This is a genomic window from Streptococcus sp. DD12 (assembly GCF_001578885.1).
In the GTDB taxonomy this organism is placed as follows: domain Bacteria; phylum Bacillota; class Bacilli; order Lactobacillales; family Streptococcaceae; genus Streptococcus.
Genome location: NZ_KQ969495.1, coordinates 180028 through 281511, shown reverse-complemented (window position 1 = coordinate 281511; position 101484 = coordinate 180028). Strand labels below are relative to the sequence as shown.

At 44.5% G+C, this 101484-nt stretch carries 88 protein-coding genes, 4 pseudogenes, 1 riboswitch and 1 other annotated feature; of the genes and pseudogenes, 17 read left to right on the top strand and 75 right to left on the bottom strand.

Annotation, left to right across the window (positions count from 1 at the left end):
- Positions 1-177: 177 nt before the first annotated feature.
- From pcrA to STRDD12_RS01265, 5 genes are all read right to left on the bottom strand, one after another.
- Complete coding sequence (gene pcrA, locus STRDD12_RS01285; protein ID WP_066914197.1) at positions 178-2454, bottom strand: DNA helicase PcrA; 2277 nt, start codon at positions 2452-2454, stop codon at positions 178-180.
- A gap of 103 nt (positions 2455-2557) precedes the next feature.
- On the bottom strand, positions 2558-2845 hold the full coding sequence (locus tag STRDD12_RS01280) for a DUF2316 family protein (RefSeq protein WP_066914195.1): 288 nt from the start codon (positions 2843-2845) through the stop codon (positions 2558-2560).
- A 45-nt stretch (positions 2846-2890) separates the two neighbouring features.
- Positions 2891-3514, bottom strand: coding sequence for a TetR/AcrR family transcriptional regulator (locus tag STRDD12_RS01275; protein WP_066914193.1), 624 nt, complete (start codon positions 3512-3514; stop codon positions 2891-2893).
- A 30-nt stretch (positions 3515-3544) separates the two neighbouring features.
- On the bottom strand, positions 3545-4627 hold the full coding sequence (locus STRDD12_RS01270) for an ABC transporter permease (RefSeq protein ID WP_066914191.1): 1083 nt from the start codon (positions 4625-4627) through the stop codon (positions 3545-3547).
- Position 4628: 1 nt separating this feature from the next.
- Complete coding sequence (locus STRDD12_RS01265; RefSeq protein WP_066914189.1) at positions 4629-5345, bottom strand: ABC transporter ATP-binding protein; 717 nt, start codon at positions 5343-5345, stop codon at positions 4629-4631.
- Positions 5346-5580: 235 nt separating this feature from the next.
- Here STRDD12_RS01265 and STRDD12_RS01260 point away from each other — a divergent pair, with 235 nt between their 5' ends.
- The gene (locus STRDD12_RS01260) at positions 5581-6513 is read left to right on the top strand and encodes a site-specific integrase (RefSeq protein WP_066914187.1); all 933 of its coding nucleotides are present in this window, start codon (positions 5581-5583) and stop codon (positions 6511-6513) included.
- Here STRDD12_RS01260 and STRDD12_RS01255 read toward each other — a convergent pair whose 3' ends face one another.
- The 12 genes and pseudogenes from STRDD12_RS01255 to STRDD12_RS01200 all read right to left on the bottom strand — a co-directional run bounded on the left by STRDD12_RS01255 (position 6514) and on the right by STRDD12_RS01200 (position 19398).
- Positions 6514-7080 carry a restriction endonuclease subunit S gene (locus STRDD12_RS01255; RefSeq protein WP_066914185.1) on the bottom strand — a complete coding sequence of 189 codons (567 nt, stop codon included), beginning with the start codon at positions 7078-7080 and terminating at the stop codon, positions 6514-6516.
- 406 nt (positions 7081-7486) lie between these two features.
- On the bottom strand, positions 7487-7810 hold the full coding sequence (locus tag STRDD12_RS08540) for a type II toxin-antitoxin system RelE/ParE family toxin (RefSeq protein ID WP_066914183.1): 324 nt from the start codon (positions 7808-7810) through the stop codon (positions 7487-7489).
- Positions 7800-8087 carry a type II toxin-antitoxin system RelB/ParD family antitoxin gene (gene relB, locus STRDD12_RS01245; RefSeq protein WP_066914181.1) on the bottom strand — a complete coding sequence of 96 codons (288 nt, stop codon included), beginning with the start codon at positions 8085-8087 and terminating at the stop codon, positions 7800-7802. The genes STRDD12_RS08540 and relB overlap by 11 nt, the downstream gene beginning before the upstream one ends.
- A 148-nt stretch (positions 8088-8235) precedes the next feature.
- Positions 8236-9831: a type I restriction-modification system subunit M gene (locus tag STRDD12_RS01240; protein ID WP_066914179.1), complete on the bottom strand. Its 1596-nt coding sequence runs from the start codon at positions 9829-9831 to the stop codon at positions 8236-8238.
- Between the two features lie 46 nt (positions 9832-9877).
- Positions 9878-11056: a restriction endonuclease subunit S gene (locus STRDD12_RS01235; protein WP_066914177.1), complete on the bottom strand. Its 1179-nt coding sequence runs from the start codon at positions 11054-11056 to the stop codon at positions 9878-9880.
- The gene (locus tag STRDD12_RS08395) at positions 11053-12567 is read right to left on the bottom strand and encodes a hypothetical protein (protein WP_231853435.1); all 1515 of its coding nucleotides are present in this window, start codon (positions 12565-12567) and stop codon (positions 11053-11055) included. The genes STRDD12_RS01235 and STRDD12_RS08395 overlap by 4 nt, the downstream gene beginning before the upstream one ends.
- 45 nt (positions 12568-12612) lie before the next feature.
- A pseudogene (locus STRDD12_RS01225) lies at positions 12613-15809 on the bottom strand (type I restriction endonuclease subunit R).
- Entirely contained in the window at positions 15806-16381 is a 576-nt protein-coding gene (locus tag STRDD12_RS01220) for a restriction endonuclease subunit S (RefSeq protein WP_066914175.1), read from the bottom strand. The pseudogene STRDD12_RS01225 and the gene STRDD12_RS01220 overlap by 4 nt, the downstream one beginning before the upstream one ends.
- Positions 16382-16553: 172 nt before the next feature.
- A complete protein-coding gene (locus STRDD12_RS01215; RefSeq protein WP_066914174.1) occupies positions 16554-17537 on the bottom strand; it encodes a helix-turn-helix domain-containing protein in 984 nt (327 codons plus the stop codon).
- A 12-nt stretch (positions 17538-17549) separates the two neighbouring features.
- A complete protein-coding gene (locus tag STRDD12_RS01210) occupies positions 17550-18371 on the bottom strand; it encodes an oxidoreductase (protein ID WP_066914170.1) in 822 nt (273 codons plus the stop codon).
- A gap of 217 nt (positions 18372-18588) precedes the next feature.
- The gene (locus STRDD12_RS01205) at positions 18589-18951 is read right to left on the bottom strand and encodes a DUF1304 domain-containing protein (protein ID WP_066914169.1); all 363 of its coding nucleotides are present in this window, start codon (positions 18949-18951) and stop codon (positions 18589-18591) included.
- Between the two features lie 9 nt (positions 18952-18960).
- Positions 18961-19398, bottom strand: coding sequence for a MarR family winged helix-turn-helix transcriptional regulator (locus STRDD12_RS01200; RefSeq protein WP_066914168.1), 438 nt, complete (start codon positions 19396-19398; stop codon positions 18961-18963).
- A 538-nt stretch (positions 19399-19936) separates the two neighbouring features.
- On the opposite strand from STRDD12_RS01200, the gene STRDD12_RS01195 reads away from it, so the two are divergent.
- Complete coding sequence (locus STRDD12_RS01195; RefSeq protein ID WP_066914167.1) at positions 19937-20119, top strand: hypothetical protein; 183 nt, start codon at positions 19937-19939, stop codon at positions 20117-20119.
- A gap of 140 nt (positions 20120-20259) precedes the next feature.
- Positions 20260-20436 (top strand): hypothetical protein, encoded by a 177-nt coding sequence (locus STRDD12_RS08290; RefSeq protein ID WP_197456643.1) that lies wholly within the window; start codon positions 20260-20262, stop codon positions 20434-20436.
- Between the two features lie 141 nt (positions 20437-20577).
- Here the strand turns inward: STRDD12_RS08290 and STRDD12_RS01190 are convergent, their stop codons facing one another.
- Positions 20578-20802, bottom strand: a complete 225-nt coding sequence (locus STRDD12_RS01190) for a hypothetical protein (protein WP_197456642.1) — start codon at positions 20800-20802, stop codon at positions 20578-20580.
- 298 nt (positions 20803-21100) lie between these two features.
- Positions 21101-21268: a helix-turn-helix domain-containing protein gene (locus STRDD12_RS01185; RefSeq protein WP_331709081.1), complete on the bottom strand. Its 168-nt coding sequence runs from the start codon at positions 21266-21268 to the stop codon at positions 21101-21103.
- A 285-nt stretch (positions 21269-21553) separates the two neighbouring features.
- On the opposite strand from STRDD12_RS01185, the gene STRDD12_RS01180 reads away from it, so the two are divergent.
- The 3 genes from STRDD12_RS01180 (at position 21554) to mnmE (ending at position 24513) form a co-directional block, all read left to right on the top strand.
- Positions 21554-21952, top strand: coding sequence for a hypothetical protein (locus tag STRDD12_RS01180; RefSeq protein ID WP_066914162.1), 399 nt, complete (start codon positions 21554-21556; stop codon positions 21950-21952).
- A gap of 5 nt (positions 21953-21957) precedes the next feature.
- Positions 21958-22752, top strand: coding sequence for an FxLYD domain-containing protein (locus STRDD12_RS01175; protein ID WP_066914160.1), 795 nt, complete (start codon positions 21958-21960; stop codon positions 22750-22752).
- 387 nt (positions 22753-23139) lie between these two features.
- The gene (gene mnmE, locus STRDD12_RS01170; protein ID WP_066914158.1) at positions 23140-24513 is read left to right on the top strand and encodes a tRNA uridine-5-carboxymethylaminomethyl(34) synthesis GTPase MnmE; all 1374 of its coding nucleotides are present in this window, start codon (positions 23140-23142) and stop codon (positions 24511-24513) included.
- Between the two features lie 94 nt (positions 24514-24607).
- On the opposite strand, the gene STRDD12_RS01165 is transcribed toward mnmE, so the two are convergent.
- The 28 genes and pseudogenes from STRDD12_RS01165 to STRDD12_RS01030 all read right to left on the bottom strand — a co-directional run bounded on the left by STRDD12_RS01165 (position 24608) and on the right by STRDD12_RS01030 (position 52093).
- Positions 24608-26050, bottom strand: coding sequence for a sensor histidine kinase (locus STRDD12_RS01165; protein WP_066914157.1), 1443 nt, complete (start codon positions 26048-26050; stop codon positions 24608-24610).
- The gene (locus tag STRDD12_RS01160) at positions 26040-26714 is read right to left on the bottom strand and encodes a response regulator transcription factor (protein WP_066914155.1); all 675 of its coding nucleotides are present in this window, start codon (positions 26712-26714) and stop codon (positions 26040-26042) included. Before STRDD12_RS01160 ends, STRDD12_RS01165 begins: the two co-directional genes overlap by 11 nt.
- A 200-nt stretch (positions 26715-26914) precedes the next feature.
- The gene (gene thiT / locus STRDD12_RS01155) at positions 26915-27478 is read right to left on the bottom strand and encodes an energy-coupled thiamine transporter ThiT (RefSeq protein WP_066914153.1); all 564 of its coding nucleotides are present in this window, start codon (positions 27476-27478) and stop codon (positions 26915-26917) included.
- Between the two features lie 31 nt (positions 27479-27509).
- A riboswitch (TPP riboswitch) is annotated at positions 27510-27607 on the bottom strand.
- A gap of 11 nt (positions 27608-27618) precedes the next feature.
- On the bottom strand, positions 27619-30162 hold the full coding sequence (locus STRDD12_RS01150; protein ID WP_066914151.1) for a M1 family metallopeptidase: 2544 nt from the start codon (positions 30160-30162) through the stop codon (positions 27619-27621).
- A gap of 136 nt (positions 30163-30298) precedes the next feature.
- Complete coding sequence (phoU, locus tag STRDD12_RS01145) at positions 30299-30955, bottom strand: phosphate signaling complex protein PhoU (RefSeq protein ID WP_066916174.1); 657 nt, start codon at positions 30953-30955, stop codon at positions 30299-30301.
- 70 nt (positions 30956-31025) lie between these two features.
- Positions 31026-31784: a phosphate ABC transporter ATP-binding protein PstB gene (gene pstB / locus STRDD12_RS01140; protein ID WP_066914148.1), complete on the bottom strand. Its 759-nt coding sequence runs from the start codon at positions 31782-31784 to the stop codon at positions 31026-31028.
- A gap of 11 nt (positions 31785-31795) precedes the next feature.
- Complete coding sequence (pstB, locus tag STRDD12_RS01135) at positions 31796-32599, bottom strand: phosphate ABC transporter ATP-binding protein PstB (protein WP_066914144.1); 804 nt, start codon at positions 32597-32599, stop codon at positions 31796-31798.
- Between the two features lie 10 nt (positions 32600-32609).
- Complete coding sequence (pstA, locus tag STRDD12_RS01130; RefSeq protein WP_066914139.1) at positions 32610-33494, bottom strand: phosphate ABC transporter permease PstA; 885 nt, start codon at positions 33492-33494, stop codon at positions 32610-32612.
- On the bottom strand, positions 33484-34401 hold the full coding sequence (pstC, locus tag STRDD12_RS01125) for a phosphate ABC transporter permease subunit PstC (RefSeq protein ID WP_066914136.1): 918 nt from the start codon (positions 34399-34401) through the stop codon (positions 33484-33486). The genes pstA and pstC overlap by 11 nt, the downstream gene beginning before the upstream one ends.
- Positions 34402-34403: 2 nt before the next feature.
- Positions 34404-35288, bottom strand: a complete 885-nt coding sequence (locus tag STRDD12_RS01120; RefSeq protein ID WP_066914134.1) for a phosphate ABC transporter substrate-binding protein PstS family protein — start codon at positions 35286-35288, stop codon at positions 34404-34406.
- Between the two features lie 97 nt (positions 35289-35385).
- A pseudogene (locus tag STRDD12_RS01115) lies at positions 35386-36707 on the bottom strand (RsmF rRNA methyltransferase first C-terminal domain-containing protein).
- Positions 36708-36746: 39 nt separating this feature from the next.
- Entirely contained in the window at positions 36747-37514 is a 768-nt protein-coding gene (locus STRDD12_RS01110) for an inositol monophosphatase family protein (protein WP_066916172.1), read from the bottom strand.
- On the bottom strand, positions 37504-37782 hold the full coding sequence (locus STRDD12_RS01105; protein WP_066914132.1) for a UPF0223 family protein: 279 nt from the start codon (positions 37780-37782) through the stop codon (positions 37504-37506). The genes STRDD12_RS01110 and STRDD12_RS01105 overlap by 11 nt, the downstream gene beginning before the upstream one ends.
- A 1-nt stretch (position 37783) precedes the next feature.
- Positions 37784-38194 (bottom strand): transcriptional regulator Spx, encoded by a 411-nt coding sequence (gene spx, locus STRDD12_RS01100; protein ID WP_066914126.1) that lies wholly within the window; start codon positions 38192-38194, stop codon positions 37784-37786.
- A 50-nt stretch (positions 38195-38244) separates the two neighbouring features.
- Positions 38245-39165 carry a bifunctional riboflavin kinase/FAD synthetase gene (locus STRDD12_RS01095; RefSeq protein ID WP_066914124.1) on the bottom strand — a complete coding sequence of 307 codons (921 nt, stop codon included), beginning with the start codon at positions 39163-39165 and terminating at the stop codon, positions 38245-38247.
- A complete protein-coding gene (gene truB / locus STRDD12_RS01090) occupies positions 39155-40045 on the bottom strand; it encodes a tRNA pseudouridine(55) synthase TruB (protein WP_066914122.1) in 891 nt (296 codons plus the stop codon). Before truB ends, STRDD12_RS01095 begins: the two co-directional genes overlap by 11 nt.
- A gap of 100 nt (positions 40046-40145) precedes the next feature.
- A complete protein-coding gene (gene rplL / locus STRDD12_RS01085) occupies positions 40146-40511 on the bottom strand; it encodes a 50S ribosomal protein L7/L12 (RefSeq protein ID WP_066914120.1) in 366 nt (121 codons plus the stop codon).
- Positions 40512-40572: 61 nt separating this feature from the next.
- Positions 40573-41077: pseudogene (gene rplJ / locus STRDD12_RS01080) on the bottom strand (50S ribosomal protein L10).
- 26 nt (positions 41078-41103) lie between these two features.
- Positions 41104-41239 (bottom strand) — a sequence feature (ribosomal protein L10 leader region).
- Positions 41240-41327: 88 nt separating this feature from the next.
- Positions 41328-42260 carry an ABC transporter ATP-binding protein gene (locus STRDD12_RS01075; protein WP_066914114.1) on the bottom strand — a complete coding sequence of 311 codons (933 nt, stop codon included), beginning with the start codon at positions 42258-42260 and terminating at the stop codon, positions 41328-41330.
- Entirely contained in the window at positions 42253-43302 is a 1050-nt protein-coding gene (locus tag STRDD12_RS01070; RefSeq protein ID WP_066914113.1) for an ABC transporter ATP-binding protein, read from the bottom strand. The genes STRDD12_RS01075 and STRDD12_RS01070 overlap by 8 nt, the downstream gene beginning before the upstream one ends.
- A gap of 12 nt (positions 43303-43314) precedes the next feature.
- Entirely contained in the window at positions 43315-44346 is a 1032-nt protein-coding gene (locus tag STRDD12_RS01065) for an ABC transporter permease (RefSeq protein ID WP_066914110.1), read from the bottom strand.
- An 8-nt stretch (positions 44347-44354) separates the two neighbouring features.
- Entirely contained in the window at positions 44355-45266 is a 912-nt protein-coding gene (locus STRDD12_RS01060; RefSeq protein WP_066914109.1) for an ABC transporter permease, read from the bottom strand.
- 9 nt (positions 45267-45275) lie between these two features.
- Positions 45276-46922 (bottom strand): peptide ABC transporter substrate-binding protein, encoded by a 1647-nt coding sequence (locus STRDD12_RS01055; RefSeq protein WP_066914107.1) that lies wholly within the window; start codon positions 46920-46922, stop codon positions 45276-45278.
- Between the two features lie 145 nt (positions 46923-47067).
- Entirely contained in the window at positions 47068-48513 is a 1446-nt protein-coding gene (locus STRDD12_RS01050) for a 6-phospho-beta-glucosidase (protein ID WP_066914105.1), read from the bottom strand.
- Between the two features lie 84 nt (positions 48514-48597).
- Entirely contained in the window at positions 48598-49236 is a 639-nt protein-coding gene (locus tag STRDD12_RS01045; RefSeq protein WP_066914103.1) for a GDSL-type esterase/lipase family protein, read from the bottom strand.
- Between the two features lies 1 nt (position 49237).
- On the bottom strand, positions 49238-49876 hold the full coding sequence (locus tag STRDD12_RS01040) for an NAD(P)H-binding protein (RefSeq protein ID WP_066914101.1): 639 nt from the start codon (positions 49874-49876) through the stop codon (positions 49238-49240).
- A 75-nt stretch (positions 49877-49951) separates the two neighbouring features.
- Positions 49952-50512, bottom strand: coding sequence for a TM2 domain-containing protein (locus STRDD12_RS01035; protein WP_066914099.1), 561 nt, complete (start codon positions 50510-50512; stop codon positions 49952-49954).
- Between the two features lie 72 nt (positions 50513-50584).
- A complete protein-coding gene (locus STRDD12_RS01030; RefSeq protein WP_066914098.1) occupies positions 50585-52093 on the bottom strand; it encodes a zinc ABC transporter substrate-binding protein AdcA in 1509 nt (502 codons plus the stop codon).
- 177 nt (positions 52094-52270) lie between these two features.
- Here STRDD12_RS01030 and sdaAB point away from each other — a divergent pair, with 177 nt between their 5' ends.
- Positions 52271-52942 (top strand): L-serine ammonia-lyase, iron-sulfur-dependent subunit beta, encoded by a 672-nt coding sequence (gene sdaAB / locus STRDD12_RS01025; RefSeq protein WP_066914097.1) that lies wholly within the window; start codon positions 52271-52273, stop codon positions 52940-52942.
- Positions 52943-52953: 11 nt separating this feature from the next.
- A complete protein-coding gene (sdaAA, locus tag STRDD12_RS01020; RefSeq protein ID WP_066914096.1) occupies positions 52954-53823 on the top strand; it encodes an L-serine ammonia-lyase, iron-sulfur-dependent, subunit alpha in 870 nt (289 codons plus the stop codon).
- Positions 53824-54627: 804 nt separating this feature from the next.
- Here the strand turns inward: sdaAA and eno are convergent.
- Positions 54628-55926, bottom strand: a complete 1299-nt coding sequence (eno, locus tag STRDD12_RS01015) for a surface-displayed alpha-enolase (RefSeq protein WP_066914095.1) — start codon at positions 55924-55926, stop codon at positions 54628-54630.
- Between the two features lie 236 nt (positions 55927-56162).
- Here eno and STRDD12_RS01010 point away from each other — a divergent pair, with 236 nt between their 5' ends.
- Positions 56163-56615 (top strand): YueI family protein, encoded by a 453-nt coding sequence (locus STRDD12_RS01010; RefSeq protein ID WP_066914094.1) that lies wholly within the window; start codon positions 56163-56165, stop codon positions 56613-56615.
- Here the strand turns inward: STRDD12_RS01010 and STRDD12_RS01005 are convergent.
- Entirely contained in the window at positions 56612-57721 is a 1110-nt protein-coding gene (locus STRDD12_RS01005) for a glycerate kinase (RefSeq protein ID WP_066914092.1), read from the bottom strand. The genes STRDD12_RS01010 and STRDD12_RS01005 overlap by 4 nt on opposite strands.
- 145 nt (positions 57722-57866) lie before the next feature.
- On the opposite strand from STRDD12_RS01005, the gene STRDD12_RS01000 reads away from it, so the two are divergent.
- Positions 57867-59012, top strand: a complete 1146-nt coding sequence (locus tag STRDD12_RS01000) for a cobalamin-independent methionine synthase II family protein (protein WP_066914087.1) — start codon at positions 57867-57869, stop codon at positions 59010-59012.
- 151 nt (positions 59013-59163) lie between these two features.
- Positions 59164-60249, top strand: coding sequence for a M24 family metallopeptidase (locus STRDD12_RS00995; RefSeq protein ID WP_066914086.1), 1086 nt, complete (start codon positions 59164-59166; stop codon positions 60247-60249).
- A gap of 125 nt (positions 60250-60374) precedes the next feature.
- Here STRDD12_RS00995 and STRDD12_RS00990 read toward each other — a convergent pair whose 3' ends face one another.
- From STRDD12_RS00990 to hemW, 12 genes are all read right to left on the bottom strand, one after another.
- Positions 60375-61253 (bottom strand): helix-turn-helix transcriptional regulator, encoded by an 879-nt coding sequence (locus tag STRDD12_RS00990; RefSeq protein ID WP_066914080.1) that lies wholly within the window; start codon positions 61251-61253, stop codon positions 60375-60377.
- 314 nt (positions 61254-61567) lie between these two features.
- Positions 61568-61906, bottom strand: a complete 339-nt coding sequence (locus STRDD12_RS00985) for an ATP cone domain-containing protein (RefSeq protein ID WP_066914079.1) — start codon at positions 61904-61906, stop codon at positions 61568-61570.
- Positions 61907-61984: 78 nt separating this feature from the next.
- Entirely contained in the window at positions 61985-62920 is a 936-nt protein-coding gene (dapA, locus tag STRDD12_RS00980) for a 4-hydroxy-tetrahydrodipicolinate synthase (RefSeq protein ID WP_066914077.1), read from the bottom strand.
- Between the two features lie 85 nt (positions 62921-63005).
- Positions 63006-64082 (bottom strand): aspartate-semialdehyde dehydrogenase, encoded by a 1077-nt coding sequence (locus tag STRDD12_RS00975; RefSeq protein ID WP_066914075.1) that lies wholly within the window; start codon positions 64080-64082, stop codon positions 63006-63008.
- 270 nt (positions 64083-64352) lie between these two features.
- Entirely contained in the window at positions 64353-65927 is a 1575-nt protein-coding gene (gene cls, locus STRDD12_RS00970) for a cardiolipin synthase (protein ID WP_066914073.1), read from the bottom strand.
- 209 nt (positions 65928-66136) lie between these two features.
- The gene (cls, locus tag STRDD12_RS00965; protein WP_066916170.1) at positions 66137-67624 is read right to left on the bottom strand and encodes a cardiolipin synthase; all 1488 of its coding nucleotides are present in this window, start codon (positions 67622-67624) and stop codon (positions 66137-66139) included.
- Positions 67625-67816: 192 nt separating this feature from the next.
- Positions 67817-72439 (bottom strand): glycoside hydrolase family 70 protein, encoded by a 4623-nt coding sequence (locus STRDD12_RS00960; RefSeq protein WP_082753031.1) that lies wholly within the window; start codon positions 72437-72439, stop codon positions 67817-67819.
- A 546-nt stretch (positions 72440-72985) separates the two neighbouring features.
- A complete protein-coding gene (locus STRDD12_RS00955) occupies positions 72986-75919 on the bottom strand; it encodes a GbpC/Spa domain-containing protein (protein WP_066914071.1) in 2934 nt (977 codons plus the stop codon).
- Positions 75920-76036: 117 nt separating this feature from the next.
- A complete protein-coding gene (locus tag STRDD12_RS00950) occupies positions 76037-76708 on the bottom strand; it encodes a TIGR01906 family membrane protein (RefSeq protein ID WP_082753074.1) in 672 nt (223 codons plus the stop codon).
- On the bottom strand, positions 76704-77474 hold the full coding sequence (locus tag STRDD12_RS00945) for a TIGR01457 family HAD-type hydrolase (RefSeq protein WP_066914069.1): 771 nt from the start codon (positions 77472-77474) through the stop codon (positions 76704-76706). Before STRDD12_RS00945 ends, STRDD12_RS00950 begins: the two co-directional genes overlap by 5 nt.
- Positions 77464-78198, bottom strand: a complete 735-nt coding sequence (locus STRDD12_RS00940) for an acyl-ACP thioesterase domain-containing protein (protein ID WP_066914067.1) — start codon at positions 78196-78198, stop codon at positions 77464-77466. Before STRDD12_RS00940 ends, STRDD12_RS00945 begins: the two co-directional genes overlap by 11 nt.
- A gap of 3 nt (positions 78199-78201) precedes the next feature.
- On the bottom strand, positions 78202-79329 hold the full coding sequence (gene hemW, locus STRDD12_RS00935; RefSeq protein WP_066914065.1) for a radical SAM family heme chaperone HemW: 1128 nt from the start codon (positions 79327-79329) through the stop codon (positions 78202-78204).
- Between the two features lie 195 nt (positions 79330-79524).
- On the opposite strand from hemW, the gene STRDD12_RS00930 reads away from it, so the two are divergent.
- Positions 79525-80979: an APC family permease gene (locus STRDD12_RS00930; RefSeq protein ID WP_066914063.1), complete on the top strand. Its 1455-nt coding sequence runs from the start codon at positions 79525-79527 to the stop codon at positions 80977-80979.
- Between the two features lie 126 nt (positions 80980-81105).
- Positions 81106-81519, top strand: coding sequence for an EamA family transporter (locus tag STRDD12_RS00925; protein WP_066914061.1), 414 nt, complete (start codon positions 81106-81108; stop codon positions 81517-81519).
- A gap of 126 nt (positions 81520-81645) precedes the next feature.
- Here STRDD12_RS00925 and asnS read toward each other — a convergent pair whose 3' ends face one another.
- From asnS to STRDD12_RS00910, 3 genes are all read right to left on the bottom strand, one after another.
- The gene (gene asnS, locus STRDD12_RS00920) at positions 81646-82989 is read right to left on the bottom strand and encodes an asparagine--tRNA ligase (RefSeq protein ID WP_066914059.1); all 1344 of its coding nucleotides are present in this window, start codon (positions 82987-82989) and stop codon (positions 81646-81648) included.
- 13 nt (positions 82990-83002) lie between these two features.
- On the bottom strand, positions 83003-84154 hold the full coding sequence (locus tag STRDD12_RS00915) for a pyridoxal phosphate-dependent aminotransferase (RefSeq protein ID WP_082753073.1): 1152 nt from the start codon (positions 84152-84154) through the stop codon (positions 83003-83005).
- Between the two features lie 63 nt (positions 84155-84217).
- Positions 84218-86680: a bifunctional DnaQ family exonuclease/ATP-dependent helicase gene (locus tag STRDD12_RS00910; RefSeq protein ID WP_066914055.1), complete on the bottom strand. Its 2463-nt coding sequence runs from the start codon at positions 86678-86680 to the stop codon at positions 84218-84220.
- A 105-nt stretch (positions 86681-86785) separates the two neighbouring features.
- On the opposite strand from STRDD12_RS00910, the gene STRDD12_RS00905 reads away from it, so the two are divergent.
- The gene (locus tag STRDD12_RS00905) at positions 86786-87235 is read left to right on the top strand and encodes an NUDIX hydrolase (protein WP_066914053.1); all 450 of its coding nucleotides are present in this window, start codon (positions 86786-86788) and stop codon (positions 87233-87235) included.
- A gap of 67 nt (positions 87236-87302) precedes the next feature.
- Positions 87303-87599: a DUF1827 family protein gene (locus STRDD12_RS00900; RefSeq protein WP_066914050.1), complete on the top strand. Its 297-nt coding sequence runs from the start codon at positions 87303-87305 to the stop codon at positions 87597-87599.
- Between the two features lie 40 nt (positions 87600-87639).
- On the opposite strand, the gene STRDD12_RS00895 is transcribed toward STRDD12_RS00900, so the two are convergent.
- The 4 genes from STRDD12_RS00895 to STRDD12_RS00880 form a co-directional block, all read right to left on the bottom strand.
- Positions 87640-88035 (bottom strand): rhodanese-like domain-containing protein, encoded by a 396-nt coding sequence (locus tag STRDD12_RS00895; protein WP_066914045.1) that lies wholly within the window; start codon positions 88033-88035, stop codon positions 87640-87642.
- A gap of 21 nt (positions 88036-88056) precedes the next feature.
- A complete protein-coding gene (locus STRDD12_RS00890; protein ID WP_066914044.1) occupies positions 88057-89022 on the bottom strand; it encodes an ROK family glucokinase in 966 nt (321 codons plus the stop codon).
- Complete coding sequence (locus STRDD12_RS00885) at positions 88997-89221, bottom strand: YqgQ family protein (RefSeq protein WP_066916168.1); 225 nt, start codon at positions 89219-89221, stop codon at positions 88997-88999. Before STRDD12_RS00885 ends, STRDD12_RS00890 begins: the two co-directional genes overlap by 26 nt.
- Before the next feature lie 65 nt (positions 89222-89286).
- Positions 89287-89787 (bottom strand): Dps family protein, encoded by a 501-nt coding sequence (locus tag STRDD12_RS00880; protein ID WP_066916166.1) that lies wholly within the window; start codon positions 89785-89787, stop codon positions 89287-89289.
- A 130-nt stretch (positions 89788-89917) separates the two neighbouring features.
- On the opposite strand from STRDD12_RS00880, the gene STRDD12_RS00875 reads away from it, so the two are divergent.
- Positions 89918-90577, top strand: coding sequence for an A24 family peptidase (locus tag STRDD12_RS00875; protein WP_066914043.1), 660 nt, complete (start codon positions 89918-89920; stop codon positions 90575-90577).
- Positions 90578-90618: 41 nt separating this feature from the next.
- Here STRDD12_RS00875 and STRDD12_RS00870 read toward each other — a convergent pair whose 3' ends face one another.
- Positions 90619-92520 (bottom strand): GBS Bsp-like repeat-containing protein, encoded by a 1902-nt coding sequence (locus tag STRDD12_RS00870; RefSeq protein WP_066914035.1) that lies wholly within the window; start codon positions 92518-92520, stop codon positions 90619-90621.
- A 476-nt stretch (positions 92521-92996) separates the two neighbouring features.
- Between STRDD12_RS00870 and STRDD12_RS08390 the strand changes: the two are divergent.
- Positions 92997-93341: pseudogene (locus STRDD12_RS08390) on the top strand (CapA family protein); the annotation flags it as partial.
- A 292-nt stretch (positions 93342-93633) separates the two neighbouring features.
- Here STRDD12_RS08390 and STRDD12_RS00860 read toward each other — a convergent pair.
- The 6 genes from STRDD12_RS00860 to STRDD12_RS00835 all read right to left on the bottom strand — a co-directional run.
- Positions 93634-94824, bottom strand: coding sequence for a DUF998 domain-containing protein (locus STRDD12_RS00860; protein WP_066914029.1), 1191 nt, complete (start codon positions 94822-94824; stop codon positions 93634-93636).
- A 96-nt stretch (positions 94825-94920) separates the two neighbouring features.
- Positions 94921-96780 carry a proline--tRNA ligase gene (locus tag STRDD12_RS00855; protein ID WP_197456641.1) on the bottom strand — a complete coding sequence of 620 codons (1860 nt, stop codon included), beginning with the start codon at positions 96778-96780 and terminating at the stop codon, positions 94921-94923.
- A 16-nt stretch (positions 96781-96796) separates the two neighbouring features.
- Complete coding sequence (gene rseP / locus STRDD12_RS00850; RefSeq protein ID WP_066914028.1) at positions 96797-98062, bottom strand: RIP metalloprotease RseP; 1266 nt, start codon at positions 98060-98062, stop codon at positions 96797-96799.
- A 21-nt stretch (positions 98063-98083) separates the two neighbouring features.
- Complete coding sequence (locus tag STRDD12_RS00845) at positions 98084-98878, bottom strand: phosphatidate cytidylyltransferase (RefSeq protein WP_066914027.1); 795 nt, start codon at positions 98876-98878, stop codon at positions 98084-98086.
- A 9-nt stretch (positions 98879-98887) separates the two neighbouring features.
- Positions 98888-99634, bottom strand: coding sequence for an isoprenyl transferase (locus STRDD12_RS00840; RefSeq protein WP_156471423.1), 747 nt, complete (start codon positions 99632-99634; stop codon positions 98888-98890).
- A gap of 149 nt (positions 99635-99783) precedes the next feature.
- The coding region (locus tag STRDD12_RS00835; RefSeq protein WP_082753027.1) for an ATP-dependent Clp protease ATP-binding subunit at positions 99784-101484 on the bottom strand (1701 nt) is incomplete at its 5' end.

Here is a 101484-nt window from a genome sequence, read left to right as displayed (position 1 = left end):
AAGAAAGTAAACTTTCCACCGTGAGAAAAACGCTTGAAACTGAGGTGTTTCAAGCGTTTAGAAAGGTTAAGGCTTTTGACTCAACGTTAAGGTAGGCAAATCGTCAGGTATCGCTAGCATTCAAACCTCACCTCAGAAAAGTCTTCCATCTCAACCAGAGACAGTGTCTCTGGTTTTTTAACATTTTTCAATTGGTGCCAAGCTAGCCAGGACTTTTCTGAGGCCGACTTGAGGGAAGTTAATTTTGAGTTCTTGGGCCTTGCCTTCGCCACTGACTTGTAAGACTGTCCCTTCTCCCCACTTCTTGTGGCGGACTTTGTCGCCGACTTTCCACTGAGAACTTGTGGTGGTCTCTTGAACTTGTCCCACTTTGATAGGGCCTCTAGCACCAGTGGCTTTTGCTTGGCCAGCCTTCCGGGCCTTGAGCGCTTCTTGAAGGCTCATGCCTTGGCCAAAGACGGTTTTTCCTCCACCAGCTGGACTGGCCTTAAAGGCGGTATTCACCGGTCGTGCCAGCCCTTGATAATCCAAGAGGTCAGCATTGATTTCTTGGAGGAAGCGTGTTGGACGATTGTAGGATGTCCGTCCATAGAGCATGCGGGCATGGGCATTGGTCAAGTAGAGCACTTCCTCAGCACGAGTAATCCCAACATAGGCCAAGCGACGCTCTTCTTCCAACTCGTCAGGGTCTTCTGCAGCCCGAGACAGTGGAAAGACATTTTCCTCCATCCCAATCAAAAAGACAACTGGAAATTCCAGACCTTTGGCTGCATGCAGGGTCATGAGGGTGATTTCAGCAACCTCGGGATGGTCATCATCTGTATCCGCCACCAGGGCCAAGTCATTGAGGAAACGGCTCAAGCGGTCCAAACCTGTCTCTGCCTCAGCGGGTGCTTCTGCGTCATCAAAGTTCTTAGCGACAGACAGAAACTCTTCGATATTTTCTAGACGTGCCGCACTTTCCAGGGTGCCTTGATTGCTCAGTGCTTGGGCATAGCCTGTTTTTTCTAAAACCGCTTCGACCACCTGCGTGACCGATAACTGGTCTAGCTGATCACGTAAGGTGAGCAAAGTATTGGCCAAAGTCAGCAGAGCCTGAGCGGCTTTTCCTTTGAGCGGTGACAAAACGACCTGTTCACTCGCCTCTAACAAAGAGAAGGTATTTTGTCTAGCAAAATCACGCAGTTTATCCATTGTGCCAGGCCCAATGCCACGTTTGGGCTCATTGACAATGCGCTCAAAACTGATGTTATCGTTAGGGTTTGCGATGACATTGAGATAGCTAATCACATCGCGTATTTCCTTACGGCTATAGAACTTGGTGCCACCCACCATGGTATAGGGGATATTAGCCTTGACTAGGGCTTCTTCGACCGTACGCGACTGGGCATTGGTCCGATACAAGACAGCGAAATCCTTATAGGAACGTCCCTCACGCACCATTTGGTCAACGGTTGTGGCAATAAAGAGAGCTTCTTCGCTTTCATTATTGGCTTGATAATAGACAATGGATTGCCCTTGGTCATTTTGCGTCCAGAGTTTTTTGGGTCTGCGGTTACGGTTATTGGCGATGACGTCATTTGCCGCCTGCAAGATGGTCTTGGTCGACCGATAATTTTCCTCCAAGAGAACTACCTTGGCTTGAGGGTAATCCTTTTCAAAGTCCAAAATATTTTGCATGTCAGCCCCCCGCCAGCCGTAGATAGACTGGTCGGCATCCCCGACAACACAAATATTTTTAAAGCGAGAGGCCAAGAGCTTGACCAGCTGGTACTGGGCGTGGTTGGTGTCTTGGTACTCATCCACATGGATATACTGGTAGCGCTGTTGGTAGTAGGCCAGCACGTCTGGATGGCTATCAAATAAACGCAGGGTTTGCATAATCAAGTCATCAAAGTCCATAGACTCGCTCTGGCGGAGCTCTGCCTGATAGGCCTTATAACACTTGGCAACAATCTGGCTATAGACATCACCTGCTTGGCGTTCAAAGGCCTGCTCATCCAGCAAATCATTTTTGGCATTGGAAATGGTTCCCAAAATAGCCCGCTCACTCCACTTTTTACTGTCGATGTTCAGATTTTTGAGGATGCGTTTCATGAGGGTCCGCTGTTCCCCAGGGTCGACAATGGTGAAATTGCGCTGATAACCGATATGATCTGCCTCTCGACGCAGAATACGCACACACATAGAGTGGAAGGTGGCAATCAAGGTTTCCTGAGTTTCAGGGTTGAGGGCCAGCGCCCGCTCCTTCATTTCACGGGCCGCCTTATTGGTAAAGGTAATGGCTAAAATATTCCAAGGATTGATTCCTTTTTCGTCTATCAAATAAGCGATGCGGTGGGTCAAAACCCTTGTTTTTCCAGAGCCTGCCCCTGCCATAATCAGGAGGGGGCCTTCTGTTGTTTGGACGGCTTGAGCTTGCCGGTCATTCATACCTTGTAAGAGGGGATTCATTGCTTTTCCCTTTCTGTAAAAAAATTGCTTATTTATTGTATCATTTTTTTAAAAAGAGACCTAATGAAAGTTGACCTTTACAGGCAGGCAAAAGAGGATTTGCTCAAGACTGACGCCAAGGATGGTCATACCTAAACCAGCGATTGGCCGAATGATCTGCCAGCTTGCTAAAGGGATAAACCACCTTTCCTTCTGCCAAGAGTTTGTCCTCCAAATAATCCCTGAGCATCCAGACATGCGCCGGATTGGGATGAGACATGGCAAGTACTTCCTTGAGTTCAGTTATGCTGATGCCCATCTCATGGGCAACCTGCTCAGGTGATGCCCCTAATCGTTTGAAATTTTCAGCCAATTCCGCCTGAGTCGCCAAGCGTTCTGCTTTACTTAACATGTGTTTCTCCTTTGACAGATGACCAGTTGTTTAGGAATGCTTTTCTTACTGCCACAAGCCGGCAAGGATTTGCTTTTCGATCAGCTGGAGGTCGCTCTCCGAAAAGTCTCCGCCTTGACCGATCAGATAGAGCTGTCCAAAATAGGCCAAGATAGGGCCTATAAAAATGCGAACCACCTGCGTGACCGTCAGCTGAGGATTGACCCGTGCGTCCCCTTCTAAGCGTTTTTTAACCGCAAGGACCTTGGGCGAAATCGTCTCCCACAGTCGTTTTTGCTCCGCCTTGACCTTATCACCAGCTAGAAGCTCCTGCAAGATAATCTTAAAGAGGGCCTGATTTTCCCCGAAAAATGCCATGCGGTCCCTCACCAAGAAATGCACCATGTCCTCAGGGGTCTGATAGGTCAAGAGATGGTCAAAGAAATCCACAAAGAGGCCCGGCGCCACAGGGTGGATGATGGCCACCAGCAGGTCTTCCTTGGTCTTAAAGTACTTGAATAGGGTCGCTTGGCTGAGACCTGCCGCCTTAGCAATCTGAAGCGTCGACGTCCCATGGTAACTGTAGCGAGAAAACTGCTCCACTGCGGCTTCCATGATTTTTTTCTTCCCTTTAGGGTAATCCGACTGCTCCAGATAGTGACCAAATGACTCAAAAATACTGACTGACATGGGCTCCTCCTTTTGAAAATGTGTTTTGTCTTACACCTTGCGGTAGCGTTGTAAGCCCTCGATATTACAGATAGTGAGGACGACGAGAAAGAGGGACAAGACCCCAAGGTTGGGTAAAATAGCCTCTAGCCCTCGGCCATAGAGCACGATTTGACGCATGGCATCTCCTGAATAGGTCAAAGGCAAGAATTTGCCAATCGTGGTCGCCCAGTCGCCCATACTCTCTAGCGGAATAATGCCAGAGAAAAAGAGTTGAGGCATGATGACCAAGGGAATAAATTGCATCATTTGAAATTCTGACTTGGCCAAGGTCGACAAAAGAATCCCGAAGGCCAAGGCTACAAGAGCCAATAGTACATTGACTATTATAACATTTATCAAGCTCCCCACAACTTCGATATCAAGCAACCAGATAGCTGCCACAACCACGACAATGGTTTGTAAAATGGCAATCAGCCCATAAGACAAGAGATAACCAAAGACAATTTCAGACCGTTTGACCGGTGTGGCCAGCAGGCGGTCTAGGGTGCCACTGGTGCGCTCCTTGAGTAGGGCCATACCAGAGATGAGAAAGACAAAGAAGAAGACGACAAAGCCGATGAGAACAGGAATCATCTTGGCAAAAAAGCCGGTGTCCTTGTTGCCATATTGGTAGTTTTCAGTGATATGAGCTTTTTGGCTGTCAAGCTTGGCTTGCGGAAGCGCCCGTTTGACCAGAGCGGTTAGTTGTTGGCTTCCCTCGCTAGCCAGGCTGGTCCGTAAAAGCTGGCGGGTAAAGGCTGTTTTTGACGCATCGGTATTGGCATAGTCGACCATGTAGTCCCCATCCTTGTAGGAAATGACCGCATCCACCTTTTCATCTGCCAAGGCCTCCTTGGCCTTATCGAGGTCTTTATAAGTTTTGACCGTGACATGGTCGGTGTCTTTTAGGCGCGTGACCAGACTCGTGGGCAGGTCCTGAGTCGCCAGACTGATGTCGACCGTAGTACTGGCTGAAAACATGAGGTTCATCAGCCACATAATAAAGACAGGAGCAACAAACATCATGGCAAGGGTGCGCTTGTCACGTAAGAGTTCTTTGATTACTTTTTTGGCAATAGCTAGGGTTCTCATCTTATTCTCCTTCTGCTTTCAAAAAGACGTCCTCGATGCTGTCTACACCATAGGCTTTTTTGAGTTGGCTAGGTTGGTCAAAGGCGATGACCTTCCCACCCAAGAGCAGGCCAACCTTATCCGTCAGCTCGGCTTCATCCATAACGTGGGTGGTGACTAAAATCCCAATCCCCTTGTCACGCAAGGTCAAGAGTTCCTTCCAAATCTTTCGACGTAGAGAGGGGTCAATCCCAACCGTTGGCTCATCCAAAATCAAAAACTGGGGTCGCCCTAAAAGGGCAATCGCTAGAGACAAACGGCGTTTCATCCCACCAGAATAGCCCGAAACAGTCTTATTCAAATGCTCTGTCAAATCCACCACCTGTGCCACATGGGCAAGCTCAGCTGCTAAGTCTTTCTTGGACAAGCCCTTAAGCTCAGCAAAAAATTCTAGATTTTCCTGACCAGATAGGGCTTCATAAAGGGCATCCGACTGGGCCATGTAGCCAATCGCCCCTAAAATCTGACGATTGGGCATGGTGTGGTCTAGCACCAAAGCACTTCCACCATCAGCTTTTTCCATCCCCAGCATGGTCTTAATCATGGTTGACTTTCCAGCCCCAGATGGCCCAATCAACCCCACAATCTGACCAGCCTCCACCCGAAAGCTAACACGGTCCAAGACCAATTGATGTCCAAATGACTTTTGCAAGTCCTTCATGTCCAGTAAGTATTTCATACTTTCCTCCTTTAGGTGAGTAATCACTCACTTTTCTAACAGGACCTATTATAGTGAGCATTCACTCACCTGTCAAGCCTTAAGTCCACAAAAATAAAAACACCAACAAACCCTGCGTGGAATGTTGGTGTTTGGAGGTTAATATTTCTCTATGTCCCTATAAATTAGAAGTGTAAAATAAGGATGAGTTTGAACCTCAAACCACAATACAATATTTTTAGAGGAGGACAAGGATATGTCTACCGTACCATTTCATAGTCATTCGTTATTTCACCAGTTTTACGCGGATTGGATCAAAACCTATAAGGAGGGAGCCGTCCAAAGCGTCACCTTGCAAAAATATCAGATGAGCCTGCAGTGGGTCAGACGCTTAGCCCCTGAGCTCAAAATAGAAGAGATTAGTCGCACCACTTATCAGAAATTGCTGAATGACTATGCTGACTATCATGAAAGACAAACAACGCTTGATTTTCACCACCAACTCAAGGCTGCGATTTTAGACTGTGTAGACGAGGGGTGGGTGGCGAAGGATCCTACTCGCAAAGCCATTATCAAAGGCCGAGCTCCTCGACCTAAAAAACAAAAATTCCTCAATCAGTACGAACTTCATAAATTACTGGAGGACTTAGAGCTGGGGGCAAGTCCCGACTGGGATTGGATGATTCTCCTCATCGCAAAGACTGGTCTTCGTTTTTCGGAAGCTCTGGCGCTGACACCACTGGATTTTGACTTTAACCACCAGACCTTGAGTGTCACCAAAACTTGGGACTACAAACGAAACACAGGCTTTCTACCGACCAAAAACATGTCATCTATTCGGAAGGTTCCGATTGACTGGCAAACGGTCATCCAATTTAGTGAGCTTGTCAAAGATTTACCCGAAGATCAACCCATTTTCGTTCACGGTCCTATCTGGAATTCAACACCAAATAAGCGCCTTGAGCGCCATTGCCAGCATGTCCATATCCCTGTGATTAGTCTCCACGGTCTGCGCCATACTCATGCTTCTATCTTACTTTTTGCAGGAGCTTCTATCGCTAGTGTCGCTAGGCGACTGGGCCACTCAAGTATGACGACCACGCAAAAGACCTATCTTCATATCATCGCTGAATTGGAAAACAAAGACATCGATATCGTCATGCGCGCCCTATCTAACCTAGGTCGTTAGTTAGTTGAGAAACTTACGCTGATGACTAGCGATGGTGGCGTCTAGGGTTTGAAAGAAGGCGCCGATCCGTTCTTGCTCGGGGAGGGAGGGGACCAATAAACAAAAATTTCTAATTTGACTCAGTCCTAGAAATTTTTGAGTTCCACCAGCATTTTCTTTCCTAATATATTTTTCAAAAATCGACGATTGCAGAATTTGAATTAGGAATTGATTTCTTATCGAACCATTATTTTTCAGTAAAGCAACATTTTTAATTGCAAATCTATCCTTGTCAACTAAAACTGGATTTCCAATAGTACCTATCATCCCAAAAATGATATCCCCTATTTCAACCTTAGATCTTTCATTTATTTTATTGTAATCATCTTCAGAAATATAAGATATGTCCGAAAAGTCTAGACCTTCTGACGTTAAATTTTTTGAAGTAATTAACGGAAATCCAGTTTCTATATACTTAGGTGAGTCGTGAGTTCCGTCACGGACATCTTTTACTTCCCCCAACCTACGCTGTTCCCAAGCGTCGGTATCCTTGAACTCTGGAAATCTTAATTTTGGTATGTTTTCCATGTAAACTCCTTTCCCCCAACTTACTCCGATTTCGTTCCTATTTCTAGGAAATCGCAGAAAAACTCCACTGGAGATTTTCTCTCCCAAGCGTCGGCATCTGTAAATTCTGGAAAGCGATGTTTTGATTTTCCAATCTTGCTCACCCCAACCTACGCCCTTTTCCTTTCTATTTCTTGGAAAAGGCAGAAAACCTCCACTGGAGATTTTCTCTCCCAAGCGTCGGCATCTGTAAATTCTGGAAAGCGATGTTTTGATTTTCCAATCTTGCTCACCCCAACTTACGCCCTTTTCCTTTCTATTTCTTGGAAAAGGCAGAAAACCTCCACTGGAGCTTTTCTCTCCCAAGCGTCGGTATATTCAGGAAAACGAATTTCCGGAAAACTAAAAAGAGCTTGCGCTCTTTAGTTTACTTTTTTAACAACTTCATATAGTTGCTCTTCGACGGAATGAGGTGGGTAACGATAACAATCTTTTGTTTGTCATCCACAAGGAACAATATTAGATAATCATCACAAACTAAGGCCTGTGTTTTAAAATTTGCATTCAATTTTCTTCCTAATCGGTCATCAAAATCAAACCCACCGGGCATATACTGAAGCTGATTCCTCTTGGCTCTAATCTTTGAGATTTTTCTTCTAGCACTCGTAATACTAAAGTTAGTAGAAATATAACTGTAGATTCGATCGAGTTCCTCTACGACCCTTTCTGCATAGCGAATACTATAAACCATAGCGTTCTACCAAATCTTCATCAGTATAGTAACTTCCAGACTGCACCTCATCAAGACTCGTTTTAATCTCGTTTTTTAGTTGCAAAAACAAGCGTTCATTTTCCAAATCCTCCTCCGTTTCAAGGGGGACTTCCTCCCTAACCGCCACATTTTTCAAGAAAAGAGTCAAGCCCTTTGATAAGGTGTAGCCGTTTTGCTTCAAAATAGAACGCGCTGTCGTTAGTAAGTCTGCGTCAATTTTAAAAGATACATTCTTAATATTTCCTTCCTTGTTCATAACAGCACCTTTCACACGTTTTTTTACAGGTCTATTTTACAGGTTTTTTGAAGTGCTTACAAGTAACAACTACGATCGTTCAATAAAATCTCGTCGTTTGATTTTCATAAAAGAAGAAAAACCGACTGCTTGGTCGGTTTCTCACGTCTTAAACGCCTAATTCTTTTAACAACTCATCGATTTCAGCTTCGAGTTTGGCGATTTCTTGGTCGTCTTGGGCTAGGAGTTGCTTGATTTCATCAAGGTCAATCGGTTCTTCCTCCTCAAAGGTATCCACATAGCGAGGGATATTGAGGTTGTAGTCGTTTTCCTGTATTTCTTCCAGACTCGCTAAGTGAGCATACTTGTCCACATCTTGACGATCTTTATAGGTTGCGACAATTTTTTCGATATGCGCCTCGGTTAGGCTATTTTGGTTTTTACCTTTGCTGTAGTCTTTGGAAGCATCGATAAAGAAAACATCCTTGGTCTTGCGATTTTTCTTAAAGACTAAGATAGTGGTTGGAATGCTGGTGCCGTAAAAGAGGTTGGCTGGTAGGCCGATAACAGCATCTAGGTAATTCTTTTCAATCAAAACCTTACGAATCTTGCCCTCTGCTGCACCACGAAAGAGCACGCCGTGGGGGAGCACGATAGCCATGGTCCCCGTGTTATTGAGATGGTAAAGGCTGTGTAGGATAAAGGCATAGTCTGCTTTTGAGGCAGGGGCTAGCTTGCCATAGTCTGAAAAGCGGGGGTCTTTGAGCTTGGAGTCCGCATTGTCCCACTTGGCTGAGTAGGGAGGGTTGGCCACCACGGCATCAAAAGAGCGGGGGTGGTCAATCCCTTTCTCATCAGGTCCATCTGGCCAGTCACTCTCTAGGGTATCCGCATTTCTAAGAGTCATATTGGTATAGGTCACATCGTGCATCATGAGGTTCATCCGAGCCAAGTTGTAGGTGGTCGTCCCTAACTCCTGACCAAAGTACTTGATGGCACCTGCTTTTTTGCCTTGGGGGAGTTCATTTCCCACGGTCAAAAGGAGAGAACCGGACCCCATGGTCGGGTCGTAGACGCTAAAGGCTGTATCTAGGTCTTCAGTGACATCTAGCGTCACCAGCTTGGCCAAGATCTGGCTAACCTCATGGGGCGTGTAAAACTCGCCCCCTTTTTTCCCTGCTGAGGCAGCAAATTTCCCGATCAGATACTCGTAAATCTCTCCTAGGATGTCTCTACCATCCTCACTCTTGTAGTCGATCCCATCGATGAGCTTGACAATGGCACCTAGCGACTTGGCACGAGCTGTCGTAGACGCTCCCAAGCGTGAATCCCCGAGGTTGATGTCGTTAAAAACGCCACTAAAGTCCTTGGAAGCCTCACGGTTACGCTCCACATTGCGGTTAAAATGCTCAAAAATGGTCTGATAATCACTGGGCATGACCTGACTATCTGCGATCTTCTCCCGCAAGGACTCCCAAGTATCCTCAGGCTCAATGGCATAGCCCAAGGTCAGGGAAATATCCTCTAGATACTCCTCCAAATCCTCACCAGAAGCCTGCTCCTTGTAGGCTTGGTTGACCGTCATCCCCTCTGGCACATCGATGACCTGATTGCTCACCAAGTACTTCTCCTGATGCTCGGACAAATAGCGGTAAAAGATGAAGGCTAGGATATAGTTTTTGTACTCATTGGCCTCCATATTGCCCCGCAATTCATTGGCCATAGCCCAGATCTTGTCTGTGATTTCCTGTGTTTTACTGGTCATGTATACCTCCTTGTTTTTAGCTGTCTTCTCAAAAATGAAGCTCATCCTAAGGGAAAAGCTGTTGCAAAAGCCCTTTTTTCAGTGTTTTCAAATGTTCCAGCTTACGCTGATGACTAGCGATGGTCGCGTCTAGGGTTTGAAAGAATGCGCCGATCCGTTCTTGTTCGGGGAGGGAGGGGAGGGGGATTTCTGCTAATTTTATATCATTAGAATTTATACTTTCAAAAGTTGACCCTGTGCTTAGTTTATTCCAATAACCAAATTGTTTCATTTTTAATAGTGTTTGAAATAAGAATTCATTTCCACGAATTGCAGCAACACCACGACCTAAAACAACATTATAGTCCGTCTTACCTATATCCCCAACTGGTGCACGAACACTTAAAATCAAATCACCTATTCTTCCTTGTTTTGTAACCTGAGTCGTCCATACCCTTGGAAAAACCCTCCCATTCTTCATGTCTGCATTTCCTTGAACAAGGATATAGTCCGCTGGATTATCAGTATAGTTTTCACTATTAGGAGATTGCCCCATAATAATTTCCGCCACTTCCCCCAGCCTACGCTGTTCCCAAGCATCGGTAAATTCAGGAAAACGAATTTCCGGAAAACTTTCGCCATTTTTTGGAAACATTTTCTGTAAGAGGCCTTTCTTACGCATTTTCAAATGTTCCAGCTTACGCTGATGACTAGCGATGGTCGCGTCTAGGGTTTGGAAGAAGGCGCCAATGCGTTCTTGCTCGGGGAGGGTGGGAACCATAGTCTTAATATTTGAAAAGTCACTTTTATTAATAATTTGCATTGTTCCTGCACCTGCTACACTGAGCATATATCTTGACCACATTTCAGATTGTGTTAGTAAAAAATACGATGAATATTTTTCACTAGGCGTCAATGAATTAATTTGTTGATTAAAAGCCGAATCAGTTCTAACTAATGTATTTTTCCCAATACTCGCAATACATGTTACCAATATTGAACCAGACTTAGCAATTCTAGCTTTGGATTTCCCTACTTCTGATAATTGTTTTGAAGTCGTATGAAGAACCAATGAATTAATATCAGTAGGTGTGACCCATGGGAATCCATTCTTTTCGTAATTATCTTCTTCATTAGTGGGCGGAGTATTACCAGTTTGAATTTCTCCAACTTCCCCTAACCTACGCTGTTCCCAAGCAGGAGAATCTTTAAACTCTGGAAATCTTAATTTTGGTATGTTTTTCATGAAAATTCTTCTCCCAATTGTTTCAAAAATTCTTCAGATACGATATATTCCGTCCAATTTTGCCCTTGAATTTGCCTAGTGCTATCTACCAGAAGATAATGAATCTTACCGGAATCACTAATTTTTAATTTTTTAGCCATATTTTCAGTTCTAACATCCTCATCTTCATAATTAGCTAAGTCCACTATAACAAGATGTTTATTGTGTTTTTCAATAACATTTCTGATTATACCGTTGATGTGCTCATCATCATAATTGAACCCAAATCCTATAGAACATATAAAATCTGAATCACTTAGTAAATTATAATAATCAACGTACTTGATAGACATATCAATAGATGTCATCGGCTTTGTACCGCTTTGTGTAAAAATCAAAGGAACTGCAAAATGAGCATAATCTTTATATTTGTCTTCAGGAATCAAGGTATTCATATACGGGTCATAATACTCATTAACACTTCCATTTAAAAATGTTATAGAATGTTTTGATAACTTCTCACCGATTAAGCCGTTAATATAATTTGATGTCGCTATACCAGAGACGCTAAATTTTTCCTGTGTAGCCAAATCATCATAATAGCCATCATTGCCATCTTCAGAATCAAAGCTAAGAATGTATTCACGAACAGAGTGTAAAAATATGCTAATATTACAAAATTTCCCCCATTCACTTTTAGGACTATACAAATAGTGCCAGTTACTATCAATTACTGTTTTATAATCTAGTACATCAGCATAAATGTGTTCAACCACTTCAAATGCAAAATCAACAATTGTATGCAGTTCTCTTGATCGAGTTCGAGAAAGTAATTCTAACCCCTTAACTCCAGCTGATTGATAATTTACGTTAATATTACTTCCCAAATCATCAAAAATATCCAAGCCTAACTTATCCTCATCAAAAATATTTTCTTTAATATTTCTCGAAAGATTTTCACTCATTGCACCTATATGCAATTGTAACAGAGATTTTACTATATCACCCAACAACTCCTTGTCTTCTTGTTTGCTGAATGCATAATTTTTATAATAAGTTAACAGTATTGCAAAATATTTACTTGAAAATAATTGATTCCCTTGTTCTAAATAGTGGTTATACCTAAGTTGATGATTAATGTTTATATCAGAATAGGATACCTCAAGATCTTGTTCGACAGATTTTTTAAATTCTTTAGTGTTCGTTCTTTTATTTTTTAAAATAATATCCCCAACCTTATCAAATTCGTTAATCCGCTCAATGATGTAATCTCTATTATTTACAACTGTGTCTTTGATAATTCTTTCATAAACACTTTCTCTAAAAGTGGTAACTCTTTTGGTATCATATTCCTGAGGAAGCCAATTTGAAGCATATTGTGAGCTCTCTACAATCCTACTTCGATTATCTATAAATGCTTTCTTTGCCAAAGAAGTATCTTTCCTGAAAATATCAAGTGCAAACTTTCCCCCTGTTGGCATTCCATAAGAAATTTCAGCTCCTGCACCAAATAAAAATCCTATTTTTTTCATCACTTATTTACTCTTTTCTACTTTATTAACTTAATTTTCTCACCCTCACAACCGCTCCACCATCTGGTCAGCCAGTTGGTAGATGGCTTCTCTAAGGCCGTTGCGGTATTTGATCCGGCTAAGGGTTTGGATTTTGCTATCCATAGCCATTTCTTGGTAGGTCAGGCTAGCTTGGGCGATGATGTCACGGAGCTGACCGCTATCATCCATGTCCTTTTGCTCATAGCGGTGGTTGGCAAAGAGGCTACGCAAGCCTTGGTTGGTCACGATGTCCGTGATGCCCCACTGGTTGCGGAAGTCGAGAAAGACACGATTGAGGCTGACGGCATTGGCTTCTTGGATGATTGTTTGGCTTTCGCTGAGACGAGCTGGATAGGTAAAGTTACTATCTGCTGTCGGGTAGTGCCCTTGGTAGATTGCTTGGGCTGCAGTGACGATTTTTTCTGCATAGGTGCGGTCTTCCAAGCTATTGGCAAACTTCTGGATTTCTTCCTTGGTTTCCTTGGCTGCTTCCTTTTTACCTTCGTGAACTTGGTTGAGAAGCTGCTCGATGAGCTCTGTCAGGTAGTCATAGTTGACTTCCACATCCTTGACATGGGTCATTCGCAACTCCACCTCCCAGATAGGGATTTTCTTTTCCTTGGCTAGGTGGTTTTTTAGCTCATTTGTCAAGACTGTCGTCAGCATGACTTCCTGCTCAGGTGTCATCCCTAGTTCTTTTAGGAGAATATCGGGATCATCGTAGTCAAAGCCTACATCGCCCCCTTCTTCCTCGCTTGGAGTGTACTGCATGAGCTTGGACATGCCTGTATTATAGTCTCTAAGCAAGCCCAGCATGTCTTCTTTTTCTTTTCAGATGGTGGGAGTTGGTTAAAGACTTGTGTCATGTCAGAGAGCTGGGTGACGGTTTCCTTGACTTGAGTGAGCAGGTCTTGAAACTCTGGTGCAGTGATGCCATCCTTGGTGTTGCCTGCCTTGCGCTCTTCGTCGCTCAGCTTGGCCGAGTCCTTATTGGCATAGATAGAGAGAGCTTGATTCATCAATTTTTCATTGTGGGCTGGCCAGCGGTAGTTGACGATGCGCCCCCAAGGTTTTTCATTCATATCCGCTACACGGTTGGTGCGAGAGTAGGCTTGGATGAGACTAGCATCCTTGAGCGTGCGGTCGACATAGAGAGTGTTGAGTTCTGGCGCATTAAAACCTGTCAAGAGTTGATCAATCACGATGACCAGATCCAGATACTGACCATCATGGGCTGTCCTTGCCAGACGCGAGGTGACATCCTCTGTATAGCCAGCGACATTATCCATCTCAAACTTCGTTCCAAAAAGCTGATTGTAGACTGTCATAGCTTCATGGAGACCTTGGTTGCTTTCCAGCATACTATCATTATTGGTGGTATTTTTGCTAAAGGTGACGGCTACCTTTAGGGTTGGCTGACCTGCTGCCCGTCTTTCATCATTGACCCGTTCAAACTCTCGGAAGTACATCATGGCCATCGGGGTGCTGGCTTTTCCACCTCCCACGTGTGTTGTCAGCATGGCATTGTAGAGCCCGTCCTTAGAACGATTGCGCCAATGCTTGAAAATATCCGCCACAACAAGTTTGACATGGTCAGGATTTTCATCATAAAAGCTAGGCTCGATCGCGTCGTCCATGTCTTCTTGCGAGAGGTGGGCGATTTTTTCTTGGATTTGCTCCTCTGTCCATTTAGGGTAGCGTTCCCGATAAAAGGCTGGTAGGTAGCGCTCTTTCATATCTGCTTCATCGATAGTGGTCTCAAAGTCCACCTTAAAGCCCAAGACATTGCGGTCTGCGATGGCCTCACGGATGGTATAGGCATGGAGCAAGGGACCAAAGATATCTTCCGTTCTTAGACCCTTGGTCGTCTCATCAAACATCGGTGTCCCCGTATAGCCGACCCAGGCTGACTGCGGAAAGGCTTTTTGAATAGCCGCAAAGGAGAGTCCACCTGTCGAGCGGTGAGCCTCATCCACGATAAAGACAATGCGTTTGTCAGGTGCCTTAAAACTCTTGCGATTGATCAGGGTATTGAGCTTTTGGACAGAGGTGACGATGATGCCATTGTCCTTGCTCTTGAGACGACGATTGAGCTCAGTGGTCTTCTTGGTATCTTGGACACTACCTGCAGATTCACCGACACCATCTGGATCATAGGCACTGTACTCATCAAAGGTCTGACTGGTCAGGGCGATGCGGTCCACGACAAAGACAACCTTGTCCACATTTGGCAAGCGACTAGCTAGCCAAGCTGTTTTAAAGCTGGTGATGGTCTTTCCAGAGCCAGTGGTATGCCAGATATAGCCGATTTTCGTGCTGGAGAGCTCAAAGTCCGTTTGCTTGATTTTTTCGATGACCCTTTGTGTGGCATAGACCTGATAGGGGCGCATGACCTTGAGCATCTGCTTGTTTTTGGTCCCATCGAGGATCATGTAGTTGGTGGCCATCTGATGAGCCATGGGGATAGACAGCATGCTATCTGCAAACTCCTTCCAATCCCTCACCAGAGTGTTATCGGATTGCCGTTGCCAATGAAAGGCAAAGTCTGTATTGAAACCTTGACTGGTGGTATTGGCCATGTACTTGACATTCGTTGGGGTCAGACCGACCAAGATTTGCACCGTAGAGAAAATATCACTATACTGGTGTTCGTCTATATATTGGTGCATCTGATTGAGCGCCGCATTGACATCTACCGTATCTTTTTTCTCTTCTATTTGGATAATAGGAAGCCCATTGATGAGAAGAGTCGTATCAAAAATCCGATTTTCCTTCCCAGCAATCACAGCAGGACGGTGGATTTGATTGACAATCTGATAGATCGTATCGCCAGCCCCGACCTTACGCTGATCAAAAACGGTCAAAAAGACATGGCGACCATCATCCATATCCACTTCTACCTGTGAAATCCCATTTAGACCATAGAGAAACTGACCTGCCTGATAGGGCGTTTTGAGATCAGAAATGATTTTCTTTACTTGGTTAAATTCTGCGACTGACAGTGGGTTCTTGAGCACGTCTTGGTTATGCTGCTCGAGAATTTCCTTAAAGTTTTGCCAGAGAGCTTCTGTTGTCTTGATGTCTTTTTCATATTTCCACAGACGCTTCTTGGTCACATAGGCGACCGGGGATTCTGTCACTTCACTTCCATCTGTCGCCCCCTCAACTTGTCCGGTTGATAGATAAGTGATTAATTGCTTTTCAAAATCTAGTTCTTTCATACCTTGCGAACCTCCTCTAGTTCTCCCATTCGTAAGAGATATTCTCTCTCAGCTTGTCGTGTTTTTAAAGCTTTAACCTCTTCTTGCTTACGGTAAATCGCACCGATCAGCCTTTGTCGTTCCAGACTTTCCAGTCTTGGTAGTTGCAGTTCGCGCAACTGTTTAACGGTGTATTTCAAAACAGCCGACCCTTGCAATCCTAGGAGAAACTGGCGTTTAACGGCCTTATCTTCGTTTAAGAGATAGAGCAAAAAGTTCTTGTCTAGCTCATTTGAAGGCTCTAAGACGACATAGTTTTGAGTGTAGAAATAGCCCTCGTGCTCCTTTGAGACGATGGCGGCTGTACCCGAGATGAGACTAAAGACAAGATCGCCACTGCTAAGACAGGTAAGCTGGTCAGCGGTGGTCAGCTCCTTTGACTCGCGCTCCTTGTGACTGACTCCAGCCAGATCATCCTCCAAATCCAGCTGATTGTAAATCTTATAGCGATGACCATTTGGTCGTTCTTTGACCCGAAACTGTGGAAAACCAACCTGAAAGCTCACCAAGTCTCCTAGCTGTATTTTTTTCATATTATACTCACTTTGTGTTTTTTAAAAATTACTTTACAAATATAGTTTAGCAGTTTTTTGGAAGTCAGTCAAGGAAAAACTGATTTTTTATTTTGTGTTTTTTTAAAACTACACCTTCCATACAAAAACACACCAAACTTTCTGTCTGGTGTGTTCTCACTTCTACTTGTTCTTAAAGTTTTTGCTTAGCCTGATTTTCCCGATAGGCCGTGATGGTCTGTCCGGTCCATTTTTTAAAGGCGCGGGAAAAGGAGGAAACTTCAGCATAGCCTAGGAGGTAGGCGACCTCGTCAGTGCTGATTTCTGGCTGTTTGAAATAGCTAAAGGCTAGGAGTTTTTGGACATTGTGCAGTTCTTGGTTAAACTTGGTGCCTTCTGCGGTCAGGTTGCGCTGGAGGGTTCGGCTACTGATGCCCAGAGAGGCCGCAATATCCTCAATGCCAAAGGCGCCACTCGGAATCATCTGGTAGAGTTTTTGCTGGACGACACCGGTGAAGCTCTCGCTGGTCATGGCCTCTGCCAAGCGCTCCTTGAGCTGGGGTTCCAGGTAGTCCAGCATGACATTATTGGCCGTGAGAAAGGGTTTCTCTAAGTCTGCTTTGCGAAAGACGATTTCATTGCCCTCCATCTGCTCCACATGGCAGGCAAAGGTGTCTCTACTAACTGCCTCATAGCTAAAGGGCGTCCCCACATGGACGGGAGCAATGGCTTCGCCTGTGCCTGTCCGGATCAGATCCAGCAGGAGCAACTGCTCATTGAGGACCGCAAAGCGGGGCAGGTCCAGACCGGCATAGTCATAGCGGTAGTTCACGCGCACCAAGTCGTCGAAAACTTCCATGGTCACTACGATAGGACCTGTGATTTTCTTGTATTTGGCGAAATGCTCAATGGCCGCTAGGCCATTTTTTGACGAGAGAGCCGCAAAGAACGGGGGCATGAACATCTGGATGTCCTTGATGCGGCTCATGGCAAGGATCTGCTCGTCGCTGGCCACCTTGTCAAAGGCTGTGAGCAGGTGGTAATAATCCAGAGTGGACAGGGTCATCTCCTCTTTCCAGCTGGTATCCGGCAACTGGGCCAGGTCGAGGATGGACTGAAAGTCCAAGCCAAGGGCCTTAAGATTTTCTAGGTATTGTTGGCTGAGATTGAGACGCATGGCTTCTCCTTTTTAGGATGCCCGTTTCATAAGGGCGTCAAACCAACGGTCTGGCAGGATGGCGTGCAGGAAGACCAAAGGTTTTGCACCCATGCCGACCAAGTAACGGGTCTTAGGACGGCGGCTGTTGACCGCTTTTGAGATGGCATTTGAGATGACCTTGGGATCTGACATCATGTTGCCAGAGTATTGGCTGCGCATGCCTTTTGCTGCTTTAGTTGCCGCAGCTTCATAGGCACCACCTTTTGCTGACTCAGCCAATTTGTCTGCTGCGATAAAGCCCCAGTCTGTCTTGATACCGCCTGGCTCTACCAAGACCACGTCGATACCAAAGTCTGACACTTCCATCCGCAGGCCATCTGAGAAGGCTTCAAGAGCGTATTTGGTCGCATGGTACCAAGCCCCAAAGTAAGAGGTCAAGCGACCGCCCATAGAGCCGATGTTGATGATGCGACCTGACGCTTGTTTTCGCATGTAAGGAAGAACTAACTTGGTAAGGCTGGCTAGTCCAAAGATATTGACTTCAAACTGCATTTTGGCTTCTTCGATGGTCACATCTTCGACCGCACCGTATGAGCCGTAGCCAGCGTTATTGACCAAGACATCGATGCGCCCTTCCTTGGCGATGATAGTTTCTAAAGCTTCTTTGATAGAAGTTTCATCCGTGATATCGAGACGGACAGGGGTCACACCAAAGGCTTTGAGCGGTTCCATGGCATCCACACGACGGGCAGCTCCATAAACGCTGTGCCCTTCTTTAGCCAATTGTTCCGCTGTTTGGTAGCCGATTCCTGATGAAGCACCAGTGATTAAGATAACTTTTTTGTTTGACATGTTGATTTCCTCTTTTGTTTCATTTGATTGATGAGATTATTATACGATACAGAAGAAAGCTTGTACATGATAATGCCTGACAGGTCATTGACAATTTACGCCAAAGTGTTTTCGCTTATGGAGACGCCGATTTAGCATAGAAAAAAGCCCAGTCGCCTGAGCCTTCCTTATGTTCCTTCATTTTAAGCCTGACTGACTTGTTTGTCTAGACGCTTTTTTATTTCAACAACACAATAGAAATCAAGGCCAAAATAGCTGGGCCACCTTGTTTGAGGATGATTTTCTTGTCAGCTGTGAGTGCTCCATAGGCAGCTGCTCCGATGACAAAGAGGACAAAGATGGTCACGATTTCAAGATTTCTTGAGATGAAAATCCCATAAAGGAGGAAAAGGGCAATCAAAAGATTGTAAATTCCTTGGTTCTTAAAGAGGGAGGTAACGGATTTTCTAGCCAACTCCTCCTTGTCCATGTTAAAGACACGGCTGGTTGCCTCCGACTGGGTCGCGATGCTTTCTAGATAAAAGATATAGATGTGTTCTAAAGCGACAAGACTAGCTAAGATAAGGGTGATAAGTGACATATGTGTTTCCTACTTTCTATTTTCAGGACTGACTTCTTCCAAGCCAGTAACTAATTTTTCCAACAATCGAGACAGCTCCCTGCTTTCGCTCGCTGTCAAAATGTTTTCCATCTGCTCCTTTGTGGCCAGGTGATGGACAGGCGGATGGGTAAGCAACTGCTCACGCGCAAAGTCTGTCAAAGCAACAATCGCCTCTCTCTGGTTCAGTGGGTTACGTTGTCTAGTCACATACCCCTCATCCTCCAAAATCTTAAAATGGCGAGCCAAAGCTGCTTGGTCAATCCCCAAGATTTCCTTGAGGGCAATTTGACTTGATTCCCCCTGCGACAAGAGATACTGCAACATCTGGTAGCGGGTCAAGCTGATCCCTAAACGCTTTTCAAATAGTCGAGTACTCGCCTGGTCCGCCAGATGAAGCTGGTAAAGCAAGTCATTGATCTGGGTCATGCCAACCTCCTTTATAGTTGACTAGTCAACTGTTGATAAGTCAATTATAGGCTAAAAAAAATAAAAAGCAAGGATTTTGCTTCTGTTTGAACACATTTTATAGCTGAGAAAAAAAGCCACGACCAGATCACTCTTCAAGCAGACAAACTTTTATCCCACTTCTGTAAGCTTGCCCCAATTTTTTTAATCAGCCAGCCATCTGTGATTAGAAAGGCAAAAGTGTCCCCTTTGCCTAAAAATGGTACAATGGGTAAACTGATAATCATAGTAAATGTAGTAGCCGTTATTGCTCCTTTGAGACATTTTTTCTAGCTAGATTTTGTTTATGAGTATAATAGGCCAAGCGTTCGAGTTGCAAAAAAATTAGAACTGCACCGAATCCAAAATTATATTTCCACATGGTTGGGTCTTATGCTAAAATTGGTACCATAAAGGCGGTAGCTAAGCTATCATGCCTTCCTATTTTTTCTCCTCTATTAAAATTCAAGTTTAGGTCTCTCTCAACTTTATGTAAGAAATACAACGGAAAGGAGATAAAATGAAATACTCAGACTTGGCAAGTTTGCTAAGTGGCGCAGGACAGTTCTTAATCGGACTTGCCTCACTACTAGCAATCATCAGGCCAAAGAAAAAGAATCTCACCGAAATCCACGCAGGTTTAAGTAAGATTCCAAATAAGGTCAGGGAAGCGACCCCTGCACCTTATTTGAGTATATCATAAAAGCAAAAATAATGAAAAGTTTCTTATTAACCATTGTCATGTTTGCGATCTTTTTAGTTATCTACCGTTCCCAGAATAAACGATAAGGGCTCATACATGTAATGTAACTATCCACTTTTTCACCCATAAAAGGAGAATCTATGCCAGTATCAAATGCCCAAAAACGGGCCAATCAGGCTTGGGCCGAAAAGAATAAAGAGCGGAGGAACTACCTCAGCAGACGGTCCAGCGCACGAAGCTTTATCCGAAACATTGCCACCCAAGAATACCTCATGGAGCTCCAAGGAATGATTGAAGAACGCCTGGAGGGCAACTAAAAAAAGCCTTAACAGTTTGCTTGCTGTTAGGGCTTTTATCTTACATTTCAGTTGTGTGAAAATCACTTATTCTTGTTGTTTCCACTTGTTCCATACAGATACCCACTTAGCGTTATTGTATGACATGTTTAGGTATAATGCCTATTCACCCACGCCTCCATCAACGCTGTTTGCGTTTTTTATCTCTAGTTCTTTTGCGTAATTTGTTAATTTTATTGCGTTTTCTAAACTCATTTTTTCAATTGGTGTTTTCCCTGTGACCTGTCTGCTAATTGTAGTGTTGCCAATCCCGGTCCCTTTAGAAATTTTATATGCTGTTACAGTTTGTAGTAATTTTTTAATTTTGTTTAAATCTGCTTTACTCATTTCTTCTTGTCTCCTGCTATACGGATAACGCCTAGGCCTCATCACCTCCCCCCCTTTCATTTTCACGTTCCCTTTTTGCTCGTCTCAGCGCCAAACATGCTCTCACATCGTCGTAGATGTAAGTGATGACGATATAGGAAAATACAGCAAACGAAATTACAATCATGAACAATAACGAAGTTACTACAAAAATTGTTTGCATGGTTTGTTACTCTGTCACATAAGTTGGTTTTCGATTTTTCGCAAATCTTACGTATAAAATAATTAACTTGATTTCTGTGTAAATAGGTAAATCAAGTCATATTCTGGAAAAAAACTCTCTCTGTATAGCTTTCGCTTCCCTAAATTTAAAATCGTAAACACCGTTAATTTTATCGGATACAGTCTGACTTCTTACACCTAGAAAATCCGCTATATCAACGATAGAAATGTTTTTCTTGCGTAGCACTTCATCGATATTTAACATACATCCTTCTTATTATTCACGAAATATCGCAAATATGTTTTAAAAAAATAACTCAACTTGAGATTGACTAACGTTTAACGTTTTTTTGTGATGCGTGTCAAGTCTTTTTTCGATTTTTCGTAAAAACATTTTATTTACTTTTGATTTTTCGTTTGTTACAATATGGAAAAGGAGGGATGACATTTGTATTAAAATCAGGTAAAGGAATTAATCCTTTCACGCTTCGGTAGTATCAACGCCTTTTCTAAAAGTATTGGTATTGCAAACAGTACTGTTGTTTCGATTTTGGAACGAGGTTTTTTAAATACGAAACTTAAGAATGTATTCGCTATTTGTAAAGGTCTAAATATAAACCCTGAAGACTTGGAAAGCGGGTTTACTTTTGTACAGCCCAACAACATCGTCCTCGGCGATAACAATGGCTTCAATGGATTAGATGGTGGTCGGCATAATACCAATACCTATAATATCAATAATAAAGATAACGCCAAACAAGACAAACACAATGACAGCATGCAATCCATAGGCACTGCCGATCTCCCCTTGCAACGATCTCTACTAAATGCCCGTAATGAAACAAACCAAATGTTGGATCGCATCATAGAGCTCTTGGAGCAAAAGAAGAAATGGAATCCCAATATATTGCTACCCATTCTATCACAACAAAAAAACAAAGGAGAATAACGAAAATGAAAACCAAATCTTTACTACTAACAACGCTAGCTGCAATAGCTGTCATCATCCTTACTGCTTGCTCAAGTAACAACAGCAAAGATGAGAAAATTTATTACGACGACCAATTCATGACTGCCTTATCAAAAGGCCTTGAAGAACGTTGGAAATATACAGACGAAGATGCAACAGCAGAAGATAAAGCCTCCAAGAAACTCTATAATACAGCAACACAAAAAGAACTAGATCAGATTGAAGAGTACCAAGATAAATCCTTCAAGGACAGTAAACTGAAAGAGGCTGCTATCAGTTACATCAACGCTCTTAAAGATAATCAAAAGGTTGCTGAGACATACGGAGCAAGCTCATTTGACGAAAACTGGAGTAAGTCATACGATGCCAGAAATGAAAAACTGATTGCCATCAACAACATCTCAAAGATTAAGGTATCGGACAAATATCAAAGTACCCTAGATGAAGTCCTCGCATCAGGAAAAGAGGTCAAACAAAACAGTGATAACGCCCAAAAAGTAACTGATCTCATTAAATCAATCACCTTTACAAAAGATGAAGCTAGTTCTGATGAATACTTATCAAGCTATACCGCTACCGTGGAAAACACAACAGGACTCACAATAGCAAATATCAGCTTAACAGTTAAACTCATAGATGACCAAGGCGTAACCGTAGATGAACAATCATTATTCGCGAACAACTGGACAAACGGTGAAAAGAAACGCTTCGAGTTTACAACAGACAAAACTTTTGCCAAAACAGAAATCAGTATTGACTATCAATCTATCGACAAATAAAAAACAACCTCAACGACCAAAACGTTGAGGTTTATCTATATAATCATGAGGTAAACAGACTATGACGACATATAGGAAACACTCCACAGGTTGGTAATACCGTATCTCATATAAGACCCCAGACAGCTCATATAAGCAAAAATCTAAGTCTGGGTACAAAAAGTGCAGAAACTAAGACTGAGGCCTTTCAAGCAGACAAACTTTTATCCCACTTCCGTAAGCTTGCCCCAATATTTTTAATCATCCATCCATCTGTGATTAGAAAGGCAAAAGTGTTCCCTTTGGCTAAAAATGGTACAATAAGATGAAAAGGATTTCCATCTGTTTTTGATAGCATGTTTGGGATAAAACGAAAACTGTTTTTAGTTAAGTAAATATGAGGTTTCTATGATTACAAAAGAATTTGATACTATCGCAGCGATTGCAACGCCTCTCGGGGAGGGGGCCATTGGCATTGTCCGTCTATCGGGCAGTCAAGCGCTCTCTATCGCCACTCCTTTGTTTAAAGGCAAAAACCTAGAAAATGTTGACTCTCATACCATCCACTACGGCCATATTGTTGACCCAGCTAATGGAGGTGTCCTTGACGAAGTCATGGTCAGCGTCTTTTTACCACCCAAGACCTTTACACGCGAAATCGTTGTGGAAATCAATACCCACGGAGGAATTGCCGTCACAAACGAGATTTTGCAACTGGTCTTACGCCAGGGAGCTCGTCTGGCAGAGCCAGGTGAATTTACCAAGCGGGCTTTTCTAAATGGACGAGTGGACTTAACACAGGCTGAGGCCGTCATGGACATCATCCGTGCCAAGACTGACCGCGCAGTCAATATCGCCGTTAGACAACTGGATGGTTCCCTATCAGACCTCATCCAGCAGACGCGTCAGGAAATCCTCAATACCCTCGCACAAGTTGAGGTGAATATTGACTACCCTGAATACGATGATGTCGAAGAAATGACCACCCAACTCCTACGGGAAAAAACGCTGGAATTTCAAAAACTGTTAGAGAATTTATTAGCCACTGCCAAACGTGGAAAAATCTTGCGAGAAGGCTTATCTACCGCCATTATCGGCCGTCCAAATGTCGGCAAGTCTAGCCTCCTCAATACCCTGCTTCAAGAAGATAAGGCCATTGTCACCGATATTGCAGGAACCACGCGCGATGTCATCGAAGAATACGTCAATATCAAAGGCGTTCCGCTCAAACTCATTGATACCGCAGGAATTCGAGAAACAGATGACCTGGTCGAACAAATCGGTGTCCAACGGTCCAAAAAAGCCCTAGATGAAGCGGATTTGGTCTTACTGGTTCTAAACAGCTCCCAAGCACTAACCGACCAAGATAGGGCCTTATTAGAACTAAGCGAATCGAGCAACCGCATTATCCTCCTCAATAAAAGCGATCTGCCCAAAGCAATCGCGAAAGAAGACCTGCCTGAGGATGCCATTGCGATATCAGTCCTCACCCACCAGAACATCGATCGCATCGAAGAAAGGATTAACGCCCTCTTCTTTGATAATGCTGGTTTGGTGGAACAAGACGGGACCTACCTCTCCAACTCACGCCATATTGGCTTGATTGAAAAAGCCTTGCAAAGCCTGGCTGCTGTCAACGAGGGGTTAGAACTCGGTATGCCTGTGGACCTCTTGCAAGTCGACCTGACAAGAACCTGGGAGATTTTAGGGGAAATCACAGGAGATGCTGCTCCCGATGAACTCATCACCCAATTATTTAGCCAGTTTTGCCTTGGAAAATAAAACACTTTCACCCAAAAAGTCTGGAAAACTCTTTCAGGCTTTTTGTGATGCCATCGGGCCATCCCATACAAAAAAACACCAACAGAGTTGGTGTTTAATTTTTATCAGCTAATTTAACTTGGAAAATGGTTCCTGCTGGCTGATTATCACTGATAGTAATCGTGCCCTTAAGGGATTGGACAATTTGCTGGGCCAAGGATAGACCCAAACCAAAACCACCTGTTTGACGGGTACGTGCCTTATCCACACGGTAAAAACGGTCAAAAACGCGTTTTTTATCTTCATCAGAAATGCCCAGACCATTGTCTGCCACTGTAATCAAAACCTTTCGATCACGCGAGCGCGTCACTGAGATGGAAATATGCCCATCAGACCCCGTATACTTGACGGCGTTATCAAATAAAATCGTCATCAACTGTTTGAGCAAGGCCTTATCCGATTGTATTGGTTGCTGCATATCATTGAAAGTTGTTAACTGTTTACCATTTTCATTGGCAATCAAACTGTAATTGCTAAAAATGCGGTCAAAAAATTCGGGTGAAATTTCCTCCAGATGAACCTTCAAACCATCATCACGACGGGCCAAGTCTAAAAGGTTGCTCGTTAAAATCCGCATATTGCGCACTTCTTCTAGACTTGAAGCAATATCTTCAAAATTGTCCATAATGGTTGAATTAGGCCGTCTAAAGAGCGTTTCTAAACGGTTTTGCAGAACAGCCAAAGGCGTCCGCAATTCATGACTGGCATTTTCAACGAAAGTCTTTTGCTTTTCATAAGCCAGCATGAGGGGTCTCGTCGTCCACTTGGCCAGATAAATGCTAGCCACAACTGAAATCAGCCAGAACAAAATCATAATGGAAACAATCAAGCGGGTATAACGACTATTGGTCGCATCGAGTTGGGTCGTATTGACCACAACGGTCATATAAGCCGCTGTTGGGTAAACATCACTATCCAACTTGACTGTTATCATGCGGTAAGTCTCAGTTTCACTCCCAAACTTGCCCCGAATCTTTTGGCTTTGAATGGTATTCAGTTCGCTAAAATCAGGACTGATATAATTAAGATTAGAGTAAAAGTTGATGTTGTTGAGGATATTTCCCTTATTATCATAAATGATGATATCGGTATTGGCGGTTAGACTCGACGCAGGATTGACATGCTCAGCCAGCACTTTTCTGCTACTGGCTGTCGTCTCAGATGAGCTACTGGTCTGACCCGAACTGGTCGTTGACAGACTGCTGGAACTCCCACTTGTCGAGCTACTACTGCTAGTTCCCGTTTGATAGGACGTCAAAGGAGAGGTCATCTCAGGTCCCTGACCCAACGTGATTTGGATAAAGGAATCTGCATCCTGGGCCACCGCAGACAGGCTATTGTCCACCGAAGTATAGACCCCATACCGCAAGACCTGCAAGATAATCACCGTCATAACCAGGAAAATACCTGTAAAGAAAAAGAAGAAATGGCTAAAATAAGAAAAATTTTGCGACTTCAACTTTCTCTTTAAACTATATAAACGCGCTTTAATCCGCATTTTTCAGAATATAACCGACGCTACGAAGGGTTTGCAAATTGGTCACAAAGTCCGTTCCTTTGAGTTTTTTCCGCACTTTTGAAACATAAACTTCGACCACAGAAATCGTCGTATCGCTATCGAATCCCCAAATACGGTCAAAGATTTGTGTTTTCGGCAAGATGACATTTTGGTTTTGTAAGAAATAAACCACTAGGTCAAACTCTTTCCCCAGAAGTTCAACTGTTTTGCCATTGACGTGGCAACTATTGGTTGAGGTATCAATGCTGACATCCCCATAGTTTAGTGTGGTTTCGCTAATTTTACCAGAACGTTTGAGGAGGGCTTGGATACGCATTTTAAGCTCTTCCAAATAAAATGGTTTCGTAAGGTAATCATCAGCCCCCAATTCAAAACCATGGCCCTTGTCATCTAGGCTTTCTTTGGCTGTCATAATCAAGACAGGGGTGGTGACACCTTTTTCACGTAAATCACGTAAAACAGCAAAACCATCGCGCCCTGGCAACATGACATCCAGCAAAATCAAGTCATAAACGCCCGATTCCGCTTCAAATAAGCCTTCATCACCATCGTAAACCTGAGTTACCGTGGCAAAGTCTTCCAAGAATTTGTATACCGAATCTGATAGGGATACGTCGTCTTCTACTAACAGAATTTTAATCATTTCTATCTCCTTTTGGGTTAATGGTTTTGAAAGGTCTTCTAATATTTTCATAGGTAAACCCGCTTTCTCCTATTTTATCATAAAATTTCTGAAACGGCTTACAAAGTGCATGAAATAGCGGAAATGACACCTTACTGACACCCATCTGCCTTAACAGTTTACCATAGTATATCTTAAAGCTCTTAAACCAACCTAAAGGACTAGGCTTTCTTTTCAAAAAATTGTGGGTAGGCCCAGATAAGGACAACCACTGCCAAGGATGTGACAAGCCAAGTGCCCAAAGCAGCTATCCCATTGACCATGAGCGAATAGAGGTAAGGAGACATCTTACCCGCATAAGCCTGCCAAAAGACGACACCCGCCACATAATGCCAAAAATAACGGGCTAAAAGACCCGTAAAGGCCGCTAGTAAACCAAAAAGTAAGGCCTGACCCGTCCTTTGCTTAGACAAGGCTTTTAAAAATGGCAGGGCGAAAAGACCGGCCAAGCCCAAACTGGTAAAGGCCAGAGGGTATTCTATAATGACCTGAATCAGGGATAGATAATAGACTTTACCCATCAAAAAGTGCAAGAGCCCCCATAACAAACCACCCAAAAGGCCGTACTTGGTCCCGCGTCTCAGGGCAAGGATGACAATAGGGATACTGCCCCATGATGGTGAAAACCATGAGACAAAGTCTGGGATAAAGGACAAGGCCATGGCTAAGGCAGCAAAAATGGCCGTTTCGACTAAAGCATGAATACGCGAACGTGATGATAACATAAAAGACTCCTTGTCTAAAAAAGTCACAAGGAGCCCCTAGGCATCACATCCCTACGCTCGTATTAACGAGATCAGGTGGTAAGGATTCCGCCAGGGCGGTCTCAGCATAAAGCACTCCTTGTGAATGAGTTATTCTATTATTAACGATTTTCTAAAGCTGCTGCAACAGCTTCTTTCTCACTAGATACCAAACGAACCCGAGCTAGAATGGTAGTGATTCCCATCTTAATACTCCGGCTAATCGCCAAATCACCTAGTTGCGGTTCAAAGAACTCACGGTAGGCCTGCAGGCCTTTTTCTGTTTTGAAAATATTTGACGGTGCAACGACAAAGCGATCAAAACTCATATCGCCACCAAGAGCTTGTTTAATCCAAGACCAGTTTTCACAAGCCCAAGCCCAAACCGTGTCTTGAACAAAGTCATGGCTCAAAAAGAAACTATACCAGGTCGACAAGTCCTGTGGTTTGATGACATCCTTGTCCTTAAATTGCAAGAGAATATGGTTTAAGCTAGCAAAATCATGGGTATTTGCCAAAGCTGAGGCGATTTCACGCTTGAAGCTACCGTCATTACTACGGACATAAGCTCTTAAGATGTGATCAACCAAACCATCCCGTTCAAAATGGCGAACCTCATTTTGCAAAACAGCTTTACGGATGGCAGCTGGTAAAGCTTCTAGGTCATGCTCGTAGGTCGTATAGAGGTCATGAGCCTGAGCCACAGCTTTCTCATCATTGGCTTTAAGGAGGTTAGCCACAACCAATTGACGGAGCAATTCGTCCTCGTCTGATTCTCCTGCTTTTGCCTCATAACCCAGTCGGTCAAAACTGTCACCAAAGACATCTTTTAGGAGCTGGTGATAGGCTTCTTGGGCAGCTGTTCCTTCATCAACAAAGCGCTCTAGGCCATTCGTGATTTCTTGCAAGGCAGCATTTACCACAAAACTCTTTTCGTGTTTTAAAGGTCTAATCAAATCGACCAAGCTAGCATATGAAATTTCGCCACTTTCAGCCAAAAGACGACGGTCCTGCAAGACTTGTAGCTTGCTGATGGCATCCAACTGGTCAAATTCTGCCAAGAGCTCATCTAGCAAACGCCCTTGGTAATTGACGATATAGTGGGCCGTGTTTTCTGTATTCAACAAGAGAGGTCCCTTGTTTTTAGCTTTTAGACTCGCGTAATCCTCAATGACCACTTCTGCTTGGGTCAAGATATCTGGCAGTCCTTCCCAGTTGCTATTAAGTGGGACTTGCCAGAGGCGATTTTGATCCTCGTGTTCGCCGATAAAGAATTGTTTTTGACGGAGAATCAGCTGGTTGTTCTCAACTTGCGCAGACACTAGAGGGTAGCCCGGTTGGTCTAACCAGGAAGCCATAAGTCCTGCAACATCTTTGCCAGAGGCTTCAGAGAGTGCATCCCACAGATTACGCCCAACCGTGTTGTTGTATTTATGCGCTTCAAAGTAAGCTTTGAGACCTTTGGCAAAAGCCTCATCTCCTAGCCAGCGACGTAGCATATGCATCAAGCGACTACCCTTTGCGTAAACAATCGCTGGGTCAAAGAGGGTGTTAATCTCATCGGGATGGTTGACTGCCACGTGCACCGATTGGACCCCGTCTGTTGCATCGCGGCGTAAGGCCAAAGGCACGCCGGTTGTTTGGAAATCTTCGAAAATGCCCCAAGATGGCTCAATGGCATCTACCGCTACATACTCCATCATATTGGCAAAGCTCTCATTCAGCCAGAGATCATCCCACCACTTCATGGTGACTAGGTTACCAAACCATTGGTGAGCGACCTCGTGGGCCACAACTAGGGCAACCTGTTGACGGCTTGCCACCGAAGAATTGTTATCAACTAAGAGATAAACTTCGCGGTAAGTGACCAAGCCCCAGTTTTCCATCGCTCCAGCAGAAAAATCGGGAAGCGCCACGTGGTAAGAGTGTGGGATAGGATAAGGCACACCATAGTAATCTTCGTAAAAATCAATTACTCGAACAGCAATATCTAAGGCAAAGTCAAGGTTGGACAAGGGATGCGCCTTAGTCGAGAAGACACCAACTTCAGTCCCATTTTTGGTATAAGCTGTATTGCCTTGTAAATCCCCTAAAGCAAAGGCCAAGAGATAGGTAGACATGCGAGGCGTTGTTTGAAAGGCCCAAATACCTGTTTCCTGACGACGCTCAGGGTTGACCTCTGGCATATTTGACAAGACAATGGCTGGATCGTCTTCTTGGGCATCAAACTTAACCGATAGGTTGAAGGTTGCTTTAGCTTCTGGCTCGTCAATACTTGGAAAAGCTTCACGGGCAAAATGACTCTCAAACTGCGTTGAGATGACTTCTTTCTTTTCACCATCTACGGTGTAATAAGATGGGTAAATCCCTGTCATATTATCAGTAATCTGACCAGAAAACTCAATCAGCAAGGTCATAATCCCTGTTTCTGGCAGGAAGATGTGCACGGCTTCATTGGCATCATCCATAATAAAATCAAGGGATTGATTGTCCAACAAGACATTACTGATGACCAAGCCCTTTTGATGGAGAGATATGCGATCTACCAAGGCTTCGCCACTAAGAGCGACATTTCCTGAAAAAGTTTTCTCTGCCCGATTAATATCCAAAAAAAGATTGTAATTATCAGGAAGAAACTTATCAATAAAGTGTTGTACTGTTTCCATAGTAAATCCTTTATTCTAACTTAAAATTTCCTTATCATTGTAACACATTTTAGAAAACCTTTCCATGCTTAGTCGCAAAAAATGAAAAAGCTTTCATAAAGGAAAAAGAAGCACTCCTAAAAGCACTTCTTTTCAATCATTTGAGGTCAACAATTTTACCTGATTCTAGGTAAACGACCCATTCACAGAGGTTACGGGCATAGTCTCCCATCCGCTCTAAGAACATCAACACTTTAAAGTATTCTTTTCCGGCGTAAATGGCATCTGGTTGTTCCCGCAATTGCTCAGCTGCCAAGCTTTGAATGTCACGGAAATAAGCATCGATTTCTTCGTCAGATGCAGCAATTTCCTTTGCTTTGGCGGTATCTCCATGGATATAGGCTGACAGGGCTTGCTCAACCATTCGTTTTACAGCAATACCCATCTCACCGATTTGTTTTTCAACTTCTGGCAAGCGTTCTTCACCTTTACTGCGGATAGTTGCTTCAGCAATTGAAGCCGCATGGTCACCAATACGTTCCACGTCACTCGACGCTTTGAGCACCGTTACAACCGTCCGTAAATCACTAGAAACGGGTTGCTGCAGGGCAATAATTTCCATGGATTTCTTTTCTAGCTTGATTTCATAGTCATTGATGATTTGGTCGTTTTCGATGACTTGATTGGCCAAATCTCTATCGTGACTCACAAAGGCACGAACCGCTTTTTTGATTTGGGAAACGACTTCTGTTCCCATCACGTAAAATTGATTGTGGAGCTTTTCAAGCTCTTCATCAAATTGCGAGCGTAGCATCATATTTTTTCCTCCTTTTTTCAGACTGATGGCTTTCTGACCTCTTTATTTTGGTCAGCCAGCCTGTGGCTTATCCAAACTTACCTGAAATATAGTCTTCGGTCTCTTGGTGTTTAGGGCTCAAGAACATCTTTTTAGTGGTGTTAAATTCAATCAAGTCACCACCCAAGAAAAAGCCTGTCTTATCAGAAATACGAGAAGCCTGTTGCATAGAGCGTGTCACCAGTAGCATGGTATATTTATCTTTTAAACTGTAAAGGGTTTCTTCAATCTTGCCGGCAGATATAGGGTCTAGCGCTGAAGTTGGTTCATCCAAAAGAATGATCTTAGGACTCGTTGCCAAAACACGTGCCACACAAACCCGTTGTTGTTGCCCACCTGAGAGACCAATGGCTGAATCATGCAAACGGTCTTTGACTTCATCCCAGATGGAAGCCCCACGTAGAGAACGCTCAACAGCTTCATCTAAGGTCGTCTTGTCCTTAATGCCATTAATCCGCAAGCCGTAGACCACGTTTTCATAGATGGTCATTGGAAATGGGTTAGGCTGCTGGAAAACCATGCCGATTTCTTTGCGCAGTTCTACTGTGTCAGTCCTTGGGCTATAGATATTGTGGTCATTGTAGACCACCGTACCTGTTGTAGTGACCTCAGGATTTAAGTCACCCATGCGGTTAATCGCCTTTAAAAGGGTTGATTTCCCAGATCCTGAGGGGCCTATCAAGGCAGTTATTTCCTTAGGTAAAAAGTCCAAAGAGACACTATTGAGGGCTTTTTTCTTATTGTAATATACGGATAAATCCTTGACTTGTAAGATTGGCTCTGTCATCTTTGTCCTTTCTAGCCAAAGTGGCCTGAAACATAATCATTGGTAGACTGAAGTTTGGCCCTTTGGAAAATATTTTTGGTTTTATCGTATTCGATCAAGTCGCCGAGGTAAAAGAATCCTGTGTAGTCGCTAGCCCGGGCAGCCTGTTGCATATTGTGCGTCACGATGATAATGGTATAGTTCTTTTTCAACTCGAACATGGTCTCTTCCAACTGCATGGTCGCAATCGGGTCCAAGGCTGAAGCTGGTTCGTCCATTAAAAGGATATCAGGCTTGACGGCAATGGCTCTCGCAATACAAAGGCGCTGTTGTTGCCCCCCTGAAAGCGTCAGAGCGGACTTATGCAAGTCGTCCTTAACTTGGTCCCACAAGGCCGCTTGACGCAAGGACCGTTCAACCACTTCGTCCAAAAACTTTTTATCCTTGACCCCAGCTCGCTCATAGGCGAAGGTGATGTTGTTGTAAATGGATTTGGCAAATGGATTGGGCCGTTGAAAAACCATGCCGATGTGCTTACGCATTTCGTAGACATTGATTTCTGGACGGTTGACGTCGATGCCTTCATAGAGAATTTCTCCCGTCACTCGTGCAATATCAATGGTATCATTCATCCGATTCAAACTACGCAGGTAGGTCGATTTCCCAGAACCAGATGGCCCGATAAGAGCGGTAATCTTGTTCTTTTCAAACTGCATGTCCACCCCTTTGATGGACTCTTTTTGCCCATAGTAAACATGCAGGTCCTTGGTAGACAAGGCTACTTTTTCTTCAGGAAAGGTAATGATATGTTTTTCATCCCAGTTATACTCTGTCATGCTTTACTCCTTAGGCAGATGTCAATTTTTTATGCAGGAAGCTTCCTAGTTTACGGGCACTAAAGTTGAAAATCAAAATGACAATCAACAATACCGCCGCAGAACCTGCAGAAACTTGTGTCCCATCAGGGATAGTCCCTTCGCTATTTACCTTCCAAATGTGGACAGCCAGCGTTTCTGCCTGACGGAAAATAGAAATGGGACTCGTGATACTCAGGGGATTCCAGTTGCCCCAATCCAAGGCTGGTGCAGATTGTCCTGCCGTATAGATTAAGGCCGCAGCCTCCCCAAAAATACGACCAGAAGCTAGAACGACCCCTGTGACGATGCTTGGCAAAGCTTCAGGAATGACCACGTGTAGCACTGTCTCCCAGCGTGAAATACCCAGTGCCAAACCTGCTTCACGTTGTGTGTGGTGAACATTTCGTAAACTATCTTCCACGCTTCGTGTCATCTGAGGCAGATTAAATACGGTTAAGGCCAGCGCACCAGAAATGATTGAAAAACCATACTGAAATTGCACGACAAAGATTAAATAACCAAAGAGACCCACAACAACCGATGGCAGTGAGGACAAAATTTCGATACAGGTCCGTACAAAGTTTGTCAGACGGCCCTTTTTGGCATATTCAGACAGATAAACCCCGGCTCCCATAGACAAGGGAACAGAAATCACCAAGGTAATGACCAAAAGGAAAAAGGAATTGTAGAGTTGGATACCAATCCCACCGCCTGCTTGATAAGAGGATGATTTTCCTGTTAAGAAATGCCAAGAGATGTGTGGCAAACCTCGCATCAAGATGTATAAAATCAAAGAAGCTAGAATCGCTACGATGATTCCCGCAATGGTATACAAAATACCAGTTGCGATTTTATCCATTTTCTTAGCGTGCATAGTTCTTCTTACCTCTTTCTTTGGTAATCAGTTTGATGACAGTATTGAAGGCTAAACTCATGATTAAGAGGACCAAGGCCAATGACCAAAGAACATTATTGCTGACTGTTCCCATAACTGTATTTCCAATTCCCATGGTCAAAACAGAGGTCAGTGTCGATGCCGGTGTTGTCAAGGAAGTTGGCACAACAGCAGAGTTTCCCACCACCATTTGAATGGCAAGGGCTTCCCCAAAAGCACGGGCCATCCCAAAGACGACCGCTGTAAAAATACCAGAGCTGGCCGCCTTTAAGGTCACCCGCCAGATAGTTTGCCAGCGAGTCGCACCCATGGCCATACTAGCCTCACGGTAATGGCGAGGCACAGCACGAAGGCTGTCTGTCGTCATAAAAGTAACCGTTGGCAAAATCATGACAAATAGGACAAAAATCCCTGACAGAATCCCAAAACCGGTGCCTCCGAAAATCGACCGCACAAACGGGACAACAACCTGTAAACCGATGAAACCATAGACAACCGATGGGATTCCCACCAAAAGCTCAATAGCTGGTTGCAAGACCTTGGCTCCCTTTGGAGAAACCTCCGTCATAAAGAGAGCTGCGCCAATAGCAAAAGGTGTTGCGATAATGGCAGACAGGATGGTCACAATAAAGGACCCTAAAATCATCGGTAAAGCACCAAATTCTTGATTAGATGGGTTCCACTTAGCACCAAATAGGAAACTAAAGACATTCACTTTATTGACAAAAAAAGTAGATAAGCCTTTTTGGGCAACAAAGAGCAAAATCATGGCAACGATAAACACAATCAAGGCCAGACAGGCAAAGGTCAGGTATTTCCCAACTTTCTCTAAAATCGAGTTTTTAGAAGGGGAAACTAATTTTTTAGCTAGTTCTTCATTCTTCATGATTAGACTCCTGCTTTTGGCGTCACATGGCCATTGGCATCTTTTGTAACTTTCATGTCATTGATGGCAATATAACCTGTTTTAGCAACAATGTTTTGTTGAACATGTTCTGACAGCATATAATCTAGGAACTCTTTGGTTAAACCTGTCGCTTCACCCTTGGTATACATATGTTCATAAGACCATAGGGCCCATTTATTGGTCGCAACATTAGCTGCCGTTGGGGCATAGCCATTGAGTTTGATTGTTTTAACAGACTTATCCACGTAGGTAAAGGCTAGGTAAGAAATCGCTCCAGGTGTTTGGGACACGATGGATTTAACCATACCATTTGAGTCTTGTTCTTGACTTTGAATCGCTGATTTGCCGTCCATAATGACGCTATCAAAGGTCGCCCGAGAACCAGAGCTGGCAGCACGGTTGATGATAGAAATTTCTAGGTTCTTGCCACCGACTTCTTTCCAGTTGGTGATTTCACCTGTGAAAATCTTGCGTAATTGTTCTGTTGTTAGATTTTTAACCGTCACATCCTTATTGACAATAACGGCAATCCCAGCAACAGCCACCTGATGGTCCACCAATTGGGAGGCATCAATACCACTTTTTTCTTCAGCGAATAAATCGGAGTTCCCAATTTCAACCGCACCTGACTGTACCTGTGACAAGCCTGTTCCAGAACCGCCACCCTGCACGTTGACCGTTTTGCCATCATTGGCCTCACCAAATTGGTCAGCCGCTGCCTCTACTAAAGGCTGTAAGGCTGTCGACCCAACAGCTGTGATGGACTGACCTTTATCAATCCAAGACGCACAAGCCGATAGGAAAAAAAGACTCAAAGTCAGCAAGGTAGACAGGACGAGCCACTGCCTATTTTTTCTCGATTTCATAGTATTTCCTCTAAATGATAATGGGACTTTACCCACCCAAATTAAGCCCTAGGGACCTTTTCAACTATATCATAGTTCCAGTCTTTTGAAAAGACTTTTAAGTGTATCTTAAGCCCTTAGGGTAGTAATTTTTCAAGGTTCCATTGGCAATTTTCGCAAAGCCTAAACCATTTCCCAAAGCCGTTACCAGATACCAGCCATTCGGCAGTTGCAATCCCGATATGGGATGGCCAGCGACATAGGCCTTGAAGTTCTCCTCAGACAGGCTTACGGTTTGACTCACTTCATCCGTGGTCAAAGCCATGCCCAAGGCAAAACTCGGTTCAAATCGCTTCTTTTTATAGGTTCCTAAATGCAGGCCGTTTCTGGCAATTCTTATCCCATGAGTCTGTGGAAATGCCTCTGGGACCAGATACAAGGCATCGCCAAAAACCTCTAAGCGACCTGCTAGTTCCACCTGCAAATGTGCCTGGCTAAAGGCCTGCCAGAGCTTGACTTGTTCTGAACTGGGGCGTGAATTTGCAGCCTGATGCCTTTTAGTTTTTTCTTTTTGGGAGGCAAGGCTTGTGACTGGTCACGAAACTTCGCGACGAATTGCCCTTCCCCCTTAAAATGATGGGGATACATCCGCTTGGTCTGCGGATAACCTAGACCATCCTGCATGCCATTATAGGCCTCAATCGGTTCCAAGCTGAGTTGCGGATAGTGCGCCAACAGCCAAGCCACAATGGCTTCATTTTCTTCAGGAGCCCAGGTACAAGTCGAATAAACCAACTGCCCACCAGGCTTGAGCATTTTCAGCGCATCTTGCAAAATTTCCTTTTGTAACTGACCGCATTGGCTGGGGTAATCAGGATGCCAATACTGGATAGCCTCTGGATCTTTACGAAACATTCCCTCACCCGAACAGGGCGCATCCAGAACAATCATATCGAAAAATTGGGGGAAAACTTTGGCTAACTTGGTGGCAGATTCGTTTGTGACCACCACATTGCGCGCACCAAACCGTTCCATGTTTTCTACCAAAATTTTGCTTCGCTTTTTAGAAATCTCATTGCTGACTAAAAGGCCTTCATTATGAAGATAGGAAGCCAAATGTGTGGACTTGCCCCCTGGAGCCGCTGCCAGGTCTAAGACTTTCATCCCCGGTTTGGGGGCCGCCACTTGAGCCACCCATTGTGCAGCTGGTTCCTGCGAGTAGACCAGACCAGTAGCGTGTGCAATAGACTTGCCTGAAACTTTGCCATAAAAACCCCATGGCGTATTAGGTATCGGGTTTTCAAATGTCTGTTGCTCTTTTTTTAAAGGATTCACACGAAAAGCAGCCACTGGACTTGCCTCAAAAGAAGCCAAAAAGGCTTGGGCATCATCTTCCAATAGCTGCTTGTATTTGTCTTGAAAAGCCTCTGGTAATTTCATGACTCTATTATACTATATCAGAGACCTCGCTGACAATGTTTAATCCTTGCTTTTTAAAAAAGATAGGATTTCATCCCTTTTAGCTTGTGGAATCAGCATAACCATTTGCCGACTCTTCCAATCAGGTGCCTCGCCAGTTAGCGTCACTAATTGATAGCCCAAGGCCTGACCGATGATAGCTCCCGCGGCATAGTCCCAAGGGTAAAGATGAGAAAAGTATCCCAACAACTCCCCCCGCAAAACCATGCTCATGCTGAGGCCTGACCCCCCGTAAATCCGGACGCCTAAGGTCTGTTCAGCCAAGTCTCTTAGCCCACGGACATTTGAGGCAAACATGGCACCGTTAACGCCCAACAAGCTTTCGTGTAGAGGCTTCTCCTGATAAAGAGGCACTTCTGTTCCTTGATAAGTTACCGGAAAATGTGGCCCCCCCAGCATCAGACTATCAGCCATAACGTCATAAATCAGGCCAAATTGTCCAAGGCCCTCTTCAAAATAAGCCAATAAAATGGTGAAGTGTTCCCCTTGAACAATAAAATTCACCGTTCCATCAATGGGATCAATTACCCAGACTTTGCCCTGGTGAACGTCATGTCTCACATTATTTTCTTCGGCCAAAATAGCATCCTCTGGATACCGTTCCAAGATGCGAGAGACCATAAAATTTTGCACTTCTTTATCAACACTAGTCACCAAGTCATCAAAACGCGATTTGGCGGTAATGGCATAAGGGCTTGTCATCAGCTCTCTGACTAACTGCCCAGCTTGACGGACAAGTTCTTGGGCAAAGGTAAATTTAGCGTCCAAGCGATAGCCCACCTTTCTGCTTTTCCTTGGCAGCCGTCACAGCACGATAGGTTGAGTAACCACTGATTTTTTCAAATTCCCTATCCAACTGTTTCTCCTGTGCCTTTCCAGGAACAATGATTTTAAAGGCCCGGTAGCAGGCAAGAAGATCAGCTACAGCCACCTGACTTTCATAAGCTTTTTCAACCGCATTAAAAAATTGGATAACGGTGGTCATTTCGTCTGCTGTCCAAGAATAATCCAAGGGATAGGAATAACTCTTTGTCATCTCAACCTTCCCCTTTTGCCTCTGATCTCAGGGTAGCTTCTTTGAGCTCATGCCTGCGGTAATCACGGGATAAGAAGGTTCGGATTTCGTCCTCGTTAAAACCAATCTGCATCCGCTTATCATCCATGAGAATTGGACGACGCAAAAGGGCTGGCTTTTCAGCTATCAAAGCTACCAGTTCCTTAAGACTTAAATCGTCCAAATCAAGGTCAAGTTTTTGAAACACCTTGGAACGCGTTGAAATAATATCCTCTGTCCCATTTTCTGTGTAAGCTAGAATTTTGAGGATTTCTTCTTCGCTCAATGGGCTGGTCATAATATTATGTTCTTGAAAGGGGACCTTATGACTCGTCAACCAAGCACGGGCTTTACGACAACTGGTACAAGATGGGGATAAATATAACGTAACCATATATTCCTCTTTTCTATCGTTACTATTGTAACAGTTTTCATGGCACTTGACTATTCTTTTTCGTAAGCCAAGGCGATGGCTTTGTCGTTTTCTAATTGGGCAATCAAGGCATCCACACCGTCAAAAGTAACCATATCCCGAATTTTGTCCAACCAAAGAATCGTCAGTTCTTCACCATAGAGGTCGCCATCAAAATCAAAAATATTTGCTTCTAATCGTAGTTGAGTGCCCCCAAAGGTCGTATTCTTTCCTAGGCTTGTCATGGCTCGATAGCGTTTGCCTGCAATGAGCACATCTGTCACATAGACCCCATCTGCTGGCAAGTGAGTTCTTTCCGTAAGAGCAATGTTAGCCGTTGGGTAACCAATGGTCCGCCCTCTGGCATCTCCATGAACCACCAAACCAGTTGTCGGAAACTCATAACCTAATAAATGATTAGCCAGAGTCACGTCACCATCTTTTAGCGCCTGGCGAATACGGGTCGAGGAAATCTTTCCAACCTCATCACTGATTTTTTCTACAATAATGGGCTTGGCCGGAGAAAGATTGGTCACTTCGGACAGCAACTGCTTGTCACGCCCCATACGGTAGTCAAAACCAGCTAGCACATACTTAGGCGAAAGGGCCTGGATATAGGAAGCCACAAATTCTTGGGCCGTTAATTGCGAAAAGGAGGCTGTAAAGGGCTTTAGATAAAGCTTTGTCACGCCCATCTCATCTAAACGCTTGGCCATCTCAGAGAAAGAGAGGAGGTGTAAGAGCATGTCCTCTTGGTATTTTTCAAACATCAAACGTGGGCTTTCAGGGAAGGTCAAGAGCACCACTTCCAGAGCTTCTTTTTCAGCTAGACGTCGCGCTTGGTCAATCAGTGCCTGGTGGCCACGATGCAACCCATCAAAATACCCTAAAACAAGAACACTATCAGGCGACTTTGACATATCTTGCGCACTGCTAATCTGCTTAATTTTCATCTACTAATACTTTCTTTGGCTTATATTGTTCCCCACGCTTTTCCAAAATAGCAATGGCCTTGCCATTATACTTGGCTAAAAGTAAGGGTTCTTGACGTTCTAAAGTGATAAAACGTCCAAAGCGTAATTCCTGACAGTCATCTTGACTGACTGCTTGATAAGGCAACTCTTTTAGACCAATCTCAATCGGTTCTAAAAAACGCCAGTCTTCATGGGCTACTGCCTCTGCAATGGCTTCAAGCGTCCAACTGTTTTCCAGATGAAAACCACCTGCGTAGGTCCGCTTGAGAAAAGACATATGGCTGGGGTAACCCAAGGCTTGGCCTAGGTCAACCGCTAAAGTCCGAACGTATGTCCCCTTGCTACAAGCTACCCGAAAGGGAAAGCTGGCACAGTCTCCATCAAAGACAAGGGGACCCGTGCGTTCAAATTCAGAAATAGTGACCTGACGCTCAGGACGTTGAACACTGAGCCCTTCACGAGCATACTCATACAAGCGTTTCCCCTTAACTTTTACAGCTGAATACATGGGCGGGACTTGTCTTATGTCACCGATAAACTGCTCCATCGCAGCATCCACAATAGCCTCTGTCAATTGATGAGAAACCGCTTTTTCAGCGAGTCGGTCCCCACTACTGTCTTCTGTCGTTGTGGAAAAGCCTAATGTGATCCTTCCTTCATAGACCTTACCACTAGCAGTCATGTACTCTAATATCCGTGTCGCTTTGCCGACAGCTATGGGCAAGACACCGACAACATCGGGGTCCAAGGTACCACCATGTCCAATCTTTTTCTCATGCAGGATACGGCGCAACTTAAACACCACATCGTGTGAAGTCATGCCGGCCTCTTTTTTGACATTAATAATTCCGCTTTTCATAAGCTACATTATATCACAAAGGCTAAAACCGCCCAAGATACAAATTTTTTTTTCACGAAAAAAATCCGCTCTTTCGAACGGATTTTTTATTTGACTTTGATTATTTCAAAGTTACAGAAGCTCCAGCTTCTTCCAATTTAGCTTTAAGCTCTTCAGCTTCATCAGCAGAAGCACCTTCTTTGATGATTGATGGTGCACCATCAACGATAGCTTTAGCTTCTTTAAGGCCTTCACCTGTGATTTCGCGTACGACTTTGATAACGCCGACTTTCTTGTCACCAGCAGATGTCAATTCAACGTCGAATGAATCTTTAGCAGCACCAGCGTCAGCACCAGCAGCTACAGCAGCTACAGGAGCAGCTGCAGTTACACCAAATTCTTCTTCGATAGCTTTTACAAGGTCGTTCAATTCAAGGATTGAAGCTTCTTTAATTTCAGCAATAATGTTTTCAATGTTCAATGCCATTGTTGTTTCCTCCAAATAATTTTTATCTTGTGTTGTGCCCTTAGGGCGTCAGGCGACCTGCTTAGGCAGCGTCGTCTTCTTTAGCTTCTGCCACAGCTTTAACTGCATAGGCGAAGTCGCGAACTGGCGCTTGAAGTACAGAAAGGAGCATAGAGAGCAATCCTTCGCGGTTTGGCAATGTAGCAAGAGCTGTGATTTCTTCTTTAGAAGAAACAGCACCTTCAATTGCGCCACCTTTGATTTCAAGAGCTTCAGCTTCTTTAGCAAAATCGAAAACGATCTTAGCAGGAGCTACGACGTCTTCAGTTGAAAATGCTACTGCAGATGGTCCTACGAACAAGTCTTCCAAACCTTCAAGTCCAGCTTTTTGTGCTGCACGTTTCAAGATTGAGTTTTTAATGACTTTAAGTTCGACACCAGCTTCACGCAGGTTGCGACGCAAAACAGTATCTTGTTCTACCGTCAAACCACGTGAATCTACAACAACCAAGCTGACTGCTGATTTCATTTTCTCAGCAACTGCATCAACCAATTCTGCTTTTTTTAGCAATTGTTGCTTCACTCATTTGTTTTACCTCCGTTAAAATTTTGGCTGGAACGAAAAAAATCGTATCCAAACCCAGACACGAAAGTACAATACGTTATTAGATCATAAACGTTTTGTGCCTCGGTAGGAATCTTATGAACAAGCGTTCCCCTACTGTCTTAGGTCAGTTTTATTCAAAACCTTGTCTAGTATATCAAGTGTTTAAAGAATCGTCAAGCAAAAAAATAAAAAAATCCACATTTTTCTTGTGGATTTTAGGCCATCTTCTTTTAGTTGCTCTGTGCTTGATAGGATTTTGCTTCTGCTTCTGTTGCCAAAACAAAGTGCCCTGGGGTTATTTCCCGCATTTCTCGGGCCTGGCCATCTGTTTCTAAGCTGGCATCATAAGGCGTGTGGACACGATTGCGTTCTGAAATTGGGTCTGGTTCAGGAATAGCTGACAGCAAACTTTTTGTGTAAGGGTGCAAAGGATTGTGGTAAACCTCATCAGCAGGGCCGATTTCCAACATTTTCCCATGGTGCATAACACCGATACGGTCAGAAATATATTTGACCATAGACAAGTCATGGGCAATGAACAGGTAGGTTAGCCCCCGCTCTTTTTGCAATTTTTGCATGAGATTAACCACCTGTGCCTGAATAGACACGTCCAAGGCTGAAATCGGTTCGTCCGCAATGATAAATTTTGGTTTTACAGCCAAAGCACGGGCAATACCAATCCGCTGCCTTTGTCCACCCGAAAATTCATGCGGATAACGGGTCATGTGGTCCTTGTTAAGCCCGACGAGTTCTAATAACTCCTCCACACGCGCATCACGTTCTGCTTTTGAAGATACCAAATGATGGATATCCAGTCCTTCCGCCACGATATCACGGATTTTCATGCGTCCATTAAGACTAGCTTGTGGGTCTTGAAAAATCATTTGGGCATTTTTTCGAAAATCATGCAGGTCCTTACCCGATAAAGGGGTCACCGACTGGCCATCAAAACGAATATCACCCGATTGAATGTCATGCAAACGTAAAATGGAGCGACCCACAGTCGTCTTACCAGAGCCAGATTCCCCAACCAGGCCAAAAACCTCTCCCTCATAAATGTCAAAGCTCACCTGATCGATGGCCTTAACTTCATTAGGACGTCCAGGGTTAAAAGTCAAGGAAACATTCGAAAGTTCAACGAGTTTTTTTGCTTGTTCAGTCATCTTTTCCTCCATTTAGTTCCTGCCATTTGGCCCAACGTCTGCTAATGGCTTCTGGTGGTGTTACCTGAGGCGCACGCTCATCTAATAACCACGTCGCTGCATAATGCGTGTCTGAAACCTTGAAAAATGGCGGTTCTTCCTGATGGTCGATATCCAAGGCGTAGGCATTTCGTGAAGCAAAGGCATCGCCTTTTGGTGGATGCAACAAATCAGGTGGCGTCCCTGGAATAGACTGCAAGCTACCGGCTGCAGTATCAGTCGTCGGCATAGAGGTCAACAAGCCCCATGTATAAGGGTGTTGAGGATTATAAAAGACCTCGTCAACCGTTCCGTATTCAACCACCTTGCCTGCGTACATGACTGCTACCCGGTCAGCCATACCTGCAACAACACCTAGGTCATGTGTGATAAAGATGATAGAAGCTTCTTCTTCTTTTTGAATAGCTTTCATCAAATCTAAGATTTGAGCTTGGATGGTCACATCTAGAGCCGTTGTGGGTTCATCTGCGATTAGGATTTCAGGTTTGGCGGCTAAGGCAATGGCGATGACAGCCCGCTGACGCATCCCCCCAGACCACTGGTGTGGGTAATCATTGATATGATCGCTGGCGTCAGGAATCCCAACGCTTTCCATCAATGAGAGAGCGCGTTTTTTTGCTGCTTCTTTAGAAATATCTTCGTGAATCCGAATGGCTTCTGCAATTTGGTCCCCAATTTTCATGGTTGGATCGAGACTGGTCATAGGATCTTGGAAAATCATCGCAATTTCTTTCCCACGAATAGACACCCAGTCCGACTCCGTTAGGTCAACCAGTTGACGCCCTTTAAATTGAACGTCACCTGAGACAGTCGCATTGCTAGCTGATAAGCCCATGAGCGTCTTGGTTGTCACAGATTTCCCGGAACCTGACTCGCCCACAATGGCCAAGGTTTCCCCTTTTTTCAAGTCAAAAGTCACATCACGAACAGCTTGAACTTTCCCGGCATAGGTGTCGAAACTGACGCGAAGATCTTTTACCGAAAGAATGGTTTCTTGTGTCATACAAACACCTCCTTAACGGTCACCTGACTTTGGATCGAACGCATCACGTAAGCCATCTCCTAAAAGGATAAAGGCTAATGAGATGAGGATCAAAGCCAGTGACGGTAAAATAATTTGATAAGGGTAATATTGGAAGTTCTCTTGAGCATCTGTAATCAGTGACCCGAGAGAGGCTGTTGGTGGTTTTACCCCCAAGTTAATAGCTGATAAGACCGCTTCATACATGATAGCACTTGGAACAGTCATCATAATTTGAACAATGATAACCCCTGAAATATTTGGTAGCACGTGCTTCAAGGCGATTTTAGCCTTGCTCTCACCCAGAGAGCGAGAGGCTAAAACAAACTCCCGTTCACGGTAGGACAAGGTCATGTTTCGTACCTGACGGGCCATGGAGGTCCAACCTACGATAGCGAGCGAGATGATAATGGACAGCATCCCACTTCCTAGCCAAAGGCCCAACATGGTCACAATAACCAAGTTAGGGATAGAGGAAATGATTTCGATAATGCGTTGCATCACCAAATCCACTTTCCCACCAACAAAACCTGAGATAAGCCCATAAACCACCCCGATAAGCAAGTCAAAGAAGGTCGCAACAATGGCAATCATGAGGGAAATGCGCACACCCACGGTAATCCTTTTGGCCAAACTACGCCCAAGGCTGTCTGTACCCAGGATGAATCTTTTATTCTTTGGAACTTCTTGGTAGGTATAGGGGTCTGTGTCCTTGCTATTTCCTGAATAGTGAATCTTACCATTCCAGAAAGGCAAACTGTCTGAAATTTTTGGTGGCAAATTCCGATAAACGGTCACTTCATTGGCATTAAAGTCATTGGCATCTTTTTGAGTGACAAAAACTGTAGAAAGCAATGAAAAAGCTATCAAAATTGTCAAAAACCAGAGCGATACTACCGCTAATTTATTTTTCTTTAACCGACGCCAAGCATCTTGTGTGAAAGACAAGGCTGGCTTGGTAATTTTTTCTTGTGAACTGCTAGACCCAATGCCCACCAGTTTAAACGTGTTTTCTTGTGTTGCCATACAACCTCCTACAAACGCACACGTGGGTCAACCAAGCTGGTGATAATATCAGTCACCAGGATGGCTACCATGAGCATAACTGCGTAGACAATCGTTGTTCCCATGATGACAGGGTAGTCCTTACTTGGGATGGATGTTACAAACTGTTGCCCAATTCCTGGGATAGAGAAGATTTGCTCAATTAAGGCAGAACCTGTCAAGATATTGGCAGTCATAGGACCAATCAAGGTCAATACGGGAATCAGGGAATTGCGGTAAGCATGTCGAGACGTTACCTGACGTTGGGTCAAGCCTTTGGCGCGAGCCAGTTGGATATAATCCGAATTCAAACTCTCGACGACTTCGCTCCTAAAGAATCGCGTCACTTGTGCAAAAACAGGAATTGCTAGCGCTACAGAAGGAAGAATGCTTTGTTCAAAGGTTCCCCAACCTGACAAAGGCAGGAGGTTCCATTCAAAGCCGAAATATTCCAGTAGGAAGAGGGCGACAATGAAGGATGGTACGGAAATACCGAGAGTGGAAATGACACTTAAACTGTTATCAATCCAATTGTTTTTGTTGCGAGCAGATACTGCCCCAACAAGCAAGCCGGCAACAACCCCAATGACCAAACCTTGGATACCGAGTTGTACGGACACACCAAGGCGTTGGGCAATCAAGCGAGAAACTGGTTGGTTGATGGACTGGTAACTGGTCCCAAAATCACCATGCAAGACATTGCCCAGGTAAGTTAAATATTGTTGCCAGACAGGACGGTCTAAGCCGTATTGCTTATTCATCAAAGCAATCATCTGTGGAGAAAGTTTGGGGTTATTATAAGGTGTCCCAGGCATGATTTGCATCAAGAAGAAGGACAAGGTTACAACTACCCAAAGCGTCACCAAGAGCAGGGCAACCCGTTTTAAAATATATTTAGCCATAATGCTCCTTTACTTGGTTTTGTAGGCATAGGTGAAATCAACGCTTAGACCTGTCGAGTTACGGATTAAGCCTTTGATTTTCTTGTTTTGCAAGGCGCTTGATGACCGTGCATAGAGAGGATTGTAGTAAGCATTATCATAGAGAATCTTTTCAGCAGCTTTATAATCTTCTGCCCCTGCCATCTTGTCCATGGCATCTGTGGAGATAGCCTTATTGTAGACGGCATCATAGTTGGCGTCATTGACTTTACCGTAGTTGTTTGATGACGTGCTGTTAAAGAGACCGTAGAAGGTAGACCCTTCTGGATAATCTCCACCCCATAGGGTGAGGGCGACTTCGTAGTTTTGTGACTGCAAGTCGGCTACCCGTTGCTTAAAGGTGACAAACTTTTCGTTAATGGTCAAACCTGGCAAAGCCTGTTGCCAAGACTGTTGCAGATAGTCTACTGCTGCTTTTGCTGCTGGAGATTCTGAATCTGCTGTAATCGTTAGGTTAATACTCTTAACTCCTAGTTCCGCCAAACCTTCTTTAAAGAGTTTGGCCGCTTCTTTAGGGTCATAGTGATAGCCTGGCGCTACGTAATCTGATAAATCCTGACCATTTGGCAGCGTCTCTAGGGATTTAGGGACGAGACTTTGTGCTGCCACCGAACCGGTATCAATTGCTGCCTTAACGACACCATCCCGATTAGTCGCCAGATTGAGCGCTTGACGAATCTTGGTGTTCATCAGAGGCTTCACACTGCCTGACAAATTGTAAGACATATAGGCACTAGCAGCCTCAGAAACTTTTGTCACACTAGGGTTGGAAGCATTGGCAATATACATGGGTTGGGTATTAGAAATATTTGCTATATCTAATTGCCCACGTTTAAACATTTGGACCGCAGTATCTGGTTTTTTGATGGTCTGAACATTAATGGTCTTGGTCTTGACGTGTTTTGCATCCCAGTAGTACTTATTCTTTTTAAGCGTCCAAGAACCATTGGTTCCATTCCAATCGCTAACCGTATAGGCACCAGAATAGAGCATGGCTTTTGACGTCGTTCCATAGTTGCTACCAGCTTTTTTGACGAAAGCTTCTTTTTGAGGGACAAAGTTAGCAAAACTCAAGAGGTCCTCAAAGAAAGGAGAGGGTTCACTTAATGTAAAGATAACCTTGTTGCCTTCAGCTTTTACCCCTAATTCTGAGACAGGTTTTTCCCCATTTAAAACCTCTTCTGCATTTTTAACATGGGCATCAGTAACGAGGTAAGCATACTCAGATGCGGTCTTAGGGTCAACAATCCGTCGCCAGCTGTAGACAAAATCCTCAGCGGTCAAATCCGAACCATCTGACCATTTAAGGCCATCACGCAAGGTCGCTGTGTAGGTCAAGCCATCCGCTGACACAGTCACAGAGGTCGCCGCATCTGGTTGCAAAGTCCCATTTTTCCCTTGCCTAAGCAGGTTCATCCCTGAGTTTCCAATCGCCAAAGCGGAATAACTGTCTGTATTTTTAGACATATCCAAAGTTAAAATTTCTGTTGGCGTATACCAGTTAATCGTCGACGTGTCTTCTGATGCATTCTGACGACAGGCAGAGAGCGTAACCCCTGCTACAATCGCAAGTCCAGCAGTCATCAGAGAACGTTTTAGAAAACTTGTTTTTCCCATAGTTTCCTCCGAAAGTCTTTTTTGTTGTCCATTATAGCATAAAAATAACTTAAATACCTTATCAGGTGGAAAATTTTCTGAAAATTAAAAAAGAAGTCAAATTTTAATCTGGTCAAAATTCAACTTCTTTATGAGAATAATGCACTTAGTCTCTTAAAACGCTGGCGCCGTCAGTCGCAATGACTTCTTTGTACCAATCAAAGGATTTTTTCTTGGTCCGTTTAAGGCTACCATGCCCTTCATTGTCACGGTCTACATAGATAAAACCGTAGCGTTTTTTCATTTCGCCAGTTCCTGCAGATACCAGGTCGATGCAGCCCCAAGTGGTATAGCCTAAAAGCTTAACACCGTCTTCATTGATGGCTTGTCCCATGGCCTTGATATGCGCAGCCAGATAGGCGATACGGTAGTCATCAGCCACGTAGCCATTGTCATCTGGTGTGTCCACGGCACCCAGACCATTTTCCACAATAAAGAGGGGTTTTTGATAACGATCCCAAATTTGGTTCAAAGTAATCCGTAAACCAAGTGGGTCAATTTGCCAGCCCCACTCAGAACTTTCCAAATAGGGGTTCTTCACCGAAGCAAAGATATTCCCATCTGTCTGGTCCGTCATCTCAGGATCGGCTGAAGCCACACGGCTCGCATAGTAGGAGAAAGACACAAAGTCGACGGTGTGTTCTTTTAGCAATGCCAAGTCTTCGTTGGTCATGTCAATGGACAAGCCCTCACGCTCGAACTTCTTCAAGGCATAACTTGGGTACTCACCACGCGCCTGTACGTCGATAAAGAAATAGCTTTCGCGGTCTTCCTGCATGGCTTTCCAGTAGTCCTTAGGGTTACTGGTGTAAGGATAATAATTTCCTGCCGCCAACATACAACCGACCTGATTTTCTGGATCAATCTCATGAGCAATTTTTGTCGCTAAGGCCGATGCTACTAACTCGTGGTGAGCCGCTTGGTACTTGACTTGCTCTTGATTTTCACCTGGTTCAAAGCAAAGACCTGCTCCCATAAATGGGGCATGCAAAATCATGTTAATCTCGTTAAAAGTCAACCAATATTTGACCAAACCTTTGTAACGGGTAAAGAGGGTCCGACACAGTGTTTCATAAAAGCCGATGAGGGCACGGTTGCGCCAGCCCCCATAGTGCTCAATCAAATACATAGGGCAATCAAAATGCGTAATGGTCACCAAAGGCTCGATGCCATACTTGCGGCATTCTTTGAAGACATTTTCATAAAATTGCAAACCGGCTTCATTCGGACTTGCCTCGTCCCCTTTAGGGAAGATGCGCGTCCAGGCAATAGACAGGCGGAAAGTCTTAAAGCCCATCTCAGCTAAAAGAGCAATGTCTTCTTTGTAACGATGGTAAAAGTCAATCGATTCCTTGGCTGGGTAAAAGTAACCTTCCTCAAAATCAAACATTTTCTTTTGCCCAGTAATGATGGCATGGCGGTCCTTACCGATGGGCACAACATCAACATTGGCTAGGCCACGACCATCTTCTGCATAGGCCCCTTCACATTGGTTGGCAGCTGTTGCACCACCCCAGAGAAAATCTTTTGGAAATGTAGTTACTTGACTCATATTGGCCTCCTTTTTCTTACACTAAGAGTATAACAAGCTAAAAAGAAAAAAACTCCTATTAAAATCGGAGTTTCTGATACTATACTAGGAAATGCTAGCCTTGAAATAATCAGACCAAGCCTGAATCAGTGGCAAATAGCCGTCAACCGTCAGGTGGAGCCCGTCTACACTCAAGTTTTGTTGCAAACGGCCTTCTTCATCAAAAAGCGCTTCAGGCACAAAGAAGACCTGGTCAACCAAATCGCAAAGGCCCGCATTGACTTGGGCAATGGTCTGACTGTTACGCCCTTTTTGATCTCTGGGAAAGCGTTCAAAATTAACGGGAAGGAGACTTTGCATGAAAATGCTACAGTCAGGCAGGGCTTGACGAATGGCCTCCACCAGACGCTTGATATTTTCCAGCGTTTGCTCTGGACTATAAATCCTTAAATCATTGATGCCCACCCAAAGGATGACGCGTTTGGGCTTTAGCCCGAGCAACTGCTCGTCCAAATGCTTTAAAATATCCAAGGTCGTGGTACCATGAACACCCCGATTATAGACAGGGCCATCGAGGGTTAACAGTTCTGAGATAGGGCAATACTCGACCAGTGAATCCCCAAGAAAAACAGTGCCTCCTGCAGGAACCAGTTGGTTGAGTCGTGCATAACGTTTCCACAAATGTTCTTGCTCGACTTGCAAGAGGCGTTCATGATAGCGCGTTTGGTTGCGTGAGAGACTCATATCACACCTCTTTGACCGCTTGGATGAGAGGTTTTTCCCCATCTCCCATAGCGATAACTTTTCCAATGGTATTATCAGCTGTTAAGACTGCCGCCAAAACTGCTGCCACATTGGGAATGCTATTCCGGCTGAATTGCTCGACCTGAAAACTAACCAGACCTGTCGCTTCTTGGGCTTCTTCGAGAGCTCCTGCTTGTAAAATCGTATAATCTAGGCCCGATCGATGCATCAACCAATCATCTGCAAAATACTTGGCCATCAGATAATCCCGCAAGGACGAGAGCTTGGGATTTTGCCATGCCTCAGGCGTCAGTGAAAATAAACTGCTCAACATGATAAATCGCTTGACGCCAGCTAGCTGGGCAGCTTGCATCAAGGCAACTGCGCCAAAAGCATCCACGGCCAATAACTCCTTGCCACGAGAACCTGCCGTAAAATAAACAGCATCCACTCCTTGCAAGAGTTTTGTCAGTTCAGGGATTGGGCTGGTTAACTCCAAAGTCACCGCTATCAACCCCTCCTTATGAGGCAAACGATTGACTTGCCGCGTTCCAGCTACCACCTGATGCCCCTGACTTAGCAAATCCTCTATCAGCACTTGGGCTACCCGTCCCGTAGCTCCTGCCACAAATACTTTCATCTGGTCTCCTTTCAAAAAACAGCGCCCCAAAACTGAGACGCTGTTATTATAGCAAGTATGCCGACATTTGTCTGACTAAAGGTTTGACTCTTGCGAGTTCTGTGGGGTTTGCGAACCGACAAAAGGTTCTTGCGCTTGAGGTTGGAAAGGCACTTGATGGGGTTGTCCAGCAAATGGCGCATTGGTTGGTTGACCAAAAGCTTCTTGACCAGGCACCGCATAGCCTGCAGGGAGGCCAACATATCCGTTTAGGGCACTTGTCAACCGTTGCCCATTCTTAGCTTTCACGGCTTTGACAATCAAAAACCAATCTACCAAAGCCCAAATAGCATCCGCCAAAAGCAACAAAAGGCCGATAATACCAATGACAGGAATAATCCCAAGCAAGACACCCAGACCAAACAAGACGCTCTTACCGACACCTAGACCGATATCTTCATTGTAGTAGCGGTCAAGTCCAAGATAACCGGCCGATAGAGATAAGAGCAAGGCGCGTGTCGGACTTTTGAATTCTGTGGCTAGAATACGGTCCTCTTGCTCCTTGGTCACCTCACTAAGGCTCTCACGGATTTGTGGCAATTGCTGAGCTGGGAATAAGTCTAATTGGCTGTAAAAATAATGTTCAGAAAAAGACATAGCGAACTCCTTTCGTATTAAAAGTAGTCTAACCTAAAAACCCCGCCCTGTCAATGCGAGGTTTTTGTCAGCTTAGTGAGCAATCATCTCTTGAGCGATTTCATGCCCAGTCAATTTAGCAGGATAATAGGTTGGCCAATTATCCATTTCTTCAAGCAGTTTCTCTTGGCTTTCCCCTCCCATAAAGATATGGAAGTGTTCTGCCTTGGTTGGTGCGATATTGTGGTCGCTAAACTGAATGTATTTAAAGTTACCAGCGTCAGCTTCTTTGGCCTCGAAGAGGTAACGCACACCTCGATTGCCTTTTTTATAGGTTAAGACCTTGTAGCCTTTGTAGGTATAGGTGTAGGTTTTCTTTTCACCATTGACGGTGAAAGTCATGGTGTTCTTTTTGCCATTGATACTAATGGCAGAAACATCCGTTTTATAACCTGTCTCATAGTAAGCTTTATATGCTTCTGCAGACTGGTCTTTTTTAGATTTGGCCTTGTAATCCCAAACACCATCTAAGCTACCGTCTTGCAAGTAAGGATAAACAGACTGCCAGTCACCGGTCCAATCAGACAAGGTGCGGTTTTTGATGTCTTTGTCTTTAAAGTAGCCATTAGCCACTGTTTTTTTAGTATCTGTTTCTGGCTCAATTTCTTTACCAGCCTTGTCTGTCGTCTTCTTGAGAGATTTTAGGTTTTCTTTCATGACAGAGAAGTAATCTTCCCCAGATTTCAGCTCTTTGTTGGTTAAGCTTTCCAGCGGATTTAAAACTGCTGTTTTAACCCCTGCTTCTTTCGCCAAGGTTTTTGAAACCTTGCTTGAGGCATTTTCTTCAAAGTAAATGTATTGAATGTCGTATTTTTTGATGTACTTAGACAAGGAAGCCAAACGTTTGGCAGATGGTTCTGTGTCTGGTGAGACACCAGAGATAGCGATTTGGTTAAGACCATAGTCCAAAGCCAGGTAGCCAAATGCCGCATGTTGCGTCACAAAGCTTTTTTGTTTAGCGTTTGACAAGGCTTCTGTGTACTCTTTATCCAGTTGAGACAATTTGTCTGTATAAGCTTTCGCATTGGCTGTAAAGCTGTCTTTTTTGTCAGGGTATTTAGCAATCAAAGCATCCCGAATGTTATTGACCAATGTTATAGCCCGTTTAGGGGATAACCAAACGTGAGGGTCATAAGCATGGGTATGCCCTTCATGGCCTTCTTCTTCCTCTTCAGCAACACCTGGTGCTAAGAGCATATCACCTGTGGCTTGGATAACCGTAAGATTCTTTTTATCAATGGACTTGATAACCTTTGGCTCCCAGGTTTCCATGTTAGGGTCTAAGTAGACAAAGACATCCGCATCTGAGATCTTAGCCACATCTTTAGTTGACGGGTCAAAGTCGTGGGGCTCAGTTCCTGCTTTCATCAGCATGGACACATCAGCCTGATCTCCTGTCACGGCTTTGGTGAACTCATAGACAGGGTAAAAGGTGGTGACGACCTTGATTTTATCATCAGCTGAAACCTTTTGGGGCGCAAAGAATTGCCCGACAACAAGCCAGCTAAATAAAGAAAGAGCTAAAAGCCCTAGTTTTTTCATGTTAATAACCTCCTAATGATTAACTGGTTAAATGTTTACCGGTTAAGTATATCACGATTTAAGAATAATGCAAGTAAAAATTGTTGATTTTTTTAAAAATTTGCACAAGCTCGATAAAGCTATTCGTGACGATTCGTGGTATACTGTGAATACGATTACAATAGGATGAGGCTTACTATGAAAAGTTTAAAATTTCAATCTGTTTTTGACATTATCGGCCCTGTAATGGTCGGCCCTTCTTCTAGTCATACTGCTGGGGCTGTGCGCATCGGCAAAATCGTTTCTGCTATCTTTGGGGAGACACCTACAGAAGTTGAATTTCAGCTCTTTAACTCTTTTGCCAAAACCTATCGTGGCCATGGCACCGATGTGGCCCTAGTGGCTGGTGTCCTGGGAATGGATACCGACAACCCTGATATCCCAAAATCTTTGGATATCGCTCGAGAAAAAGGCATCAAGGTCTACTGGAAAATCAACAAAGACAGTAACGCCCCTCACCCAAACACCACGCGGATTACCCTCAAAAACGCCCATAAAACCTTGACCGCGACAGGCGTTTCTATCGGAGGTGGTAATATCCAAGTGACTGAAATCAATGGTTTTGCAGTCAATCTCAAAATGAACACCCCGACACTTATCATTGTCCACCAAGATATCCCGGGCATGATTGCTTTGGTTACGGATAGTTTGTCTAGTTATGGCATCAATATCGCACAGATGACCGTCACACGAGAAAATGCCGGTGAAAAAGCCATCATGATTATCGAAGTTGACTCACACCAGTGTGATGAGGCTGTGGCAGATATCGCTAAAATCCCCCATCTACACAATGTGAACTTTTTCAGTTAAGAGGAGTTGCTATGTTTTATACCATTGAAGAATTAGTGCAACAAGCTGACCGTGACTATCAAGGAAATATTGCCGAACTCATGATTGCAACTGAACAAGAGCTCACTGGTCGGGAACGTTTCGAAATTATTGACCTCATGACACGTAATCTTGAAGTGATGAAAGCTTCCGTTGTCACAGGTTTATCCCCTGAAAAATCACCAACCGGTTTGACCGGAGGCGACGCTGCTAAGTTGGACACTTACCTCAAAAGAGGCAAAACATTGGCTGGCACTGCTGTGCTAGGAGCTGCGAGAAACGCTATGGCTGTTAATGAATCCAATGCCAAAATGGGGCTTGTCTGTGCCACACCTACCGCGGGTTCTGCAGGTTGTCTACCAGCTGTCTTAACCACAGCAATCGACAAGCTCGACCTAAGCATCCCCCAACAATTAGACTTTTTGTTTACTGCTGGAGCCTTTGGTCTGGTCATTGCCAATAACGCTTCTATCTCAGGGGCCGAAGGTGGCTGTCAAGCCGAAGTCGGCTCTGCATCTGCCATGTCCGCCGCAGCGATTACTATGGCGGCTGGGGGCACGCCTTTTCAAGCCAGCCAAGCGATTTGTTTTGTCCTAAAAAACATGCTAGGTCTAATTTGTGACCCAGTTGCAGGTCTTGTTGAAGTTCCCTGTGTCAAACGAAATGCCATGGGCGCTAGCTTTGCTCTTGTGGCAGCGGATATGGCGCTGGCAGGCATCGAGTCAGCGATTCCAGTTGATCAAGTCGTGGATGCCATGTACCAAGTGGGGTCTGCCATGCCAACTGCCTTTCGAGAAACAGCTGAAGGTGGCCTAGCTGCAACGCCAAAAGGCAAAGCCTTGGCCAAGCAAATCTTTGGGTAAAATTACCACATACTGCAACCATCTGCTACCAGATGGTTTTTTTGTCAGCCAAAAAAGAGAACACAAAAAAAGACGAGTGCACACTCTCGTCTTTTAAGTTGTTTCGTTGTTCAATGGCCACCTCCATTTCAACTCATAAGGAAGAAATCTAGTAGCTGTCTCCATTTTTGTACCGACTGACAGTGAATTGTAGCATAAAGATACCTCGCTCATCTGTTTTGTCTCTATGGGATTACATTGGACTAACCTCCATCGTCTTATTGAGGGACAATGCAGTTATTAGAGTCTCCGTTTTTGTAGCGTCCTAAATTTCCCAACATATCGCTACCTCCTAATGAAAGCCAACACATGCCTACTGTCTATTTGGTGTCTCCATTTTTGTACCGAGAGATATGTAGTGTCATTGGACAAGTCCTCCTACCCCTTATTTAAAGTGTTTCAGGTGGCGACTGTGTCACCGTTTTTATAGCGCCCCATATTTGTCATAAGTATGCGCCTCCTTGAGAAATCCTGATAACAGTGAACTGGATAGTTATGACGACAGACCTTTAGTCTCCGTTTTTATACCGAGCAATAGGTGTTTTTATCATAGAGTTTCCTCCTTTATGTTCCTTTCCTATTGACACCTATAGTATAATGTAAGCGCTTAAATTTGTCAAGCATTTTACTGTTATTTTTGATTTTTTATTTTGAATCTAAAAAAAAGAACCCTAGGTTAAACCTAGAGTCCTCAGAAACGTTGTTAAATCAACATCCGAACTTTCCAATTTTAGGGTTCGGGATAAAATAGTTCACTGAACTATTTTATTTTTTCAAGTTGTAGAATGATTTCAAACCACGGTATTCTGCAACTTCACCAAGTTGGTCTTCGATACGAAGCAATTGGTTGTATTTAGCAATACGGTCTGTACGAGACAATGAACCTGTCTTGATTTGACCAGCGTTAGTTGCCACAGCAATATCAGAGATTGTTGAATCTTCTGTTTCACCTGAACGGTGTGATACAACGGCAGTGTAGCCAGCTTCTTTAGCCATTTCGATAGCATCGAAAGTTTCAGTCAAAGTACCGATTTGGTTAACTTTGATAAGGATAGAGTTAGCTGCACCTTCTGCGATACCTTTTTCAAGGTAAGCTGTGTTTGTTACGAAGAAGTCGTCACCAACCAATTGAACTTTGTCGCCAAGACGTTCAGTAAGAGCTTTCCATCCGTCCCAGTCGTTTTCGTCCATACCATCTTCGATAGTGATGATTGGGTATTTGTTAACCAATTCTTCAAGGTAGTCAATTTGTTCTGCAGCAGTACGTTTAGCACCACCTTCACCTTCGAATTTAGTGTAGTCGTATACACCATCTTCGTAGAATTCTGAAGATGCACAGTCAAATCCGATGAAGACATCTTCGCCTGGTTTGTAACCTGCAGTTTCGATAGCTTTGATGATTGTTTCTACAGCATCTTCAGTACCGTCAAATTTAGGCGCAAATCCACCTTCATCACCAACAGCTGTTTCCAAACCACGGTCTTTAAGGATTTTCTTCAATGTGTGGAAGATTTCAGCACCCCAACGAAGCGCTTCTTTGAATGTAGGTGCACCAGCAGGTACAATCATGAATTCTTGGAAAGCAATTGGAGCGTCTGAGTGAGAACCACCATTAATGATGTTCATCATTGGTGTTGGCAATACTTTTGTATTGAAACCGCCAAGGTAGCTGTAAAGTGGCACTTCAAGGAAGTCAGCAGCAGCACGCGCAACAGCGATAGACACACCAAGGATAGCGTTAGCTCCCAATTTACCTTTGTTTGGAGTACCGTCAAGTGCGATCATAGCACGGTCGATACCTTGTTGGTCACGTACGTCGAAACCGATGATGTGGTCAGCGATAACATTGTTTACGTTGTCAACAGCTTTTTGAGTTCCAAGACCGTTGTAACGAGATTTGTCGCCATCACGCAATTCAACCGCTTCGTGTTCACCAGTAGAAGCACCTGAAGGCACCATACCGCGTCCGAATGCACCTGATTCAGTGTAAACTTCCACTTCAAGTGTTGGGTTACCGCGTGAGTCAAGGACTTCGCGAGCGTAAACATCAGTAATAATAGACATGTTATTACTCTCCTTATAAATTTTTTACAGTTCTTATGATAGCACAATCTAGGGTACTAGGCAAACTAAAATCGGTATATCCCCACTTTTATTCCCAAAACTGGCAAAATCTTTCAAAATAGAATTCCATTTTCCCATTTAAAGGTACCAAGACAGTGCAAAGCCAAAATCCCCATCCACACACAAAATAAGGTATAATAGGGCAACAAGAAAGATAGTGATTGGAGACTTCTAGCATGGATGCCATGGAACAACGCCTAGCCAAAAGCGCTGCTGGGGAACACCGCTTGGACCCCGACCAACAAAGAGCCTACTTTAACACCTTTAAAGAACGCGTCGTCTTGACGGTATCCGTCGCCAATGCCAAGACTTCTGCCGTTAAAACGCACTTTGAAGCGGTTTTAGGAGACTTAGCGGACCGTTACCAACCCTTAACCTTAAAGATTTCCCCCTGTTTACCTACCGATTTGCAGCTCTTTTACTTAAAATTAGCTAAGGGCCTGGGGATTACCACTTGCATTGTCGATGAAGACCACGCGCATTCTGCCTTTGGTTTGGTCCTTCATACTGACCATGCGGTCAATCTGCCTGAAACCTCTTTTGCCCACTGTTACCCCCAATATTTCACACAAGAAGAGCCTGTCAACCAGCAGGATAAAAAATCTTTTTGGTCCAAACTTTTCGGTTAAAGGCTGACTTTTAGGGCCTGAGCCAGGGCCGCTGTCGTTTGGACAATATTGGCATAAGCCTCTGAAAAGGTCTGCTCCAGAGGAGCTAGCCGTGGGATGATGGAAAAAGCTGCCTGTATCCCTGCTTGAGGAAATTCGGGCAAATCAGCGGATAAACTCCCACATATGGCAAAAACAGGAACGCCAGCAGGCGTTCTTTTTGCTACCCCAATAGGCGCCTTGCCCGCTAAAGATTGACGGTCCATCCGCCCCTCACCGACAAGCACCAAATCCGCATCAGCAACCTGCTGGTCAAAAGCTAAATGGTCTAAAACAGCATCAATCCCCGAGCGAATTTCAGCCCCTGCAAAGGCCATGAGGCCTGCGGCTAGACCTCCTCCTGCTCCCGCTCCTTTTACCTCGAGAATTTCTGGGAAAAAGCGTTGATAAAAGGCCTTAAAGTCCTGGTCGCATGTCTGTGCCTCCTGCTGACTCAACCCTTTTTGAGGTCCGAAGGTCAGACTTGCTCCGTGTGGACCACATAAAGGGTTAGAAACATCCGACAAAATCTCAATTGTTAGGTCAGACAAGTCACATACTTGACTGGCATCAATAGAGGCTATTGCCGAGAGGTTCTGCAGGGGGTTGTCTATCAGACACTTGTCCTTATCCAAGAAACGATAGCCCAGTCCCTGAGCCATGCCAATACCGGCATCATTGGTTGCCGTGCCACCCACCCCAATCGTCAGCCGTCGAAAAGAGTGATTCGCCAATTGCCCTATCAGCTCGCCAACACCACGCGTGGTCAAATTAAGTGGTTGCCGTTGGTCTAAAGGCAGGCTCTCTAGACCAACCACACTCGCCACTTCGAAATAAGCCTGACTATTATCAGTAGCGACTTGCGTTGCTTGGATTTGCCCTAGAGCATGGGTGACCCAAAAAGTGTTTTGAGGCAGATGCAAAACCTGGGATAGGGTGTCTATCGTTCCTTCCCCGCCATCTCCTAGAGGGAGTTGGACCAATTCTGCCTCAGGAAAAACGCGGGCAAAGCCTTCTGCCATAGCCTGAGCAACTTTGGACGCTGATAGCGACTCTTTAAAACTATCTGGAGCTAAAATGATTTTCATGCGACTTGTCCTCCTCTTTCTTCTAGTATACCAAATCAGGACAAGCCTATAGTTTAAAACTATAGCTTTGCCACGAAAATGCCTATTTTACAAGCGTCACTAGCCCGTGTACAATAGGGATTATCACAAAAAAAGAGGTAAGACCATGACATCCCATTTTCAACTTGTTGGCTCCCTATTGCGCCCCAACGATCTCAAAACTTATAAAGAAGCTATCGAAAAACGCGATGATATCCACTACCCGTTTTATAGCGATTTTGAAGGCTATCAAGAAACAGAAGACCGTGCGATTCAAGCTGCTATTGCGGACCAAAAGGCACACGGTATTGATATTTTAACCGATGGCGAAGCTTCTAAATCCATGTGGCACCTGGATTTTGTCTGGGGGCTTGACGGTATCGAGCGCTACATCGCTGACCACGGCTATACCTTCAAAGACCATGATGGTGGGCAGTTTGAAACTCGTAAAGATATTGGTATCCGAATTACGAAACCGCTATCTGCCAAAAATCACCACTTCATCGCTATCTACAAGCGCGTCAAGGAATTAGCTGGCGATGACCAGACAAAATTGACGATTTGGGGACCAGCTCATGCCTACACAGAACTCGCTATCTTTGACCAACTAGCTGGACCTGACCAAGTTTATCCAGATAATGAAAGCCTCAAAGCTGGTCTGATTGCTGCCTATCAAGAATTCTTGGACCAATACAAGGCAGCTGGTGGAAGCATTATCCAATTTGATGATTGTTTGTGGGAACTGTTTGATGAAAGCAATCCTGATAGTTTCTTTGCAGCTGGAAATGACAATTTAGCCGATTTGGCAGACGAATTTATCGCTATCAATAATGCCGTGGTTGACTATGGTCACCGTATCGGCTTGACCATCTGGACCCACAATTGTCGTGGAAACTACGAAAGCCGTTCTGCATCAGGTGGTACTTATGCTGCCATTGCAAAAAAATTCCTCGGTGACCAACACTATGACCGTTTCTTCTTAGAATGGGACGACGAGCGTGCGGGCGACCTTGAAGCTCTAGAAAGCTTAAAAGATAAAGATGCTGAAGTCGTTTTAGGCTTACTTTCTAGTAAAACAAATAGCCTGGATGACGAAACACGTGTCCTCGCTCTCTTAGACCAAGCTAGCCGTATCATTCCCAAAGAACGCCTTTATCTCTCACACCAGTGTGGCTTCGCCTCTTGTGACTCAGGAAACGAGCTGACACAAGAACAAGAATGGGCTAAGATTGATCAAGGAAAAGCAATCGCTGATGCCTATTGGAACAACTAAAGGCTAACCAGCGCTTCTCAAAAAGAACACAGGTCTGTGTTCTTTTTTCAATTTCAAGACAAGTAACCGTCCAGCCTAGGCTAATCTGCCGTCAACTCTTGATTTTCAAGACTATTTTTGTCAAAATATAGGGGTAGAAAGAAGGTAGCTTATGTCTAAACTTAACCAAATTCTTGACCACATGGCGACTGACCATTTGGATGCCGCTGTCATTTCGGACCCAGTGACCATTAATTACTTAACTGGTTTTTACAGCGACCCCCATGAGCGTCAAATGTTTCTCATCCTTTATCCTAACCACAGCCCTCTTCTCTTTGTTCCAGCTTTAGAAGTTGAACGGGCTAGAGCTGTCGTTTCCTTTGATGTTTTAGGTTATGTCGACTCCGAAAATCCCTGGGAAAAAATTCGTCAAGCGCTTCCTAGTGGCCACTTCAAAAAGGTTGCCCTCGAATTTGGAAACCTTATTTTAACCAAATACCAAGGCTTGCAGATTGTCTTTCCAGGAGCAGACTTTAGCGACTTAAGCCCAGTGATTAACCGCTTACGTTTGATTAAGTCAGCAGATGAAATTCAAAAAATGCTGATTGCTGGTGAATTCGCTGATAAAGCTGTGCATATCGGCTTTGAACAAATTGCTTTGGATAAGACAGAAACCGATTTGGTGGCTGAAATTGACTTCGGCATTAAACGCCTCGGCCACGAGATGAGCTTTGAAACCATGGTATTAACCGGTACCAACGCTGCCAATCCTCATGGAATCCCCGGCGCAAATCTCATCGAAAACAACGCCTTGTTGCTTTTTGACTTGGGTTGTATGGTTAATGGCTATGCATCTGACATGACACGGACTGTTGCTGTCGGGCAACCCGATCAGTTTAAAAAAGACATCTACCACTTGACCTTAGAGGCCCAGCAAGCTGCATTAGACTTTATCAAACCCGGTGTGACAGCAAGCCAAGTTGACCGTGCGGCACGCCAAGTTATTGAAAAGGCGGGTTACGGTGACTATTTCAACCATCGATTAGGCCATGGTATCGGTATGGATGTCCATGAATTCCCTTCTATCATGGATGGCAATGACCTTGTCATTGAAGAAGGCATGACCTTCTCTGTCGAACCAGGTATTTATATCCCTGGAAAAGTCGGTGTGCGTATTGAAGATTGCGGACACGTTACCAAGGATGGCTTTGAAGTCTTTACACAAACACCAAAAGACCTGCTTTATTTTGAAGGCTAAAGACAGCCCAAACTCTAAATGAACGATAGACAAGAAAAGCTTCTCTCACCGACAAGAAAAGCTTCTCTCACCGACAAGAAAAGCTTCTCTCACCGACGAGAGAAGCTTTTTCTTTATACTGACCTTTAAGCTGTCTTTTCAACTTGGAGTAATTTCTTTTTGATTTCCCGTGCCGTCATGCCATAAGCCTTTTGCAAAGCACGATCCATGGTACGCAATCCAGAAAAACCGCAACTTTTTGCAATTTCTGTGAAGGTTTTGCCATAACCCAAACGGATGGCTTCACGCGCCTTATCAGCACGCACAGCCGTAATGTAATTCCCCAAAGTCACACCCATATGTGCTTTAAAAAAGCGGGCTAGGTATTCCTTTGAAAGAAAATACCGTTCGGCTAAGCTATCTAAACTAATGTCCCCTTGATAATTCTTGGCCACAAAGTCGGTAATGTCCATCAAGCGTTGCATGGCCTTGTCATCGCGACTAAGCGCCAAACTTTGTTCGCGCTTAACCAAAAAGTAAGTCAAAAGCAAATCTAAAATTTCCAAGAGCAAAACAGAAATTTTGACACTTCGTGTCGGGCTGTCTTCTTCGTAAAGTTTAACAATCGCCAAACATTTCTCACGAATGTAGCTATAAGCTGCTTTTTGTTTGGCATCTAAACCATCCTTGCCATCAATGGCAATATAATACTCATCAATATCAGGGAAATGGCTTTTCACAAATGCATAAGGGTAACTCAAGGACAAGGCCTTAAAGTCATCTTCCTTATGACTTTTGACACTATGCACTTCAAAAGCATTGATGACCAAAAGTTTTTCTTGAGGGAGACTGTGTGGCTGACCATTGACATAAAAGTCATCAATATGGCCATCCAAAGTACAGTTAACTTCGATCGCTTGATGCCAACTAGGAATCACGTAACGGTAATCAGACTCTCGAAAAATCCGGATACCAGCAGGCAAATACTCTTGAACCATGTAATCAGTTTGTAACTCTTGTAACATTCTATTTTATCCTCTTTGCTTTATTACTATCACACTAAGCTTTGTGACTTTCATGCTATGATTTTAACAAAAATGAAATTAAAAAGCAATATCTGAGTCTAAAAAAGTTAAAAAAGTGCAAATAAGTGTTTTTCATGTCAAAATTAAGTTATGAGAAAGTCAGAGAAAAATTAGAATTATCGTCAGGTCAGCTTGTTTTTACGTCGATTAAATCGTTACCATTGTAACCTGATTGTTACAAAACAAGGAATGGTTTCTTTTTAAGGCCACAAAAAAAGAAGCTGAGAAAGCTCCTTCTCAACTTCTTTGTCATTTTATTTGACCTGATCAAAACGCAGGTGAACATTAATCGAGTCCCCATAGCCATTCCGCTCAAGGTCTCTTTGCAAGCGATAAGAGATATAATGCTCAGCAATACTGATATAGCCCGCATCCAAGAGACGGTACTCAACCAGCGACTGCACCATGGAAATAGTTGGGCGCTCCACTTGAGCTTCTTCCAAATCAAAAACGACTTTTTTAGTGACCTGAGCCATGTCTTGGCGCAACTTGTCATCCAATACATAAACGGTTTGAGCCGCCTTTAAAATCGCTTGGTAAATTTTATCAGGGTCAAAGTCAACAACTTGACCACTCCGTTTTGTCACTTGCATAGGCAACTCCTTTTGCTTTTTTCTCTATTATCCTTAATCCTTTAGGCTTTGTCAAGGATTGACCCTACTAGGCTGGGATTAATAATCCGGACGAACGACCCCTGTAACGGTTTCTTTAGTGGCTTGGTAATCCCCGTCAACAACCACCTTGATAATCCGCTTAGCATCTTCTTCTGGCGCCGGAACCAAAGGCAAGCGTGTTGGCCCTGCTGCAAAGCCAAGATAGTTTAAAACGGCTTTCACAGGGGCTGGGCTTGGGTAAGAGAAGAGGGCATTGACTTTTGGAATAAATTGCCGTTGAATAGCTGCTGCTGCTTTAATATCATTATGCTCAATAGCTTGCAACATGGCATGCATCTCATCGCCATTGGTATGAGAGGCTACGGAAATCACACCGTCAGCTCCCAAATTCATCGCATGAAAGGCATCCCCATCTTCACCCGTATAAACGAGAAATTCTTCCGGTTTGTTCTCAATCAGATAGGCCATATTAGCCAAGCTAGTACACTCTTTGACACCGATGATATTAGGATGGTCAGCTAGGCGTAACATGGTTTCTGGGGTCATTTCTACCACGACCCGACCAGGAATATTATAAATAATAATCGGTAAATCAGAAGCATCCGCAATGGCTTTAAAATGCTGATACATGCCTTCTTGGGAGGGTTTGTTGTAGTAGGGAACAATCGCTAAACCAGCTGCAAAGCCACCAAATTCGGCAACTTCTTTGACGAACTCGATGGAGTCCCGGGTGTCATTGGTCCCCACCCCAGCAATCAAAGGAACGCGTCCGTCTACGATATCCTGAACTGCCCGAAAAAGTTGGAGTTCCTCATCATGGGTTAGGGTTGGACTTTCCGCAGTGGTACCAGCCAGTAAAATCCCATCTGTATGATGGGCCAAGAGGTGTTCAATCAAAGCAGGGATTGCATCAAAGTTGATGGCCCCATCTTCATGAAAAGGCGTGATAAAAGCGGTGATGAGTTTGCAGTCTTTTAAATCGTTATATGACATATCTCTCCTTTTTAGCTTATAGCAAGAGGGAGGAAATCCTCTTTCTCTCCCTCTTTTCAATCCATAAAATGAGCTTGGTTTTCGCTTATTTGAGCTCAAATTTTAGTTCTGCCGTTGCACGAACGAGGCCACGTTCATGGAGTGTTTCAGCGATTTGAACAGAATTCCAAGCTGCCCCTTTAAGCAAGTTGTCTGAAACCACCCACATGTGCAGGCCTTTTTCAGCATCCAAATCCTTGCGGATACGACCAACAAAAGTTTCATGCTTACCAACAGCATTAACAGCTTGTGGGTAGACTTGGTGGGCCACATCATCTTCTAAAACAGCACCTGGGAAGGAAGCAATCGCTGCTTTGACCTCTTCAACAGGAGCGACTTCTTTGGTTTCAATATAGACAGACTCAGAATGAGAGAAAAGGACTGGAATCCGAACACAAGTTGCTGATACAGCGATACTGTCGTCTTCCATGATTTTCTTGGTTTCCTTAGTCATCTTCATTTCTTCATAAGTGTAGTCATTTTCTGTGAAGACATCGATTTGGGCCAAGGCATTAAAGGCGATTGGGTAATGTTTTTTATCCCCACCAGCTGGTAGAATATCCGCCTGCAGGTCTTTTGGTTCCACACCTTCATCAACGACTTCTTTAATTTCACGAAGGGTTTCGTTGATGGCTGACTGACCTGCACCAGAAACGGCTTGGTAAGTAGAAACAATCACTCGCTCTAAGCCCCATTTTTGACGAATAGGTTCCAGGGCCACCATCATTTGGATGGTTGAACAGTTAGGACAAGCAATAATACCATTGTGATTTTCCAAGGCATGTGCATTGACTTCAGGCACAACTAAAGGAACATCAGGGTTTTGGCGGAAATATGAGGTATTGTCCACCACTACTGCGCCAGCTTGAACAGCATAGGGGGCAAATTTCGCTGAAATAGAACCTCCAGCAGAGAAAAGGGCGATGTCAACACCAGAAAAGGCATCTGTTGTCGTTTCTTCAACGGTGATGTCTTGTCCTTTAAACTGCAAGACTTTCCCTGCTGAACGTGCAGATGCCAATAAACGAAGCTTGTCGATTGGCAGGTTAGATTTTTCCAACTCTTGAATCATGCGTGTTCCAACGGCACCTGTAGCACCAACAACTGCAACTGTATAGCCCATAAGTTTCTCCTTAACAATATAACATGTTTAAAAAATTGATACTGTTATTATACCCTTTTAAACCCAAGATGAAAAGCCCAAACCTTGTCTTAGACCATCTTTTAGCATGACCGGGGTCTGATAGCCCTAATATACTTAGTTGCTTATCTTTATACAAAAAAGCCAACTCATAAAGCTGAGCACAGACCTAAAACCAGTTCGGGCAAAAAACACTTTTCTTTTTGAGACAAGAAAAAAGCCCTTAGGGCTAAAACGCGTGACAGATTGCCGTCACATCAAGGGGCCTACTAGGGCTAATACAGCTCTAGTCAAGCGATGCGACAAAGGGACTTGCGTCACATCTTCTAGGCTTACCTCTTGGCAGGCTTCTAAGGTTTGCAGGAAGTCACGTTTGACCTCTGAGACAACCGGATGCTGATAGAGATAGACCCCATCCTCAAAGTTTTGATAGAGACTTCGATAATCTGTATTGATGGTCCCCACCACCGCCTTACAATCATCGGAGACATAAACCTTGGCATGGACAAAACCGGGGCTGTAGCGATAAATCTTGACCCCTGCGGTCAGTAAAGTTTTGAAATAAGTTTCAGCTATGGCATAAGCATAAGGTTTATCGGGAATGCCAGGCATCATTATCCGCACATCTACACCTCGTTTTGCTGCATAAATCAAGCTATGTTGCAACTCATCATCCAAAATCAAATAGGGCGTCATGAGATACAGGTAGTCCGATGCCTTAGCCATCATATCAAGGTAAACGTCTTCTGCTACCTTGTGATAAGTGAGGGGCGAATTGCCATAAGGTAAAACAAATCCTGGAGCTTGGCAGGGCTTTGGTTTTTCCGCCAAAAACGGCTGGACTGCGTCAAAATCACCAGAGCCTGTAACCAGCCACATGGTCAAAAAGAGGGCTTTAAAAGTCTGGACAGCACTCCCTTCAAGACGTAAGCCTGTGTCTTTCCAATGGCCAAAACGTGCTTTTTGATTGATGTACTCATCAGCGATATTGACCCCACCAGTATAGGCCACTTGCCCATCGATGACGGTAATTTTACGGTGGTCACGGTAGTTATAATAGGTGGACAAAATGGGCTTAATAGGCGAAAAGGTTTGCGCTTTGATGCCCACACGATGAAGACGGGCCATGTAATCATAAGACAGGCTTGTCATCTCATTCATGCCATCAAATAAGATACGCACATCTAAACCCGCCTGAGCCTTTTTCTCTAGAATATCGAGAATTTCTCCCCACATCTTCCCTTCAGCAATAATGAAATATTCCATAAAAATGTATCGCTTGGCTGCTTTTAAATCTTCTAACAAGGCAGGAAAAAGGGCGTCCCCCAGCGGAAAATAAGTCACCTGTGTCTGACTGTAGATCGGAAAATGACCGGGACTTTGTGCCATAAACTGCATCAAGCCCTTCACAGCGGGGTCCTTTTTGAGGGCATTCACAGCGGAATCCTCAGGCTGTTTAAGGTAACGTGACGTTTGCTCGGTGGCCTGAGTCAATCGTTTTTTTAACCGACGAACACCCCAATCTGACAGGGAAAAATACAATAGACCCGTCCCAAAAATCGGAAAAACTGCAATGATAATAAACCAAGACAATTTTGATCGCGAATCCATAGGGTGATTAAGAAGGAAAATAAAAACGACAAAGGTTAGCAGGTGTTCCCACAAAATCAAAGAGGGAAAATGCCGACGCAACATCACATAAGCCATCAGCAAAAAGGCTAATTCTAAAATAAAGAAAAAGCTGATGGTCAGTGTTCGGTTTCTGAGGAGTTTAGCCCACTTTGATGTCTGTTTAGGCAGTAGATAAGCCACTTTCTCTTCTGGCATAAGATTCCTTTCTACTAAAAAGACCCCTATCCAAAGACAGGGGTCAGGGCACTATTGCTAGTGTGACCAGTCGGTTCACACAACTGGTCAAGGTCCGCTCCTGCGTTAATGACCTCCCTAGCGCAATGGTGGCCTAGGGCCACCCATCGACTCATCGCATAACCTTATTCTACCATAAGTTGTCTCTTTTGCCAAGACGGTAAAAGTCCCTACATCATAGGGGCTATCGCTCGCAAGAGATGCCCAGCCAACCGATGGCGCAACTTGCCACGCTTAAGGCTATCTAAGGTCACCCGCTCACAGTATGTCAAGGTTTCCTCAAAATCAGCCACAATATCAGCGATACAGTCTGTTTGATAGAGATAGGTTGCACATTCAAAATGGTGGTAAAGACTGCGGTAATCCAAATTAATGGTCCCAACAACCGCCCGAAGACCATCGGCCACAAAGACCTTGGCATGAACAAAACCAGGTGTGAAATAAAATATCTTAACACCTGCCTGCATTAGGGCTGGGAAATAGGTCTTAGCGAGGTAGTAAGCGGATTTTTTATCGGGTATGCCAGGCATGATGATGGACACATCAACCCCGCGTTCTGCCGCAAAACAAAGGGCATGAGCCAGTTCTTCGTCCAAAATCAAATAGGGTGTCATAATATGAACATAATCTCTGGCATGGTCCAGCATGCTAATATAGACATTTTCCCCAACTTTATCGTGGTCCAAAGGAGAATCCCCATAGGGCAAAACATAACCTGAGCTAGCAGGCAAGGGCTTTTGCGGAAGCAGATAGTCGGCATATTCCATGCTATCATTTTGATTTTCCCACATGCGTAAGAACAAAATCGTAAAGGTTTTAACTGCCTCTCCTGTGACACGTAGCCCCGTATCCTTCCAATAACCAAAACGTTCTATGGCGTTGATGTATTCATCCGCTAGGTTAAAACCACCGGTAAAGGCCACTTGGTTATCAATCACAACGATTTTACGGTGGTCACGGTAATTGTAATAAGTGGAAACAAAGGGCGACAAACGGGCGAAAGATTTAGCCTTGATGCCCAAGTCCTGCAAGCGTTCATCATAGTCAAAGGACAAGGTCGTAAACTCTAACATGCCGTCATACATGACCCTGACCTCAACACCTTCTTTTACTTTTTCTTGTAGAATCGCTAAAATTTCACCCCACATGCGCCCTTCTGCTATGATGAAAAACTCCATAAAGATAAAATGCTTGGCCTTACGCAATTCAGCTTTGAGGTCCTCAAAAACCGCCTCACCAGTTGGGTAATATTTCGCTTGTGAAGACTCATAAATAGGAAAGGAACTGCGAATCCGATTAAAATAACGAACCAACCCATAGGTTTCCCCACTGGTCTGCGAAAGCTTTTCAACAATAGCTGAATCCTGTTTGAGATAAGGTTGGGACATAGCTACTCGTCTGGCCAGCATTCGCTTCATACCACGGTAGCCCAGGTCTACTTTGGTATAAAGTAATAATGGCACGCCGAAAAAAGGAAAGGGCATGATAAAGAGTAGCCAAGTGATGCGTGAGGTAGCGTCCATACTGGAATTGATCAGGTAAAAGGCACCAGCCATAGCCAGTACTAATTCTAAGACCTGAAGGTGCACCCGATAAGCCTGCAGCCACAAAAAGGGCGCCAGCAAAATGGCCACTTGCAAAAGAAAGAAAAGTAACATAATGGTGAACCGACTGAAAACCGCCCGTAAAAAGCTTTTTTTACGCCGCTCGTCATCCAGTAAAGTCACCTTTGGTAATGAAGAAATGGCAACCACCTCCAAATTTTCCTTATATTTTACCATAAATTGACCTAAATTGTTAGCGCAGACTATACAAAAAAAGCCAGGTTTCCCTGACTTCTTTTTGGCTTATTAACCGATACGTGTTGCTACCCCATCATTATCAAAGGAGTAAGCCACACCATTGACAACACGGCGACTGTTACGAACGACAGCACCCGCATAGTTGACATAGTAAGTTTTACCATCAACAGTCACTAAGCGGCTAATCGCTAACTCACCTGAGTCTTTATCGTAATACTGTTTGTTGCCATTGGCATCCGTTACGAGGACCCCTTTAGCTTGTTTGCCGTCGTTAGCAAAGTAGTATTTCTTGCCATCAATGGTTTGCGCACCTGTCACCGCAGCACCGTCGGTACCAAAGTAATACCAGTTACCTTGGTCATCAGCGCCAAAGGTGTTGGTCCATACTTCTCCTGAGTTGCCATCAGTCTTGTAGGTTTTACCGCCGTATACATAAACTTGACCTTTGATTTGAACGCCTTCATCATCAAAGAGGAGGGTTTGGCTACCAATCTTATGGATACCAGATGTGACAGCATTGCCATCTGCACCGAAGTAGTACCATACGTTGTTACCTGGGCTAAAGAAGGTATTGGTCCACAATTGACCAGAGTCCGCATCATAGAAGCGTTTGTGACCTTGAGCGTCTGTCAAAAGAACACCTTTAGCTTGTTTACCGTTTGCATCAAAGTAGAGCTGTTGACCATCAATGGTTTGTTCACCTGTCACAGCATTACCCTCTGCATCGAAGTAATACCAGCTGCCATCAAGTTCTAAGAATTGGTTAGACACACGTTGGCCAGAATCTGCGTCATAGTATTGAACCTTACCAGCATCGGTTGTAATCAATTTACCTTTGACTTGAACACCATTTGGCATAAAGTAGAGGTGTTGACCGTCAATTTCTTGTTCACCTGTCACTGCTTCTCCTTGAGCGTTCATGTAGTACCAGTTGCCATCATTACCTACCCAAGTAGAAACGGACATGTTACCGTCGCCTTCTTGGAAGTAACGTGTTTTACCATCTTTGTCAACGATAAGTTTGCCTTTAGCTTGGAAACCATTCGCGTCAAAGTATTGGGTGTTTCCATTAATGGTTACAACCCCACGAGCCATGACACCCTTGGCATCAAAGTAACGCCAGTCTTCCCCAAACTGTTGGTATTCGTTGATGGCCATTTGACCTTGTTTACCATAGTAGTATTGGTTACCTTGGGCATCTTCAAAGATGCTATCGCGAAGGTTAATACCATTTGGCAAGAAGTAATAAGTCTTGTCGTTGATGACTTGTTGACCTGTCGCCATGTAGCCATCCGCACCAAAGTAATAATAGTAACCATCGTAAAGAACGAAACCATTTTTAGCACGGTAACCTGACGTATCAAAGTAGACGATACCTGTACCATCGTTGTAGAAACCAGTTACAGCGCTATCTGCATCGTCGCCCAATTGTTTTGGAATGAAGGCTGTTGGCAGATTAAAGCTAAAGTATTTGTTAGCTCCTTCTGATTTCAAGACGAAACCAACCCCACGGTTCAAGATGTTTGTACCGTTCATGTATTCCGCTTTCCATTCCTTGATCTTAGTATTTGGATCCATTGGAACGCCAGTTGAAATCATGTTAACCGTAAACATTTCAGGGTATTTTTCCTTAAGTTCATCAAGGAAAGCACCACCGTATTGGGCTTGATAGTCTTTACCGCTGCTCTTAGAGTCTGCGACGTAAAGGCTGTCATTGATGTAGGCATTTTTAGTTTCCACACCGTAGTTGTCGACACGTGTAGCGGTTACGACTTCTTTACCACCCAAGTTGTAGATTTGGTCTGGAACCCAGTCAGCAATCACTTGGATACCTTGCTTGTGCAAGGCTTTCAAAGCATTGGCCAAATCTTCTTTTGAACCGTATTTGTTATTTTGACTCATGGCCAGGTCATAACGGTCACTAAAGGCATAACCATTTGCAATGATAGAGTCCAAGAAGCTGTGGTCTGTTGAAGCGACGTATTGAGGCGCCATTTCAAAGGAAGTGATTCCCCAAGCTTTAAAGAGGTCTGCATTTTCAGCGATACGTTTGTTGGTGTATTCGCTATCTTGAGTGACAAAATCTTGGAAGTTTGAGAAACCTTCAAAGATCAGTTGAGAATCCAAGGCAGCTGTTGCTTGGTAAGTCAAAGCATCCTTAGCATAAGCTTCTGTAGAAGCTGCGACACGAATATCTTGATCATCCGCAGCACCAACTGGTACCCAAACAGCTAAGAAACCATTCACATCAACGGTTGCATACCCTTTGATATCTGCTGAGGTGAATACCAAGAATCCATCAGCATCAACCGTTTTACGGATAGTGGTGTCGCTATCATTCAGGTAAGAAACCAAGCCATTTTCAGTTGAGTTCAACAATGGACGGAATTCTTGACCGGCATGAATCTTACCAACATTGACTTTGACATGGCCTACTTCACCATCATACAAGGACAGTTTTGGATTGTTTCCGACCAAGGTTACCATACCAGAAGTCTTACTCAATTCACTTCCTGTAACATCATCTTTATCCATGATGTCTTGACCGTAACGCACGCTGGCAATGATACCGGTAGAGTATTCATTTCCTTTAAGGTTAGCCATTGAAGCGTCACCTGCTGGCCAGAACTCTTCCATGTGTTGACCACCAGAAGCGTATTTGATACGAGCACGCAGGAGGGTATCAATAGCATCATAGTAAGGAGACTTCTTAGCCATGTATTGGCCGTCATCTGTATAGAGGTCACCATAGTAGACGCGTGGAACAGATTTGATATTGGACAACATCAAGGCGTAAGCAGACGGAATATTATAGTGGGTGTATTGTTTTTCCACACTATTCATGTCGTCGTTATAAATCTTGAAGGCTTGAGCCAATTCGTCCATGGTAAAGGTGTAACCATCGGTATTCGAATTGATTTTTTCCTTGATGATTTGCGCAATGATGGTTTGCACTTCAGAGTCATGCGCACGAACAAAGACATAAGATGGCATGCTGTCGTCATCATAAGTCGTCACGTCCGTCCGGTTGATCAAACTGTTTGTGATTAAGGTGTTCATGCCAGAACGTTGGTCTAACGGTTTGGTCAAAGCGTACAAGAGAGACAGACGCAAGTAGTTATCAATGGTTAAAGCAGCCCCGTTTGTATCCTTGTTGTAAGGGTTGTCGTTGTTTGACCAAGCCTCTAAGATAGAGATGTGAGACAGTGCTTTAGCCTCTGACTCATCCACACCGTAGTATGAACGGAAATAGTTAGTGTAGACTTGAAGCAAGTCCGCATCAACGTTATCCACGGCATCGACACGCACACCGTCAAAGTTAGCATCCTTATCGCCCATGACGATAGAACCCCAGTTCATCAAGTAGTGCAACCAGTTCAACTGCTCTGCTTGAACGGCAGGATTAGAGTTATCGATATCGTTGGCCAAAAGGAATTCATACCCACCATTTGAAGTATCTACGGTGTATTTAGGGTTGTGAACACCTGTTTGGTTAGTTGGTGTGCGGTTCAAGAGACGGTAGTTAGAGTCTGCCCAAGGTGTCAAGTCAGAGTTGACATAGAGCAAAGCACCTCCCTGCAAGTGACCGCCGACATCTTCAGTATCCTTGTTCCAGCGCGATTGTGTCGTCACGAAGCTACTGATAGTATCACGCAACCATTGTGTTGATTTTTCAGACGTGATTTTTTGTTCAATCTTTGTTTGGATCAACTCAGCGGCAACATTCAACTCCAATTGCGTATTGGCATTAGAATATTTATCTGTCGTACCACCTAGGACACCTGACATGTAGTTGAGGTAAGCCACTTGGGTGTCACGATCAGGCCACCAGCTCATCAAAAGAGGACGGTAGTCAGTTTCTGATGAAGCTTTCCACTCTTTTCCATCTTCTAAAATGTAAGCTGGACGGTACCAAGAGTCCGCTGTCAAATAACCATCAACCGTTTCAAAGCTCTTTTGCGTAGAGTCATAAGCCTTATTGTGGCTGGTAAAACCATCGGTCAAAAGGTTAAGCCCATTGGTGAAAGAATAGGTTGATGAAGAAGACAGTGCCCCTGTTTGAGCATCAAAGTAGAGCAACTGGCCATCAACCGTAATGGCAAAGTTCTTCTTAACCGTACCATCTTCGTTGTAGTAGTAATACTTGCCGTCAACTTTTTTAATGTTAGACAGGCTCAAAGCAGCTGTCACTTGATCAGATGATGGAGCTGTTGTTCCGGCATCTGCTGTGGCAGTGTCAGTTGTTGCAGTTGCATCCGTTGCAGCGCGATCACTGACCGCTGCGGTATCTGTTGCAGCTTTATCAGTTGTCGTATCGGCAGTTGTTGTATCCGTTGTTGCAGCTGCTGTTTTATCTGTATCTGTGGCAGTGCCAGTTTGATTGGCATTTGCCCCTGTATCTGTGGCTTTATCGGTAGCAGATAGTGTGTCTTGTGTGACAGCAACTGTATCACTGTTCGTCGCCTGATCTTTCTCTTTTTGATCAGCATCGACAACTGTGGTATCAGTCGTATCTGCAGTTGTAGTCGTTTTCGCATCAGTATCAGTTGTGGTCGTATCGGCACTAACTGGTGCAGATGCGGTCGCAACAGCCAAACCAGCAACGGTTACCATAGCGTAAACCCAGTGCTTTTTGACTTTTCTCATGCTGTAACGTTGTTTTCTTTCCATTACAAACCTCCCTGGTAAGCATTTTTGTTACAAAACTATTTTATCACGGAGTCACGACTAGAATAAGAACGTTTCAAAGACGGTTGTGTGTTTTTTTAGTTACATTTAAGGATGTCATTTTCCTTAAAAAAGACATAAAAGGCCGTTTTTCGACCCTTTTATGATGTTGTTGAAATGTAATTGTCATGTAAATGACACCCTTAAGCTTTCTTATGTCATTTACGTTTTTATCATGTAATATTTCATCGGATATTAACGAAGAAAAAGACTATTTTTTGACATTTTAGTTTAATTATTAACTATTTATGAGTCGCTAGAGCCGACTAAGGAATAAAGTTCCTTTACTTTTGAAATATATTACATATCTAATAACTCTTTCACTTCTTCTTTTTTGCTGAGACTTCTACTAACTGCACAAAAAAGAGACTGAGTTCACTCAGTCTCTTTTCGTAGGAACTTGTCCTATCAAGTTCCCTGTTCGACATAACCTTTAAAAGTATGTCGAAAACATAAGGTAAATCATTTCCTAGCAACTATTGGCTCGTTTTAGTTATCGTCTTGTCCGCGACCGTGGCGACCTCGGATGAGTTTGATTCCCATCAAACCAGCCATGGCCATGAGAATGCTACCGATAAAGGAAGTTTTCACAGCTGATTCTTGGTCACCTGTTTGAGGCAGGGTTGCTCCTTGCTGTTCAGTTGCCGGAGCCTGTGGTGTCACAGCCTGCGCTTGTGGCACAACAGGTTTTTGGTTAGTTTGATCAATGACTTCTTCTTTTTCTGCGACAGCATCATGACTCGGAGTAACTTCTGGCGCCGCTTCTTTAATCAAGCGAACAATAAAGTCCTGCCGATGCCCAGGATCTTGGTCATAAGCTGTCTCGCGCAATTGCAGACCATCGAGGTCGATTTGGTTAGGGACCAAATCGTAGCCATTTGCCAGATAATCTAACAGGCGTTGGTTTGCAGAAGAGAAATCAATTGCTTGACCGGATTGACCGACCAGTGTGATCACACTTCCAAGTTGTTGTCCAGTACTGTCGTCACGGAAAGTAACCGTTGCTTCTTGGTGGTCGTTTTTGTAGACTACCAGAGTATCTGCTCCGATGTACTTAGGTGTGTAAACAGTGCCAGGCGTTACCTTTTGCCCATCAATATATGGCGTCAAACCAGGGATATTTGGAATGATGACATCATCAATCTTGGTTGGATCTGTTGGATCATTTGGATAGGTCTGCGCATCATGACCCGGAATCCGATTGCCATCTTGATCAACTGGAATCAATTGACCCAGCTTACTGTAAGTGATTGTCGTCAGCAAATCAGGGTCACCAACCGCTACCGTCACAGAAGGAACAATGGATGGGTCCTGATTTGGGTTTGTCGTAGCGCTGGCATAGTAGCCAGGAACAATCGGTGTTGCAATCGGGATAAACGTATGTGAATTTTGGCTCCAAATCGTTACCGCGTCGTTTCCTGTTTGACCACTAAAATTCGTCTCTTGGACATTGTCTTTTGGTGTCAGGTCACCGGCACCTGTGTAGTGTACCGTTGCGGTGATATTATCAGCATTTTGAATGATTTGGTTGTCGTGATAAGAAATGGTTGGTACCTCCGGTGCTGTAGGTGCAGGCGGAGCTGGTGTTGGTTTGGTTAATGCCATAACCGCTGCATTCGTCGCAAACCAATAAACAGTATTGACACCAGGTGTATTTCCGCTAGCAGTGAAGGTGAGGTGACCATTATGTAAGACCAATCCCGCAGAACCATAAGCTTTTACAGGTGAACTTGGGCTATCCCAAGCTTGACTATCTGAATCTGTTTGAGAGGCATTGTAAGTTGCTCCCTTAGCCACGTATTCATTGTCATTTTCAGCATACAAAGCACCATCATGGTATCCGATTGAGGAACCAGGTAAGGTTGCAACTGTATCTTTATCACCAACAATGACCTTTTCAATATGGTTGGATGCGTCATAACGCACTGCCGGTGTATATGTCACCACACCAGTCACCGGATCTAAATTATAGGTTCCGATGACATCACTCTGACCATTATAAGACTGAAGGGCCTGATCACTCGCTGCCACCAAAGCGTGTCCATTTTCTTGGCTGTAACGACCACCTGCCGTTACTTGAGTCGCATCGGTGACACTACCATCTGGCAAAATAATCTTGACAGGGTTTTCTGCAGAAACTGTTACACCAAATAATTTAAAGTAATCCCCCATGGCCAACTGACGTGTTTCAGGTCGGCCATCTTTCATAGCAGGGTACCCGTCATTATTATCGTAAGGTCCCCAACCGATGGATAGAGGATTTCCTTGGTCGTCATTTGCGACTAGTTCAATAGCTTCTGGGTAGTCTGTGGCAGAAACATTAGCTAGACCATTCCAGTGGTTCAGAGATGATACACTTAGTATAACATACCCATCATTTAAGTCAATGACATTCCCCTTGGTGTCAAAAAATGACAGGTCAACTCCCATAGATAGCGCTTTGTCAGAGCTATCTGTTTCAGCTCCCATGGTTGCTGTAACGGTTGGGTCATTGCTGATGGAAACAATGGCAGAACCCGCCTTATTACTAGAGGACAATAAGGTGTAAGTGTAAACCAGGCGCCCCAAGCTGACTTGTCCTTCTTTGGCTGCTGCCAAATTGGTATAAGTCGCTGTCACCTTATCCCCTACTTGCATGAGAATCCAATGGTTGTCACCAGATGAATAAGGGTTGCTAGTCGTCAAATCTGCGGCGGTCAATTGTTCAGTCGCATATTGTCCCAGGATGCCATCCTTACCGAGACGTTTGACGGCGTCCTCAGTGATGTAATTTTTAACACCTGTCAGGTTAACTTGAGCTTGTGATTCTTGCCCTTGCACCAAGGCTTTGACCGTGTCTTGAACAAGTTGGCTATCCCCATTTTGAAGGTCTGCTACCCGTTGATTATAGGCAGCTGTTCGGGCATCACTTTTAGCTTTTTCTTCATTATACCAAGCGACATCTTGGTCGTAGCCGTCTTTATCTTCTTTATATTGGGCAGTCTTGGCGGCGATGTCCTTAGCTTGTTGGGCATTGTCAGCTACCGCTTGGTCAAGGGTATCTTTAACTTGTGCAGCGTCTTGATTGACCGTCAATCCAGTGGCTTTTGCCTCTTCAACCGCTGCGGTGAGGTCAGGTGTCTGGACTGTCTGGGTCGTTTGTGTTACCCCGTTTTCGCTGGTTTGCGTGTCTGTTGGGACTAGGTTAACATCAGTTTGGCTAGCAACTGTTGCGCTATTATCTGAAGTCGTTGAGGGAACTTCAGATGAGCTGACAGCTGTTTGCGAGCTGGCTTGGCTACTGTCTACTTGGTCAGCTGAGACAAGGGGACCAGCCAAAAAGCTGATACCTAACAGCACAGAAGCAACTCCGGCAGCCGTTTTTGACTTACGCAGAGAGAAATGTGCCTTTCGGTTCAGCCAATAGCTTTTTTCAGATCTCATGGCATTTACTCCTTAAATTTTCCTTTACATTTCCTATTTTACAACGGATATATATGTCTTGATTTTACAGTTTTGGTACAGTTAAAGAATAAATGCAACAAAAAAAGATGAGTTGTCTCATCTTTTTTCATATTTTGTCATTTTAGGCGCTTTTGTGTCATCCCTGTGACCATTCTGACATAGGGCTATCACATATAAACACAAAAACAGCGATTCGTATAGCCCAAAGAATAAGACAAAGGCATGTAAAAAATAATCTTCGGGTAAAATTAGAATGACCGGATCTTTTAAAGGATCAAAGAGCCAGCTATCATCTCCAACAAATAATAATTGATGAAAAAGCGTAAAGAACTGGTCAAATCCAATCAAGACGGCCCCGATCGCTAGCACGATAGGCAAGGTGATTGCTAGCACAAGTGGTCTTTTAAATAAAGCCAAAGCCCTGTGCTTCATAACTTGACCCAAAAAACGACAGGCTGGGTAGGCCAATAAGAAAACCAGAGCCTCTACCAGGTGAAATAGCCACTTGACCACTAAAAAATGATGGCGACCACTGGCTGAGGATGAAAAGGCTGGCAAATCAAAAGTGGTTACCCAAGGCAAGGTTAGGTAGGCCATGAGCCGGTTGAAATTATAGGCAATGGTGCGTCCTGAAAGATAGACCGTCTTTTCTAAAGCCTGCCAGCGAATTTCTAAAGGATAGATGCCCCAGGCTAGGATGATTGTCATAAAAATTGCAAGTGATAAGAGCCAAAGGTAAAGACTGGCCCACTGGAGACGCCACTTAATCATCTAAAGACCACTCATCTAAGCTAGCCACCACGTGAGTGGGCGCAATCGGAAGTTGAGGGACTTCTTCTGCTTTGGTAAAACCCGTTGTCACCAACAAAGAATCAATCCCATTGTCAATGCCTGCTCGAATGTCTGTCAGGTAGTTGTCCCCGACCATGACAACCTCCTCTTTTTGCAAACCTAAACGTGCCAAGGCCTTGTCCATAATCACATGCTCTGGTTTTCCGATAACCGTTGGCGTCACCCGAGTCGCAGCTTCAATCAGCTTAACCTGGGAACCCGCACCCGGTAATAGCCCACGCTCTGTTGGGATATTGAGATCCGGATTGGTACCGATAAAAACCGCTCCCTTTTGAATGGCTAGGGTTGCCAATACTGTTTTTTCATAGGTCAATTGAGTGTCCAATCCAACCACCACATAGGCTGGGTGTTCCTCATCCCAGACATAGCCAGCTGATGCAATGGCTTCCTTAAGCCCATGCTCACCAATGACATAAACCGTTTTTTCCAAGCCCAGTTCATTCATATAGTCCACGGTTGCAAGTGTGGCCGTATAAATGCTATCTAATGGTGTCTCTACTTGAAATTGATTTTCGAGCATTGCTTGCACGGTTTCAGGGGTGCGGGTGGTGTTATTGGTCACTAAGAGATAAGGAATCCCTGCCGTTTGCAAACGTTTAATAAAACGCTCACCAGCTGGAATCCGTTCCTTACCACGATAAATTGTCCCATCTAAGTCAATCAGATAGCCTTTATAGGTCATTTTTTCTCCATTCTATCTTGGCCTGAGCACAAATCGTCCCTGCACTTGTAATTTCATGATGGCTTACTTGCTCTGAGTACTGGTAGCGCGATAAAATGTCGCCATTCCCCTGCACTTCTTTAACATATTTGAGTTGGATACGCTCAGGAACCTGCTGGCGTAAAAAATCAGCTTCTAAGACATCATACATCCACTCCAGGTACTTGCTGTTATTGACATGCCCATTCATATCCAAATCAAAGTAACGAATGTGATAGGGGCGTTCCGTCGCCTCTAGCAAGGCTGCGAATTTGGGGCCACGCAACATTTCTTTGGTGAAAGGCGCGCCATAAGGCGCAACGAGCGACTCAGGTACGCGTTGGACCTTACGGCTTTCCATATCTATCAAGACAAAAATCGTCTGAATGGTCAAGAGCTCCTCACCTGTTAACGTCTTAATGTAAAAGTTACGGTAGCAGAAAAACTTATTATAAGCTGTAGCCTCAGTGGTCACACGAACCGTCTCATTATACCGTGGCAAACGTGAAATGGTCATATCATAATCCGTAACCACCCAAACCCAGCCTCTCTCATCGAAAAGTTTTTGATCGCTTAATCCAAGAGAGGCCGATTGCAATCCTGACATATCTAAACAAAAGGAGAGCAAATGCGGTAACTTAACCTGACCTCTATCATCTACCTCATAAAAAGGAATACGATAATCGACTGAAAATTGATGTCCCATAGTTTACTCCAAAATAAAACGTTCCGCTACTGTGTCCCCAAGAAAAAGCCCTCGCTTGGTCATGCGAACCCTATCGTTTTCAACCTGTAGCAAGCCTTCTTGGCAGAGTTTATCCACAATGGCCCCATAACGTGCATCAAACGAGAGGCCAAACTTGGTCTCAAACCTTTGCTTGCTAATCCCAACCTTTTTTCTAAGCCCTAAAAACAGCTCTTCTTCCATCATTTCTTCAGGACTGAGTACTTCTTCTGTCAAACGCGCATTACCTGCTGCGACAGCCTTTAAGTAATGCTGAATTGGAACGCGATTGCGGTAACGAACCCCGTCCAGATAGCCAGAAGCACCCGCACCAAAACCATAGTAGGGCACATTGTCCCAATACATCAGATTGTGCTGGCTCTGAAAGCCTGGTTTGGAAAAGTTAGAAATCTCATAATGCTCAAAACCTGCTTCTTCCAAAGCCTCAATGATATAAGTAAACATTTCAGCTTCTTTGTCTTCATTGGGGAGATTGAGTTTCCCACGCCGCATGCGATTCATAAAAACGGTGTGATGCTCCAAAATCAGACTATAGAGGCTCATGTGGGGGATATCTAAAGCCAGCGCCTTGGCTACATTGTCGGTGACATCCGCCATGGTCTGGCCTGGTAAGGCATAAATGAGGTCAATGGAAATATTGTGAAAACCTGCTGACTTCAAGCCGTCAATGGTGCTATAAATTTGTGCCTCATTGTGGCTACGTCCAATCTGACGCAAATGCTTGTCATTAAAAGTCTGCACGCCCAGGGAGACCCGGTTAACCAGACTGTCTCGCAGGACAGCAATTTTATCCGCTGTTAAATCGCCTGGATTTGCCTCGACCGTCAATTCCTCCAAATAGGAAGCATCCAAATCGCGACACAAGGCGTCCAGCAGACGTTCCAATTGTTGGGCAGACAAAGCTGTCGGTGTCCCTCCACCAATATATAGGGTTTTGAGTTTGCTTATCTTTTCCCGGCGAAATTCTTCAATCAAAGCGTCAATATAGGCATCAACAGGCTGGTTTTGAATAAAGACCTTGGAAAAATCACAGTAATAGCAAATTTGCGTGCAAAAAGGAATGTGTACATAACATGAAGTCGGTTGTGTCATGCTAGTATTGTACCATTTTTGAGCCTAATAAAAAATGAATAAGAAGAAAAATAAGCTGGGGAGGGCTGCTAGCGAATGTCAACCTGTTTTGTTTAAAAATGTTTTATTTTTTGCGTGAAATCGCTTCCCTTTTTCCGGTTAATTTGTTATGATTAAGGCGAAAAATTTCTTTTCCTTGTTTCAGGAGGTGATTTTATGGAAAAGAATGATAAACAGCTAAAATGGGTAACCATTGCGCTGATTGCCTTTAACTTGGTTTGGGGACTTGGTAACGTCGTCAACAACTACTCCCAACAGGGAATTAGTGTTGTGACGTCTTGGGTCATTATTTTGGTCATCTACCTGATCCCATATGCTTTAATCGTTGGCCAATTAGGAGCCACCTTCAAGCAACACGAAGGCGGGGTAACGGAATGGATTTCTAGGACCTCTACCAAACGCTTAGCCTTCTTTGCGGCTTGGACCTTCTGGGTGACGCAAATTCCTTATTTGGCCCAAAAAGCTCAAGTTATCCTCATTGCCCTCGGTTGGGTTGTTCAGGGAAACGGAGACTTTTTGAGTTCATTGGCAACACCTGCCTTGGTTGGACTTGAACTCTTTGCCTTCTTGTTCCTGCTTTATCTTTCCACCAAGGGATTAAAAGCTCTCAAATACTTGGGAACCCTGGCCGGTGCATCCATGCTGGTCATGTCCTTGCTCTTTATCTTGCTTGCCGTGGCCCTTCCTGCCATCAAGCCTGACTTGCAATTGGCAACCCCACACATGGACCAAGTGTCCACCTACATTCCTAAGTTCGATTTCACCTACTTCACCATGATTGCCTTACTGGTCTTCTCTGTCGGTGGGGCTGAAACCATGTCGCCTTATGTCAATCAAGTCAAAAACCCAGCCAAGGAGTTTCCAAAAGGGATGATTGCCATGGTGGTCATGGTTGGTATCTGTGCCATCTTTGGGTCCTTTGGTATGGCCATGCTTTTTGACAGCAACCATATTCCTGCTGACTTGATGCGAAATGGTGCCTACCAAGCCTTTGATGTTTTGGGACAACATTGGCATGTGGGCCGTAGTTTAGTTTTCATTTATGCAGTAACCCAATTTATCGGGCAAGCTTCTGTTTTAGCCCTCAATGTGGATACCCATATGCAACTTTTCTTGGGTAGTGAAAATGAAGAATTTATCCCAAGCTGGCTTCGCAAACGCAGTAAAAAAGGCACTCTGGTCAATGGTTACTTGCTAACAGGGGTTCTGGTGTCAATTCTGATTGCCCTGCCTTTACTTGGTCTGAAAGAAATCGATGGTATCGTTCACTGGCTGACCAACTTGAATGCCATTGTTCTTCCAATGTCCTACCTCTGGGTGTTTGTGGCTTTCTTCCTCTTGTACCGCGAATGGGACAAATACAAAAATGCAGAATACGTCTTTGTTAAAAATAAAAAACTTGGTTTCATTGTCGGAGCTTGGGGATTTGGTTTTACAGCCTTTGCCTGCATTCTGGGTATGTTCCCACAAGTTGACATGGCTAGCCAACCAACCGAATGGTGGTTTGCCTTCTTGACCAATATTATCACACCTGTGGTTCTATTAGCTCTTGGGCTCATCTTGCCATGGATTGCTCGGCGGGAAAAGAAATCCCTCAGTCTTAACGAATAGGCCCTTCTGCCTGCTCAAAAAAATCAGTCTTCTTCCTTAAAGACTGATTTTTTATTTCAGTTCATCTTAAACCGCCTCTTGTTTCTGTGCTCCCTTTGGCCTATAATGAAATAAAAGGAGGATTCTATGTGGGTAATTTTTGCACTTTTATCGGCTGTATTTGCTGCCTTGACAGCTATTTTTGCTAAGATGGGTATTGAACAGGTCAATAGTAACCTAGCGACGGCCATCCGTACAGTGGTGGTCGTTCTTATGGCCTGGGCCATCGTTTTTATGACCAAGAGCCAGTCTGGTCTCTCTCACATTAGTCAAAAAAGTTGGCTCTTTATAACCCTATCAGGGCTTGCTACAGGTGCCTCATGGTTATGCTACTACCGTGCCCTGCAACTAGGGCGCGCCACAGAGGTGGCAGCCATTGATAAACTTAGTATTGTCTTCACCCTCATTTTAGCCTTTGTACTCCTCCATGATGCCTTTACCCCTAAGGCTTTAATTGGCTGTGCCCTGATTACCCTCGGTACCTTGTTGATGGTCGGTTGATAAATACCCATTAGCAGGACATCTGATTCATTTTTCAAATTTAAGAGCATAGAAAAAAGAAGACCACAAGGTCTTCTTTTTTTGATCCAAATAGGCATCAGATTGTGAAAGAGAGGTTCTTCTGCCTTAAGGTTTGATCCGGTGAAGCATCCGTGGGAATGGGATGGCTTCTCGGATGTGCTTAGTTCCTGCAGCAAAGGTTACCATCCGTTCGATACCGATTCCAAAACCACAGTGGGGAACGGAGCCGTATTTGCGGAGGTCTAGGTAAAAGTCATATTCAGATTTGTCCATACCAAGCGCATCCATCTTAGCAATAAGGGCATCGTAATCTGTTTCCCGCTCTGATCCTCCGATGATTTCTCCGTAACCTTCTGGAGCCAACAAGTCCGCACAAAGCACGCGCTCAGGGTTTCCTGGTACCGGCTTCATATAGAAAGCTTTAAAGCTGGCTGGATAGTTGACGATAAAGGTTGGAAGACCAAAGTAGTTAGAAATCCAGGTTTCATGCGGTGAACCGAAATCATCACCCGGCTCTAAATGCTCGTAGTCCGCATCAGCATCATTTTCATGAGCTTGCAAAAGGGCAATGGCATCATCATAAGAAATCCGCTTGAAAGGCTCGTCGATGTATTTTTGCAAGAGACTGGTGTCACGTTCCAAGGTTTCCAAAGCTTCTGGAGCTCGGTCTAGGACACCTTGAATCAAGGCCTTAACGTAAGCTTCTTGCAAATCCAAACTCTCATCGTGAGACAAGAAAGGGTACTCCGCATCCATCATCCAAAACTCTGTCAGGTGACGACGGGTCTTGGATTTTTCCGCGCGGAAAACTGGTCCAAAGTCAAAGACCCGTCCCAAGGCCATAGCTCCCGCTTCCAGATAAAGTTGTCCTGATTGACTGAGAAAGGCTGGTGAACCAAAGTAATCCGTCTCAAAGAGCTCCGTAGAATCCTCTGCAGCATTACCAGACAGGATAGGGCTATCAAACTTGATAAAACCATTTTGGTCGAAAAACTCATAGCTAGCATAGATAATCGCATTACGGATTTGCATAATGGCTACCTGCTTGCGAGAGCGCAACCAGAGGTGACGGTTATCCATCAAAAAGTCAGTCCCGTGCTCTTTTGGCGTAATCGGGTAATCTTTAGAAGCCCCAATAACCGCAATGTCAGTGATATCTAATTCATAGCCGAATTTAGAGCGTTCGTCTGCTTTGACAATCCCTTTCACTTCAACGGCTGTTTCTTGACTCAGATGACGAATGGTATTGAATTTTTCTTGCCCTACTTCTTCACCAAACTTTTCAATAAAGTTTGGTTTAAAAGCAACCCCTTGGAAAAAGGCAGACCCATCACGGAGTTGTAAAAAGGCGATTTTTCCTTTACCAGATTTGTTAGCTACCCAGCCACCAATGGTAACCTCTTCACCAACATGTTCTTTAACATCTCGAATTGCTGTGTATTTTGACATAATCTTCTTTCTCTTATTCTTCCATGTAACGTTTGAGGCGACCTACCGCATCTTTGAGCGTATCTAAATCGGTCGCATAGCTGAGACGGACGTGTTCTGGCGCACCAAAACCGGCACCTGTTACTAGAGCAACTCCCGTTTTTTCTAAAATATCTGTTGTAAAGGCCGTGACATCATCAAACCCTTTAATAGCCATGGCTTGCGACACTTTTGGAAAGAGGTAAAAAGCACCTTGCGGTTTGATGACTTCAAAACCAGGCACTTCCTCTAACAGAGGGAAAATGGTATTGAGCCTTTCTTCAAAAGCTTGCCGCATAGTTTCCACATCACTTTGATCGCCAGTCAAAGCTTCAATCGCTGCATATTGAGACACAGCTGTCAGATTTGAAGTGGTCTGGCTAATCATCTTACTCATACCTGATATAATGTCAGCTTCACCAGTTGCAAAACCGACCCGCCAGCCAGTCATGGCATAGGTTTTAGACACCCCATTTATGACGACTGTTTGCTTTTTAATGGCTTCAGATAGGCTAGAAATCGGCGTAAATTCGGCACCATTATAAACCAAGCGACCGTAGATATCATCCGCTAAGATGATAATATCATTGGCAACTGCCCACTCTCCTAGAGCCTGAAGCTCTTTAGCTGAGTAAATCATGCCCGTAGGATTGGATGGGCTATTGAGCAAGAGCACTTTGGTTTTATCCGTCTTAGCAGCCTCTAAATCATCAGGGGTGACCTTAAAGCCATTTTCTTGCTTGGCATCAACAAAAACAGGCTTGCCTTCGGCTAACTCAACCTGATCGGCATAAGACACCCAGTAAGGTGTCGGGATGATCACTTCATCACCTGGGTCAATGACGGTCATGAAAAAGGCGTATAGGATAAATTTAGCCCCTGTGCCGACCACAACCTGGTTGGCAGCTACCGAATAACCATAATAAGTCTGAAAATACTGGTCAACAGCAGCCTTCATCTCAGGCAGGCCGTCTGCCTGCGTATAAAAGCTTGCCCGACCATCCGTGATAGCAGCAATAGCTGCCTCTTGAATAGCTTTCGGCGTCACAAAGTCAGGTTGCCCCAAGGTTAGCGACAAAATATCTTTGCCTTGAGCCTTTAAGGCTTTGGCCCTTGCGCCAGCCGCCAAAGTGACACTTTCTGCCATATTTTGAATTCGTTGTGATAGTCTCACGTACTTTCCCCCTTAAATAGTCCTTGCATCCTCTTATTATAGCAAAAAATCTGACAAATCACGGAGGATTTCTGGGAATTCTTCATTTTTTATCGGTAAATATTGCTTCAAATAAGCAATTGCCACTTCGCCATAGCCCTTGTGCAAGAAACGGTTATCCAACAAGAGAACGGCTGATTTTTGATTGTCCCTGCGATTGGTTCGACCGATGGCCTGTTGCAGGCGCAATAACATATGAGGCAGACTATAATGAGAAAAACTTTGCAATCCTCGCTCTTCCAGAAAAGCGCTCATTTTTACCATGAGGGGATCTTGCGGATTATCAAAGGGCAGGTGGGTGATGACTAGCACCAGACGGTCTTGCTGTGCAAAATCAACCCCCTCCCAGAAGCTCCCTGTTCCCAAAAGGAAAGCTCCCTCACCTTCATCAAAACGCTGTTTCGCTTTTTTTGCCTGTTCAAAATCTAACTGGCTGACAAAGGGAATCGCCAACTCTGTTAGGGCATCAGCTGTTTCCATGAGTAACTGCCGTGAAGTAAAGAGCACCAGACCTCGCTGTCCTAGCTGATAAAGTTGGTGTAGCCGTTCCAAGAGCGCTTGCACATACTGGGCACGTGACACCGCATGAACCTCTGGCATGCTGCGATCAATATAAAAGACCTGATTAGCTTTGGGAGGCGTCTCAATCACGTGCAAATCAACTTTTTCACGTGCAAATCCAAGCAAATCCATCAAATTTACCTGTGGACTAATCGCTAGTGTCGCAGACACCAGATAAAGTTTTTTCACTGTGGGCAAATAGGCACTGAATAAACTGAGTTTTTCAGGGGATGCCTCCAACCAAAACAGTCTTTGTTCTGCGCGCATTTCCGTATACCACTGAAAGTAGCCCATACCAGACTGAGCCCAGCGCTTTTCGTCATCGCAAACACCCTCAGGTAACTCACGGATATCCTGTTGCAAGGCCTGAACCAAGTCGGCTCTAGGCACACCTCCTGCACGTCCACGGCTATCTGCCAGCAACTGCTCAATCACCCGCATGGCATCCTCTAGTAGGCGTTTGGTCAAAATATCCTGATTTTCTTTTAGCACTTGGGCTATACGCTTGGAAAAACTGACCAGTTCCAGGCGACGGCAAGAAAATTGTTCCGTCGCTAAATACATTCTCTGGGCTTCATCGATGACCACTATCTTGTCTGTCAGGAAGGCTTTATCGTCCTCGATCCGTGTCAACAGGTAAGCGTGATTGGTCACCAGAAGCGGAACCTCTTTGCCTCGCTCATAAGCCCTCTGCCAAAAATCAACCCCAGTAAAGAGCGACCCAGCCTTGAGCTTACCATCGTGACGTATGCCATCAATATAATCAGCCACCCGTTGCCATTGCCGGATTTCGGATAAATCACCTGTTTGGGTCTCCAAAAGCCAAACGATAAGTTGCATTTTAAAGCGTTGAATCAAGCGGTTATCTTGCTGTGCCAGGCTGTCATAAAAGGCATCTAATTTAATCAAATCCCTTGGGGACTTCAAGGATTGAAAATCCACATGAAAGACCTGGGCTAATTGCTGTAATTCCTGTTGGACCAACTGATCCTGCAAGGCCTTGGTCGGAACGCAAAGCACCACTTGTTGACTGGGATTGGCCATAAAAATACCTAGTAAGTAGGCATAGGTTTTCCCCAATCCAGCCGGGGCCTGAATGCCTGTGATGCGCCCATCATCAAGGCTGGTACGAACCCAATCGGCCATCTGTTCTTGTAACGGGCGTTCCTCCAAACCCAGCAAGGCCAAATTATGGCTCCACTCCTGAGAGAGGCGCCGTTTTTTCAGCAAGGGCCGAGGCTGAGGAACCACCAATTGCGCCACTTGGGTATAGCCTTTGGGTAAATCCTGTCGGCAATCTGCTAAACATTCCTCCAAAACCAGATACGTTTCATAGAGCAAGGCATCAGAAAAACGTAAGAGCAACTCGACTGTCTGACGAGGTAAAGACCGAATTTTATCCTGCAAAGTCATCAGCAACTGAGCGGTCGCCTGAGCATCCTGAATCGCTGTATGGGCCTGTTCAAGGTCAAGTGACAGCTCTTTTGCCAAAAAAGACAAATTATATTTTTCAAAACTCGGAAAAAATACTTGCGCTAACTCAACCGTATCCACGCGTGGCGTCCTCAACTCATAGCCTTCAAAGAAAAGGGCCTCTGCCAAAAAATTGGCATCAAAAGTCACATTGTGAGCCACAAAAATACAATCAGCAATCAAGTCATAAACCTGACCGGCCACCTGTGAAAAATCAGGTGCCTGGGCTAACTGTTGGTCTGTAATGCCCGTTAATTCAATAATATGGTTGTCTAGAGGCTCATGAGGATTCACATCGGTCGCATATTCTGCCACTATCTTGCCTGCTTCAACGATAACAATGCCAATCTGGATAATTTTGCCATCACTTCTTGCGCTCGTGGCTTCTAAATCAACCACTGCATACTTCTTGTGCTTCGCATTCATCATACCGTTATTATAGCATGCTCTTTTAGCATTTTAAACCACCAAGCCATTTGAGCTCTAGTCATGAAAGCGCATTTTTGCTATAATAATAAAAAGGAGAGACTTATGACCATACCTGCATTTGGCATCAAAGAAGCCCACAAAACCTATCAGGACCGTTTTGGCGTTTACGCCATTATCCCAAATCCTGAAAAAACCCAAATTATTCTGGTACAAGCCCCAAATGGCGCCTGGTTTTTACCTGGTGGTGAAATCGAGGACGGGGAAAATCAAACCCAAGCACTGGCTCGGGAATTGCATGAAGAACTGGGATTTTCTGCTCAACTAGGGGCCTACCTCGGTCAAGCAGACGAATATTTTTATTCCTCCCACCGAGACACCTACTACCACAACCCCGCCTATATTTATGAGACCTTGTCCTATCAAGTTCTGGGAAAACCTCTAGAAGACTTCAATCATGTCGCTTGGTTTCCAATCTCAGAGGCTCGAGAAAAACTCAAACGAGGATCACATAAGTGGGGCCTTGACCAATGGTTGGCCAAAGAAAATGCTTAAATTTCTCTAACCAAGCCGTCAAAAAGTGGTATAATAAAACAAATAGACAAGAGACGAGGAGAAGGATATGAAACTGATTAACACGACAAGTAGCCATGGCAAGCTCGTACGTAGCCAACTGGCTAACACTGATGCCTCCTTAGTCGAGACGTATTCGGCGGGGAACACAGACGTTATCTTCACAGAAGCCCCGGGACACTATGAAATACTCATTTCCAATAAACACCGGGCTATTAAAGATAGTGAAATCACAACCATTCGTGAATTCTTCCTCAAGCGAAAAATTGATAAGAGTGCGCAATTTGAGCACATCAAAACCATCCACACGTCAAATCTGATTGAAATGACTATCCCTCGAGCTTAAGAAGCAAAAAGAGCATGAGACCCCTGTCTCACGCTCTTTTTTAGCCTTCTTTGACCTTGCCTTCCCAATAGTCAATACCGAATTTCAAAACATAGATTTCTTTGTAACCTGCAGCATGTAAGATACGAATCGCCTTACCGATAGTATTCACATCGCGGCTGCTACCATAAAGCAGGACGGGTTTTGTTTTAACCAAAGCCCCCAAACTTTCCTTGAATTGTTGAATGTTAAAGTTACGCGCCCCTAAGATATGTTTTTTGCGAAAGGCAACCGGGTCTCGTAAGTCAACCAGTTGTCCTTGGAGCATTTGCTCTTGAAAGGCTTGATTTTCAACATACTTAGCATAATGGTGACGCGCCCAGTAACGATAACCTTGCCAAGCCAAATAGATTAAAATCGCAACAATAAAGAGATATGTGATGATGTTTTCTGCCATGGTTTAAAGAATCCTTCTAATTTATGCCTCTTGTCTAGCCAAACTCGCTGCGCCAATGATACCAGCGTCATTGCCGAGTTCTGCAATCTTGATACGGGTCGTTTGTCGCACCTTAGGAAAAGCGTATTTTTGGAAATAGGTCTCCACACGACTACGCAAAAATTCACCTGCTGCCGAAACCCCACCGCCAATAACAACGGAATCAGGGTTCAAAATATTCGAAATATTAGCTACTGCCAAACCTAAATAAGCGCTGACACGGTCAACAATACTTTCTGCAAAGCTGTCGCCTGCCTTGGCCGCATCAAAGATATCCTTACTGCTAACCGCTTCCCCATTATCAATTTGGGCCTTAATATCTGAAGTGCCTTCGTAAGACTCCGCTAACAAACGCGCCACACGCACTACACCAGTCGCAGAAGCGACTGTTTCCAAGCAACCCTGATTTCCACAGGTGCAGGCAAAGCCATCTTGTGGTTCAACAATAACGTGGCCAATTTCACCACCAGCACCAGCCACACCATGGATAAGGTTGCCATCGGCAATGATACCACCGCCAACACCCGTTCCCAGAGTGACAAAAACAACATCAGGATTGTTTTCTCCAGCACCGACCCAACGTTCACCAAGCGCTGCCACATTGGCATCATTATCAATGGCAAAAGGAATCCCAATCTCGCGTTCGATCACGGAACCAATTTCCTGACGGTCCTCCCAGTTGAGGTTATAGGCATTAGAAACAGTCTTGGCCGAACGGTCAACCGCCCCAGGCGATCCCATACCGATACCTGCAAAGTCAGCTGCTGTCATCCCGTAGAGATCTAAGCGGTGTTTAATCGCTGCAACAATATCTGGCACAATATGCTTGCCATCATCCAATGTATTGGTTGCAATAGCCCATTTTTCTTGTACCTCACCTTGCAAGGTAACAATTCCAAATTTTATCGTTGTTCCACCAAGGTCAATCCCCAGAAGTTTTTTCGCCATGTTCTCGCTCCATTTCTAACCGATGCTCGCGTCTCAGGACCAGTTCGGCTTGCATAAATACTTGTCTGTCGATAAGTCCAGCTTCATAGATTTTCGCCAGTTCAATCTTCATCAACTCGATATCATACAAACGCTTGCCCATATAGACGATAATACCATAATGTTTTAATAATTGCTGCACATCGTATAAGGTTTCCATATGTGGATAATTGTAGCAAAAAAGCCCCTCTCTGACAAGAGGAAGCCTTTTCATTTTCTTTAAAATTAGTCTCTTGCGCCTCGGTTTGCTTCTGCTTTAAGCATCCACAAGTTTTTGTCAGCATCAGCTTTGGCTTGGACAAAAATATCGTTTGAGACATCATCCCCTTCAGAGGCCGTGTCATCCAAACCTTTTTGGAAAAGCTCTGACAAGTAGGCATAGACACCAATCAGACGTTCGATGCGGTCTTCCATGCTTAAATCATAAGACCCTGGTTCTTCAACTAATTGTGAATTGTCATCAAACTCTTTCAAAGTTGAGTAAGGGGCACCACCGATAGTAATCAAACGTTCGCTGATTTCGTCTAAGAAACCATTCAAAGTGTCCATGTACTCATCCATTTTTGGATGCAAGTAAAGGAAACCACGTCCACGCATATACCAGTGAACTTGGTGAATGATAGAGTAAGCTTTTGACAAATCAGCTACGGATTGGTTTAAAACGGCTTTTGTTTTTGGTAATTCTTCGTTTTTGTAAAGATTAGATACTGTAGGATTAGCAACCATGATAATAACTCCCTTCATTTTTGCTACACCTTATTATAGCACAATTCCCCCTGAAGCATGAGGCAAAAGGCTTCCTTTTTTCTTTTGAAAATCTGGGCACATTTAACAAATTCTTTTCGAATAAAGAAGTATGAAAACCTTAATCTTATTTTCTCTTGGTGCCTGTCTTGGCTCCTTTCTCGGACTCGTTGCCGACCGCTTTCCTGACCAATCCATCATCGGACCTGCCAGCCACTGTGGGGCCTGTCAGCGTCGGCTAGCCGCTTGGCAACTCGTTCCCATTGTCTCACAGACCCTGCTTAAAAGTCGCTGTTTTTATTGTAGGGCACCTTTTGCCTTGCGCTACCTGCTCGTTGAAATACTTTGCGCCTGTCTTTTTGGGCTTTGGAGTGTTGACATTTTATCGGGAACAACTCTCTGGCTGGCCATCATGGGCGTCCTGCTAGGCCTTTTTGACATCAAGTCTCGGCAATACCCACTTGTCATATGGATTTTTTTAACCCTGCCCCTATTGATGTCTGCTAAGCCAACGGTAGGCACCTGGATACTATTAGCGTTAGGCTTATTTGCGACCTTTCGGCCCTTTGGTATGGGCAATGGGGATTTTCTCTTTTTAGCGACCCTTTCATTGAACCTGAGTTTGATGCAGTTACTCTTACTGATTCAACTCGCTAGTCTAATAGCCATTGCCTATGCCTATTACTACAAACAAAAGAGCCGTCTCATCCCCTTTGTTCCCTTTATGACTGGGGCCTACTGTTTGATGGCTCTATGTCAATGGGTGTCTTAGAGCAAATCCAAAAATCGGTTAGACAAGCTAACCGATTTTTTTTAGAGCGCAAGGTAACGTCGCGTACCACTATAGGAAACATAGCTAAGCCATTGCCGTCCTTCAGCGACAAACTGGCGGTCATAGAGGATACTATCTCCTGCATTCAAGCTAAACACAACTGGGGCTGAGAGGTTGCCTTGATTTCTTACTTCTACTCGCTTGTTAAGCGTATAACGGCCAGAGCTTGGTAGAGAAGTCGTTGGCTGGTTAACTTGACCTAGGTTGACTTGTGTGCCAGCCACCCCATAGACTTGCCCATTGTCCGCCTTGTAATACAAATGCACATGGTAAACCCCTGAACTGTATGTATGGTTGGCTACATTGACGGTCACTTGGTAATTGCCATCATTTTGGCGACTTGCCCGATACCAGGTGATATCGTCTTGACCACCACTAGCACTCCATACTGGAACCAAAACCTCACTAATTGCATAAGGCGCTTGAATATGACTGACAGTCACCGTGAAACCGCTGCTTGTTTGCTTGCTGATAGCTAACTGACCGGATTGGACACCTTGAGGCGCTTTGGTGGTATGAACCGCTGTGGCTACACCAACTAAGCGACCATCCCCTTCGACATAGTAGAGGTGGGCATGATAAAGGCCGTAAACGCCTTTATGCTTGTCACGTTGCACATCAACTGTGTAACTCCCATCGTTTTGACGAACGGCATCATACCAAATCACATCATCTTGACCGTCGACAGCAGTCCAAACGGGTACCTTGACTTGGCGAATGCCCTTATTGTCTGAGACATTGGTCACTACCACCCGGAAATTACCGTTTTCCTGATCACTAAAGGCCAGACTGCCAGTCCGTTGGCTATCTGATTGCGGTTGCGCTACTGCTTGTGGCAAAGGTGCTAACGGAATATACCGCCGTGTGCGACTATAAGAAACATAACTAATCCATTGGTAACCATCGGTTTCCAAGACACGGTCATAGTAAATTTTTTCACCAGCATTGAAATGAAACTCTGTTGGTGCAGCTATCAGGGCTTGATTTTTGACTTCAACTTCTTCTTCAAAGGTATAGTATCCAGACTTTTCTAGCTGTTTACGGTTATCTGTTTGGCCTGCTAGGGTTGTTTCAGTCGTAGCAACCCCGACCAGTTTGTCACCTGGTTCGACATAGTAGAGATGGACATAATAGCGCCCTGATTCATTCTTGTGACGGCTTTTAGTCACAGTCACCTTGTAGTCCCCATTATTTTGCCGAGCAGCATCATACCAGACCAAATCATCTTGACCAGACTTAGCTGTCCAAACAGGCAGTTTAACAGCAAGGATACCATTAGTATCTTGCAAGTCTCGCACAAAAACGTCAAAACCATCATTGGTTTGGTTTTCAATCACTAATTGACCAGAAACCGCAGGGACATCACTGACACTGCGAGTAGCTCTGGTCTCTGCAACCGCTGGTGCTTGTCCAGCTTGCCGTTTTTCTTCCTGAATGGCAGCCTCTTTAGCTTGATCGTCTGCGACTTCTATGGACTCATCTGTATTATCGCTGGTTTGGGTAACACTGTCGGAAGGTTGTTGATCAGTCGAGTCAGCTACTAATTCTTCCCTTTGCCCATCTTGCTCGGAGTCAGATGCACTCCTTCCTCTAGCGTCATTGACTGTATCTACTTTAGAAGCGCTGGTTTCTTCTCGCCCCTCTTCAGCTTGCGAAGCGTCACTTTCTGTCTGACTTTCGACAACTTCCTGGCTGGTTTCCTCAGTCACTAAACCTTGAGCACTCGCTTGAGGCTCTATAGAATTTGTAGCAATAACTTCATCAGCCTCAACCTGTCCGGTCGCAAAAAGACATGCCGTAGCAATCAGAACTGAAGCAGCTCCAGAGGCATACTTACGAATAGAGAAGCGTTGTTTTTCATGTGTTGCGTATTTTCTCATCATCTTGTCCCCCATTAAGCATCTAAAAAGAGTTGTTAGTTATGTCAATAATCTGAGCAGGCGACTTGGTTTTTCTTTAAATCAAGCCGTTTAAGCTCCAACGTTCATTTTTATATAGAACAACCTCCAGCTTTATTATAGCGTTTTCATGTTGGAATTCAAGCGTTTTCTTTTATTTTTTTAAAAAAATAAACATGTTTTACTTTGAAAGCACTGTTAGATTTTACCATCACATTTTGTATTATTTATGTAGTTTATTACCTGGTATTTAATTTTTGAAACCTTTTCGCTAATGTAGAAATAAGGAGAGGTTGGGAGGTTATAGGATACAAAAACAGCAATTTTCGACTAGACAGGGATTCCCATTTATTTTCTTCTTTGTCCTCGCACTAGGACTCCTTTTGGCCTTTAATCGCCAAGAGCTCCATGCGACGCCAAGGAGCGAAGGGGCTGGTCACTCGTCTTTGCACAGTCACAAGCAAAGAGCACGGATTATGTGCCATGGTGACCCCCTCTACCATGATGGCTTGTATAGGAGCGCTATACAAAGCAATGGAAGCTATGATTTTTCAGAAAATTTCACCTATGTGAAAGCTTGGTTTGATCAAGCGGATTTGGTTATCGGAGATTTTGAGGGGACCATTTCTCTTGATAAACCACTAGCAAGCTACCCTCTCTACCCTTACCATACCTGGATTTTAGATGACTTTATCAGAGGTGGAAAGGAAGGTCAACATATTGACCTCGCTACACAAGAACGTATCAACAGGGCTTATCAGGAGATGACCCAACATGTCCATCTCAATTGGCCTCAAGGCAACTAAAAAGAGAAGTTAACCACACATTAACTTCTCTGATTTGATTGAAAACAAAATCTTTAAAGGACATCTTTTAGGGGAGAGATGCGCGCTAGCAACTTCTGACAGGTGCCCTACCTTCACTTCGTACCTAAGGTCTCAAAAATTTCCAAACGCTTGAACCCCCTCGGTTTCAGGCCTTTTTGCTGGTGGCAAGTTTTGCTTTTTACGTGTCAGGATTTGTGCTCCTTTATGGGCAGAGCTTCGGAGAATCGCCCACTATCACAGTCTTGTCTAGGGGCTACAATTTCCTTTTTAGTTAGCACTTGGTATCTGAAAAAAATTCTCCCTGCTTAATGGTTTTCACCAATAAAACCTGGTCTTTTTCTGGATAGATTTGAGCTTGTATGCGGTTGAGCAAGAGCATGAGCCAAGCAAAAGCAAGGACAAAGGCCGTCAGTTCAAAGGCCGTCAGTGACAGGTAATGGATGATTTGAAAGGCTACTTCAAGGCCCAAGAGAACAGCTCCGACGATATAAGAGGTCCAGTAGAATTCTTTGCCAAGCTCGGGCATGAGAAAGCGAATGGTCACAATTAAAAGCAAGACCACGATAATCAGTTGCCCTGCAAATTCATTGTGCAGACGATGAAAGGCTGGGTCGTTTGGAAAATACCCCACTAGGCCCAAGTCAAGCCCTAAAAGCGACAAGAGAATCCTGCAGATGGTGTGCTTGAAGTTGGGTCCTTGAAGTTGCCGTAGGGTCGCAAAGAGGTAATCAATCAAGGCGATAAAAATCAAGGCTGATAAAATCAAGGTTAAATTAAAGGCCCAGGGGCCGTGCGCCTGATTGGTTCCCAAAAAACTTAGGTTATGCTGCCACCACTTGGCATTTTTATTGGTTACCATAGCCACAGTGACACCAATGATAATCACCAGAGTAAAGAAATAAGTCAGCCACCTTGCCTTAAAAAGCGACGCAAAAAGACTGGCCGCTGAGGCGAGAAAGTAGGTTAAAATCCCAAAAATCAGGGTAGAGGTGAAAATGTCAAAACTCGCTCCCGAGAAAAATTGTTCTAACATCCAGAAAAATCCAATTAGAATACTTTCAAAAATGACCCCGACTGCTAAAACCACAACAGGAAAGTTCCGCCAAAATAAACGCCGAGAATGTTCGGCCTGAAACAACTGGCGATTTTTAATCAGGGTCCAAGCAAAGAGCACAATGATAGCAGGACCTGACAGCCCAATCACAAGGGATGAAATGGAATCGCGACCTGTTAAAGAAACTTGGGGATTGCCCTGTAAACTAACAAAAGCGGTAAAAATAAGTGCAAGCACTACTGATAAAAACATGAGCCAGTTGTTGGAGACCTGCCAACGCTTTTTATGGTCCTTCCCCAATAAAATCAGACGGTTGTCCTCCAGCTGACCCAAAATCGTACTGTCCGAGGCTAAGTGGAGATTGTCTACTACTTCTTGACTCAGCTTAATATAATAGTCTCTTGACATATCGACTGATGATCCCTTTCTTCTTTTACAAAAACCACCGCTAGGCTAGGCTGATTCCTAAACATCAGTTTAGCCAAACGGCGGTTATCGACTTTCTTATTCTTCGCTAGTGTTTAGAATTTTCAAGGTTTCAACTAAGTTTTCAGCATTTACCTCAATCGTATCACCAGTCGCTTTGATTTTAACTTCGACAATGCCTTCACCAGCTTTTTTACCAATGGTCACGCGCACAGGCAAACCAATCAGGTCGCTGTCAGAGAACTTGGAACCGACACGTTCGTTGCGGTCATCCACAAGAACCTGATAACCAGCAGCCACCAAGTCGGCTTCGATTTGTGCGGTTAAGTCATTTGACACGTCATCCTTGGTATTGACCGTGATGACATGGACATCAAATGGTGCCAACTCCTCAGGGAAATTCACCCCCCAAGCAAAACGGAATTGGCCTTTAGGCGTTTTGTTTACAAAAATACGGGCATGTTGTTCCATAACGGCGGACAAAATACGACTGACACCGATACCATAAGAACCCATGATAATCGGTATCGCCCGACCATTTTCATCCAAGACATCCGCCCCCATGCTTTCAGAGTAACGGGTTCCCAGTTTAAAGATATGGCCAATTTCGATACCACGGGCAAATTTGAGTCTTCCGACACCATCTGGGGCTTCTTCGCCTTCTTTGACTTCGCGAATATCAACAAATTCCGCTTGGAAATCACGGCCATGATTTACCCCAGTCAAATGATAGCCATCTTCATTGGCACCAACCACAGCGTTGTGAACATTTTGAATCTTGCGGTCAGCGATGATACGCAGGTCTTCTGGTAAACCAACCGGACCTAGCGACCCAAAATGCGCACCAAAGACAGCTTTGGCCTCGTCTTCACTGGCTACTTCCAGGAAGTCAGCTCCCAAGAAGTTCTTCAATTTCACATCATTGACTTGGTCATTGCCAACAAGTAACGCAACAACAGGTTCGCCATCTGCCATAAAGACTAGGGTCTTGATGCTTTGTTCTTCTGGCAAATCTAGAAAAGCACAGACTTCATCAATCGTTTTACAATCAGGCGTTGCGACTTTCTGCACCTCTTCTTCCACAAATACGGCAGTGCTTTCCTTAAAGGCATTGGTCGCCATTTCAAGGTTTGCCGCGTAGTCAGAGGCGTCTGAATAAGCTATGGTATCTTCTCCCGAAATCAGCCAAGCACTCAGTTCCTCACGAATCGCTTCTTTAACCTCTTCTGGCACTTCATCCAAAGAGTTAATCGATTTATCCAATACTACCCAATGGTTAAGGTCTGTTCGGTCGGGTGTAATCGCCATAAATTCTTGGCTGTCCTTACCACCCATCGCACCACCATCTCCGATGATAGCTTTGAAATCAAGACCAAAACGTGTGAAAATGCGTTCATAAGCACGGCGGTAGTCTTCGTATGCACGGTCCAAGTCCTCATAGTTGGCATGGAAGGTATAGCCGTCTTTCATGATGAACTCACGGGTCCGCAACAGGCCATTGCGCGGGCGCTTTTCATCGCGATACTTCGACTGAATTTGGTAAAGATTGAGGGGGAGCTGTTTATAAGATTTAACAGAATCCCGCACCAAAGCTGTCATGGTTTCTTCATGCGTTGGTCCCAAGATAAAATCAGAGCCATCACGATTTTTCAACTTGAAGAGGTCTTCCCCGTAAGTTTCATAACGTCCTGATTCTTTCCAAAGGTCAGCTGTTAAAAGAGCAGGGGCCAACAATTCAACCGCCCCAATCTTTTCAAACTCTTCGCGTAAAATGGTTTTAATTTTTTCTAATACACGGTTGGCCAAGGGCAGATAAGCATAAATACCTGCTGAAACTTGGCGGACATAACCGGCACGTAACATGAGCGCATGGCTAATAACCTGTGCGTCTGATGGCATTTCCCGTAAGGTTGGGATGAGCATATGACTTTGTTTCATGACTTGATTCTCCGTTTTAATTCATAAAGGCCCGAACAATATCGTTCCAGGTAACTGCTACCATCAGAATGACCATGAGGGCCACTCCAACTAAGGTAACAATGGTTTCAGTTTCTTGTCGCAAAGGCTTACGACGTACCGCTTCGATGAGGTTAAGCAAAATCTTACCGCCATCTAAAGCTGGAATCGGTAATAAATTGAAAATTCCAAGGTTGAGCGACAACATGGCTGTAAAGGATAGTAAAGCAATCAGCCCCGAATCAGCTGCTTGTCCAATCATTTGGTACATGGCAACTGGCCCGCCCAACTTATTGAGGCTAGGGTGTAACACCAAATTTTTCAGCGCATTTAAAATGCTAAAGGCTGAGTCCCATGCCATGGTAAAACTGCCCGTCAGCTTATCCCAAAAGCCCGTTTTAAGACCAACTGAAATTCCCAAAAGGTAATTTCCACTGACTTTTTTGGGGGTAATGGCAACCTCATGGGTTTTGCCTTGGTGGGCATAACTTACGGTCAGACTAGGGGCTGTCTTATGGTCGCTGGTCGCTTTTGACACAGCCTGAGCAATTTCTTCCCAGTTTGATGTCGCTGTCTGATTGACCGCCAAAATACGGTCACCCGATACTAAGCCAGCTTGGGCTGCCGCGCCACCTGACTGGACTTGAATGGCATTGGTAGAGGCATCTTGCGCCCCACCTTGCATCAAAATAACAGCCAGACACAAGACAATCCCAAGGATAAAATTATTGAGCGGTCCTGCAAAGTTGGTCAACAAGCGTCCCAGTAAGGAAGCATTCTGAAATTGCACATCTTTAGGGGCGATACGAATCTCCGTACCATCCTCTTCGACAATGGTTGCATCATGGTCTACTACAAAGCTACGGCTCTCTTCACCGACCAACCCAGTGATGGTGAGAGCATCCTCTAAATCATAGCTGGTCACGCGCATAGGAAGGGCCGTTACATCATCCTGATGGTCAGTGAGATTAATGCGGGTGACTTGACCAGAGGGCCCCAGGGTCAAAGTGACGGGGGAACCGGGACGTATTTCAGTCGTGTCTTCACCCCAGCCCGCCATCCGAACATAGCCCCCCAAGGGGAGCATCCGAATCGTATAACTCACCCCATCACGACCGATATGGGCAAATAATTTCGGGCCCATCCCAATTGAGAATTCACGCACTAAGATACCTGAACGACGGGCAAAATAGAAATGGCCAAATTCATGCACAATGACAATCAGGCCAAAAACAATGATAAAAGCAAGTATTCTTACAAACACAACAGCACCTTCTTTCTTTGCCTAGAAAAGACCAAAAAGGTACATGAGTGGAAAGACAAAAAGCAAGCTATCAAAACGGTCCAATATACCGCCATGTCCGGGAATAAGCTTTCCGGAATCTTTGACCCCAAAATGACGCTTGTAGGCACTCTCAACCAAATCACCAAATTGCGCTATCGCACTGAAGATGACTACCAACACTAACATAACAATGAAGTTGTGCGGGCTATAAACCGGAGCATCTATGAGCATAAAGACAAAGGAAACCAAGAGAGCACTCACAAGGCCACCGATACTGCCTTCTACCGTCTTATTGGGCGACACTGCAGGTAAAAGAGGGGTCTTTCCAATCCGGCGACCTACCATATAGGCCCCGATGTCAGTTGCCCAGACTAAGAAGAGGGCAAACAGCACTTTATCTAAACCAGCATCACGGCCGATATTCAGGTAATGAAAGCCGATACCCACATAAAAACTCGCCGCAATCGGAAAACTCGCCTCTTCGATAGAATAACGGCTATGATTAAAGACTGTACCTGCTAAGAGCGCAAAAACAAAGAGCGCAAAGGCAATCAGGTTGGCCTCCAAGGGTAAAAAGCTAAAATAAGACCCTAGGGGCAAAGACAAAACAAAGGCTGCCAATAGGGTTAAAACCCCTTCGAGTGAGAAAACTTCGAGTTGGCGCATCTTCAAGAGCTCACTAACCCCTATCATGGCCAATACCCCCACAAAAAGATGGAAGGGCAGACCGCCAAAAATGAGAAAAGGTAAGAAAATTAAGAGGGCGATGCCCCCAAAAATAACACGTTTTTGCATGGTATCTCCTTATTTTAGTCCACCAAAGCGACGGTCCCGCTGGCCAAAAGAGGCGATGGCCGTCCGCAATTCCTCTGCCCCGAAATCAGGCCACAAGGTATCTGTGATGTAAAATTCGCTGTAGGCTGATTGCCATAAGAGAAAATTACTCAAGCGAAATTCTCCGCTCGTTCGAATAACCAAATCGGGGTCCTGCAAGTCCGCTGGTAATTGCGCGGTCATCAGATGTTCTTGAACCGTCTGGGCAGTGATAGCCTCAGGAGCAAGCCCCTCAGCTACAATCTGTTGGACAGCCCTGGTGATGTCGTCTCGGCCACCATAATTAAGCGCAAAGTTCAAAATCAGACCCGTGTTCTCCTTGGTCAACTCACGCGCGCGGTCGAGGGCATCTAAGGTAGCCTGTGGCAGAGGCGCTCGGTCTCCAATCATTTCCACACGAACATTGTTTTCATGAAGTTTGGGCACATAGGTATTAAAAAAGTCAACAGGCAGTTGCATGATGAAAGAAATTTCATCCTTTGGACGGCTCCAATTTTCTGTTGAAAAAGCATAGACCGTCACCACTTTCACACCTAAATCCGAGGCAGCAATGGTCACCTTCTGCAAGGCATCCATTCCCGCCTTATGTCCCATGACTCTCGGTTGCAAGCGTTTTTTCGCCCAACGGCCATTGCCATCCATGATAATCGCCACATGACCTGGAATCTGTCCAAGTTCTGGCACTTGTGCTTTACGTTTTCGTCTAAACATCAGCATTCCTCTTCTATGATATCTGTACTATTTTATCATAAAGCTGTCCATTTGGCTAACTTCCCCTAGCTGGAAGGAAAACACAAAAAAACAGCCTAGCCACTCACAAGTTAATCGTCACATCAACTCATGAGATAGCCTACACTGTTTCTTTGTTATTGAGCTTTTTCAAAATGCAAACGCTTCTTTTTCAGACCAACTTTTAGGGTATCCCCTGCTTTAAAGTCGTCGGAGAGAATCCATTCAGCCAAGGGGTCTTCAAGAGCGGTTTGAAGGGTCCGACGGAGTGGGCGAGCCCCCATCTCAGGGTCATAACCTTCTTTTGCCAAATGATCCAGCGCTTGGGCACTGATTTTCAAGGTCTTGCCTTGCTCAGCCAAATGCGCAATCAGCGGTTTAACCATCAATTTGACAACTGCCTTCATGTCCGTGTCGGTCAGACTATGGAAGACCACTTTCTCATCAATCCGGTTGATAAATTCAGGCCGATAATGGCGTTTTAACTCTTCCAAAATCCGCTTTTGCATAGCCTCATGGTCATGCACCAGGGCTTGAGCACCAAAACCAACTGTTTTATCATCTCTCAGCGCTGTCGCACCCAGATTAGACGTCATGATGATAATGGTATTTGAAAAATCAACTTGACGACCACGGCTGTCCGTTAAGACACCATCATCCAGTACCTGCAAGAGCAAGTTAAAGGTATCCGGATGGGCTTTTTCAATTTCATCAAAGAGTAAAACTGAGTAGGGACGATTGCGAACCTTTTCCGTCAGTTCACCCCCCTCATCATACCCAACATAGCCTGGAGGGGCACCGTTGAGACGGCTAGCTGCAAATTTCTCCATATACTCGGACATATCAAAACGAATCAAAGCAGACTCGTCATCAAAGAGCAACTCGGCTAGGGCCTTGGCCAATTCTGTCTTTCCGACACCCGTCGGCCCTAAGAACATAAAGGAACCAATTGGGCGTTTTCCTGTGCGAATGCCTGATTGATTGCGACGGATAGCTCGGCTAACCGCTGAAATGGCGGCATCCTGACCAATCACACGCTTGTGCAAGTCTTCTTCTAAGCGGAGGTATTTCTTGGCTTCGCTCTTGGTCATCTTAGCGACAGGAATACCTGACAACTGACTGAGAGTCTCTAAAACAACCTGCTCTGTCACCTGGTGACGGTTTTCAGCTTCTTCTGTCGCGGCCAATTGCTTAAGGGTCTGATTGGCCTTTCGAACATTTTGGTCTAGGATAGCCTGATCCAAATCAGTCAAAAAACCATGGCCCGCTACTGTTTGCTGATTTTGCACTTTTGAAGCCGCCTCATCAATCAGATCAATGGCAGAATCTGGCAAGTTTTTGCTGGTCAAATAACGCTTAGCCCCTGAAACAGCCGCCTCTAAAGCCCCATCTGTAATCTGAACATGGTGGAAACGCTCATAGCCTTCTTTAAGACCTTGTAGGATGGCGAGCGCTTCTGTTGTCGTTGGTTCTTCGATGAGAACCTTGGCAAAGCGACGCGACAAGGCTGCGTCTTTTTCGATATGTTTTTGGTATTCATCTTGCGTTGTCGCCCCCACCATGTGGAGAGTGCCACGAGCCAAGGCTGGTTTTAAGATATTAGCCGCATCCAAGGTCGAATCCATGCCGGAACCAGATCCCATAATGGTATGCAGCTCATCTACAAAAAGAATAATGTGAGCATCAGCTTCGATTTCAGCAATGATATTATTCATGCGTTCTTCAAAGTCCCCGCGAAAACGCGTGCCTGCCAAGACCGACATCATATCAAGTTCCAAGACTCGAAAATCAGCTAATTCGACCGGTACTTGCCCTTGGACCAGACGTTGGGCCAAGGC

Excerpts from the sequence above, each read along its gene's own strand:
- pcrA (WP_066914197.1), bottom strand. The coding sequence starts at position 2,454 with ATGAATCCCCTCTTACAAGGTATGAATGACCGGCAAGCTCAAGCCGTC.
- STRDD12_RS01280 (WP_066914195.1), bottom strand. The coding sequence starts at position 2,845 with ATGTTAAGTAAAGCAGAACGCTTGGCGACTCAGGCGGAATTGGCTGAA.
- STRDD12_RS01275 (WP_066914193.1), bottom strand. The coding sequence starts at position 3,514 with ATGTCAGTCAGTATTTTTGAGTCATTTGGTCACTATCTGGAGCAGTCG.
- STRDD12_RS01270 (WP_066914191.1), bottom strand. The coding sequence starts at position 4,627 with ATGAGAACCCTAGCTATTGCCAAAAAAGTAATCAAAGAACTCTTACGT.
- STRDD12_RS01265 (WP_066914189.1), bottom strand. The coding sequence starts at position 5,345 with ATGAAATACTTACTGGACATGAAGGACTTGCAAAAGTCATTTGGACAT.
- STRDD12_RS01260 (WP_066914187.1), top strand. The coding sequence starts at position 5,581 with ATGTCTACCGTACCATTTCATAGTCATTCGTTATTTCACCAGTTTTAC.
- STRDD12_RS01255 (WP_066914185.1), bottom strand. The coding sequence starts at position 7,080 with ATGGAAAACATACCAAAATTAAGATTTCCAGAGTTCAAGGATACCGAC.
- STRDD12_RS08540 (WP_066914183.1), bottom strand. The coding sequence starts at position 7,810 with ATGGTTTATAGTATTCGCTATGCAGAAAGGGTCGTAGAGGAACTCGAT.
- relB (WP_066914181.1), bottom strand. The coding sequence starts at position 8,087 with ATGAACAAGGAAGGAAATATTAAGAATGTATCTTTTAAAATTGACGCA.
- STRDD12_RS01240 (WP_066914179.1), bottom strand. The coding sequence starts at position 9,831 with ATGACCAGTAAAACACAGGAAATCACAGACAAGATCTGGGCTATGGCC.
- STRDD12_RS01235 (WP_066914177.1), bottom strand. The coding sequence starts at position 11,056 with ATGAAAAACATACCAAAATTAAGATTTCCAGAGTTTAAAGATTCTCCT.
- STRDD12_RS08395 (WP_231853435.1), bottom strand. The coding sequence starts at position 12,567 with ATGAAAAAAATAGGATTTTTATTTGGTGCAGGAGCTGAAATTTCTTAT.
- STRDD12_RS01220 (WP_066914175.1), bottom strand. The coding sequence starts at position 16,381 with ATGAAAAAAATACAGCTAGGAGACTTGGTGAGCTTTCAGGTTGGTTTT.
- STRDD12_RS01215 (WP_066914174.1), bottom strand. The coding sequence starts at position 17,537 with ATGCGTCTCAATCTCAGCCAACAATACCTAGAAAATCTTAAGGCCCTT.
- STRDD12_RS01210 (WP_066914170.1), bottom strand. The coding sequence starts at position 18,371 with ATGTCAAACAAAAAAGTTATCTTAATCACTGGTGCTTCATCAGGAATC.
- STRDD12_RS01205 (WP_066914169.1), bottom strand. The coding sequence starts at position 18,951 with ATGTCACTTATCACCCTTATCTTAGCTAGTCTTGTCGCTTTAGAACAC.
- STRDD12_RS01200 (WP_066914168.1), bottom strand. The coding sequence starts at position 19,398 with ATGACCCAGATCAATGACTTGCTTTACCAGCTTCATCTGGCGGACCAG.
- STRDD12_RS01195 (WP_066914167.1), top strand. The coding sequence starts at position 19,937 with ATGAAATACTCAGACTTGGCAAGTTTGCTAAGTGGCGCAGGACAGTTC.
- STRDD12_RS08290 (WP_197456643.1), top strand. The coding sequence starts at position 20,260 with ATGCCAGTATCAAATGCCCAAAAACGGGCCAATCAGGCTTGGGCCGAA.
- STRDD12_RS01190 (WP_197456642.1), bottom strand. The coding sequence starts at position 20,802 with ATGAGTAAAGCAGATTTAAACAAAATTAAAAAATTACTACAAACTGTA.
- STRDD12_RS01185 (WP_331709081.1), bottom strand. The coding sequence starts at position 21,268 with ATGTTAAATATCGATGAAGTGCTACGCAAGAAAAACATTTCTATCGTT.
- STRDD12_RS01175 (WP_066914160.1), top strand. The coding sequence starts at position 21,958 with ATGAAAACCAAATCTTTACTACTAACAACGCTAGCTGCAATAGCTGTC.
- mnmE (WP_066914158.1), top strand. The coding sequence starts at position 23,140 with ATGATTACAAAAGAATTTGATACTATCGCAGCGATTGCAACGCCTCTC.
- STRDD12_RS01165 (WP_066914157.1), bottom strand. The coding sequence starts at position 26,050 with ATGCGGATTAAAGCGCGTTTATATAGTTTAAAGAGAAAGTTGAAGTCG.
- STRDD12_RS01160 (WP_066914155.1), bottom strand. The coding sequence starts at position 26,714 with ATGATTAAAATTCTGTTAGTAGAAGACGACGTATCCCTATCAGATTCG.
- thiT (WP_066914153.1), bottom strand. The coding sequence starts at position 27,478 with ATGTTATCATCACGTTCGCGTATTCATGCTTTAGTCGAAACGGCCATT.
- STRDD12_RS01150 (WP_066914151.1), bottom strand. The coding sequence starts at position 30,162 with ATGGAAACAGTACAACACTTTATTGATAAGTTTCTTCCTGATAATTAC.
- phoU (WP_066916174.1), bottom strand. The coding sequence starts at position 30,955 with ATGCTACGCTCGCAATTTGATGAAGAGCTTGAAAAGCTCCACAATCAA.
- pstB (WP_066914148.1), bottom strand. The coding sequence starts at position 31,784 with ATGACAGAGCCAATCTTACAAGTCAAGGATTTATCCGTATATTACAAT.
- pstB (WP_066914144.1), bottom strand. The coding sequence starts at position 32,599 with ATGACAGAGTATAACTGGGATGAAAAACATATCATTACCTTTCCTGAA.
- pstA (WP_066914139.1), bottom strand. The coding sequence starts at position 33,494 with ATGCACGCTAAGAAAATGGATAAAATCGCAACTGGTATTTTGTATACC.
- pstC (WP_066914136.1), bottom strand. The coding sequence starts at position 34,401 with ATGAAGAATGAAGAACTAGCTAAAAAATTAGTTTCCCCTTCTAAAAAC.
- STRDD12_RS01120 (WP_066914134.1), bottom strand. The coding sequence starts at position 35,288 with ATGAAATCGAGAAAAAATAGGCAGTGGCTCGTCCTGTCTACCTTGCTG.
- STRDD12_RS01105 (WP_066914132.1), bottom strand. The coding sequence starts at position 37,782 with ATGACAAAGAGTTATTCCTATCCCTTGGATTATTCTTGGACAGCAGAC.
- spx (WP_066914126.1), bottom strand. The coding sequence starts at position 38,194 with ATGGTTACGTTATATTTATCCCCATCTTGTACCAGTTGTCGTAAAGCC.
- STRDD12_RS01095 (WP_066914124.1), bottom strand. The coding sequence starts at position 39,165 with ATGAAAATTAAGCAGATTAGCAGTGCGCAAGATATGTCAAAGTCGCCT.
- truB (WP_066914122.1), bottom strand. The coding sequence starts at position 40,045 with ATGAAAAGCGGAATTATTAATGTCAAAAAAGAGGCCGGCATGACTTCA.
- rplL (WP_066914120.1), bottom strand. The coding sequence starts at position 40,511 with ATGGCATTGAACATTGAAAACATTATTGCTGAAATTAAAGAAGCTTCA.
- STRDD12_RS01075 (WP_066914114.1), bottom strand. The coding sequence starts at position 42,260 with ATGACTGAACAAGCAAAAAAACTCGTTGAACTTTCGAATGTTTCCTTG.
- STRDD12_RS01070 (WP_066914113.1), bottom strand. The coding sequence starts at position 43,302 with ATGACACAAGAAACCATTCTTTCGGTAAAAGATCTTCGCGTCAGTTTC.
- STRDD12_RS01065 (WP_066914110.1), bottom strand. The coding sequence starts at position 44,346 with ATGGCAACACAAGAAAACACGTTTAAACTGGTGGGCATTGGGTCTAGC.
- STRDD12_RS01060 (WP_066914109.1), bottom strand. The coding sequence starts at position 45,266 with ATGGCTAAATATATTTTAAAACGGGTTGCCCTGCTCTTGGTGACGCTT.
- STRDD12_RS01055 (WP_066914107.1), bottom strand. The coding sequence starts at position 46,922 with ATGGGAAAAACAAGTTTTCTAAAACGTTCTCTGATGACTGCTGGACTT.
- STRDD12_RS01050 (WP_066914105.1), bottom strand. The coding sequence starts at position 48,513 with ATGAGTCAAGTAACTACATTTCCAAAAGATTTTCTCTGGGGTGGTGCA.
- STRDD12_RS01045 (WP_066914103.1), bottom strand. The coding sequence starts at position 49,236 with ATGAGTCTCTCACGCAACCAAACGCGCTATCATGAACGCCTCTTGCAA.
- STRDD12_RS01040 (WP_066914101.1), bottom strand. The coding sequence starts at position 49,876 with ATGAAAGTATTTGTGGCAGGAGCTACGGGACGGGTAGCCCAAGTGCTG.
- STRDD12_RS01035 (WP_066914099.1), bottom strand. The coding sequence starts at position 50,512 with ATGTCTTTTTCTGAACATTATTTTTACAGCCAATTAGACTTATTCCCA.
- STRDD12_RS01030 (WP_066914098.1), bottom strand. The coding sequence starts at position 52,093 with ATGAAAAAACTAGGGCTTTTAGCTCTTTCTTTATTTAGCTGGCTTGTT.
- sdaAB (WP_066914097.1), top strand. The coding sequence starts at position 52,271 with ATGAAAAGTTTAAAATTTCAATCTGTTTTTGACATTATCGGCCCTGTA.
- sdaAA (WP_066914096.1), top strand. The coding sequence starts at position 52,954 with ATGTTTTATACCATTGAAGAATTAGTGCAACAAGCTGACCGTGACTAT.
- eno (WP_066914095.1), bottom strand. The coding sequence starts at position 55,926 with ATGTCTATTATTACTGATGTTTACGCTCGCGAAGTCCTTGACTCACGC.
- STRDD12_RS01010 (WP_066914094.1), top strand. The coding sequence starts at position 56,163 with ATGGATGCCATGGAACAACGCCTAGCCAAAAGCGCTGCTGGGGAACAC.
- STRDD12_RS01005 (WP_066914092.1), bottom strand. The coding sequence starts at position 57,721 with ATGAAAATCATTTTAGCTCCAGATAGTTTTAAAGAGTCGCTATCAGCG.
- STRDD12_RS01000 (WP_066914087.1), top strand. The coding sequence starts at position 57,867 with ATGACATCCCATTTTCAACTTGTTGGCTCCCTATTGCGCCCCAACGAT.
- STRDD12_RS00995 (WP_066914086.1), top strand. The coding sequence starts at position 59,164 with ATGTCTAAACTTAACCAAATTCTTGACCACATGGCGACTGACCATTTG.
- STRDD12_RS00990 (WP_066914080.1), bottom strand. The coding sequence starts at position 61,253 with ATGTTACAAGAGTTACAAACTGATTACATGGTTCAAGAGTATTTGCCT.
- STRDD12_RS00985 (WP_066914079.1), bottom strand. The coding sequence starts at position 61,906 with ATGCAAGTGACAAAACGGAGTGGTCAAGTTGTTGACTTTGACCCTGAT.
- dapA (WP_066914077.1), bottom strand. The coding sequence starts at position 62,920 with ATGTCATATAACGATTTAAAAGACTGCAAACTCATCACCGCTTTTATC.
- STRDD12_RS00975 (WP_066914075.1), bottom strand. The coding sequence starts at position 64,082 with ATGGGCTATACAGTTGCAGTTGTTGGTGCTACAGGTGCCGTTGGAACA.
- cls (WP_066914073.1), bottom strand. The coding sequence starts at position 65,927 with ATGCCAGAAGAGAAAGTGGCTTATCTACTGCCTAAACAGACATCAAAG.
- cls (WP_066916170.1), bottom strand. The coding sequence starts at position 67,624 with ATGTTACTTTTCTTTCTTTTGCAAGTGGCCATTTTGCTGGCGCCCTTT.
- STRDD12_RS00960 (WP_082753031.1), bottom strand. The coding sequence starts at position 72,439 with ATGGAAAGAAAACAACGTTACAGCATGAGAAAAGTCAAAAAGCACTGG.
- STRDD12_RS00955 (WP_066914071.1), bottom strand. The coding sequence starts at position 75,919 with ATGAGATCTGAAAAAAGCTATTGGCTGAACCGAAAGGCACATTTCTCT.
- STRDD12_RS00945 (WP_066914069.1), bottom strand. The coding sequence starts at position 77,474 with ATGACCTATAAAGGCTATCTGATTGACTTAGATGGGACAATTTATCGT.
- STRDD12_RS00940 (WP_066914067.1), bottom strand. The coding sequence starts at position 78,198 with ATGGGACATCAATTTTCAGTCGATTATCGTATTCCTTTTTATGAGGTA.
- hemW (WP_066914065.1), bottom strand. The coding sequence starts at position 79,329 with ATGACACAACCGACTTCATGTTATGTACACATTCCTTTTTGCACGCAA.
- STRDD12_RS00930 (WP_066914063.1), top strand. The coding sequence starts at position 79,525 with ATGGAAAAGAATGATAAACAGCTAAAATGGGTAACCATTGCGCTGATT.
- STRDD12_RS00925 (WP_066914061.1), top strand. The coding sequence starts at position 81,106 with ATGTGGGTAATTTTTGCACTTTTATCGGCTGTATTTGCTGCCTTGACA.
- asnS (WP_066914059.1), bottom strand. The coding sequence starts at position 82,989 with ATGTCAAAATACACAGCAATTCGAGATGTTAAAGAACATGTTGGTGAA.
- STRDD12_RS00915 (WP_082753073.1), bottom strand. The coding sequence starts at position 84,154 with ATGGCAGAAAGTGTCACTTTGGCGGCTGGCGCAAGGGCCAAAGCCTTA.
- STRDD12_RS00910 (WP_066914055.1), bottom strand. The coding sequence starts at position 86,680 with ATGAATGCGAAGCACAAGAAGTATGCAGTGGTTGATTTAGAAGCCACG.
- STRDD12_RS00905 (WP_066914053.1), top strand. The coding sequence starts at position 86,786 with ATGACCATACCTGCATTTGGCATCAAAGAAGCCCACAAAACCTATCAG.
- STRDD12_RS00900 (WP_066914050.1), top strand. The coding sequence starts at position 87,303 with ATGAAACTGATTAACACGACAAGTAGCCATGGCAAGCTCGTACGTAGC.
- STRDD12_RS00895 (WP_066914045.1), bottom strand. The coding sequence starts at position 88,035 with ATGGCAGAAAACATCATCACATATCTCTTTATTGTTGCGATTTTAATC.
- STRDD12_RS00890 (WP_066914044.1), bottom strand. The coding sequence starts at position 89,022 with ATGGCGAAAAAACTTCTGGGGATTGACCTTGGTGGAACAACGATAAAA.
- STRDD12_RS00885 (WP_066916168.1), bottom strand. The coding sequence starts at position 89,221 with ATGGAAACCTTATACGATGTGCAGCAATTATTAAAACATTATGGTATT.
- STRDD12_RS00880 (WP_066916166.1), bottom strand. The coding sequence starts at position 89,787 with ATGGTTGCTAATCCTACAGTATCTAATCTTTACAAAAACGAAGAATTA.
- STRDD12_RS00875 (WP_066914043.1), top strand. The coding sequence starts at position 89,918 with ATGAAAACCTTAATCTTATTTTCTCTTGGTGCCTGTCTTGGCTCCTTT.
- STRDD12_RS00870 (WP_066914035.1), bottom strand. The coding sequence starts at position 92,520 with ATGATGAGAAAATACGCAACACATGAAAAACAACGCTTCTCTATTCGT.
- STRDD12_RS00860 (WP_066914029.1), bottom strand. The coding sequence starts at position 94,824 with ATGTCAAGAGACTATTATATTAAGCTGAGTCAAGAAGTAGTAGACAAT.
- STRDD12_RS00855 (WP_197456641.1), bottom strand. The coding sequence starts at position 96,780 with ATGAAACAAAGTCATATGCTCATCCCAACCTTACGGGAAATGCCATCA.
- STRDD12_RS00845 (WP_066914027.1), bottom strand. The coding sequence starts at position 98,878 with ATGCAAAAACGTGTTATTTTTGGGGGCATCGCCCTCTTAATTTTCTTA.
- STRDD12_RS00840 (WP_156471423.1), bottom strand. The coding sequence starts at position 99,634 with ATGCTGATGTTTAGACGAAAACGTAAAGCACAAGTGCCAGAACTTGGA.